Source organism: Sedimentibacter acidaminivorans, from assembly GCF_017873955.1.
GTDB classification, from domain to species: Bacteria; Bacillota; Clostridia; order Tissierellales; family Sedimentibacteraceae; genus Sedimentibacter; species Sedimentibacter acidaminivorans.
On sequence record NZ_JAGGKS010000005.1, the window covers coordinates 1 to 115,343 of the forward strand.

Here is a 115,343-nt window from a genome sequence, read left to right on the forward strand (position 1 = left end):
AGATTGACAGGCTGTCAAAACATATCACCTTGCAAGGTAATATCACCGTATACTGTTTATGCAACTGATTGGGATATTTTATTAGAAACAAGTGATAAAATTTCTGATAACATTAAGTATGTTGGAATTAAGTCTCATTCGTTTGAATTTGCTGATAAAGCGGAAGATAAAAACACGATTAAGTGTGAAGTAAATGAAGTTGTAGAAGGGATAAATGGATATACTATAATTTTTAATAATAAAAAAAGCGAAAATATAAATTTAAATTCTCACATATGGTTCAAAATAAAAAAAGAGGTTTGGAATAATAAAAAAAATAATATAAAAAAATTGTATGTTAAAATACCACAAAAATCTATATTGCTTTTGGAGTAATATAGATTTTTATAAATAGGTTTTGAAGTATTTGTTAAATAATTCATTTGAAATTGAATTTATTTCTTTATCAAATGCGATATATTGTTTTAAAAATTCAATACATTCTGGTGTTAAGCTTGAACCTCCACCACCTATACCACCGATTTTTCTGTCTAAAAGTTTAAATCCAAGAGCTTTTTCAGCAACCTTAATCATTTTATATGCCTTTGTATATGATAGGTTCATTTCTTTAGCCGCTCCATTTAAAGATTCGAATTCTTTTGTAAGAGTTAGAAGCGTTACTACTCCAGGTCCGAAAAAAATATCCTCCTTTGCTAAACGAATTCTTAATGTTAAATGCAGTTTTTCCATAATTTTCTCCTAAGCTTATTGTTGGAGGGATTTTTATTCATCCCGAACTATTTAAATAAAATAAGTAGTATATTTACATTTTACCAAAATTGATAATAATTGCAACACTATAAACTAAATATTCGAAATAATCATAACTTTAATTAATAAATGAAATATATTCATAAAAAGTTAAAAAAGGTGACAAGATACTTGGAAATATAAAAGAATGAATGTTATAATTAAAAAAAATATTTAGGAGAAGAAATGAATCCATTTGTGCCAACTACAACACCCAGATATGCAATAATAGATTACAGGGCAAGCGATGAAATAAAAAAATATTTAAATAAATTAAATATTAATCTTATTAAAACTGTTAAATGTTGCGATTTGCATGAACCTATTGATGGTCATCCTGATATGGTAATGCATCCAATTGATGAAAAAACTTTTATTGTCGCACCAAATGTATATGATTATTATAGAAGTGTTTTAAATAACATAGGAATAAAAGTTATTAAAGGTGGAAAAACTCTATGTAGAAACTATCCTGAGGATATAGCATATAATGTAGCAAGAATAGGGAGATATGCTGTGCACAACACACATCATACAGACCAGGTTTTAAAGTATTATTTGGAAGAAGCGAATATAGAGTTTATTCATGTAAATCAGGGTTATACAAAATGCTCATTAGCGGCAGTTGGTAAAAATAAGGCTGTAACCTCTGATTTGTTAATACATGAAAAAATTAAATCATATAATATAGACTGTATGTTTATAAATCCTGAAGTAGTTTATCTAAAAGGGTATAATTGTGGATTTATAGGTGGCTGTACGGGATTAATAAATGAAAAAATTTTTTTATCAACTGGCCAAATTTTTGATAAAATTATTATTGATGCATTTAAACAATTTATACAGTCCTCAGGATATTTGTATGAAGAAGCTTCAAGTCAACAAATAATAGATTTGGGATCAATAATACCAATAATATAACCTCCCTGCGAGAGGAGTGACTAAATGGAGCTTTTATCATTAGAGATTAGTGGAAATGAAAATGTTGAAATAACTAAAAATATTGAAATTATAACAAGTGTAGATAACAGTGATATTAAAATAGAATTTTCTTCTACTGATGAAGGAAATATAAGAATAAAATATTTTACAAAGGAAACAATAAATAGAAAAGATAGTTTAGAAAAAGTAGTTAGTAAAATTACTAAACTGTTACAAGCGTACACTAAGCATGAAAGTTGTGTTTATCTTGAAGAAAATTATTTTTACTTCGATGAAGATGAATTCAATGAAATAAAAGAAATAATCGAGGAAGAGGTAGAAAATGATATTAAAGTACAGCTTGTAATAAAAAACAAACTTAAAGAAGTTCTAGAAAATTCAAAATCAATTAATTTAAATGGATTTATTAAATTTAGATTAAAGTTTATTAGTCTGTATGCTTCTCAAATTGTGGAGAAATGTATCGATAATTATTTAATGAAAAAGGAATATCTTGATTTTATAAGTGTCATAAGATATATATCTGATGTAGATGAAAAAGAGCAGGATGTTGTTAATATTATGTACAATAATCACAAGCTACAAATATATGACAGCAACATGAAAAAGTTGAATTATATAGGTGCCATTGAAATTTCTCAAGAGCTAGACGGAAAAATTTTAGAATATAATGAGTTAATAATAAATATTTTATTAAATATTTCACCTAAAAAAATAATAATGCATACTAAAGTAGAAAAGGGGGATGAAGAGTCAGAAAATACAATTGAGATTATAAAGAGAATATTTGAGAATAAAGTTGAAATATGCAAAGGGTGTAAATTTTGCGAGCTAGTATAAATCAACACGCCCTCTGGGCGTACATATTTAAGGAAATACTAAGCTTTATATCGTAAAATAGATATATAAAATGAATATAGCATTTTGCGATGATTAATATATAAATACTATGGGGAGGAATACATATGTCATTTTTAGTACTTGCAACATTGATTACAATAACAGTTTCATCTACGTTGCATTTAATAAATATTAAAGAAACCTTGTAAATCATGATACTAATATAGATAAATTAAAAAATCACTATTTGTTAAATAGTGATTTTTTAATTTCTTTAATTTAATTAGCCTCTTGTGCCATGACTTCTGTCCATCTAGAGCTGTATAAATCTATGAACTCTTTTGGGTCTCTAAACATTTCCATATTATTAATATCTTCAGCTGGTATATTGAAAGCTTCATTGTTTAATAACTCTTCATCAACTTCTTTAATTGCATCTGTGTGTACTGTTGAGTACCATACTTCATCGATATTTCTAAGAGTTGATTCCTTTGAACATAAGAAATCTATAAATTTTTCTGATAATGTTTGGTTTTTGGTTGTTGCAGGTATAAACATAGCATCAATCCAAATATTGCTACCTTCTTTTGGTATTACAAAATCAAGATTTTCATTTTCTTCCATTGCAGAGACTGCTTCACCAGACCATACTAATGCCATATCGGCTTCCTCATTAATCATAATATCAGGGGCACCATCTGTTATATAAGCCATAACTAAAGGCTTTTGTTTTAAAAGTAATTCCTTTGCTTCATCAAGTTCTTGTTCATTAACAGTATTTAATGAATATCCTAAAAGTCTTAGTGCTGCTGCAAAAGAGTCCCTTTGTGAATCCATCATTATAATTCTTTGGTCATGATTTTTATCCCACAAAATTTCCCAACTTTTAGAAGAAACATCAACTGTGTTTTTGTTGTATAAAATACCTAAAGTACCCCAGAAATAAGGGACTGCATACTCATTGTTTGGGTCATATGGCTGGTTTTTGAATTCTTCTCCTATGAAATTATAGTTGGGAATATTTTCAAAATTCAACTTATTAACCATGCCTTCATTAATCATTCTCTCAATCATATATTCGCTAGAAATTATCAAGTCATAATTAGATGCACCTGCTTTTGCTTTTATATACATTTCTTCAGGTGTTGAATAAGTATCATATTTGATTGTAACATTATTTTCTATTTCGAACTGATTTAACAATGATTTGTCAATATAAATATCATAATTCAAAATATTTAAAACCTCTTTTTCTTCCTGTCCGCATGCTGTTACAAAAATAAGAATGGATGCTAGAACTACTAGCAGTGAATATAAATTTCTTTTTTTCATTTAAATACCTCGTTTTTAAAAATTTTTTTTATTTTATTTTGATTTTTCTATTGCATTTGATCTATTATTTACAATAATCATAAGCAATAATACTACAGTGAGCATTATTGTTGATAATGCATTTATAGTAGGACGGACACCTCTTCTTGCCATTGAATATATTACAATTGACAAATTTGTTACGCCTTCACCTTTTGTAAAGTAGCTTATGATGAAATCATCTATTGATAAAGTAAAAGCCATTAAAAACCCTGTTATTATTCCCGGCTTAATCTCTGGTATAATAACCTTTCTAAGCGCATACATTGGAGTTGCACCTAAATCCATAGCTGCCTCAGTCATATGTGTATCTAATTGCCTTAGTTTAGGAAGTATAGATAAAATAACGTATGGAGTATTGAATATTATATGAGAAATAAGCATAGTGTTAAAGCCTAACTTAATATTTAACGATATATATAGTATCATTAATGCAATACCAGTTACTATATCAGGATTTACAACGGGTAAATAATTTATATTTAAAATAATAGATTTTATTTTCCCTTTCATGCTATTTATGCCGATTGCTGCTGCTGTTCCTAATATAGTTGATATTATGGCAGATATCAATGCAATGGAAACTGTATAATAAAGAGCCATTTTTATATCCCTATCTTGGAACAATTCTAAATACCATTTAAATGAAAATCCAGTCCAGTTACCTCTAGATTTAGATTCATTAAATGAATATATGGCTAGAACGATAATTGGGGAATATAGAAAAATGAATATAATTGCCATATAAATTCTAGATAAATATTTTTTTACCAAAGCCTAGCACCACCTTCTTTATCCACATCAAATTTATTCATAATAGACATAGAAATTAAAATAATTATCATCATAATAATAGAAATTGCTGAACCAAAATTCCAATCTCCATTTAATATAAACAATTTTTCAATTAAATTTCCTATCATCATATTTTTGTTACCACCTAATAGCTGTGGTATGATGAATGTGCTAACAGCAGGCATAAACACCATTATTATACCAGATATAACTCCGGGCATACTAAGTGGTAAAATAATTTTTCTAAAGATAGTCTTTTTATCTGCACCTAAATCATCAGCAGCTTCTATAAGTCCAATATCCATTTTACTCAATGCTGTATAAATAGGAAGTATCATAAAGGGTATAAAGTTATAGACCATACCCATCACAGTAGCACCCCTAGTATATAGAAGATTAACTTTTTGAAAACCAATCATCTCCAAAAAATTATTAATTAAACCATTATTTCCTAAAATAGTCATCCATGCATATGTTCTAAGAAGCATGTTCATCCACATTGGTAAAATACATAAAAAAAGTAATGTATTTCTTTTTGATATATTAGAAGTTGAAATTATATATGCAGCTGGATAACCTAAAATTAAACAAATTAAGGTAGATATTGCTGCAAGTGTCATTGAATCAAACAAAATATTTATATACATTGGGTCAAAAAACAGCTTATAGTTTTCTAAAGTAAAGTTAATTGTAGTAATTCCATTTGATTCCTTAGAAGTAATGCTGTATAACAAAACTAGGAAAGACGGCAATATAATAAATATGGTCATCCAAACAATATAAGGGTAGGAAAAATATTTAGTTCTATCTTTCAATTTTACTCCCCCTTTTCCATGATATGTATGTCATCAGGTGTAAAAGATAAGCCAACTGTTGTGCCTATAGGAGCCTTTGTAGTTGAATGTACAAGAAATTCAAAGTTTGAAACAGCAACTATCATCTCATAGTGTACACCTTTAAATGTAACTGACTGTACAATTCCTTCAAGAGGACTTATGCTTTTTTCTGTTAAAACCAAATCTTCTGGACGAATAACAACTTCGATTTCTTCACCTCTACCAAATCCATAATCTACGCATTCGAATTTTTTACCTAGAAATTCAACTAAGTAATCATCATGCATAACCCCTTTTAATATATTACTTTCTCCAATGAAATCAGCAACAAAAGCATTTTCCGGCTCATTGTATATATCTATTGGAGTACCCATTTGTTGAATAATGCCATCATTCATTACAACTATTGTGTCAGACATAGTTAATGCTTCTTCTTGGTCATGTGTTACATAAACAAAGGTTATTCCTAACTTTTTTTGCATTGCTTTTAATTCGTTTTGCATGTCTTTTCTAAGTTTCAAATCAAGAGCACCGAGAGGTTCATCTAAAAGGAGTACCTTAGGTTCATTAACTAATGCCCTTGCAATTGCAATTCTTTGCTGTTGTCCACCACTAAGCTGATCAATTCTTCTCTTGCCATAATTTTTAAGGTTAAAAAGTTCAAGCATCTTTAATACTTTATTACTAATAATTTTTTCATCCATTTTTTTAATTCTTAATCCAAATGCAATATTATCAAAAACATTCATGTGAGGGAATAGAGCATATTTTTGAAAGACAGTATTAAGTTGCCTTTTAAATGGAGGAACATCATTCATTAGGTGACCATCGAAATATACTTCTCCTGATGTTGGTGTTTCAAAACCTCCTATTATTCTTAATGTTGTAGTTTTACCACATCCACTAGGACCTAGCAAGGTTACAAATTCATTTTCCTTAACAGATAAGGTTATGTCATCAAGAACTGTCTCACCATCGAATTTTTTAGTAATATTATTTAATTCTATAATTGCATTGCTCATATAAATTCTCCTTAAAAATTAAAAATTAGGTGGAGTACTCACCCATATTACTCGTGCGGCATTTTTGCTTGTGTTTTCTATATAATGGCTTTTATTTGTTTTGAAATAAAATGATTCACCTTTTTTGACTTTAAAAGCATGATTACCATAGTAAAGCATAATAGTTCCTGATAATATATAGCCAAATTCTTCTCCTTCATGTGGATTGTCCACTTTAGTTTTTGCATAGCTATCAAGTTCAACTAAAATTGGTTCCATTTTATTTTTCTGGGCATTTGGAATAATCCAATTAATTATGTAGTTATCATCAGTTTCTTTTACAAAAACGTCATCTTCTTTAAAAACTATTTTGCCATCTACTGCTCCGTTAAAAAAGGTACCTAAATCCGTACCTAAACATTCTAATATATCTGTTAATGTAGCAATAGAAGGGGAGGTTAAATCTCTTTCTATTTGTGAAATGTATCCTTTTGTCAATTCGCACCTATCTGCTAGTTCCTGCTGAGTTAAAGAATTGGCATTTCTAAGTCTTTTAATATTCTCTCCAATATCCATAAGAAACCCCTCGTATTTTGTTTATATTATTAAACTCTGTGTTTATAATTATTAAACTTCACATATGGCTTTATTATATATATAGCTAATAGTAATGTCAATACGGAAAATAAAAAAAATAAATAAAATATTTTATTTGTTTTTTAGGGTCATATTACTATATAATAAGTTTATAATTACTAAACATTCTTGAAATTTTTAAAAAAAATACATATATAAATTGATAGATGTATTTCAAAATTAATTTATTTAGATAAAATACCTAATATTATTTGTCATTGACAAATAAGTGACATGATTTGTGACAAAAATATTGTAAGAGTAAAAAAAACATGATATTATTTATTTGAGGTGATATTATGGAGTTTAATGAAAAACTTGATTATTTGATGAAAATTACAAAAACAACAAACAGCTCACTTGCTTTATATACCTCTTTAGATGCTTCCTATGTGAGCCGACTAAGACGAGGGGATAGAAAACCTGCAAAAAATGGAAATTACATAATGCCTATGGCAGTGTATTTTTCTAAACATTGTAATGAAAAATATCAAATTGAAATATTAAGCGAAACCATAAAAGTTAAAACTTCTGTAATATTAGATAACGAATCCGCAGCTGAAGTAATATATGAGTGGATGTTGAAAAATGATGATGAAAAAAAGCCAGTAGAAGACTTATTGTATAAGATTTCTAATTTTAGTTATAAAAGAAAACCAAATATCAAAAATAATGAAGATGTACATATGGTAAGTTGGAATAACATAGAACCAAAAGTATACTATGGAGTGGATGGAAAGAGAGAAGCTGTAATTCAATTTCTATCTATTGTAATTAATAATAAAATTCCACAAACATTATTGCTTTTTAGTGATGAAAATACAGAGTGGTTATTTGGTGATTTAACATTTACGGAAAAGTGGGCAAATTTAATGACGAAAGTCATTATGGGTGGAAATAAAATAAAAATAATACATACTGTAAGTAGGGATCTAGATGAAATGCTTTCTGCCATAAGTCAGTGGCTTCCTTTATATATGACAGGTGCAATAGAACCGTTTTTTTATCCAAAGAAAAGAGATGGCGTTTTTAAACGAACTCTTTTTATAGCGCCTGATACAGCAGCTGTAACGTCATCCTCTATAAGTAGCATGACAAAAAACGCAGCAAATTTCGTACTTAGAGAAAAAAATACAATAAAGGCTTTGCTTGGTGAGTTTAATGATTATTTGTCCCTTTGCAGGCCTCTGATGAAAATATTTACATTGGGAGATAAAGATAAATATTTAGAAGAGCTTCATGAATTTGAAAATGAAGAATCGAATTCGTTAATTAGTACAGATACACTTTCTGTTTTAACAATGCCCATGTGTGTAGCAGAGAAAATAAGCAAACGTTTAACTGTCGAAAATTATAATTACGATGGATTATTAACATATTCACAGCTTCGCAGACAAAATTTTGAAAAAAAATTACATATTAACAAATTTATTGATATAATAAAAATTTCAGATATATACTCAGTAAAATCAGGACAAGTCAAAACAGCTATTTCTAATATAGTTATAAAAGAGAATATATGCTATAATACAGAGGAATATATTTTGCATTTAGAAAATATATTATTTCTTATGAGAAATTACAATAATTACAATGTATACATACAGAATAATAATAGTTCGGTCAATGGATATACGCTATATGTAAAGGAAGATATAGGGGTTATTATAGAGAAAACTTCATTTCCACCTGTCATTTTTGCTATTAATGAAAGCAATATGACTGCAGCATTTTGGGACTATTTAGATAGTATTGTAGGTAGTATAAATAGAAAAAATACAATAAAAAAACTAGAAAAGATAATAGCGGATTTAAAAAATTTAAAATAAAGGTTTTATTGTGATATATAGATTACTAAAGTTTAAGTTAGGTGGTGTTCATAATTAAAAATAAAACTATATATATATGTACAAATTGTAGTTATGAAAGTGCTAAATGGATGGGTAAATGTCCAAACTGCGATGAATGGAATAGTTTAGAAGAAACTATTATTGATTCTAAAAAGGGTTCTAGTAATGGCAGGTCAACGGTAAAAAGAAAAACTATAAAGAAATTATCAGAAGTTACTTCCAGTAATAGCGATAGAATTGTAACTAATATAAATGAATTTAACAGGGTAATGGGTGGTGGTGTTGTAAAAGATTCAATTACAATTATCACAGCAAAACCAGGTGCTGGGAAATCAACACTTTTACTTCAAGTAGCAGATGATGTTTCTTCTCAAGGATATAAAGTAGTATATGCATCTGGAGAAGAAAGTGATAGCCAAATTAAAAATAGGGCAGATAGAATATTGCGTAAAATTAATGATAATATCTGGATTATATCAGATACAAATTTAAATAATGTTTTAGATTCTATAAATGATATCGACCCAACATTGATAATTATAGATAGCATACAATCATTTACGCTGGATGAATATTTGCCATCAAGAGCAGGATCTCCAACACAAACTATGGAATGTGCTAATGAATTGCTTAAGGTTGCCAAAAATAGTGAAAAGCCTAGGGCTGTTATACTTGTAGGGCAGATGAATAAAAATGAAGAAATTGCAGGTCTTAGAGCACTTGAACACCTTGTAGATACAGTACTAATTATAGAAGGGGAAAATGAAGAAGAACTTAGGGCCCTACAAAGTTCAAAAAATAGATTTGGAGGAACAGGAGAAATTGGTTTTTTTGGTATGGCAGAAACAGGCATGGTTTCTATAGATAATCCATCAGAATTTTTTATGACTAAAAGAGAAGATGGAGAGGCTGTATCAGGAAGTACGTTAACTGTAGTTAGAGAAGGATCTAGACCTATTATAGTCGAAGTAGAAAGCTTAGTTTCAAACTCTTTTACACCATATCCATCTAGAATTGGAGAGAATTTAGGTAAGGACCAGTTGAATACTTTAATTTCTATCCTTGAACAAAGGGGTGGATTTAATTTATTTAATAAAAATGTTGTTATAAAAATTACTGGTGGACTGAGGTTACGGGAACAAGCTATAAATTTAGCAGTAATAATGAGTATTGTATCTTCTGTTCATAATAGGGGGATATCAAACGATGTTGTATTTATTGCAGATGTAGGACTTACTGGAGAATTAAAAAAAGTTCCATCTCTTGAAGCTAGAATTAGGGAACTTGATAGAATGGGCTTTAAAAAGGTTTATGTAGCAAAGAATGCTTTCGCTAGACCAGTAAAATTTGATAAAATTAAAGTAATGGAGCTTAAAACTTTAAGAGAAGTTGTAAAAGATGTTTTTAATTGACGTTAATAATTCAAATGATCCGAAATAAATAAGCCTGTATAAATATATAACTTTAAATTTATAGAGGCTTATTTGCTTTTCCCCCACCGATGTCATAACTATGTATATTGCTGAAAAAAATGAAACAAACAGTGTATCTATATTGGAGCTTAAATCATAGTTCTGAATAACTGTGATTTTCTGGGATGATTAAACTTATAGACTCAATTAGCATTGCAACAACAGCTGTTAAAAATATGTAATTAGTTTGAACTCTATAAAAGTATAAAATTATAATTGTCGAGCAGTATAAAATTAATATATTTTTACTAATTGTTTTATATTTTTTTTGCTTGTTACTACTTAAAGGTTTGTTTCCACTTTCTGAAGGAGCATATTTAAATACTAAGAAAATAGAAGCAACAATGCCTATTGCTAAAAATAATTCCCCATCTGACCTAAACCAAGAATTGCTCATAGCAGATATAAAAAAAATAACAAGTGATTCAGTCATACATTCTATGTGAGATTTAGCATGATATCCTCCAGCATATGTCCTAAGTCCAGAGAAAAATATTATGAAAACAATAAATTCTGGGATTTTTCCGATTATATATGCTGTTTCAAAAAGTATTACTATATTTAGCATTAAGGATAATAATACTTCAATGCTGTATGTATATATTTCTTTTTCCTGATCAGTAGAATTTATGCTATTTCCAAGAATGTTAGACAATTTGCAAGATAGTTTATTTATCATCTTCGATCAAGCAATTTGGTATTTTAGGTTGGTTTACAAAAAACAAGCATGTTGTACCAACTGTAGCTTTAGCGGTTGTTACTAAAACCATAGTTAAGCAAGTTAATAATGATAATGATATTTTGCTATAATTAAATTTTTTCATTTTATTTTCCTCCTTTCTGTTTATGACAGTATTATACAAGACATTCAACTCGTATTCAATGACAATTTGGTATATTGGTCTATTATCGTGTTTTTATTGTCTATTTGCCAGGTGAAATATATAAAAAAAATCCCATATATCATTGTAATTTAAATGATTATATAAGATTGGCAGCAAGCTGAAAAAAGTTTTTGATAAAAACTTAGTTTTATGACAATGTATGAAACGTGAATATATATGCATAAAACCAATGCTCGAATTAGGTATTTAGAAATACTACTTTAATTACAAATAAATCATTGACTACTTCTGCCTCTAAGCTACCTTCGTATTTTTCTGCTATTTTCTTAATACTCTTAAGGCCAAGTCCGTGATTTTTGGTATCTTTCTTAGTTGTAATTATTTCGTTATTTTTTATAATCAAAGGTGAATTTATAGGATTTTGAGATTTTATTATCATATAATCCTCATTATTATATAGTAATATGTTTATAGTTTTGTTGTTATTGTTTTCATTAGCTTCAATAGCATTGTCCATTATGTTGCCTATAACTTGGCATATATCAGTTTTATCTATAACAATTTCGTTAGTTAAACAGTTTTCAATATGTACTTTAATGTTTTTAAATTTAGCTTGTTCTACTTTATAGTTTAAGTATGAAGTAACTATATTTTCTTCATCTATTTTAGGAACTATAAAGACATCGGTTTCTCCCATAAGATCATCAATATATTTTTGCAATTTATCATTTTGATTAGTTTTGTTATATGTATCAATAATTATTAAACTATTTCTTAAGTTATGTTTTATAATTCTCATTTCTTCTAATATATCATTAATTTGAGAGTAATATTTGTTTCCAATCTCATATTGAAACAATAGCTTGTCTTTTTCGGATTCTTTAATTGCATTTTTTAATATATTAAGAAACAAAATTATTTGAAGTACAGATAATGTTGAAATAGATATGGTAATTAAAAAGATGTAAAAGTTATTTTTTAGAGCTGAATTACCATACATCCAAACAACAATTGTTAGGGCTATTATATTTACAAATAATATCAATCCTATTAATATATAATAGCTTTTATTAACCAATTTAATAGGTTTATTATTATATTTATTTTTTATAAATGAATAAATGTAAAAAAACACTGTTTGAGATATGGTCATTATTGTCAACCTATAAAAACCATAATCATATCCCTTTGATATTTCAGTGTCCATCAAGAGCATAACTATTGCTGAAGCAGCAACTTCACAGAGAGCTAAAATAAATAATATTCCAAAAATCAAAATAGCCTTTGTAGTTGCTTTGCCTTTGAAAATAAATATGGTAGATAAATAAATAGATAAGTAAAGCATGAGGTAAATTATAATATTATCTTTAATTGATGATAATAAATTTACCAATGAAACTAATATAGTCATTGTAATTATTGTATTAGCAAGTGCATGTTTATGATTAATTTTTCTTTCATAAAACAAATCAAAGATTTTATATATTATGTACATTTGAAAAAAATTAACAAATATTTCTATTGCCTTCCAAATTATTATCACTGTTTTATCTCCTGTAGATTATTATAATGTGTTGTGAAATTCTTTTTTTACAATAGCCAATCGACCCTCGCTTATTTTTACAGTACTATCATCACAAAAAGTGATTATATTTTTAGTAATTTTTCTAACATTGTTAAGGTTTATTAAAACACTTTGATTTGCTTTTACAATATTTTTGTAATCAGCTAAGTGTTTTTCTAAATTTGATATGGTTTCATTAACTATAATTGTTTTTTTATATATACATTTAATATGTATTTTTCTATCGCGATGTCTTTCTAAACAAATAATGTTGTCAATGAAAATTCGTTGAAAGTTTCTCGATACATCTTTAATATCAAGAAATTTTCTATCTTTTTTTTTCTTTAAACTATCGCAACACAACAATATATTTTGCTCAAGTTTTGAATAATCTATAGGTTTCAATAGATAATCTTCGACTTTAACCATATATGATTCATATGCATAACCACTATGAGCAGTTACATATATAATCTTTGTATCTGTTGAAAACGATCTAATAATTAACCCTGTTTCTATTCCATTTTGTTCTGGCATTTCCATATCTAGAAATATTATATCAAAATTTTGCCTTTCGTGATGAGCTACTAGTTCCTTGCTTGATGTAAAGGTGTACAATATTAAGTTTAGGTTATGTTTTTCTTTAATAAGATTTATCATGTTGTAAATTATTTCAACATGTTCCTTGCTGTCGTCACAGACGGCTATCCTGTAATTGTCCATACATTACCTCCGTATGCATTTGACACCATTATACAATATGCTACAATTTTTTTCAATATATTAAAAAAGTTAACAAAAGCTGAAAACAATATCAATGGATAATATTGTTTTCAGCTTTTTAACATTTCAAGATGAATTTTGAATTTATTAAGTATTATGTAGATTATCTTTTTTCAAAGAAGGTTTTTGCTACTTGTGGGAATAAAGCATAAGATAAAACATCTTCAACAGAGTGTGCTAATTCTCCGATTTCTGCTGCCATTTTATCATACTCATTGGATAACAAATCTGCAGGTCTAGTTGTTATCACGTCTTCATTTCCGATAATTTTCTTTTTAATATCTTCTGAAATTGAAACTGCAGGTCTACCATACTGGCCCTTTACATAATTTTTTATTTCAGTTGGAATTATTTTATATCTTCCTCCTGAAATAATATTGAAAACTGCTTGTGCGCCAACCATTTGACTCATCGGAGTTACAAGAGGAGGGAAACCAAGGTCTTCTCTTACTTTAGGTATTTCTGCAAGAACATCTTCGAATTTATCACTAGCATTTAGTGATTTCATTTGTGAAATTAGATTTGAGAGCATTCCACCAGGTACTTGATATAATAATGTTTTAGGCTCTGTCATTAAAACTTTTGGGCTCAATATTCCATTATCTATGTATTTGCTAATTATTGGTTTAAAATAATCTGCTGTATTATTTAAACTAGCAATATTAAGTTCTGGATCTCTTTCAGTACCTTGAAGAGTAAAAGCTAATGATTCAGTACAAGGTTGAGAAGTACCAGAAGATAATGGCGAAATTGCAGTATCTACGATATCAATTCCAGCATCTATTGCTCTTTGCATAGTCATTTGTGCCACTCCACTTGTACAGTGGTTATGAAGTTCTATAGGTAAATTTGTTATTTCTTTTATTGCTTTAATTAGTTCATAGGCATTTTGAGGCAATAATATACCAGACATATCCTTTATGCATATAGAATCTGCTCCGGCGTTTTCAAAGTCTTTTATTAGTTTTAAATAGTAATCTAATGTATGTACAGGACTTATTGTATAAGAAATGGCACATTGGCAGTGGGCACCCTCTTTTTTTATAACCTCAATTGATTTTTTTGAGTTTCTAAAATCATTTAGTGCATCAAATACTCTAACAATATCAATACCGTTGTATATAGCTTTTTTTAAAAAAGTTTCAACTATATCATCGGCATAATGCCTGTAACCTAATAAGTTTTGGCCTCTCGTAAGCATTTGTAGTTTAGTGTTTTTTACATTTGCTCTAATTTTACGGAGTCTTTCCCATGGATCTTCATTCAAAAATCTTAGACATGAATCGAATGTTGCTCCTCCCCAAACCTCCATAGAATAAAAACCAGCCTTATCCATTTCTGGAAGAATAGGTAGAATTTCATCTGTAGTCAACCTTGTAGCTATAAGAGACTGATGACCATCTCTTAGGGATGTTTCTGTAATCTTTAATTTAGACATAGTAATCTCCTTAAATTTAAATAAAATAAACAAAAATATAACAATGTTTTTCTTGATTTGATTATTATAATTATGTTATAATAACATGAAAATATGCATTTGTACATAATTAAAATGATATATTTTTAAAAAACACGTAGCATTTAAAGTTAATTTGCTAATTGTAATTAATAAAACAAGGTGGTAAAGTAATGGATCAAACAGATGTTAAAATTGTTAGTATTTTGCAAAAAGATGGTAGAATTTCAATGAAGGAGCTAGGTAAACTAGTTTCATTGAGCCCACCAGCAGTTGCAGAAAGGGTTAAGAGGCTAGAAGATACAGGCATAATTGAAAGGTACAAAGCTATTGTAAATAATGTAAAAGTCGGGAAACCAATATGCGTATATATAAATGCCACTATAAAGCCTGAAAAACAAGAAAATTTTTGGGACTTTGCAAGAAAATCAGAAGATATTGTTGAATGTCATCATGTTACGGGACCATATAGCATGATTATGAAAGCTTATCTTAGAGAAATGTCTCATTTAGAAGAGCTTGTTGGCAAAGTTCAATCTTATGGAAACACAGAAACTTATATAATAATGTCAAGTCCGATTGAAGATAAGCCTATTTAATTTTTTTTATTGCTTTTATTATTTTTATTGCAAAAATACATTGCACAACCCCGAAATAACCGAAAATAGAGCGATATAAAAGAAATTTTCGGTTTTCTTTTTTTTAAAAAACTTAAATTTTTTTCTTATTACTATATTTTTTTAAAATTATTGAAGAATTCTACTACCAAATTCTTCGTTTTTGTATTTTCTTATTTTACTCAGAATTAATTTTATTATTAATAATAGTGAAATTAAAAATTGTGATAGAATATTTTTTAATTTGTGGTATAATGTTTAAGTTACATAAAAATAATATAATATGGAAAAGATTAAAAAATGAATTTGTTTTTGTATTATTTTTATATTGCTTAAAGATTATAAGAGGTGCAAAATGATTAGGATACAGCAAGTAAAATTACCTATTGAACATAGTGAAGATGACTTAAGAGATAAAGCTGCTGAGTTACTAAAAGTTACAAAAGAGCAGATAAAGTCATTATCAATATTTAGAAAGTCAATTGATGCTAGAAAAAAAGATGATATAATGTTTATATATGCGTTGGATGTTGAACTATATAATGATATAAAAATTTCAAAGAGAAATAATAATATTTCAGTGGTGGAGCCATTTATATATGAGATAGAGGTAAGTGGAGAAAAACTTATTAATAAAAGACCCGTCATAGTTGGAAGTGGACCGGCAGGTCTATTTTGTGCATTGCTTTTAGCTGAAAAAGGATATAATCCTATAGTAATTGAGAGAGGTAAAAAGGTTAAGGACAGAATTAAAGATATTGAAAAGTTTTGGAAAGATGGAACTCTAAATGAAAGTTCAAATATACAATTTGGTGAAGGTGGAGCCGGAACGTTTTCGGATGGAAAATTAAATACACTTATAAAGGATAGGTCTAAAAGAGGAAAGCGAGTATTGGAAGAATTTGTAGAAGCTGGTGCCCCCTCTGAAATACTTTATGTGAATAAGCCACATATTGGAACGGATTTGTTGAGAGATGTAATTGTTAATATTAGAAAAAAAGTGATAGATTTAGGTGGAACATTTAGGTTTGAAGAGTGTGTTACAGATATATGTGCGAAGGATGATAATTTGTATCGTATAATTACTGAGAATGATATAATTGATACAGATATATTAGTTTTAGCTATAGGTCATAGTGCTAGAGACACTTTTGAAATGCTAAATAAAAAAGTAAAAATTGAACCTAAGCCATTTGCAATAGGAGTAAGGATTGAACATCCTCAAAGCATGATAGACGAGGGACAGTATGGAGAACTGGCAGGACATCCAAATCTCGGTCCTGCAGATTATAAATTTGTTCATAAATGTAAAAATGGAAGGTCTGTTTATTCATTTTGCATGTGCCCTGGAGGGATGGTAACAGGTTCGTCATCAGAAAAGGGTGGAGTTGTTACTAATGGAATGAGCTTTTACGATAGAGATTTAGAAAATGCAAACAGCGCAGTTGTTGTAACTGTTAATCCACAGGATTTTGGCGGAGATGATGCTCTTGCCGGGATTGAATTTCAAAGGAAACTTGAACAAAAGGCTTTTGAAATTGGTGGTTGTAATTATCGTGCACCCGTACAGCTTTATAAAGATTTCGTAGATAAAAAAGCTTCAAATAGCTTTGGTAATATTTATCCTACATATAGACCTGGTTCAACATTTGCAAATTTATGGGATTGTTTGCCTGATTTTGTATGTGAAAGTTTAGTGGAAGGAATATCTGCATTTGGAACATGGCTTAAAGGTTTTGATAGGCCAGATTCGGTTTTGACTGGAGTAGAGACTAGAACTTCATCTCCTGTTAGAATTGTTAGAGAGGAAGATATGCAGAGCAATATTAAAGGAATATATCCATGCGGAGAGGGTTCGGGATATGCAGGTGGCATTATGTCAGCAGCAATAGATGGACTAAAGGTTGCTGAATTTATTATTAAAACATATAAACCTATGGAAAAAATAAATAGTAAAAAGTAAAATAAAAAGGAATGAGCTTATGAGAATCGCTGTTGTTGGTGGAGGAGCTTCAGGTTTAGTTGCTGCTATAGTTGCAAGTAGGGCTGGGGCAGATGTAATTATTCTTGAAAAAATGAATCGTGTTGGAAAAAAAATATTAGCTACTGGCAATGGAAGGTGCAACTATACTAATATGAACATGTCTTCTGCTTGTTTTCATGGTAAGAATATAAAACAAGCAGAAGAAGTGATGCAATTCTTTGATTTGAATAAGACATTGTCCTTTTTTGAGGATGTTGGAATATATTCATATGTAGATTCAAGTGGAAAAGTTTATCCTAATTCTCTTCAGGCATCAAGTATTCTTGATGTACTAAGGTATGAAGTATTAAGATTAAATATTGATGAAAAAACTGACTTTGAAGTTAAAGAATTAAGAAAGATTAAAGAAAAATTTAGTATTATTGGAATAGATGAAACGTTATATGCTGATAAGGTAATATTGGCAACAGGTGGAAAATCAAGTCCCCAACTTGGTTCAGATGGAAGTGGATACAATTTGGCATCATCATTTGGTCATGAAATTATAGACCCATTTCCTGCTTTAGTTCAGCTTAAATTAGAGGGTCAATTTTTTAAGCGAATTTCAGGTATTAGATTTGATGGAGTTGTAAAAGGCTTTACTGATAAAAACATAATTAGAGAAGAAGTAGGAGAACTGCTTTTTACTGAGTATGGAATTTCCGGCCCACCAGTGCTACAAATTAGCAGAATGATAATAGAAAAAATAAAAAAGGGCGAAAAAGTATACATATCGGTAGATATGTTTCCTGCTATGAGTAAAAATGAGCTATATGATGTTTTGAATGATAGATTTTCAAAAATAGGATATAAATCGCTTGAGGATAGTTTGGTTGGATTTATAAATAAAAAACTTATTCCGGTTGTTTTAAATGAAGCTGGGTTTAATAATAAGGAAGAAAAATGTAAAAAATTAAATAAAAAAGAAGTTTATAAAATCATCGATATTTTAAAAGAATGGAAATTTACAGTTAAAGGTCATAATACTTGGCAGCAGTCACAAGTAACTGCAGGAGGAATTGATTTATCTGGATTAAAATCAAAAACTCTTGAGTCAAAAAAGGTTAGTGGTCTCTATTTTGCTGGAGAAATACTTGATGTTGACGGTGATTGTGGAGGATTTAATTTGCAGTGGGCATGGAGTTCGGGCTACACAGCAGGATATTTCAGTTCTATGAAATAAAGGGATATACTTAGAAAGGATGATTGTTAATGAAAAATTTTTTAGAAAAAGTTTTTGGCTCGTATAGCGCAAAAGAGGTAAAAAGGATAGAACCAACTGTTGATAAAATAATAGCTTTAGATAAAACTATGCAAAGTTTATCTGACAGTGAACTTAAACAAAAAACAAATGAATTTAAGCAAAGACTTGCTAGCGGAGAAACTAAGGAAGATATATTGCCTGAGGCTTATGCCGTAGTTAGGGAAGCTGCATGGAGGGTTTTAGGACAAAAACATTATAGGGTACAATTGATTGGTGGTGTTGTTCTACATCAAGGACGTATAGCAGAAATGAGAACTGGTGAAGGAAAAACTTTAGTTTCTACATTACCAGTATATTTAAATGCATTAGAAGGTAAAGGCGTTCATGTTATAACTGTAAATGATTATCTTGCAAAGCGTGACTGTGAGTGGATGGGAAAGATCCATAATTTTCTTGGGCTCTCTGTAGGTTGTATTATTCATGGTATCTCAACAGTTGAAAGAAGAGCAAGCTATAATTGTGATATAACATATGGAACAAACAACGAGTTTGGATTTGATTACCTTAGGGATAATATGGTAATAAGAAAAGAAGAAATGGTGCAGAGGGATTTGAACTTCTGTATAATAGATGAGGTTGATAGCATATTAATAGATGAAGCTAGAACACCTCTTATAATTTCAGGAGAAGGAGAAAAAACAACAGAATTATATTCTAAAGCTGATAGTTTTGTTAAAACATTAACGGGAAAGGTTCAAGACCCAGATGAAAAAAAATCAAAAATGGATTTCATTATGGGAGATGTTGATGACGATGATACTGTAGATTTCATTGTTGATGAAAAGGGTAAAAATGTAACACTTACTGCCAGAGGTATAACAAAAGCAGAAAGTTACTTTAATGTAGAAAACTTAGCAGACCAATCAAGTATGGAAATTACTCATCATATAAATCAAGCATTAAAAGCCCATAATACGATGAAAAATGATATTGATTATATTGTTAAAGATGGCGAGATTTTAATTGTTGATGAATTTACTGGACGTTTGATGTATGGTAGAAGATATTCTAATGGGTTGCACCAAGCAATTGAAGCAAAAGAAAAACTAGAAGTTAGAAAAGAATCAAAGACACTTGCAACAATAACATTCCAAAATTATTTTAGGATGTACAAAAAGCTATCGGGTATGACTGGTACTGCTAAGACAGAAGAAGAGGAATTTAGAGAAATTTATGGTGTCGATGTAATTGAAATACCAACTAATAAAGAAGTTATAAGAAAAGATTTTCAGGATGTTGTTTATAAGTCAGAAGTTGAAAAGTACAGGGCAGTAATAAATGAAATTGTTGAAAAGCACAAAACGGGTCAGCCTATGCTTGTAGGTACAATTTCTATTGAAAAATCTGAATTAATAAGTAAAATATTAAAAAAACAAGGAATAAAGCATGAAATTTTAAATGCAAAGCAACATGAGAAGGAAGCAGAAATAGTTGCACAGGCTGGACGATTTGGTTCTGTTACTATTGCTACTAATATGGCTGGTAGAGGTACAGATATTGTTCTAGGTGGTAATCCAGAATTTCTTGCAAAGCATAAAATGAAATCAAAAGGATTTTCAGATGAACTTATAGCTATTGCAGATGGTTTTAATGAAACAGATGATGAGGAAGTTATCGAGGCTAGAAAAACATATAAAGAATATCTTGAATCTTCAAGAGCAGAGTTAAAGGATGAGCATCAAAAAGTCTTAGATGCGGGTGGAATTCACATCATAGGAACTGAGCGCCATGAATCAAGACGTATAGATAATCAGTTAAGAGGTCGTGCTGGTAGGCAGGGTGACCCAGGTTCTACAAGATTTTTTATATCGTTAGAGGACGATTTGATGAGACTTTTTGCTGGTGATAAGGTAAAAGCAATCATTAATACTCTTAAAATGCCTGAAGATGAACCTCTAGAAGCTGGCATGCTCACTAGAACAATAGAAACTGCCCAAGGAAGAGTAGAAGGAAGAAACTTTAATATAAGAAAACATGTACTTCAATATGATAATGTTATGAACAAGCAAAGAGAAGTTATTTATTCTGAGAGAAGAAGGGTGCTTCTTGGAGAAAATTTGAAGGAATATATTAAAAAAATGATTCTCGATTCAATCAACAAGGGTATAGAAATGTACACTTCAGAATTAAAGGATGCTGAGGATTGGGATATTGGAGGATATACTAAGTATATCGCTGAAACCTTCGGAATTTTGATTGGTTTTGATACTGAACATATAGATGATATTACAAGGGATAAATTAAGACAAAAAACAATTAATGCTATTGATAGACATTATGAAAGACAAGAAAATGAATTTGGATCTGAAGCATTTAGAGAGATTGAAAGAATTGTTCTTCTTAGAAATGTTGATACTAAGTGGATAGACCATATAGATGATATGGACCAACTAAGACAAGGTATTGGGTTAAGAGCACTTGGTAATGAGGACCCGGTCAGAGCATATCAGGTTGAAGGATTTGATATGTTTGAAGATATGACTGCCGCTATTTCGGAAGATACTGTTAGGATGATAATGAGAGTTAGACCACAAGAAAATATGCAGCGTAAAGAAGTAGCTAAAATAACTGGTATGAGTGGAGGGGATTTAGGTGGTGGAAAACCTCAACCTGTAGTTCATAAAGAAAAGAAAATTGGAAGAAATGATCCATGCCCATGTGGTAGTGGTAAAAAATATAAAAAATGTTGTGGAGAAAATAAACAATAAAATATTTGTGGATTTAGTGGCTATGACATTATTATACTAGGGAGTTGATAAATTGGTAGATTTGTATGAAATTACGGAAAAACTTAAAAAATTCAATGAAATATTAAATGAAGTAGGTGGTTCCCTTTGACTTGAATAAGTTAAAGGAAGAAAACTTGCTTTTAGAGTCTGAAATCCAAGAGCCTGGATTTTGGAATAATCAAGAGAATGCACAAAAAGTATCACAAAAGCTAAAAAATAATACAGATAGAATAAAAGGATTTTTAGATTTAAAATCTCAAGTAGAAGATATAGAAATATTAATTGGAATGATTGTTGAAGAAGATGATGATAGCCAATTGCCGGATTTACTTAAAGATATAAATGATGTTGAAGAAATATTAGAGGCCACAAGAATCGCAGCATTATTAAGTCAAGAGTATGATAAAAATAATGCAATTTTATCAATACATGCAGGAGCAGGTGGAACGGAAGCACAAGATTGGGCGGAAATGATATATCGCATGTATACTAGGTGGGTAGAAAGACATGGTTATAAAATGTCGGTGCTAGACATTCTTCCTGATACAGAAGCAGGATTAAAAAGTGTGACAGTATTGGTAGAAGGAGAAAATGCATATGGGTATTTAAAATCAGAAAAAGGTGTTCATAGATTAGTTAGAATATCTCCATTTGATTCTTCTAATAGAAGACACACTTCCTTTGCGTCTGTTGATATTGTACCTGAAATGGATGATGATGAAGATGTAGAAATAAATGAAGTAGATTTAAGGATTGATACTTATCGTGCAACTGGTGCTGGTGGACAGCATGTAAATACTACAGATTCTGCAATTAGGATAACTCATATTCCAACTGGAATAGTTGTTTCATGCCAAAGCGAAAGATCACAGCACAAAAATAAAGCAACAGCATTAAAACTTCTTAAATCTAAGCTTTTGGAAATAAAAGCAATAGAAAATAAAGAAAAAATTGAAGATATACAAGGTAAATATAATCAGATAGCTTGGGGCAGTCAAATTAGGTCATATGTATTCCATCCATACAATCTTGTGAAAGATCACCGAACGAACGCAGAAACAGGTAATTCGCAATCAGTCATGGATGGTAATATTGATATATTTATAAATGAATATCTAAAAATGAAATCAAGGAACGAAAACACTACAAATTAAAATGAAGTATACATTTAATATAGTAAGATGAGAATTTTTGCCATACTAAATTATATAACAAATCTAAAGAAAAAAAGGGGAGACGGTAATGGTAGATATTAACAAAATATTATGTGAAGAATTTAAAATAAAGCCATTTCAAGTGGAAAATACAGTAAAATTAATAGATGAAGGAAGTACAATACCATTTATTGCAAGATATCGTAAAGAGCAAACAGGTTCATTAGACGATATTGTTTTGAGGGATTTATATGATAGACTCATATATTTAAGAAACCTTGAATCTAGGAAAGAAGAAGTAATACGATTAATAGAAGAACAAGGTAAATTAACAGAAGAGTTAAAACAAAAAATACTAAATGCAGATGTTTTGCAGCGTGTGGAGGATTTATATAGACCATTTAAGCAGAAGAAATCTACAAGAGCATCAAAAGCAAAAGAAAAGGGTCTAGAGCCACTTGCAGAAATAATTATAGCACAAAATATAGTTGAAGGCGACTTAGAAGATATTGCAAAACCTTTTGTGGATGAAGAAAAAGGTGTAGCAAATACTAAGGACGCATATCAAGGTGCATGTGACATTATTGCAGAGAAGGTTTCAGATAATGCTGAGTATAGACAGCATATAAGGGAAATATATTTTGCAGATGGAATAATTATATCCGAAGCTGTTGATGAAAATGAAGAATCAGTTTATGAAATGTATTATAAATATGAAGAAGCTGTTAAAAATGTTGCCAATCACAGGGTCTTAGCAATTAACAGAGGAGAAAAAGAGAAAAAATTAAAGGTAAAAATAAGTACACCTGACGAAAGTATAGTAAGTTACTTAAAATCAAAGGAAATAATAAATGAAGAAGCAATAACATTGACTTATCTTATTTCTGCAATTGAAGATAGCTATAAAAGATTAATTTCGTCATCTGTAGAAAAAGAAGTTAGAAATATGCTCACAGAAAGAGCAGAAGAAGAAGCTATTAAAGTATTTGGTAAAAATACTAAAAATCTATTGATGGTTCCTCCTGTAAAGGATGTACGTGTTCTTGCCATTGACCCAAGTTTTAGAACTGGCTGCAAATTAGCAGTTATAGATGAAACTGGCAAGTTTTTAGACCATGGAGTTATCTATCCTAATGAGCCTAGAAATGAAATAGAAAAATCTCAAAAATTCTTGATGGATTGGATAAAAAAATATGATATAGATGTTATTACTATAGGAAATGGAACAGCATCTAGGGAAACAGAACAAGTAGTTTCAGATATGCTTACTAAAATAGATAAGAACGTATCTTATATTATTGTAAGCGAAGCAGGTGCATCTGTATATTCTGCTTCAAAACTAGCACAAGAAGAATATCCAGATTTAGATGTAACAGTTAGAGGAGCAATATCAATAGGTAGAAGATTACAAGACCCCCTTGCAGAACTTGTAAAAATAGATCCTAAAAGTATAGGTGTTGGTCAATATCAGCATGATGTTAATCAAGCAAAATTAGGACTTGCGTTAGATGGGGTAGTAGAGGACTCTGTTAATAATGTTGGAGTAGACTTAAATACAGCTTCAACAGCACTATTGCAATATGTATCAGGTATATCAAAAACAATTTCTAAAAATGTAGTTAAGTATAGAGAAGAAAATGGAAAATTCAAGGATAGAAAAGAATTAATAAAAGTTAAACAATTAGGAGATAAAGCCTTTGAGCAGTGTGCAGGATTTTTAAGGATTACAGATGGAAATAATCCGCTAGATAAAACAGCAGTACATCCTGAAGTCTATGAAATAGCTGAAAAATTGTTTCGAAAATTAGGGTATACACTAGAAGATGTAAAACAAGATAGATTAAAAGACATAACTGAAAGAATAATGAAAATAGAAGTAAAAGAAGATAAGAAAAATGTTAAAATAGGTAGTAAAAATACAAGGCTTAAGGGACTCGAAGCTTTATCACAATTAAATGTAAAAGAAGAGAAGAAATCATTTAAAGAAAAGTATAATGACAGAATAAAAGTTTTAGCAGAAGAATTAAATTTAGGGATACCAACGCTTACAGATATAATTGAAGAGTTGAAAAAACCTGGAAGAGATCCAAGAGATGAAATGCAAAAGCCTATATTAAGAAGTGATGTCATGAAGATGGAAGATATGGAAGTTGGTATGAAATTAAGTGGTACTGTTAGAAATGTTGTTGATTTCGGTGCATTTGTTGATATAGGAGTAAAACAAGACGGACTTGTTCACTTATCAGAAATGAGCGATAAATATATAAAAAGTCCTATGGAAGTAGTTCAGGTAGGAGACATAATAAATGTAACCATAATTAGTATAGATACCCAAAAACAAAGAATTGGTTTAAGTATGAAAAACAAAAAGTAAGGAGTCTTAAACCACATTGTATTATAAAAATAGGAGAATAAAATGATAACAACAGTAATATTTGACTTTGATGGAACTTTAGCTGATACAAATCAACTTGTTATTAATTCGTTTAAACATACATATAATGAATTTTGTATGGAATGTGATGAAGAACATGTATTGAGCACATTTGGTGAACCACTAATGGAAACAATGAATAGAGATTTTAGTGGTCATAATATAGAAGAGGTTTTAAAATGCTATAGAGATTATCAACTAAAAAGATTTAATGATGAAGTTTATCTATATGATAATGTATTGGAAACTCTAAAATCTTTACAAGAAAAAAATATTAAAATGGCGATTGTAACGTCAAGGATGAAGCAATCAACATTAGATGCTATAAAATATCTCAATATAGATTCATATTTCGATGTTGTAGTTACTGCAGATGATACAGTAAACCACAAACCACATAAAGAACCATTGTTAAAAGCTATAAATGAATTGAATAGTAGTGCTAGTGAAACTTATTATGTGGGTGATTCTAAGTTTGATATGGAGTGTGCAATAAATGCTAAGGCAATACCAGTATTAGTGGGATGGCAAAAAAACTCAGATGAATTAGCAAAAAAATATGAAGTTAAATATGTATTGAAAAATATGTTGGATTTAATTAAAATTATTTAACAAGCTGCTATAGAAAAGGTGACTAGGATAATCATGAAAACTATCTATTATAATAAATTTGATGAGTTAGATGAATTCAATAATTTAAATGTAATTAATGCGTTTGAGAAAATAGAGGAAATTATATCACTAAATCTTGAAAATAGGGGAATGGACAAAATTAAACTGGAAGGACAACTTAAATCATGTGTAATTTCATTAAATACAAGTGATACGGTTGTAATTGTAACGGGGTTTGCAATAAAATCAGCTAAAATTGGTGAAACAGATGGTCCACCAGGTGCTTTAGCATTGGCTTATGCTCTTGAAAATCTTAATAAAAAAGTAATAATTGTAACCGATAAATATTCTGAGGTTTTTTTAAGAGATGGGGTTAAAATTCTAAATTTAAATTCAGAAATTTATATATTTGAAGAAAATAAAGAAAATGAACAAGCTTCTGAGATTATAAAAAAATATAGACCAAATCATATAATTGGTATAGAACGTCCTGGTAGAAGTGTTGATAATAAATGTTATTCTATGAATGGAGACGATATAACGCTTTTTTGTTCGAATACAGATTTATTATTTATAAAAGCTAGGGATAATAATATTCCTACTTCTGCTATTGGAGATGGTGGAAATGAAGTAGGAATGGGTAAGGTTAGAGAACTTGTATCAAAGTATGTAAATAAAGGGAATTTAATATGTGCTGAAGTTGAGACGGATAATTTATTAATAGCAGGGGTTTCTAATTGGGGTGCTTATGGAATTTGTGCAGCCCTTAGCATTATAAATAATGACATGGTTATGTATGATGAAGAAACGTATGAGGAAATATCCAACGAAATGTTGAAAAAAGGCGCTGTTGATGGATGTAGCAAAAAAAACGAAGCTACTGTAGATGGCTTATCATATGAACAAAATTTAAAAGTATTTTTAAAATTGAGATTACTTTCGCAAATGAATTTCAAGTCTCTAGTTGTGTAACATAAGAAATCGCAAATATTGTAATAGTACGTATATAATCTATACCAAAATGATTAAAGAAATAAATTAAGTATTATTTTAATTAATAAAGTAATTTTTATATTAGGCAAAAGTTTGTTTATAAAATAACATATAAAAACATAAAATATTAATATAATTTATACAATCACATTGTTTATTAAATAAAAACCGATTAAAAATCTATAAAAAAATATAAATATTAATAAAAATTAATATTATATTTAAAATATAGTGATATAGTATATATGAAATAATAAATGCGAGGAGTGTTAACTTATGGAATTTAAAAATTTATTAGTCGATAAAAATGAAGGAATTTGTACTGTGAAAATCAATAATCCTAATTCCTTGAATGCTTTAAATGCAGATGTGCTTTCAGATCTTGAAATGGTTTTTGAAGATCTTGAAAATGAGGACGAAATTAGCGTGGTAATTTTAACTGGTGAAGGAAAAGCTTTTGTTGCTGGAGCGGATATTGCTTATATGAAGGATTTAAATGTTCTAGAAGGCAAAAGATTTGGTGAATATGGATCTAAAATATTTAGAAAAATTGAAACACTCAATAAAGTGGTGATTGCAGCAGTAAATGGATTTGCTCTTGGTGGAGGTTGTGAACTTTGTATGTCCTGTGATATTAGAATTGCTTCATCAAAAGCTAAATTTGGGCAGCCAGAGGTTGGACTTGGTATAACACCTGGATTTTCAGGCACTCAGAGACTACCGAGGTTAGTTGGTGTTGGAAAGGCTAAAGAATTAATATATACAGGCAATATAATTAAGGCTGATGAAGCATATAACATTGGTCTTGTCAATAAAGTTGTAGAGCCAGAAGAGCTTATGAATGAAGCTTATGCTATGGCGAAAAAAATCAGTTCAAATGCAAGAATAGCTGTTAAATATTGCAAAGAATCAATTAACAAGGGTATAGAAACTGACATAGAAACAGGTATATCATATGAATCAAATTTATTTGGCTTGTGCTTTGCTTCTGAAGATCAAAAAGAAGGAATGGCAGCCTTTATAGAAAAAAGAAGTTCAAATTTCAAGGGAAAATAGAAGAAAATTGTAGAAAAATAAAAAAATATAAATTATGCTTGATATTTTATATACAAGTGTTATATAATATAGTGGGTTAAGAAATGATTTTTCGGGTTTAAAATTGTTTATTATTTAACAAACGGCAAAAATAGAAAAGATTTCTATAGTGACGGAATGAATATGTCAAAAAATAATAGGAGTGATAATGATGAATTTTCAATTAAGTAAAGAACATGAAATGGCAAGACAGTTGTTCAGAACATTTGCTATTGAAGAAGTAAAACCATTAGCTCAGGAAGTTGATGAAGAGGAAAGATTCCCTACTGAAACAGTAGAGAAGTTTAAGCAGTTTGGGTTTTTAGGAATTCCTTTTTCAAAGGAATTTAAGGGACAAGGTTGTGATATATTAACATATATCATGGCTGTTGAAGAAATGTCTAAAGTTTGTGGTACTACAGGTGTTATTTTATCCGCACATACATCATTGTGTGGTTCTCCTATAAACGAATTTGGTACTCAAGAACAAAAAGAAAAATATCTAACAAGAGTTGCATCAGGAGAAGCAATAGGAGCGTTTGGATTGACAGAGGCAGGAGCAGGAACGGATGCAGCTGGACAACAAACAAAAGCAGTATTAGATGGTGACAATTATATAATTAATGGAAATAAAATTTTCATTACAAATGCTGATTATGCAGATGTATTTATTGTAATGGCAATGACAGATAAATCTAAAGGAACAAGAGGTATATCAGCATTTATAGTTGATAGAAAGTTCCCAGGTTTTACTGTAGGTAAAAAAGAGTTAAAAATGGGTATTAGAGGTTCTGCAACTAGCGAACTAATATTCCAAGATTGTGTAGTTCCAAAAGAAAATCTTCTTGGCAAAGAAGGACAAGGTTTTAAAATCGCTATGAAAACTCTTGACGGTGGTAGAATTGGTATCGCTGCTCAAGCTTTAGGTATAGCTCAAGGTGCGATAGATGAAACTGTTAAATATACAAAAGAAAGAAAACAATTTGGTAGATCAATATCTAAATTCCAAAATACTCAATTCCAATTAGCTGATATGCAAGCAAAAGTTGATGCAGCTAGATTGTTAGTTTATAGAGCAGCATGCAATAAGGACAATAAACTTCCATATAGTGTAGAAGCAGCTATGGCTAAATTGTTTGCAGCTGAAACTGCAATGGAAGTTACTACTAAGGCAGTTCAGTTACATGGTGGATATGGATATACTAGAGATTATCCTGTTGAACGAATGATGAGAGACGCAAAAATAACTGAAATCTACGAAGGAACTTCAGAAGTTCAAAGAATGGTAATCAGTGCAAATATGTTGAAATAGGAGGGAATAACGTTGAATATAGTAGTATGTATAAAACAAGTACCTGATACAACAGAGGTTAAGCTTGATCCAAAAACAGGTACATTAATTAGAGATGGTGTTCCAAGCATTATAAATCCAGACGATAAAGCAGGATTAGAGGCAGCTTTAAGGTTAAAAGATGAAAAGGGTGCGCATGTAACTGTAGTATCAATGGGACCACCTCAAGCAGATTTAGCACTTCGTGAAGCTTTATCTATGGGAGCAGACGAAGCAATACTAGTAACAGATAGAGCGTTTGGTGGAGCTGATACATGGGCAACTTCTTCAACACTAGCAGCTGCATTAAATAAACTTGATTATGATTTAATAGTAACAGGAAGACAAGCAATAGATGGCGATACAGCACAGGTTGGACCTCAGATAGCTGAGCATTTAAAATTACCAAATATCAGCTATGCTGAAGAAATTAAAGTTGATGGTGATACAATTGTTGTAAAAAGACAATATGAAGATAGATATGACTTATTAAAAGCTAAATTACCTATATTAATAACAGCTCTTGCTGAATTAAATAAACCTAGATATATGAAACCGGGATTAATCTTTGATGCATATAGAGAAAAAGAAGTTAAAATTTGGACATTAAAAGATTTAGACGTAGATATGAGCAATATTGGTTTGAAAGGTTCTCCTACTAAAGTTAAAAAGTCATTTACAAAAGGCGCTAAACAAGCAGGAAAAGTTTATAACGTAGATCCTCAAGAATCAGCCGAAATCATAGTAAATAAAATGAAAGAAAAATTCATATTATAGTTAGAGGGAGGAAGCAGTAATGAATTTATCAGAATACAAAGGTATTTTTGTTTTCGCAGAACAAAGAGACCGTAAAGTACAAAAAGTAGCCCTTGAACTAATTGGTAAGGGAAAAGAGCTTGCAAAGGATTTACAAACTACAGTAACAGCAGTGTTACTTGGAAAAGATATGCTTGATGAAGCAAAAAAATTAAATTATGCAGGTGCAGACAAAGTAATATATATTGATGATGATGCACTTGATGTATATATGACAGAGCCATATGTTCATGCATTACACACTGTAGTTATGGATAAAAAACCTGAAATAGTACTTTTTGGAGCTTCTGCAATAGGAAGAGATTTAGCTCCTAGGGTTTCAGCTAGAGTTCATACTGGATTAACTGCAGACTGCACTAGTTTGGATATAGCACAAGATGATGATGACAAAGAAAAATTAAATCTTATGATGACTAGACCAGCATTTGGTGGAAATATAATGGCTACTATAGCATGCCCTAACTTTAGACCTCAAATGGCAACAGTTAGACCAGGTGTTATGAAAGAAGCTGAATATACAGAAAATAATAAAGTAAATATTGAAGAATATAAAGTAAATATGCCAGCAGGCTGCAAAAATGTTGAAATATTAGATACAATAAAAATAATTCAAGAAAAAATGAATATAGAAGATGCTAATGTTCTTGTTTCAGGCGGAAGAGGAATGAGAGGACCTGAAAATTATCCAATACTAGAAGAATTGGCAGATTTACTTGGTGGAACAATTTCTGCATCAAGAGCAGCAGTTGATGCTGGTTGGGTTCCTAAAGATAGACAAGTTGGACAAACAGGAAAAACTGTTAGACCAAATTTATATATTGCATGTGGTATTTCGGGCGCTATTCAGCATTTAGCTGGAATGGAAGAATCTGATTATATTATAGCAATCAATAAAGATGAATATGCACCTATTTTTGAAGTTGCTGATGTTGGAATAGTGGGAGATATATTTAAAGTAGTTCCTGCACTAATCGAAGAACTTAAAAAAGAAGGAAGAGTAGTAAATAAATAATATATATAAAAAATCCGGACTATAAAATCCGGATTTTTTTATGTTTATTCAATTTTATTTTCTGCTAATTTATTTCATACTTCCGTTCATTCCAGAACTACCGCTCATTTGTCTTTGAGCCATTTCAACTAATCTCTTAGTCATGTATCCGCCTACGTAACCATTTTGTCTTGCTGTTAAGTTACCTTTATCCACTTGTTCATAATTTGATAAACCAAGTTCATTTGCTATTTCTGCTTTCATTTGGTTCAATGCTTGTTTTGCCTCAGGAACTACTATATTGTTGCTGCCGCTGTTATTTGAGTTTGCCATTAATATTCACTCCTTTCTTTCTCTAAGATGTTATTATTATTGTCTTTTGAAAATTATTTAATCATGTAAGTTATAGATTTATTGGCAATTAATTCTGATTTCATTTTAATGTACATAGCCAATAATTTAGAAAGTTTTATATATAGTTGGTAAACTATATGTTACTTTGCTAATATATTATATACACAGATTAAATTTTCAACTAGAAAATCTTTACTGACTTTCTATAAGCTTATTATGTGTTTAGATTATGAAATAATACATGGCAAATTTATCAACAATAGGATATGGATAACAAATATTAAAAAATATTTGACGCAATAATGAAAAATTGATGTACTTATTGCGTTTATTGTGGTAAAATTAAAAATGATGTAACTAATTTTTAATAACTACATAAATTAGTACTGAACTATAATAAGGAGGTTAAAATAAAGAAACTTGCTAAGACAATAATATTATAGCGCCAGAACTTATATTCATATAAGTTGACGAGGACAGAGTTATCGAAAATTCGGCGGATGCTCTGCGGTGTAGCTTCATCGATAAGGTTTTTACAAAAATAGTGGGAGACTACTATAATAAAATAAAACTTACAAGCTTTCATATCTTTTTAATGAAATAACATTTCTGTCTAGTTTAAGTTTCCCAATAATATGAATAAAATTAGTTATTAATTTTTAATGCTTGAAAAAAAATATATTTTCAAGTTAGTTTGTTTTGAAAAAAATAAAAATTTAGAATGGAGAGCTTAAATTATGTGTGGAATAGTAGGTTATATAGGATTTGATGATGTAAAGGAAATTATCCTTGGAGGTCTTGAAAAATTAGAATATAGAGGATATGATTCAGCAGGAATAGCGATAGTTAATAATAACCAAGTTTATGTTTGTAAAGAAAAAGGTCGTATTGCAAAACTTAGAGATTGTTTAGACAAAAATGTAACAGGAACAATAGGTATAGGTCACACAAGGTGGGCGACACATGGTGAACCAAATAAAATTAATTCACATCCTCATCAAAGTAGTTCAATGAGGTTTACTCTTGTTCATAATGGCATAATAGAAAATGAAAATGAATTAAGGAAAAAATATCTTAATGGAACTAATTTCACAAGCGATACAGATACAGAAGTTATAGTACAATTAATAGAGAAGTTTGTAAATGATGGTGAATCGGTAGAGTTGGCAATAAGGCATACTATGAGTGAACTTGAAGGCTCATATGCACTTGCTATACTTGATAGAGAAGATATGGGAACACTATATGCTGCTAAAAATAAAACTCCTCTATTAGCTGGAAGGGGTTCGGGATTTAATATGATAGGAAGCGATGCTATGGCTATGATAAACCATACAAACAGCTTTTATGAAATTGAAGATAAAGAGTTTTTAAAAATAACTAAAGATAGTATAGAAATATATAGCATATACGGAAATCAAGTTATGAGGGAGCCATATATAGCTGATATAGATGCTTCAGATACAGAAAAAGGAACTTATTCTCATTATATGATGAAAGAAATTGAAGAACAACCATTTGTTATTAGAAAAATAATGTCAGAGTATTCTGATGAAAAAGGACAAATGTGTATGGATTCTTCCATTATAGATAATGTAAGAAATTGTGATAAATTATATATAATAGCATGTGGAACTAGTTATCATGCAGGTCTAATTGGAAAGCAATTTTTTGAAAAAATATCAGATAAACCAACAGAAGTTGTAATAGCAAGCGAGTTTATATATAATATGCCACTATTAACTAAAAATCCTCTATTTATGTTTATCTCACAAAGTGGAGAAACTGCAGATTGCAGAGCAGTATTAGTAAAAGTTAAAGAAATGGGTTACAGAACATTGACTTTAACAAATGTAAAAGGTTCAACTCTTTCGAGGGAATCCGATAATACATTGTTATTGTATGCAGGACCAGAAATTGCTGTAGCTTCAACGAAGGCATATACTGCACAAATAGCAGTTCTTTCAATACTTTCGTCACTTGTTAATAATAAAATTAATATAAATATATTTAAAGAGTTAAGTAAAATTGCATATACTATGGAAACTCTTTGCGATGATAAAGAAAATTATAAAGAATTAGCAGAAAAGTATCTGGTGAATAGTAGAAATTGCTTTTACATTGGAAGAAGTATGGATTACTTTGTTTGCCTAGAGGCATCACTTAAATTAAAAGAAATTTCATATATCCAAACAGAAGGTTTCGCTGCTGGAGAATTAAAACATGGAACAATAGCGTTAATAGAACAAAATACACCAGTTATAGCAGTGATTACACAAGAGTGCATTAATCTAAATACAAGAAGTAACATAAAGGAAGTAAAAGCAAGAGGTGCTGCTACAATGGTAATTTCTATGAGAAGCCTAAGTCAGGAAACTGATGAAATTGTAATTGATGATATAAATGAATTGTTAGCACCATTAGCAACAATAATACCAACACAATATTTAGCATACTATGCTGCCCTGTTAAAAAACTGTGATATAGATAAACCAAGAAATTTGGCAAAATCGGTAACAGTAGAGTAAAAATAAACAAATGCGCTGGTAATTAAAACTAGCGCATTTGTTAATGTGTATCTCTATACAAGAGAAAATATTATATTCAGGTAGAACATGCAGCTTCAATTGGCATAGAGTTTTTCAACCAACCGTTTACCATTCCGCCCATAAGAGAGCAAGCATCATATCCTAATAATTTAAGTATACCTACAACTTGACCTGCAGTTTGACCCGTATAGCAAACAACAATTATTTTCTTATCCTTAGGCAAAATATCTTCCTCTATAAACTCAAATACTTCGTTCCACTCACAATGAATCGAACCTTCTATAAAATTTTTAGCAAAATCATCTTTTTTTCTAATGTCCAGTATAAATAAATCTTCCTTTGCACCTATACTTTTGTATAAATTTTGACAATCAATTAGATTATTGCATCCGTTTTTTAAATCATCGAAATACTTTTTAGCCGAATCTAAAGTAGTAATCATAATAAAACCTCCTCATTTGTTATTATTTTATTTTATTATTATAGCACATATTATAAAATAAAATAATATATATTGTTAATTTTATTTCAATTGTTCTCAATCATATTAAATGTTTTAAAATGTAAAAAATTTTATTAAAGAATAATAACAAGTATCTATGAAACAATATTTGTGAATGATAATTAATAAAAGAAAGAAATAAATAGGAAGGAAGTTTTTATGGGAATTTCATTTGAAATGCTTCGAAATGAATTAGTAGGAAAAGACTACAAGTTTGAAACACCTTATGGAACTAGAGTTTTGACTTATGCAGATTTTACAGCTTCAGGAAGAGTATTAAATTTTATAGAAAAATATTTACTTGAAATTTATAAATGTTATGCTAATACACATACTCAAGATGACATGACTGGGGATGTAATGACTAATTTATTACATAAATCTGAAATTATTATTAAAAAACATTTAAATGCTGAAGAAAACTGTTATTTGATTCCATCAGGAACTGGAGCAACTGGAGCAATTGAAAGATTTGCTAAAATTATTGGAATATACATTTCTCCCGCAACTAAAATGAAAATAGATGATATAATAAAAAGTTACATAAAATGTGATAAATGTATTGATGATATTATAAATGAATCAAATGAATCATTGCAATATTTACCTGTAGTATTTATAGGGCCATATGAACATCATTCAAATATACTTATATGGAAAGAAGGAATTGCAGAGTTAGTTGAGATAGGATTAAGTAAAGATGGTTCTATAGATTTAGATGAATTAAAAAGAAAAATTTCAGATGAAAAATATAAAAATAGATTAAAGGTAGGTTCTTTTTCTGCAGCTTCAAATGTAACCGGAATAATTACACCTGTGTTTGAAATCGCAGAGATTTTACATGAGAATAATGCATTAGCATGCTTTGACTTTGCTGCATGTGCTCCTTATTTAGAAATCGACATGAATTATGGTGTTAATTCATACTTTGATGCAGTTTACTTAGCACCACATAAATTTTTAGGAGGCCCAGGGACATCTGGATTACTTGTAATTAATAAAAAATTATATGATAAAACAATTCCGCCGACAGTTCCTGGGGGAGGAACTGTTAATTATGTAAGTTCTATTGCACATGATTATATAAAAAATGTCGAAGAAAGAGAAATGGCGGGAACACCTGGAATAATACAAATTATAAAAGCAGCTTTAGCTATTGAACTTAAAGATTTAGTTGGAACAGATAATATAATGTCAAAGGAAAAGTATTATACTAAAAAAGTAATTAACAGATTAAAAGAAAATTCAAATATAGAAATTCTTGGCCCATTAGATGAAAATATTAGATTGCCCATAATTTCTATTAAAATTAAACATAATAATAAATATATTCATCCCAAATATGTTGCTAAACTAATAAATGATTTATTTGGAATTCAGACTAGAGCAGGTTGTTCATGTGCTGCACCTTATGGACATAGGCTACTTGATATTAGTGATGAAACATCAAAAATTTTCAGGCAATTTGTAGATGACGGTATTTCATCTGTAAAACCGGGGTGGCTTAGATTTAGCATTCATTACATTATGAGTGAAGAAGAAGTAGAATTTATATGTCGTGCTATTGAGTTTATAGCTGAATTTGGATATCTATTTCTTTATGATTATGTTTTGGATATTAAAACGGGGAAATGGCGACATAAAGATTATGACAAAAAATCAAGTATTATAGAAAACTTTGGTATAAAAGAAAGTGTAAGATATATATATGACGCAAATAATAAAGGTTTTGATAACCAAGAAATATCTTTAGTTGAAGAATATAATAAATATATAGAAGAAGCAAAAAAATATGTTGAACAACTAAAAGGAAAATCAAACATTAAGCTTAAATATTTGGAGGAAGAAAAATATAATGGTCAAGGTTGGTTTTACTTTGTAAATTTAGAAAATAATAAATAAAAAATAACAAGCATCTAATTAACATGAAAATTAGATGCTATCTTTATTTAATTGTATATGCATAACTAATATGCATTATTTGACGGCCGTTAATCCAATTAACTCAATATCTTTAGATATGTGGTCAGTTTTTATAGGTTGTTCATTCATGAGGTCTGTGGATAAATATTTTTTATTATCATCAGCAAATACAGTAACAATAACTGCATCTTTGTTATTAAGAATATCTTGAGCCTTTATTGCACCTACAAAGTTCGCACCAGAAGAAATACCAACTCCTAAACCTAAAACACTGGAGAGCTTTCTTGCCATGTTGATTGCATCGCCATCGTCAACCATAATAATTTCGTTAAGTTGATTTAGCTTAACAATTTCAGGGATAAATTCATCTCCAATTCCAGCAATTCTATGAGGGCCAAATATTTTACCACCAGAAGCCATTATTGGCGAATTAGCTGGATCAAGTGGAAATGCCTTGCATTTCGGATAAACTTCTTGAACGGCCTTTTTTATTCCCATGAGTGTACCGCCAGTACCAATACCTGCAACTATACCATCTGGAGTTTTTCCTAATTTATTCAATTGATTTAAAATTTCTTTGCCTGTTGTTTTGTAATGAGCATCTACATTTGCAGGGTTGGAAAATTGATGAGGTAAAAATGCGCCATTTTTTAATCCTATTTCATCTGCTAGCTTAATAGAACCTACGAAACCACCTTCTTTTTTTGAAACACAATGAATTGTTGCTCCAAAACTTTCAATTAAATTTATACGTTCTTTACACATCCAATCTGGTATAAAAATTGTAACAGGATTACCTAAGTATGAACCAATAGCAGAAAATGATATTCCAGTATTGCCGCTTGTCGCTTCAGAGATATGATCACCTTCTTTAATCAAACCTGTTACATATGATTGTTTCATTATATGGTAAGCAATTCTGTCTTTGATACTTCCTGTAAAATTGTAATATTCTGCTTTTGCATAGACTTTTCTGTATTCACCTTTGTATCTTATAGATATTTCAAGCATTGGAGTATCACCTATCATTGCAGACAAACCTTCAAATTTTTTTAATATTTTATTACTCGTAGTCATAATAACCCACCTCCTGAATATTAATCTATATTTTAATATTTGATATTTTCATTTTTAAAAGAGCTTAAAGTAATATTATTAGAAAGATAAATATTTTTATACTTTATAGTATATAATGCTTATCTTTCTGATTTAGTTCAAAAATAAATACCGTTAAAATAAAAACCCAACGAGTTTATAATATAGGGAATTTAAAATCAATATATAATCATAGTACTTGATATATAGTATATAGAAGCAACTTTAAACAATTATCTTAATGAATAATATTCAAAAAATATAATATAAAAAACCCATGAAAAGGATCGTATAGCCATGAAAAGTACTTTTATTTTTATGATTTCAAGAAAAAATGCATCTAGACGTTGAAATTGCTTATGTTCATTCTGAAAAATGAAATTACAATTATTTATGCATTTGTGTTGTATTATTATAAGTTGTAGATACTTTTGATATAATAAAAATAGAGTTTGGAGCATGGGCAACAATCTTTGGTTTAGTTTAGTATAAAGAACGCGCCTAAAATTAAGCACACAATGCCTAAAATTAGGCATAAGTTATTTTTTTTATTATAAGATAGTTATATTGTATCAGTTTTAGTACATTATAACTATTTTTAAAATTATATAAATAAATTTTATAAAGAGTATTATCTAAGGTTAAAATATTAATAGTGGTAGTAAATACGTGCTTAATGTTTGGCACGTAATAATTTCTGATAGTTGTGATATATCTGTAAATGCTGAAAAATAAATATTAATATGCAATTTTGATATGTTGGCACAAAAATTGCAATGTATTTGTTGAGTTTTAATAATTAATTGGAGTAATAATTAGATGAATATAATTATATTTTCTGCAAGTATGTTAATAGAACTTATAAAATAAACTTAGGAGGTAACAAAAATGAGAAGAGGAAATCTATACGGAACACACAGAGTAATAGAACCAAAAGGAATTTTGCCACAACCAGCTACTAAAATTGACAATAATATGGAAATATATGACAATGAAATACTTATAGATGTTCAGACATTAAATATTGATTCAGCAAGCTTCACTCAAATTCATGATCAAGCAGCAGGTAACGTAGAAAAAATTAAGGAAATAATGATGGGAATTGTTCTGGAAAGAGGAAAACATCAAAATCCAGTTACAGGTTCTGGAGGAATGCTTATAGGGACTGTTGAAAAAATAGGGCATGCTCTTGAAGGGAAAATAGATTTAAAGGTAGGGGACAAAATTGCAACATTGGTATCATTATCTTTGACTCCTTTAAGGATAGATGAGATAGGGGCTGTAAGAGAAGATATTGATCAAGTTGATATAAAAGGAAAAGCAATATTATTTGAAAGTGGAATTTATGCAAAATTGCCTACAGATATACCAGGAAACCTTGCTTTGTCGGTGTTAGATGTAGCAGGGGCACCAGCTCAGACGGCTAAACTTGTTAAAGAAGGAGATACTGTTTTAATAATTGGTGGTGCGGGTAAATCGGGAATACTTTGTTTATATGAAGCAAAGAAAATTGCAGGACCTAAAGGTAAGGTCATATGTTTTGATTATAGCAAAGAGACTCTAGAATTAGTTAAAGGACTTGGGGTAGCAGATATTTTTATGCAAGGTGATGCTACTAATGCAGTAGATGTATATAATCAAGTTATGGAAGCTACAGATGGAAAACTTTGTGACTTAGTTATAAGTAATGTAAGTAGACCAAATTGTGAATTGGGAGCTATACTTTCAACCAAGGATTCAGGAACGGTTTATTTTTTCAGTATGGCTACGAGTTTTACACAAGCTGCCTTAGGAGCAGAGGGTGTTGGCAAGGATATAACCATGTTGATAGGAAATGGATATACTAGAGGTCATGCTGAGGTTGCGCTACAAATTATAAGAGAAAGTAAAACATTAAGAGATTTCTATACAAAAATGTACGCATAATAATATGTTTTAATTCAGAAGCGCAAAGTATGCAAAGTATAGAAAAAATTAATACATTATATAAATATTAAGCATTTGTTTTTACTATATTTATGTATTATAATTTAAATACATAGAATGTTAAGGAGGATGTTTATATATGAAGCAAGTGAAACCTGTATGTGTTGGTTTAGTTGGTAGTGGATATGCTGCTTATTTACATGGAAATGGATATGAAAAGGTAAGTGGTGTTCCTGTTAGACTTAAGACAGTTGTTGATATTGACTTAGCTAAGGCTGAACAAGTGAAAGCTAGATATGGATTTGAACAAGCAATTACAAGTTTTGAGGAATTATTGAATGATCCTGAAATAGATGTAGTAGATATAGTAACACCACCATCTTTACATCCAATTATGATAGAAAAGACTTTAGCTGCTGGTAAGCACGTTATATGTGAAAAGCCTTTAACTGGATATTTCGGTCAGGATGGTGATGTTTCGCCAATTGGTAAGAATGTTCCTAAATCAAAAATGTATGAAGAAGTATTAAAATCAATGGATGAGCTAAAAAAAATAGTTGATGCAAGTGATAAAAAATTCTTATATGCTGAAAATTATGTGTATTCAACCCCTATCAGAAAAGCAGCAGAAATAATTTCTGCGAGAAAAAGTAAAATTCTATTTTTAAAAGGTGAAGAGAGCTTAAAAGGTTCAAGTTCTCCTGTTGCTGGAGAGTGGAAGGGAACAGGTGGAGGAACACTCGTAAGAGCTGGGTGCCATCCTCTTTCAGGAGTGTTATGGTTAAAACAACAAGAAGCAATTGCTAGAGGTGAAGAAATAACTATAAAAAGTGTTATGGCAGATACAGGTGTAGCTACAAGTTGTTTAACTGAATATGAACACAGACATATCAGTGCACAACCAAATGATGTGGAGGATTTTGCAACAGTGACCATTACTTTTTCTGATGGAACCAAAGCATTAGTAATATCTACAGATACTGTTTTGGGTGGAACTAAAAATTATGTTGAAATATATTGCAATGATAATGCCTTAATGTGTAACATAACACCAACTGATATATTAAACACTTATTTTTTAGATGAAGAAGGTATGGATGATGTTGTAATTTCTGAAATGCTACCTGCTAAATTAGGTTGGAACAAAGCATTTGTGTCAGATGAGGTAATTAGAGGATATATGGGTGAATTGCAGGATTTTGTTGAAACAATTGCTTATGATAAAAAACCATCCTCAGATTTTGACTTGGCATATAAAACTATAAAGGTAATTTATGCAGCATATTTGTCAGCTGAAGAAGGAAGAAGGGTAACATTTTAATTACAATTTTAGTGTAGCTTGCTAATTTAATAAATTGTAAAAAAAAATAGTAATTAATAAATTATTAATGTATAATTTACTAATTACTATTTTTATTTTTTAAAATGAGGTGTATAAATTGAATTTGCAGCAATTGTATTATTTTAAAACTATAGCCGAATATGAGCAATACACGAAGGCATCAAAAGCGCTGATTGTTTCACAGCCCACTTTAAGTCATTCTATATCAGACCTTGAAAATGAGTTAGGAGTTCCATTGTTTTATAAAAAAGGACGAAATATTAAACTTACCAAATATGGCAGTACATTCTTAGTTTTTGTAACTGAGGCCTTAGAAAAAATAGAGTTAGGTAAATATGCCATTAAAGAAATGATTAATCCTGATGAGGGAATTGTTTCTTTGTCTTTTGTTAGTTCTTTGAGTACTCATTTTATACCTTATGTGGTTAAGCAGTTTTATGAAGATGAACAAAATTTACAAATTAAATTTGAATATGACCAGAATACTTCACAAAAAATTATAACTGGATTAAATGATGGGAAGTTTGATATAGGGTTTGGTTCTAAGATGGAAGCTCCAGAGTTGGAATTTTATAATATATGTGAGGAAGAAATGGCTTTAGTTGTTTCGAATAAACATCAATGGGCAAATAGGGAATCAGTTGAACTAAGTGAAATTGTTGACCAGAAATTAATTACATATGAACATCAATGTGGTACTAGAATCTATGTTGATAATATCCTTTCAGTACTGAATAAAAAACCAAAAATCGTATCAGAGGTTTCAAATGACACAATGGTAGCTGGTATAGTTTCTGCAAATATGGGTATAGCAATTATGCCTAAAATGTTTGGGTTGAATACTTATGATGTAAAAGCTATTCGTATTGAAAATTGTGATTCAAAACGTAATCTATACATGATATGGCATAAAAATAGATTTATGTCCCCTGTTGCAAAAAAATTCAGAGATTATATTGTGGAAAATATAAAATTTAATTCGATATTTTAGCATTGCTTGAGATTTTCCTTAGAAACTATCCATTAAATTCTTAAGTATTTCTTCATTTTTTACTTCTAATTTTATTGTTAAATGTAAAGTTTATTATAGTATTTCTTTAATTATAATAATTTTTTTAGGTATAGTAATATTATTTTAATAATTTTGTAAACGTTTTTCGCAAAGTGACGATATATGTTTGTAAGAAAAAAATAATGTTAAGAAAGGTGAAAAAATGGGATTTATCAAACTAGATAAAATTGTTAAAAAAGATATGAAAGTAAGCAAGAGTAAAAGAACAACTACAATTAGAAGCAAACTTGTAAGTGCAATATTTTTAGCATGCTTGGTACTATTGACTATAAGCGGAGTTGTAATTTCTACTAATGTTCGTACGGAATACGAAAGTACAAAACAAGAATTGTTATTAGAAAAAGCACTAAGAGTAAGTGGCGAAGCTAATGAATTTTTTGATCGTTATACAGTTGTTGCAGAAATGGTGTCAAACAACAAAACAGTACAAAATTATTTAATGAGTACTCAAAATGGAACAAGTGTAACAACTAATGAAAACTTTCTAAATGTGATTAATATATTAAAGGATGCTCAAAAGGGTTATGATGGAGTTGTTAGTTCTGTTTATGTAGCTGAAGAAAGTCCATCAAGCTATGTAACATCGTCAAAAACTGTTGTTAAAGAAAATGTAGATTTAACTCAAAAGGCGTATTATAGAACTTTGAAAGATGGATTAATGCATGTATCAGAAATCTATAAAGATTCGAATACTGGTTCCATGGCAGTTACGATATCAGTTCCTATAAAAGTGAATGGACAGGTTATCGGGGAAGTATGTGCTGATATTTTAATTGATAAACTTGAACAAATGACAGGTGACAATAAATTTGGCGAAAGTGGATATTTTACTCTTTTAACTGGTGATAATAATATAGCTTATAGTAAAGATGCAGATAAATTATTAAAAAATATTACAGAAGTAGGATTTGATGAGAAATTGGTATCTGCTATTAAAGAAAACAATACTGATTTAATTGAATATGAAGAAAATGGAGAAAAACACGTTGGTAGTTTAGGTGTTATAGGCGATACAGGTTGGAAGTTAGTATCATCAATGAGTGAAGATGAGTTTTCCCAAGCTACAGAAGATTTATCCAATAAAATTATTTTTATATTTTTAATTGTAGGAATGTTATTATTAGTATTGATTTTTATATTAATAACAAAAATGACAAAACATATAGTTCAAATACAAAGAGTATCAGACAAGCTAGCTAATGGTGACCTTGATGTTGAAATTAATGTATCGTCAAATGATGAGGTAGGAAAATTAGCAGATTCAATAAGCAGCTTAACAGACAGATTAAAGAAATATATAGATTATATAGATGAAAGTTCAGAAGTGTTGAATCAATTTGCAGATGGAGATTTAACTTTAAATTTGAAGTATGAATATACTGGAGAATTTGAAAAACTTAAGAATGCATTAGTAAACGTTAGTGAGATGCAAAAGCAGGTGATAGGAGAAATAAAAGATTCATCAGAAGCTATTAATAGTGGAGCGGAACAAATAGCAAGCGGAGCATCAGCAACATCGCAAGGAGCTACAGAACAAGCAAGTTCAATTGAAGAATTATCAGCAGGAATAAATGTATTGGCTGATGCGATAAAAAATACTGCAAATGAAGCTAAAGGTGCTGGCAATAAATCATTAGAAGCTTCTAACAAAGTTGAAAATGGAAATGAGAAGATGCAAGAGCTTTTAATAGCTATTAATGAAATAAGTAAAACTTCTGGACAAATTGGGAAAATAATCAAAGTAATAGATGATATAGCATTTCAAACAAATATTTTAGCTTTAAATGCTGCAGTAGAAGCTGCACGTGCAGGTTCTGCAGGAAAGGGATTTGCAGTTGTAGCTGATGAAGTAAGAAACTTGGCAGGAAAGTCAGCAGAAGCAGCTAAGGAAACAACAGATTTAATAGAAAACTCTCTTTCGGCAATTAGCACAGGAACAACATTAGCTGGAGAAACAGGGAAGCATTTAGAGGAAGTAGTAGTAGCAACAGAGGATGCAAGCCGTTTAATAGAAAATATAGTTGAAATGGCTAATGATGGAGCTGTAGCTATAGAACAAATAAAAATAGGTGTAGAACAGGTATCATCAGTAGTTCAAGAAAATGCAGCATCAGCTGAGCAATCAGCAGCGAATAGCGAGGAACTAGCTGCTCAAGTAGAAAGATTAAACGAACTAATAAGAAAGTTTAAATTAAGCTAAGTTTATATAATAGAAAACCACCGACGTTGTCGGTGGTTAATTTAATTTAATATTTTATAAATTTAGATCCAGGCACATTGCAAATTGGGCATTTATCAGGAACAGCTTTTTCTATATTTCCACAAATAGGACATAAATAATAGAATACTTCTTCTGTATTATTTATGTTTTCTAATGCATCTTTATATAATTTTGCATGGACTTCTTCTGCTTTCATGGCATAAGTGAATGAATTTATTGCAGCCTTATTTCCTTCAGCCTCTGCTGCTTTAAGAAATTCTGGATACATACTTTCAAATTCATATGTTTCACCAGCAACCGCATCTTTTAGATTGTCTGTAGTAGTTTTGATTTTACCAGCAACTTCTAAATGCTTTTGGGCATGAATTGCCTCTGCATCTGATGCCGCAATAAATAACTTAGCAGCATTAGTATTTCCTTCTGCTTTAGCCTTTTTAGCATAAGCTAAATATTTTCTGTTTGCTTGAGATTCTCCTGCAAATCCATCCATTAAATTTTTAAGTGTTTTTTGTTCTTCCATTTTATTACCTCCAATTTTATTATTAATATTAGTCGGAATGCGTACAACGCTTGACTACAAAAAGTTTAGCAATAGTAATTTAGAAATGTAGTGTGAGCATTTAACGCGTACCGGTATTTACTTGTTTAATGTTTCGAATTGAACACATTTAGGACATAGTCCTTTAAAGTATACATTTTTATCCTTTACATGGAAATCTTTTAATTCATAAGTACTGAATTTATCTATATCTATATCAAAATCAAATATATCTTTGCAAGACACGCATTTGAAATGACCATGATTATCAGTTCGTATGTCATATCTAGTTTCATTATCTTCTATAGTTATTACTCTTACTAAACCTACATCTGTTAATGAATTTAGTGTATTATAAACAGTTGTCTTTGATAATGTAGGCACCTCGTTGTGTAAGCTGTTATAAATTTGGTCAACAGTTGGATGACATTGATTTAAGGTAAGATATTCTAGCACCTTTAATCTTTGATGAGAAAGACGTATATTTTTTGTTTTTAATTTTTCTAATAAATTATCAAATTCAATTTTCATATTTTCATCACCTATCATAGACAATTTTATATATCTATCTATTACAATGTTAAGTCAATTACTATATTGTAATTATTACAATATTATAATAATATTAAAATACAATTTTGTCAAGTACTTTATTTAAAAATTAGTGTACAAATTATTAAATATTTGCTATAATTTCTAATAATGTAAGCTATCAAGTTTACCTTATTTCAAAAAAATAATAGAAGTAAAATGAAATAATTTAATAAAAGCAATAATAAGAAAGTTTGAGGAGGTTTTATGAATATAAAAAACATTGGTGAGCAAAAACATATAGCGTTAATAGCTCATGATAACAGAAAAAATGATTTGTTAAAATGGGTAAAAAAACATACTAGTTTATTGTCAAGGCATTTTCTTTGTGGTACAGGTACAACAGCTAAAATGATTGCAACTGAAACACTTTTACCAGTTAGAGCTTATGAAAGTGGTCCGCTAGGTGGAGATCAACAAATAAGTGCTGCAATAGTAGATGGTAAAGTTGATTTTATGGTTTTTTTCTGGGATCCATTGACCTCTCAACCGCACGATCCAGATGTTAAAGCTCTTTTGCGAATAGCAGTTCTATATGACATACCTGTTGCAATGAATGTATCTACAGCGGATTTTTTGTTAAAATCTAGTATGATGGAAAAAGAGTACATAAGATAATTATAAATAAAAAACCCCGCTTAAATAAGCGGAGTAATGTTATTTTTAATCATTCCCATTACTATTTTTTCTCCAGTAATAGGTAGTGTCCTAATGTTGACTTTTGTTGCATTATATACTGCATTTGCAATAGCTGGAGCAGGTGTATTAATTACTATTTCACCTATAGATTTCGCTCCAAATGGTCCAGTAGGTTCATAACTTGATTCAAATTCAACTCTTATGTTACCTGCATCAATTCTTGTAGGTATTTTGTATTGAAGGAATGAATCATTTATCATACGACCGCTTTTATCATAAATAATATCTTCATATAAAGTCATACCAATTCCTTGTACTATACCACCTTCAGTTTGAACTCTAGCAAGATTTGGATTAATTGGTGTTCCACAGTCTACAACTGCAACATAATCAATTATATCAACTTTTCCTGTAAGCATGTCAACCTCAATTTCTACTATACCTGCCATAAAAGGTGGAGGTGATGTAGGAGAATAGTGGGATTCGCTTGCTGTTAAATAATTATTCATTCCAATTAAACCTTTGTTTGCAATATCTTTTAAGCTTATCTTTTTATTTTCATTTTTCAATGAAAATACTTCTTGACCGTCAAAATTCATATTTTCTTCAGAACAATCTAAAAGTCTAGCTCCTTCAGCAATTATTTTCTTTTTAAGGGATTCACATGTTTTAATAACTGCCATACCAGTGATATAGGTTGTACTTGAAGCATATGAGCCAGTGTCATATGGAGATAAATCAGTATCTACGCCATGAACTATAATGTTATCCATCTCACAATCTAAACAGTCAGCTGCAATTTGTGAAAGTATAGTATCACAACCTGTGCCCATATCTGTAGCTCCAATCATTAAGGTGTAGAAACCATCATCGTTTAACCTAATTTCTACTGCTCCTACATCTATATCTGAAATCCCAGAGCCTTGCATTGCAACTGCAACTCCAACAGATCTAACTTTGTTGTTTCCCATATCCCTTGCTGGATATTTTTCATCCCAACCAATCATTGCCTTAGCTCTTTCTAAACATTTATCTAGTGTACAGCTTTTTAATTCTTCATTATAATAGGTAGGCATGATATTTCCAACTTGAGTTTGGGTAAGCATGTTTTTCATTCTAAGTTCAGTAGGGTCCATTTCAAGTTTTGCTGCTAATTCATTTATAGCAGATTCCAGTGCGAAAAATCCTTGTGTGGCACCATATCCACGAAAAGCACCAGCTCCCATAGTATTTGAGTAAATTACTTCATAATCAAATTTAAATGCTTTTGCACTGTTGTATATTGTCATAGCTTTGTGGCCTGCTAATCCAACAGTAGTAGGTCCATGGTCACCATATGCTCCTGCATTCCAAATTGTGTTCATGTGTATAGCTTTTATTATTCCATTTTCATCTGAACCTAAACGAATATTTAATTCGCTTTCATGTCTAGGGCTTCCGTTAGTTAAACTTTCTTTACGTGAATATATCATTTTAGCAGGCTTTCCAGTTTTCCAAGTAACTATAGCAGGAAACATTTCACTTATTGCAGATTGTTTTGAACCAAATCCACCACCTATACGAGGTTTTATTACTCGGACTTTCGATTTAGGAATTTCAAGGGCGTTTGCTAAAATACGTCTTATGTGAAATGGAACCTGTGTAGATGTTATAACATTTAGTCTTCCATATGCGTCCATGCTTGTGTATGTTCTAAATGTCTCCATAGCTGTCTGATGATTAGCTTTAGTATGATATGTTTGCTCTATTATATGAGAGCATTTTTTTAATTCTTTTTCCACGTTTCCAAACTCAAAGCATTCGGATGCACAGATATTTCTTTTGTTTTCCGAGCCGATATCAATTAATGCTTTAAAATTTTCTTCAGGATGAACAATTATTTTATTGTCTTTGCCATCTTTGAAATCTAGTAGAGGCTCAAGAACTTTATACTTAACCTTCAATAAGCTTAATGATTTATCTACTGATTTTTCATCCCATCCAGCAACTATTGCAACGGGATCACCAACACATCTAATCAATTTATCCAGTATAAGCCTATCGTAAGGACTTGGTTCAGGATATGATTGACCAGCAGTCGTAAATCTTGATTTTGGAACATCTGCATGTGTTAATATACATTCAATTCCAGGTACAATGGTTGCTTTTTCTGTATATATATCTTCGATAATTGCATGTGCATGTGGACTTCTCAATACTTTAACAATTAAGCAATTCTCTGGAATAATATCATCTGTGTAAATAGGTTTACCAGTAACTATTGACATGGCATCTTTTTTTCTAATGTTTTTATTTACTGCTTTCATTCTAGTTCTCCTTGCTTAAATATTTTTTGATAGCTCTTAGTTGTCCCATATATCCAGTGCAACGGCATAGATTTCCTTCTAGATATTTTTTTATTTCATTTTCTGTTGGATTTTTTAATTCGTTTTTCATTGATAAAACACTCATTATGAACCCAGGACTGCAAAATCCACATTGTTCCGCACCTTCGTCAGCTAAAAATGCTCCAAATTCAGCTGCTTCTTTTTCTAATCCTTCTATAGTAGTTACGTGCATACCATCTACACGTACTGCGAGGGTTGAGCATGAAAGTATTGGTCTGTTTTCTAACAAGACAGTGCATAATCCACAGTTTGATGTATCGCATCCACGCTTTACACTGTAAAACCCTTTAGCTCTTAAAAAATCAAGAAGTATTGTATCTGGTGCAATATCGTCACTAAATTCCTTGTTATTTATCCATAATTTAATTTGCATAGTTGCCTCCGCTTATTATTGCTTCTAAATTTCTTTTTATAAGAGCATGTGCTAGTATTTCACGGTATTCTTTACTTCCTCTATAGTTTGTACCAAAAGATGAATTATTAATAGCTTGAGATATAATTTGGTTAAATTCTTCATCTGTTGGATTAGAATTTGCATTAATTTTTGTTATTACTGGTTTTTGTGGCCTTGCACCTAAAACTACATTCCATGTATTGTCTATATTTGAAACTGAACATGTTAGTACTGGCAAATCGGAAGAGCTTGTTCTGTAACTATTATAACATGTTTTTCTTGAATCTTTTTTTATCACTATTCTAATTAGTATGTCATTATCAAGTGGCATCTGAGCATATTCTTCCATAGAAACAATACCACCTTTATAAAGTTCTACATAACTGTCAAGAGATAAAAAGGCTGTTAAGACATCAGAAAAACCAAATCTAGAATAAATACTTCCTCCAATTGTAGCCATATTTCGCAATTGAACTCCTACAATATGTTCGACTGACTTTGAAATTAAGTTAGGATAACAATCATTTAATCCTCTGTGAAGTTCAATATCTCTTAACGTGCACATACATCCTATTTTAAAGTTATCTTCATCTTCTTCTATGTTGTTTAGGCCTAATGATGAAAGATCAATTGCTGTTCCTATTTTTTTTCTTCCCATTTTAAGCCAAAGCATACCACCAATTATTACGTTCCTTCTGTTTTGATTCAATTCATAAGCTTGTTGCAGATTATCTGCTACTATATATTTATCTATTGTGAACATGAAATCAATCCTTTCATTTATCAACTTATATTTGTTTTTATGTAATTTTACCTTAATTCTACAAACTTTTCAATGTATTTTTGAAACAATTATCTTGCTAAAACTCATAGTATTAGTATAAAACTTTGAGAAAAAATAGAATGTTTTTTATATGCAATTGGTAAATTATGTAGTATGATGGTAAAGTGTAATTATATGTATGACAATAAAAAAATTGGAGGTTAAATTATAATGACTTGGATGCCCTTTTTATGCCTAGGTGTTGGACTCTTTATTGGATTTCGCAATTTATCCCAAATATTATTAATTAGAATTGATTTCGTCATAAATATTGCTTTGGTTATATTGATGATGACAATAGGATTGAATATCGGTATAAATAAGTATGTTATGTTGAATTTGCATTCAATAGGATTAAATTGTTTAATTATTGCTTTGTTTGCTATTTCTTTTAGCGTTTTATTTACAGTAATTTTAGAAAAAACGATACTTCCGTTAGAGATGTTAAAAGAGAAGATTCGTTCAGAAAATATTAGTATAAACAAAAAGGTTGATATTTCGGATGAGTATATAAAGAAATCTTCGCCATTGATTTGGATTATGCCTGCAAGCATTGTTGTTGGTGTAATAATAGGTTACTTTTTCATGCCAAGTAATTTGACTTTTATTCTTGACTATTTACTTATTGGTTCTCTAGTGATACTTTATACAGGAGTAGGGATTAGTTTAGGTTCTAATTTAGAAATTTTTGAATATATAAAAAAACTTGGTTTTCGGGTTGTATATATTTCTGTTGCAATCTTTGCAGGAAGCATTATTGGTGGATTAGTTTCGGGAATATTACTTCATTTACCATTACATGTTTCAATAATATCAGCAGGTGGTATGAGTTATTATAGTTTAACGGGTGCTTATATGACTCAGGTTTATGGTATTGAAACTGGAACATATGGGTTTATTGTTAATGTAATGAGAGAGTTTTTTACAGTTTTGCTTTTGCCTTTGCTAATTAAAATTAGTAAGGGAAGTCCAATTGCTGGAGGAGCGGCGGGAAATATGGATACAATGCTTGTTCCAATAACAAAGTTTGTAGGGGTTGAGATTGGCTTGGTGACATTAATTACTGGAGTGATCTTGACGTTTACTGTACCGCTTATACTTCCTCTTTTATATGGACTGTTAGCATAATTATTTTTTTATACAAGGCGATTATGCAAATTTTAGCTTAATCGCCTTTATGTTTTATAAATTAAGTTTTTTAGTTATTCATTCTATATATATCAACCATCTCATGCAGTGATTGTGCTTGAGCAGCAAGTTCTTCACTTGCAGCAGCTGTTTCTTCAGATGTAGCAGAATTGGATTGCACTACGTTTGAAATTTGAGCTATTCCTATGTTAATTTGACTCATTCCTTCACTTTGGCTTTTTGCTGCCTCTGAAATTTCATAAATAATATTAGTGACTTTATTTGTGTTTTCCACTACATTATGCAGTGCTTTTTCAGTTGTCTTAGCAATTTTACTTCCTTCTTCTACAGCTTTAATTGAATTTTCTATTAAAACAGCAGTGTTTTTTGCTGCACTTGCACTTTTGGTAGCAAGATTTCTTACTTCGTCTGCAACAACTGCGAAACCCTTGCCATGTGAACCTGCTCTAGCAGCCTCAACTGCAGCATTTAGTGCTAGTATATTTGTTTGAAATGCGATGTCATCAATAGTTTTTATTATTTTGCTAATTTCATCAGATATAATATTTATATTGTTCATTGCCTTCATCATTTCGTTCATATGATTGCTACTAACTTTAACCTCTGTGTTTGCATCCGTTGAAATAGAATTGGCGATGTTAGCACTATTAGCACTTTCCTTAATTTGATGTGTAATATATTCAATTGTTGCTGCAAGCTCTTCTGTAGAACTTGCTTGTTCGGTAGAACCTTGTGCTAATGATTGAGATGCCGCTGATACGTGTGATGAACCACTTTCGATGCCATCTGCCATAATTTTTATTTCTTTCATTACAAGTTTTAATTCTGAAAACAAACTTTCAACTATTTCTACAGTGGTATTATAGATTCCATTGTGCTTGCTCTTGTCTACAGTTACAGTAAGGTCGTGTTTAATTAATGCATTATGATATATACCTATATCATCGGACATTGTTTTAACTGAATTAATTGCACCTTCGATAGAACGTGCTAATAGACCGATTTCATCTGTGCTATTAATTTCATTAATATTGTTAATAACTTCACTGTTTATATTACCAACTTCAATAGCTTTTGCAGCATTTACTACTTTTTCAAGTGGAAGTTTTAGACCCTTTTTTAGAATAATCGAGCCTATTATCACATCTATTAAAGCAGCAAGTATAGCTATAAATATTGTTATTAATATATTTATAAATATTTTTTGTTCTACATCAGTATTATCTCTTCCTGAAAATATAATGCCCGTTACCTTGCTTCCGTCATTTGATAGAATCGGGTAATATGCAGTTATGTGATTTTTTCCAAATAGCTTAGCTCTTCCTGTATAATTTTGCTTTTGATTAATTACAACATCTGTAATATCAGGATCTAGGTTAGTACCTATAACCCTTTCGCCATTATTAGTAATTGTTGTGTTTATTCGTTTATCACCTTCGAAAATAGTAAACTCATCACCCGTTATTTTTTTAAGCTTATCAACTAAATCTGTATTATCAAGGTTATAAGATGTTGTAACAGTTCCAATGATGTTTTCTGATTTATTGTATATTGGGGCTGTTACATTAACTGCATATTTAGAATTAGTCTCACTGTCAATTATTGAATATACATTGCCATTTATGGCACTTTTTATGGCATCTTGATTAGAAAATTTATCACCAGCTTTTTTGGCACCCTGAGTACTTGATAATATGGAACCATTGAAATCGGTTATTGTAATATCATCAAGTTCTAATACAACTTTTAATTTATTAGATTCTTCTAAAATTTTATTTCTACGGTTATTCAAAATTCCATCTATAATAGTTTGATTAAGTGCAATAGTCTTAGAAGAAATTTCAAGTGTTTTACTAGTAATATTAAGTTCTTCTTTCATAATATTTGCTGAAGCTGCTGCCTGATGATTAGTAATGTTGTTAATCAATGCACTCATAGAAGCTAATGATGATACAGCTGTAATTACAATTGCACATATAACAAAAATAACTATTGCTCTCAAAATCCTGCTACTTAAACCTTTGGTCTTATGGTTTTTTTTTCTTATTAGTATATTTTTCATTGTTCGCTCCTTTGATTTAATTTGTTATAGCTAGAAAAATTATAATAAATACTATACTATATTATGTTATCGGCAGAATTTATATAATGTTTAGTTATACTAAATATATTTATATAATATTTAGTATAACTAATTGCTTTTTGTTAGTTAACAATAGTTATGGTGTAAAAAGTTATGTTGAAATAATTAATTAGTAATTAAATTTGTTTATAATCATTATCACAATAAACTTATTTGAATATAATAATAGTGGACAGTGTCCAAAATATTATAAAGAGTGATGAAATGAAAAATTATTTATATTATGATACAAATGTAAGAGAACGAAACAGAGATTATGAAAGAGACTGCAATAGAGATCTTGAAAGGGATCTTGAAAGAGATTTTGAAAGAGATTTTGATAGACATTTTGAAAGAGACATTAATAGAGATTGCGATAGTCATTGTAGATGTTTTCCGCCGTGTCCAACACATTGCTGTTATCCTTGTTGTATAATAGGTCCAACAGGCCCACGTGGACCAATTGGACCGCAAGGACCAATAGGTCCACAAGGACCAATAGGATTACAAGGTCCAACAGGCCCAATAGGTCCAACGGGAGCAACGGGAGCAATAGGTCCGATAGGTCCAACAGGTCCGATAGGTCCAACAGGCCCAGTAGGTCCAACGGGAGCAACAGGAGCAACAGGTCCGATAGGTCCAACAGGTCCGATAGGTCCAACAGGAGCAACAGGAGCAACAGGTCCGATAGGTCCAACAGGAGCAACAGGAGCAACAGGTCCGATAGGTCCAACAGGTCCGATAGGCCCAACAGGTCCAATAGGCCCAACAGGTCCGATAGGCCCAACAGGTCCAATAGGTCCAACAGGCCCAGTAGGTCCAACGGGAGAAACAGGAGAAACAGGTCCAATAGGTCCAACAGGTCCGATAGGTCCAACAGGTCCGATAGGTCCAACAGGTCCGATAGGTCCAACAGGTCCAACAGGTCCGATAGGTCCAACAGGTCCGATAGGCCCAACAGGTCCGATAGGTCCAACGGGTCCGATAGGCCCAACAGGTCCGATAGGTCCAACAGGTCCGATAGGTCCAACAGGACCGATAGGTCCAACAGGACCAGTAGGTCCAACTGGCCCGGGAGGAAATTCGTTCTATTTAGGTTCGGATCAATCTGTTGCTAATAACGATTTTCTAGGACTAGGTACCTCATCAAGTGCTTTTATTAGAAATAATGTAGTAATACCACTTAATTCAACAATTGCTGGCTTGGTTCTTAGTATTAGAGATCAAACATTAACAGCAGCTGACACTGTAACTGCTGAGGTATATGCAAGCACAGATTGTGGTGCTACTCCTGTAGCAACGGGAGTTACGGCAACAGTAACAGGTCCAAATCCTCCAAATTGTTGTGCTTTTTCAGCAGCAAACTTACCTGTAAGCCAATGTGACTTGTTATCTGTTAGAATAACACGTGCTGGAGCAGTAGGAGCTTTAGCTGGCGGAGCATCAGCAACTATTGTTATAAACACACCATAATGAAGAAACATTAAATAAGTAAAATTATTAATACCTCCTCTTTACTGCTAAAGAGGGGGTATTTTGTATATAATAATTAATGGTATGTTAATGTATATGTAATAATTTCGTGCTACAATATGTGATAAAATAAAGAAAAATTAAAATTGAGGTGTATTTATGAAGAAAAAAGTATTTAATTGGAAATCAATCATGATGTTGGTTATGATTGTCATGCTCATTAATATTGCTCCTAATGCTTATGCACAGAGCCCAATTAAGTTAATTATTGATGGAAAAGAAGTTAGTGATGGACCAGAAGCATTTATAAAAAATGACAGGACTTTAGTACCATTAAGGGTAATTGCTGAAGAGTTAGATGCAGAAGTAACTTGGGATAATATTAGTAGAACAGTACATATTTCTAAGGAAGATTTGCATGTTGTACTATCTATAGATAGCAATTTAATTGAATATACAATTGATAATGAAACAATTTATAATTTAAGCGATGTGGCACCATTAATAAAAGAAGATCGTACATTTGTACCTATTAGATTAGTGAGTAATGCTTTAGGTGTTGGGATTAATTGGGACAATATTAAAAGAACAGTTATAATTAATTCATCAGAAGTATCAGAAATAGAATCTTTTTTTGATGTTAAAATTTCATCTGTAAAATCCGGACAGGCTATAACAGGGACTACAAGTTTGAATACGCAGTTAAAAGATATACCAAAAGGTGCTGCAAAAATTAAATATTTTCTACTTAATTCAGATACAAAAAAAGGTTTTGTAATTGCAACGGGTAGTGATGTAACTTCAACTTATGAATGGAAACCTTCTATGGAGGATAACGGAAATAAAATTTTAGTTTCTGCGATTTATGATAGTAATGATAAATTTTTAGCTGGAGATGCAATTCCTGTAAAAATTGGTATAGTTCCTGAAATAAAACTTACAGGATTAACTGAAGGAGAATTAGTTACTGCTGGTAGCGTGCCACTTGGAGCCGACATAAACTTTTTAGCAGCATATGTAAAATATGAAATAATTAATCCAGATACAGATGCATATTACATTTCATCAGGTCTTGATCCACTAGGTGGATTTACTATGATTCCTGTTATGGAGGACAATGGTAACATGTCTTTAAGAGTAATAGCATATGATATGAGTGGAAAAGCATACTATGGAGATTATGTAAATGTTAAGGTTGATGTAAACAGGTATATAAACCTTGGTGGAATAACAGAGGGGCAGACAATCAACAGTTCTGTTACGTTGAGAACATCTAGAAACTTCAATGTTTCAGAAACTGAATATGTTTCAGTTGACAATATAGGCAATGAAACTGTATTGTATAAAGCTGGCTACGGTAACTATACTTGGTTTCCAGGTCCTGATATGGAGGGAAGCAAATTACTTTATGTAAAAGTAAAAGATACTTTAGGCAACTCTTATACAAGTAGCAAAGTAAAAGTTAATGTTGTAGGTTCTCCAAAAGTGTTGTTACAGAGTGTAGGACCCGGACAAGTTGTAACGGATACATTTAATCTAAATGTAAAAAGTAATGTAAAATTAGACAGTGTAAAATATATTTTAACTAATTTAAAAACGGGAGTTAGCAATACTTTGTCTGGACAAACATATACTCCTAGTGAGGGAGATGCAGGTTTGTGGAGTTTAAGAGCTGAAGCGGTATATGGTGGACAGACACTAAAGACGGAATCAGTTAAATTTACGATTTATAAAAACAAATTATACACTGCTCTTCCAGTTGTAGCAAAAGATCAGTTTCTAGGCTTTTCATCAAAGTTGGCTATAGATAATCTTGAAAAAACTGGAATGTCAGCTGCACTACAGACAGCACAGGCAATTTTAGAAACAGGGTGGGGACAAAGTGTTCCAGTTGATAAGTATACTGGTCAATTCTCAAATAACTTATTTGGAATAAAAGGTAAGGGAACGGCAGGCTCAGTTACTTCAAATACTTGGGAAGAATATAATGGAGTATCATTTAGAATTGATGATGATTTTAGAGCATATAACAATGTAAGCGAAAGTTGGGAGGACCACAATGCACTTCTTCTTACAAAAGAAAGATATGCACCATTCAGAGCAGTTATGTTTGACAGCACACAAGGTGCATGGGCGCTGAGAAGATGCGGATATGCAACTGATTCTCAATATTCAATAAAACTTATTGATATAATAAATAGATATAATTTAAAAGAACTTGATGAAGTAGGCGTATGATGGGAAATTACAGTTTATATATTTAACTGTCAATTTTTTCACCTGCTTCACCCATGAAACGTGTTCCGTTGTATTTTATCATTTAATATTTGATTTAAAATAAAATTTTTTACAAAAAACATACAGTTGGCTTTTTTTAGCAACTGTATGTTTTTTGTAAATATACTGATTAATCAGATATGAATGAAATTTGAATTATAATTGAAAGAAGTAAAATTTGGTGTATAATGTAAATTGTAGTACAACAATTAACATTTGTAATGTTGGTTAAATTAGATAAGAAGGTTGGTGGCAAAATTATGGCTGTAAGAGAAATCTTGTTGTTAGGAAATGAAAACTTATATAAACTCAGCGAAGAAACAAATAAACAAGATAAATGTAAGGCAAAGCAAGTAATTGATGATTTGCATGATACATTATTTGATTTTAGAAAAAAGAACGGGTTTGGAAGAGCAATAGCAGCCCCTCAAATTAATGAAGCTTATAGAATTATATATATGAACTATGATGACAAATCAATAGCTTTTATAAATCCGAGAATTGAATTTACGAACGATAAACAGTTTGAAATTTGGGATGATTGTATGAGCTTTCCTGGCTTAGAGGTTAAGGTGAATCGTTACAAAAAATGCAAAGTATTTTACAAGGATTTGGATTGGAAAGATTGCGAAATGGAATTTGAAGGAGATTTATCTGAATTGATTCAACATGAATATGATCATATTCATGGTATATTGGCGGTTCAGAGAGCTCTTGATAACAAATCATTTAGAATGAAAAATATTAAGGAATAAACATATATAATTAAGGAGCACTATAATGATTCTTTATATTTATTTATGCTTGACAAGTAAATTTATTTGCATTATGATATAAGTAGTTATGATAACTACTTATAAATTTTGATAATAAAGGATAAGATATGGATGATAACTTAGAGCTTTATGAATATAGTAAGAAAATGAGTGAAGCAAAGCTTATTAAATGGTGTTGTTTGCCAAAATCTCCGATATATTGTGACAACCTGTTACAAATTGTGAAAGATGAATTGTCTTTTATGCAAATTGGAGATGAAAAGCTTATAACTAAGAGCATGGTTAATAATTATGTAAAATGGGGCATGATGCCAAAGCCGTTAAAGAAAAAGTATGAAAGATTGCACATTGCACATGTGATTGTTATTACGATACTCAAACAGATATTACCTATTTCAGAAATAAAGTATGGCATACAATTACAGATAGTTTTGCATGGAAAAGAGAGGGCTTATGATGCTTTTGCAGAAGCCCTAGAGGAATCTATGAGAAAAGTATTTGTTCCGATTTTACAAAAACAAAATACTTATGTACTAGATGAAAGACGAGTTGATTATGACAAGCTAGCTATTTCTTCTATTACAACTTCGCTTTCGAACAAACTATTAACTGAAAAAATAGTAGAAACAAAAATTAAAAAATATAATAATCTAGCTAAAAGCCAAGAGGTAGATTATGAATAAACAATAATTTTAATCGAATGGTATTCACCATAATAGAATATTTTGAATTGAGTGATTGAGTAAAAGATTAGAGGCGATGAAATATATTATATGGAGGTAAAGTCTAATGATAATAAGTGAATATCGTAATATTGATAAAAGATTAAATATATTAATTAACTCAGTTGATAGAATGCTTAATTTAGAAGTTATCAATATTCATGATTTGGAATTTGTAAAACTAAGAAGAACAATTGTTGTTATATTAAAAAAAATATTTGATGATAGTAGTTTGGCTGAAAAGTATATATCTAAATTTAATCAAATAATGCATTATAATTATGAGCAAACAGAATTCAACTTTAACAAAGCAAAAGAATCATTAAAACAATTAGTATATGAAGCAATAGAAGAAGTTAGTAGAGTTTATTATAGGAACTTAAAGTTTATTTCCGAGTGCAGCTTGCCATATCTTACATATTTAAAAGCACTAAAATTATATAGGGTATTTAGCGAAAAATTAGCAGTAAAAAGAAAAATTACTACAGAATTATTCAATTGATAACTATACGTTTGAGTTTTAAAAAGAGTAAAGTATCTACTTATGCAGATGCTTTACTCTTTTTAATCTAGGGAATGTTATTTTGCTTGACAGATTAATAAAGAGTTTATAATCCATATAAAGTGCAAGAAAGAAAAATTACCTTTTTTTATAAAAATAAATTGAAAATTATTAATAATTAATGTAAAATAGAAGCGAGTATTATACTTAATCATAAAAACATATATTCATGCAATTCAATAAGGCAGTTATCTTCGTAAACACTTCAGCTAAAATTTGATATAAAATTAACAAAATTTCAAAACTGATTTTTAAATTAATACAAAATTTATAATATGCAAATAATGCAAGTTAAAACAAACTTATAGTAATATTTAAGAATTTATAATTGAAATGCAATTCCATATATTGTAAGCTTCATAATGAATAAAAGTGTGGACTAATATATCAGAAAATAGTAATATATAGTGGAGAAATAAATAGTTTTATATGAGGAGAAAACGAATGAATTACAAAATGTTCGGATTATATGTTTTGTTTTGGCTTATTTTATCCCAAAACTTTAATTTCGAGAGAATTGTAGTAGGGACTGTAGTCTGTGCGATAATTTTTGTATTCAATAAGGAACTTTTGAACAATCAAAGGAAGAATAGTAGTATATTCATTTCAATATCAAATGTAAAATATTACCTTTTGTATTTTGTAGTTTTAATTAAAGAAATATTCAAGTCTAACTTTCATGTTGCAAAAATTGTGTTGAGTCCAAAACTCAACATTTCACCTTCTATAGTAATCATAAATACTAAATTAAAAAGCGAACTAAATAAAACTATTTTAGCAAATTCTATTACCCTTACTCCCGGAACATTAACTTTAGATATGTATGATGACAAACTAATTGTGCATTGTTTGGATAAGGAAGCGGCAAATGGTTTAGAAAATAACAGCTTTGAAGGTATTCTTTTAAAGAAAGAGGAAATAAGTAATGACTAAGATTTTAGTTTTTGCAATAATATTTTTGTCTATTGTTATCATAGGGTCTATGTATAGAGCTATTAAGGGTCCAAGTGCCGCAGACAGGCTCATAGCAATTAACGTAATTGGTACTAAAACTATAGTGTTAATACTTATGATATCATTAGTATTTAGGGAAAATTACTTTGTAGATGTTGCTTTAGTTTATGCGTTAATTAGCTTTGTAGCTTCGGTTGTTATTGCAAATTACATTGAAAAAATAGGGGGGAACTAATGATAATCAACTTAGTAGGTGGAATTTTTATATTAGGAGGATTGTTTTTCTTTTTAGTTGGAACTGTTGGAATTCTTAGATTTCCAGAAGTTTTATCAAGAATTCATGCTGCAGCTAAATGTGATACTCTCGGTGCGTTGCTTTGTTTAGTAGGACTTATAATTTTTAATGGGTGTAATATGACATCTTTGAAAATGATATTAGTACTCATATTTATTTGGGTAACAAATCCTACAGCTGCTCATTTAATTGGTAAAGTTGAATATATTAGAAGTAACTTACATAATAAAAAGGACGGAGTTAAATAGATGAAAGTTTTTAGTATTATAATGCTTATATTTTTAATATTTTCTTCTATAGCTGTATCAACTATGAAGAGCAAACTTGGATCAATAATTGTTTTTGCAGTTTATAGTTTAATTATGGCAATACTGTGGGAGCAGTTAGAAGCACCTGATTTAGCTATTACAGAAGCAGCAGTAGGTGCAGGAATTACGACCGTTTTATTAATTTTAACTTTAAGCAGAATAAGGAGTATTAAGAAATGAGAAAAATAATTGCTGTTTTTATAACTTTAGGAATAACCATTATTTTACTTATTGGCTCTGAAAATTTACCGCAATTTGGTACAGAAAACACACCTGCTAATAATGATTTAACTAAATATTATATAGAAAATTCTATAAAAGACACTGGTGCTACAAATATAGTCACAGGGGTTATATTAGACTATAGGGCTTTTGATACGTTTATAGAATCAAGTGTTTTGTTTACCGCTGCAATAGTTGTTATGATATTGCTAAAAAAAGAAAAATCTTAGTGATTTGAGAGGTTTATATGAAGGACAAGATATTGAATACTGTTGGTAAAAATTTAATCCCCTTTATACAAATTTTTGGATTATATGTTATTTTTCATGGGCATTTAAGTCCGGGTGGAGGGTTTGCTGGAGGAACTATAATTGGAGTAAGCTTTATACTTTATAGAATTATATTTGGAAAAGAATTTGTTCAAAATAAGTTAAGGTTTTCTTTATTGATTAGGTTTTTAACAATTGGAGTTTTTATATATGGTGTAATGAAAGGATATATTTTTATATCTGGAGGTAGTGATTTGCATTGGGCTACGCCACCTTTAGGAATTCCTGGAAGTATTATAAGTGGAGGTTTTTTACTTCCTCTTAATATTATAGTTGGTACTGTAGTTTCTGTAACAATGTACTTTTTTTATTGTTTGTTTGAAGAAGGAGAAATTTAAAATGGAAAGGCTGCTAACTAATTATTATGAAACATCTTCTATTATTTTATTTGGAATAGGGTTTGCAACACTTTTATTGCATAGTAATTTAATAAAGAAAATTATAGGAATGAATATAATGGACACATCTGTAATTTTATTTTTAATCGCGAAAGGCTATATACACGGAAAAGCTTCACCTATAGTGGTTGGAGAATTTAAGGGAGTTTCAGAATATGTTAATCCGATTCCTACATCTCTTATGCTTACAGGTATAGTTGTAGCTGTTAGTACTACAGCTTTTGCGTTAGCACTTACTATAAAAATGTATGAGAAATATGGAACAATTGAATTAGATGAGATATTAGAAAAGGGGGATGAATAATATTGACAATAATTAAAAGCTTTCCTTTAATAGGTGTATTAATATTATTTTTAATAGCTTTTATTATGCCACTAATAAAAAAGAACAGTGTAGTTAAATTTTTAAGCATTGCTTCGTTTTCAACATGTCTAGTGTTGTTTGTAGTTTCTCTTAATTATGTAATACACAACGGAAGTTACTTTTATAAAATAGGACATTTTGTTGCTCCTTATGGCATTGAGTTTAGCATAGGAATTATTGAGTGTATTATGGCTGTTTTATTTGCATTTATATCTCTTATAATATCTTGGTACTCATGCTATAGTATTGAGCATGATGTAAATGAAAGTAAAGTTCCTTTATATTATCTTTTAATAAATATTCTTGTTGGATCTCTGTTAGGTATTATATTTTCTAATGATATGTTTAATGTATATGTATTTATTGAAATTAGTAATTTAGCATCATGCGGAATAGTAGTAGTTAAGGATAAAAAAGAAAATATAAGGGCAGGTATTAAGTATCTTATTTTAAGTTGCTTGGGCTCTGGATTAGTACTTATGGGAATTGCCTTTTTATATTCAATGACAGGTCATCTAAATATGACATTTATTCATGAAAATTTAATAAATAGTTATATGAATTATCCACAAGCAATAATTATAACATTAGGGTTATTTACTGTAGGAATAGGAGTTAAAAGTGCTTTGTTTCCACTTCATACGTGGCTACCTGATGCACATTCAAATGCTCCAACTTCATCCAGTGCAATGTTGTCATCCCTAGTTTTAAAGGCATATATAATATTTTTGATTAAGGTTTTATATAGAGTAATGGGTAACGAAATTATTTCTGAAACACCTATACTTTTTGTATTGTTAGCACTTGGAAGTTTAGGTATGATTATGGGTTCTGTATTAGCTATATTTCAGAAGAATTTAAAGAGAATTATTGCTTATTCAAGTGTAGCACAAATTGGATATATTTATTTTGCAATAGGTTTAGGAACTGAATTAGGATTTGTAATTGCCATTTACCATATTATAGGTCATGCAATAACAAAGTCAGCACTTTTCCTATGTTCAGGTTCTATTATAGAGAAAACTGGTATAAAAGAAATTGCAAATCTAAAAGGTGTTGGTAAAGAAATGCCTTATACTTTATCGCTTTTTTTAATATCCTCATTATCACTGGTTGGAATTCCATTATTACCTGGGTTTGTAAGCAAGTGGTACTTGGCAATTGAAAGTATAGGAGTAAATAAGTTATATCTTATTGTAATAATACTTGTAAGTAGTCTTTTGAATGCAGTATATTATTTACCTATTTCTATACATGGTTTTTTTAATGAAGAACAATCAAGTAGTAAATTATATAAAAGTAAAGAAAAATCTGTAAAGGAGTTAATGCCTATTACAATACTTGTTATAGCAATGTTATATGTTGGGGTTAATTCTGAAGGGATAATTAATTTGATTAAGACAACATTTGTATAGGAGGAAGACCATGAATAATATTATTTTGTTGCCTATAATTTTCCCTTTTTTAGCTGCTATTATAATAGCAGTATGTAATTTTACTGAAAAAAGAAGAAATATATTTGCAGGATCTATTATATTTTTAAATTTAATTTTTGTGAGTTACATTGTAGCAAATTTTAATGGAATTAGTATGCATGTCATTAAAATGAACGAATTCTTAGATATATACTTTAAAGTGGACAAATTAAGTGTATTTTTTTCACTTTTAGTATCTGTCTTGTGGTTATTTACAAGTATTTATGCTATGGAATACATGAAACACGAAGGGAAGGAAAAAAGATTTTTCGCATATTTTATTTTAACGCTCGGTGTAACATTAGGTATAGCTTTTGCGGGTAATCTTATTACACTTTATTTATTCTACGAATTATTAACATTGACAACATTTCCTTTAGTAATACATTCAGGAAGTAAAGAAGCGTTAAAAAGTGGGATGAAGTATTTAATATATTCATTTACAGGTGCAACGGTAGCACTTTTGGGGATGCTAATTTTGTTTAGTCTGACTAATAATCTTACATTTGTTCCAGGAGGAGTAATAAATGCTAATTTATTGGATAATAAAACATTATATTTCATTATTTATGTTTCTATGTTTATAGGCTTTGGAGTAAAGGCTGCATTAGTTCCATTTCATTCATGGTTGCCTGCTGCAATGGTAGCACCAACGCCTGTTAGTTCTTTACTTCATGCAGTTGCGGTGGTTAAATCAGGTATATTTGCGATAACTAGAGTTACTTTTTATATATTTGGAGCAAATGCAGTTAGATTTACGGGAGCTAATAAGTATTTAATCATTTTAGTAATAATTTCAATATTGATGGGTTCATTTCTTGCACTACATCAAGAAAACTTAAAAAAAAGACTAGCATATTCAACCATAAGTCAGCTAGGATATATTTTGCTTGGAATACTTCTTTTAAATAAAAATGCTTTTATTGGTGCGATGATGCATTTATTGAACCATGCGGTAATAAAAATAACTTTGTTCTTTTGTGTAGGAGCCATAATGTATACTACTGGAAAAACAAAAATATCTGAAATAAATGGAATAGGCAAGTCTATGAATATTACTATGTTTTGCTTTACCATATCATCTATATCTCTTATTGGGATACCACCAACTAATGGATTTATAAGTAAATGGCTATTAGCTGAAGGGTCCCTTGTTGAAGGAAAAATAGGTTTTCCAGTGATACTTTTACTGAGTGCATTACTTACGGCTATGTATCTTTTTCCTATTTCAATTGCAGCTTTTTTTACAAAAGATGAATCTAATGTTTTAGAAAAAAAGAAAGCTCCCATAAAAATGTTAATTCCAATAGTTTGTATAACTGTTATTACAGTATTTTTAGGGTTATTTCCTAACTTTGTATTGGATTTTTTAAGAGCTATGGCATCGGAAATTATGAATTAATTAAGGAAGGTGAATAATTTGAATCCACAAATAATTCTTGTTTTTATAATACTTATACCTCTTATAGGTTCTTTTATAAGTTTTATTATTGGGATAAAAGATGAAAAAGCTAGAAGTGTTTTTAATATTACAATGACTGGAGCTAATTTTTTTATCATAACTTCCTTATATTTCAATGTTATGAATGGTACAGTAGATATTTTCATACCTAATATAATGGGGACAGGACTGTTTTTAAAGTTAGATATGTTTAGATATATATTTGTATGGCTTACATCTTTAATTTGGTTTTTAATAACAATATATTCAACACAGTATCTTTTAAGTTATAAAAATAGAAATAGGTATTATTTATTTTTTATGACTACTTATTGGAGTACATTGGGTATATTTTTATCAAATAATTTAATAAATTTATTTACATTCTTTGAAATTATGTCATTATCATCATATCCTTTAATCATACATGATGAGGACAAATATTCTCATGATGCAGGTAAAACATATTTAATTATGGCGGTATCAGGTGGACTTGTTTTATTAATGGGATTATTTTTGTTATATGATTTTACACAAACTTTAGATATAGATAAAATTAAATATGTTATACAAGATATAGGGAATATAAAATATGCAATTGCTGGACTTATTATAGCTGGATTTGGTGTAAAAGCGGGTATGTATCCATTGCATTTATGGCTTCCTAAAGCACATCCGGCATCTCCAGCACCTGCAAGTGCTATATTGTCTGGAGTTCTTTTGAAAACGGGAATATTTGGAATTTTAGTAACGTCTGAAATAATGGGTTTTAGTGATATATATATATCAAACACATTGATTGTACTAGGGTTTATAACCATGTTTTTAGGTGGATTTTTAGCAATGTATCAAAGAAATATTAAGAGAATTCTTGCATACAGCAGTATGAGCCAAATGGGATATATTATAGTTGGAATAGGGCTTATGGGTATTCTTCATGAGCATAAGGCTATAGCTTTATATGGTACAATTTATCATATTATAAATCATATGATATTTAAGGTTTTATTGTTCATGAGTGCTGGTGTAATATATATGAAGTTGCATGAATTAAGTATAAATGGTATCGGTGGATTTGGACGAAAAAGAAAAACGTTAAAAATATGTTTTTTTATAGGCTCTTGTGCTATTATGGGTGTGCCAGGATTCAACGGATTTATAAGTAAGAATTTACTACATCATGCTTTAGCAGAAGCTGTTCATCTATATGGTGGTATATGGTTATATATTGGTGAATTAATATTTGTAATAAGTAGTGCATTCACTACGGCTTATCTTTTAAAATTATTTATTGCAGTGTTTGTTGAAAAAAGTGATCATGATATCGAAAATATAAAAATGAAAGTAACTGGTAGGGCTTTAATTCCTATGACCATTTTGGCTGCAATGATTATTTTTATAGGTTTAAATCCAAATTTTACAATGAATATAATTTATAAGGCAGCAGAATCATTTTATATATACGATAAGATAGATACACATTTTTATAATTTGGAAAATATAAAATCATCTCTTTTATCTATATCATTGGGTACATTAATATATGTATTTTTTATAAGAAGAGTATTAAAAAAGGGCTCGGGAGAAAATTGGTGGTATGAAAATACCGCTCTTAATTGGTTTAGCTTAGAAAATGATTTATTTATACCAATATTTACAGTTATATTTAAAATAAGTTCTGTTGTTTTAAAATTCTGCGATGTTGGACTTTTGAAGTTAATTACATTAATTAGTAATTGCATGAATTCATTATTAAAAATGCCATTATACTATAAAAGAAAATCAAAAGCTTTATTCAGTAGAAAAGTAAATATTATTAATGATATAAATGATTATACCTTTGAATATCCAACAGATATAACGTATGAAGCCAAAAAGGCAAGATATAAGATGAATAGTATAACTTATTCTATATATATTTTTGGAGTAGTTTTAGTTTTATGTTTAGTAGTATTGTTATATTCGTAAAAATATTTCATAAACGATTAATTATTGTTAAATAAGATAAGTATAATTTTTTTAACTTTAACATTAAATTATATACAAATTAATAATAGTGTTTATAAAAAATTCTTGTAAGTAATTGACAAGAATTTTTTTTAGCTATATAATGAGTGAGTACTCACTCATTATATAGCTTGGATTTCATTATATAACAGAAATTATATATTAAGAGAGGTATTATACTTTTAGTAGGCAGGTGTGATTATAATGAGTATCATAAACATTTTATAATCGAAGCAACATAGGAGGTAGCAAAGTTATCATGAAAAAGGTATTTTTTTTATTATTGTTTATTTTTACATTAAGCCTCTCGGCTTGTGGAGAAAAAACTGATTTGGAATTAAGTGGAACTATAGAAGCCACACAAATTGACATCAATTCAGAGGTAAGTGGCAAAATTATTGAAATTTTATTAGAAGAAGGCGATATAGTACATAAAGATGATGTTATAGCTTTAATTGAAGCAACATCAAATGAGATACAGGTAAGAAAAAGTATGGCATTATTAAAAGTAGCGGAAGCTACTTTAGATGAACTTAAAAGTGGAACCAGGGCACAATCACTAAAGAAAGCTGAGGCTGAAGTAAAAGGAGCAAAGGCTAAATTAGACGAGATTAAAAAAGGAGCAAGAGTTGAAGAAATTGCAAAGGCTGAATCATTGTATCAACAGGCTTTGGATGTCGTCAAATCATCTCAAACAAATTATGACTACAAAAGCAGCAATTTTGAAAGAACAAAGGAGCTTTTTGATACAGGAGTTGTATCACAACAACAGCTTGATGATACACAGAATGCACTTGATCAAGCAAAACAGCAGCTGACTAATGCAAATAACAATCTTGATGTTTCAAAATCGCAGTTAGATTTGGTAAAAAGTGGGTCAACACCTGAAGCTATTTCTGTTGCAGAGGCAAATTATGAATCAGTTCTTGCTCAGTATAATTTACTTAATGAAGGAGCTACAATTCAAGCAATACAAATAGGGGAGGCTAATGTTGAGCAGCTTCAAGCTTCGCTTGACAGTGCAAAACTTCAACTTGAAAAATGCACTATAAAATCACCAGTTGATGGTATACTGCTTAACAAAGCTATTGACGTTGGGCAGGTTGTAACAACAGGAACAAATATTATTTCTGTTCAAGAAAACAATGAGTATTGGATTAAAGTTTATGTACCACAAAAATACAATTCAAAAGTAAAGTTAAATCAAAATGTTATCATAAGAACCTCTGCATTGCCAAATAATGATATTGCGGGTACGATAGTTTATAAATCTCCAAAAGCGGAGTTCACTCCTAAAAATATAGAAACAACTAAAGCAAAGGAAAATGATACAGTTATAGCAGTAAAGGTAAGAATTGATAGCAATATTAGTGATTTAAGTGCAGGTATGATTGCAAATGTTATAATAACAGGAGTTGAATAATATGGAATATGCAATTGAAGTAAATAATTTGTCTAAGAAGTTTGGAGCATTTACTGCAGTGAATGATATAAGCTTTAACATTGAAAAAGGAAAGATATTTGGATTCTTAGGACCAAATGGGTCTGGAAAATCAACAACTATCCGTATGCTTTGTGGTGTTATTTCTCCTACTAGCGGAAGTGCAAAGGTTATGGGATATGATATAGTTAAAGATACTGAGCTTGTAAGGAAAAACATAGGATATATGTCACAAAAATTCAGTTTGTACGAGGATTTAACAGTTGAGCAAAACTTAAATTTCTATTCTCAAATATATTCAGTACCAAAAGAAATTGCCATAGAGAGAAAAAAAGAGCTTATTACAATGGCTAATCTTGAGGGTAAAGAAAAAAGCTATGCAGGAACTCTCTCGGGAGGTTGGAAACAAAGACTTGCTCTTGGATGTGCTCTTATTCATAAGCCTCAACTATTGATTCTCGATGAACCTACAGGTGGGGTTGACCCTGTATCACGCAGAACCTTTTGGGAGATTATCAACAGCCTATCAAGACAAGGTATTACTGTGTTGGTAACAACTCATTATATGGATGAAGCTGAAAGTTGTGATGTAATAGGTATGATTTTTAACGGTGAATTAATGGAGTTCGCACCTACGAATGATATTATAGCAAAGTATAATGCAAATAATCTTGAAGATGTATTTATCACAATTGTGGAAAATGTTACACATAAAAAGGTGAATTCATATAAAGAAATGAAGTTTTTGGAGTGATAGTATGAGAACAAAATTTAATTTCAGAAGATTTATGGCAATAATGAAGAAGGAGTTTTTACAGATATCTGTAGATAAAATAAGCCTTAGAATGCCTGTTTTAATGACGATTGGTATGATGTTGCTTTTTGGATATGCTGTAAATACAGATTTGGACAACATTTCAACAGTTGTATTTGATCAAAGTAAAACACAAGAGAGTCGTGAATTTATTGACCAATTTAGAAGTACTGGTTATTTTGTATTTGATTATAATGTAAACAGTTTGGATGAACTTAATATACTAATTGACGAGGGAAAAGCAAAGGCTGGTTTGATAATACCAGTTGATTATGCTGTAATGCTAAAGAAAAATAAAAGTCCACAACCACAACTTGTCATAGATGGTACAGACCCAACCGTTGCAAGAACTGCATTAAATAGTGGAGTTATAATTTCCAATACATATTCAATTAATAAAAGGCAAAAATTTATGGAAATCAAGGGGTTTTCCAATATGCAATCACCAGGTATTGATTTAAATACAAGAGTGAGATATAATCCTAATATGAGTAGTAATATGTTTTCGATACCGGGTCTTGTGGGACTTATTTTACAAAATATAACCATAATGCTCACCGCATTTGCAATGGTTCGTGAAAAAGAAAGAGGGACGATAGAACAACTTATAGTTACTCCTGTAAAACCAAACGAACTTATTTTGGGAAAACTTATCCCCTATATAGCATTGGGATATGCTAGTTTTCTTCTTGCTCTGGCATTGTGTCGATTTTGGTTTAAAGTGGAAATACAAGGCAACATATACCTTTTGTTAGGTCTTGGAATGATGTTTGTACTTTGCTCACTTTCTATAGGAATGCTGATTTCAATATTTTCAAAAAATCAACTTCAAGCAATGCAGTTTACAATTGTTATTATTTTGCCCAGTGTTCTTCTTTCAGGTTTTATGTTTCCTGTTGAAGCAATGCCTAACTCAATTAAATTCATAAGCATGATGTTGCCGCTATCATACTTTTTGAGAATTGATAGAAGTATTATTTTAAAGGGTGTTGGAATTGAATATATATGGCAAGACACAATTGCATTGGTTATATTTCTTATGGTAATATTTACGATAGCTGTAAAAAAATTTAAAAAGAATTTAGATTAGTTATAAATGGAGGATTAACAATGGATGAATTTATTGATATACCCAATAGTAAGTTATCAGAAAAGGAAAAGCTTATTTTGAAGGCAGCATGCGAAACTTTTTCTGAAAAGGGTTACAATGCAACATCTACCAAAGAAATTGCTAAGATGGCTGGTGTTTCAGAAGGTACTATATTTAGATATTTTAAAACTAAAAATCATATTTTAAAGGGCCTACTTGTTCAATTAATTGAGCTTGTCGTTGAGAATATAGCACTTCCTCCAATTGAAAAAATTCTTCAAAATGAAACTAACAAAGATGATAAAGAAATTTTCAAAGAAATTATTATAGATAGAATGAATCTTGTCAATAACAATTTTAAACTATTTAAAGTAATTGTTTCGGAAGCTCTATTTCAGGAAGATATAAGAGGTGTAGTTTATAATAAATTGATTTCTAGAGCTACATTTATTATTGATGATTACTATGAGAAGATGGTTAGAAATGGTACTGCAAGGCAACTGCCTTCTAAAATAGTGTTTTCAAGTATTGTAGGAAGTATATTTATGTTCATCTTAAAAAGAAATATGGATTCTTTGTATTCAAATGTTGAGCAAGATGATAATATTGATAAAGACATAGATTTTCTTATAGATATTATGTTCAATGGTATAGGATCCAAATGACATATGATATAAGACGATACTTTTAAAGTGTTTTTTAAGGTCGTAACAAGAAAGATATAAGAAATTTTAGAAATTAAAGTGAGGAGGAGTATGGTTTATTTATAAGAAATATCATACGAATGTGAAAATGAAATTTTATATTGTAGATGCTTTTACTGATGTGTTATTTGGTGGTAATCCGGCTGGGGTTGTAATAATTGATGAGGGATCAGATTTTCCAGATGACAAAATTATGCGTAAAACAGCAGCAGAACTTCGTTATTCAGAAACTGCATTCATAAAACAAATTGGGGAAAAAGATTTTAATATTAGATATTTTACGCCTGCCTCAGAAGTAGACCTTTGCGGACATGCAACTATTGGATCGTTTTGTGCTTTAGCTGACTTAGGGCTTGTAGAATGTGGATGCTCTTATATTAATAGTACTAAGGCTGGAAGATTGAATATTGAAGTATTAAAAAATTCTATTCTCATGGATATGGGATTGCCTGAAAATATTAATAAAATATCGGATTCAAAGGATTTAGATGAGCTTTACAGTATAATGGGATTATCATACGAAAAACAAGGAGAAATCCTTACTGGTGAAAAATTAGATTTTAACTTATTACCAGAAATGATTTCTACAGGACTTCCAGACATAATGATGCCCGTTAAAAACGAAGGAGAATTGGCTAAAATTAATCCAGAATTTGAAGCTTTATCAAAATTATCTGAAAAATATAAAGTTGTAGGTGTTCATGCTTTTACAGTAAACACCAAGGATGGAGCAGTTCATTGTAGAAATTTTGCACCACTTTATGATATTGATGAAGAGGCGGCAACTGGAACATCTAATGGTGCATTAACTTTTTATTTGTATAAAAATGGTCTTTTAAATGAAGGTACAGATAATATATTTATTCAAGGCGAAGCTATGAATCGTCCTTCAAGAATTATGAGCAAACTATCCTTTATAGATGGTAATGTAAAGATTCAGGTTGGAGGAATGGCTTCTATTCTTGCTTGTGGAGAAATTAGACTATAGGAATTTGTTTTATTGAAAATATATTATATGAAATATTACTATTAAAATTTGTATCATGAAAAAATTCAATAGGTTGGTATAACAGATGTTTAAAAATTTTATTAACTATGTAGAAGTAAGGACTAAAATTACAAGTATATTTGCATTTTTAATTTCAATTGCCTTACTATTTTATATGAAGGAATCAATTAATTGGAAATTGACACTTATCTTTTTTGCAGCTATGTTTATATTTGATTTAACTACAACTGCGATTAATAATTATGTTGATACCAAAACGAATAACGAAAGATTACAATTTAAAAGAAGTACTGCACTAATTATTATATATGTGATGTTTTTAATTAGTGCTACACTTGGATTGTATTTAGCATATCTTACAGATTTGGTTGTGCTTTTACTTGGTGCTTTATGTTTCTTATGTGGAGTATTTTATACTTTTGGCCCTTTACCCATATCAAGGCAGCCGTTAGGTGAATTGTTTTCTGGTTTGTTTTATGGTTTGTTAATACCGTTTATATTATTATACATAAATATGCCAAAAGGAACATTTATCACATTAAATGTTGATTATCAATCAATTAGCATTAATTTAAAAATTATGCCAACACTGAAACTTTTGCTATTCTCAATTGTTCCTTTTTGTACCACTGCAAATATTATGCTTGCAAATAATATTTGTGATTTAGAAAAAGATATTAAAGTTAAAAGATATACTTTACCCTATTATTTAGGACATAAATCACTTTATTTATATGCTGGATTGTATTATTTGTCATATGCTTCTGTAATAATAATGGTTGTTTTAAAATTCTTATCACCATTATATTTAATATCACTTTTGACATTATTCTTTGTTCAAAAAAACATTAATAAATTTTACAAAGTTCAAGATAAGGAAAAAACATTTATATTATCCATAAAGAACTATCTAATAATTATGGGTTCAAATACTATAATTATTTTTATTAGTAGTGTTCCGAAATTGTAGCTTAGAAAAAAAAAAGAAAAGATAATTAGTTTTTTAAGAACTAATTATCTGTTTTAATTTTAATATTTATGTTGTAATATTTTTAAAAATCTTATACTAACATTTATTTAGCATAATTTCAAGTATAGTACTGTCGGTACTCATCATACCTACGTTTGAGACCTGTGCTAAATTTATAATGGTTTTTTCCGGAGTGCTGTCTAGGATGCCGTTATCATCTGGAATGAATATGTTTTCTAAAGCCATTTTTGAAGAGTCAACAGCAGCATCTACAGAAATAGAGAGTTTGTATGAGCATCCAATTTTTGCTCCGTCACATAGCATGCCAGTAATGCCAGCAACCATGTTATTTATTGAACCCTTTATTTGTTCTTTATTTCCGCCAAGTAAATATGTGAGTCCAGCACTACATCCAACTCCAGCAGCTACACCACATCCGCATATAGGGGAAAGAGCTCCTAGACGTACTTTTACAAATATAGTAACAAGGTGGCTTAGTGTTACAGCACGTATAATTTTTTCATCTGAAATATTTTTTTCTTTTCCAATATATGATATTGGAATAATTGCAACCAATCCATGATTGCCAGATCCAGCACTGCTCATTACAGGAAGGAGATATCCTGACATACGTGCCTCTGATGCCGCTGCAGTGTATGCTTTTGCCATTGAAAAAACGTCAGTAGCTTTATTTTTTAAATACTTTCCTATACCTAGACCGATTTGTTCTGACAATCCTACATTTGCAATTCTAATGTTCATATTAATTCCATCTTGGATAAATGCGATATCTTCTATTGAAACATTATTAGCAAAATCAATTAAATCTTCGATGGAGCACTCTTTAATTTCATATTTAATTTCATTTGAAGTTGGTTTTGACTTTTCCTCATTGAAATTGTTTGAAACTGATGTTGTCTCGTTGAGTAAAATTTCATCATTTTTACTTTCATGTATTATATTTGTATGAGAATTTTTAATTATAACCGTTGATTTATCAGTATCACCTATTGCCTCAACTTTGATATATAGTCCTTGCATCCATTCGTTCAAATTTAATGTAATAATATTTGAATCCATAATTTCCAATGCTCTTTTTATACTTTTATCATCTACATCTTTTAAAACTTCAAGCATATATGCTGATTTACCTACTACAAGGGCAAGTGCAACAGCAAATATTATACCTCTCTCATTTGTTCCTGGAATTCCTACACTCATTCCATTTTTTAAAATATTTTTATCAACTTCAATATTTATTTTTTTTACTTCTGAACCTAATATTTCTTTAGCTCTAGCGACCGCATAACCAACAGCTCCTGGTTCCGTACAACCCAAAGCTTTGGTTACTTGATTTTTTAATATATCAATGAGTAATTTATCATCCATAATGCTATCTCCTTGTTTTACTTTTTATTAGATAATTTGCAAAATTCATACCAATATATAAAAAATATAGAGATGTAGTATCTATGGCGTTATTGCGAATTTAAGCGAATAGTAAATATTAAAAATTTATTAAATATGATAAATAGATATCAAATATTGTATAAAATATGCTATAATTAAATGATTATATACATTTATTATATTTGATAGTTATTTATCATTATTGATAAATAACTATGTACAAAATTCTTAACAAAATAATTATATATTAATAAATAATAAAATAAAACAGGTGGTTAAAATGAGTTTATTGCTAAGTATAAAAAAAGAGCTCCAACATATTGTAGAGGCTATAAATGCAGTTACAAATGTTGATATAATTGTAGTTGATGAACACCTTAAAAGAATTGTTTCTACAGTTAAAAAAGAGTATGAATTTGGTACAATTGCTCCAACAAATTCTGCTTTTCATAAAAGTATTATTACTGGGGAACAATTTTTTTTAGAAAATCCCAAAGTCGATCCTATATGTACTGAGTGTAAAAATTTTGAAAACTGTAAAGAGTTGATTGAATTTTGTATTCCAATAAAATATAAAGACGAAATTATTGGTGTTTTGGGAATGTGCGCTTATGATGAAATAGCAAAGGAAAATCTTCTTGCTAATAAAGATAGTTATATGAATTTTGAAAATCAGTTAAGTGATATTATTTCCACTATAATAAGCGAAAAAAATAATGCTAAAATGCTTGAGTACAGTTCTTCTAAACTAATGACACTTATAAATTCATTGAAAGACGGAATAGTAATTATAAACAATAATAAAGATATAATTACTACAAATAATTATGTTAATGAAAAATTAAACTTGAACCCTAACAAAATGCCAGTTATATGGGAATTGTTGTCAGATAAAATATATAATAAATTAGTAAATCAAAATTTCAATGGAGAAGTAGGACCTGTTAAGCTTAATGGAATTGAGTTTATGATTAATTCATGCCCAATAATGATAGGTGATATTCAAGATGGGATAGTACTATTGTTATCAGATTTTAATAAAATGAGAGAATCAGTTTTAGAATCTAATAGAAAAAAAGACTTGATAACATTTGATGATATAGTGGGAGAGAGTGAACTGTTGCTACAAGCTAGAAGAGAAGCAATACAGGTAGCTGAAAAAGATGCTTCGGTATTAATCATGGGTGAAACAGGAACTGGTAAAGAAGTTTTCGCAAGAGCAATTCATTATGCAAGTAGTAGAAGGAATGACGCTTTTATGGCAATAAATTGTGGAGCGATAACTGAAAGTTTAATTGAAAGTGAATTGTTTGGTTATGAAAAAGGTTCCTTTACAGGAGCAAACAATACTGGAAAACCTGGTAAGTTCGAAACATGTAAAGATGGAACTCTCTTTCTTGATGAAATAGGGGACTTGCCATTTATGATGCAAGTAAAACTTAATAGGGCTTTAGAGGAAAAGGAAATAACTAGAGTTGGAGGAAATATTTCTATAAAGGTTAATCCAAGGATTATTTCTGCAACACATAAGAATTTGTATTCAATGGTTGGGAAAAATTTATTTAGAGATGATCTATATTATAGGCTCAATGTTGTTCCTATATTTCTTCCACCTTTGAGAGAACGTGGATATGACATAATAGTTCTTTCGAGATATTTTTTAAATCGTTTTGCAGCTGTTTACAACAAGGAATTGAAAGGATTTACTTCTGATGCGGAAAGATTATTAATGGGATATAATTTCCCCGGAAATATTCGAGAATTAAGAAATCTTGTCGAATATGCTGTTATTTTTGAGGAAGGTAGTTTTGTGGGAGCGGAAAATTTAAGAAGAAAAATGGGGGCTTATGAAGAAATAGATAATATAAAATTAGAAGACTTAACAAAGGCCTATGAAAAATCTGTTATACAGAATAAAATGCAAAAAATTGGTGATAATTTTGAATCTAAAAAAGAGGTAGCAAAACAGCTTGGCATTAGTATAGCTACATTGTATAGAAAACTTGAGGAGTGATTGAGTTATTTATTTTTGTAATAAATAAGTGGCTGTGATATAATAACGTAATAAAATGATTGGAATTTGGAGAAAAACATGGAACTTATTAGCGTTGAAAATAAAAATAAAAATAAAAAAGATTTTTTAAATTTCTATAAAAAACAATATTTAGATAATCCTTTGAAAAGAGATTCATTATCAAGCCTACTAAAGGGGTTGTTATATGGGAAATCTTCATTGTGTGAATCAGTTGATTTAGAACCTTTAATAGTATTAGATAAAAATAAAATCATTATGATATGCCTTTTAGCTCATGCACATAGGATGCCAGATTACATTCAAATAGGTTTTTTTGAATCTGATGAATTAAATATGCAAGCATTTAATTTAATTATGGATAAGGCAGAGCAAATGGCTAAAAGTAAAAATGCTAGTAAAATATCAGGCTCTTTAAATATTCATGTCAATTATGGATTAGGTTTTTTAGCTAGTGATTTTGATAAAGAGCAAAGTTTTGGTATGGCTCATAATCCAGAATTTTATAATGAATATTTTATAAAAAATGGTTTTAACACAATAGATATGGTAAGCTATAAGAAAAATATTACTAATATGGACAACCTTTTAAGTAGCAAGGCACAAAAGAAATTAGAGGAAAGATATAAGGTAAGAGAAGTTGATTTTAGTAATTTAAAAAAGGAAGCTAGCATTTATACAAAAATTAATAATGAAGCATTTAGTGAACATTTGTTTTATTATACTAGAAAACAAGAAGAAGATTTAGAGCTGTTTAGAGATTTAAGATTCCTACTTAAATCAGAAAATTTATTGTTTGTAGAAAAAGATGGAGTGCCAGTTGGATTTATGCTTTGGTATCCTGATTTTAATCAATTGATTAAACCATCAGAAACTGTAGGAATAAAAACTGTAATTAAAAATAAATTATTTTCTAATAAAATTAAAACTTTTAAAATTGTAGAAATGGGAGTTATACCAAAAGAAAGAAGTAGAGGCGCAATTTTAGCTTTATTTGATTATTGCTTCAAATGTACAAAAGGTAAATTTGATTATCTTGAATCAGGTTGGATATTATCAGAAAATACAAAGTCAAAGAATTTCGGTATAAAATGGGCAGATGGAGAATCAAAACATTACAAAGCTTACATTAAGGATTTAAGCGTATGATAAAATTAAATTCAGTAAATGATTTAGTTATAGAATTGAATAAATCGCATGTAATAAATTTATACAATGAATTTAATCAAGAAGCAATTAACATATTAGAATTGTTAGAAAGAATAAATCCATGTGGTCAACAATATGAATTGTCAAATAATTGTATTATTGTTTCTTATGAATTTAAAATTAATTTGCTTAACTTTAAAAATATATTTCCACTAAATGTAAAAGTTCAGATTATTGGTTTTCCTATATCCATATGTCAAAAAGGATACTTTGGAGACCGAACATTAGTAATGAAATCTATAGAAAATAGAAAAGGATTGAAGATTGTACTTAATGATGATATGGAATTTAATAATGGTGGTAGGACTTTATCAACATTTGTTTTTGAAAATAAATTTTCTTCATTTGATGAGTATGTAAATGCACTTAGAAGTAATTATAGAAGAAGAATTAACAAGGCGTTATTCAATAGAAACAATATTGAAATAAGAAAATTTGATTCTAAAAGTTTTACCACTAATCACTACAAATTATATTTAAGTATAATGGAAAGAACTGAAAATCCTCTAGAAACACTACCAATTGAATTTTTTGTTGATTATGAATCAGAGCTTTATGAATTTCTCGATAAAACAACAAAGGAAATAATTGGGTTTATTCAGTTGAAAGTAATAAAGGATAAATTATATTTCTTATTTGGGGGATTTAGAAAGGAAGATGTTGGGAGATATGATATTTACTACAATATGATTCTTAAAATTATAGAAGTTGGTATTGAAAAAAGAATTCACTATATAGATTTTGGTCAAACTGCTGAGGAATGCAAATTGAAAGTTGGGTGTAAGGAAGTGCCTAAGTATTTGTATGTACATCACAGCAACCCAATTTTAAATTACACTATTCAAAAATTAATTCCATTGTTTTCATACAAACCATATAATATAGAACATCACGTGTTCAAACAAGATTAAAGCAAAGAGGGGAAATATATGATTGTTTTTTTAGAAAAGGTTAGAGTAAAAACTATTTTTTCTGTTTTTGAACCAGTAAAGGTAGAACCTTTAGAACTTTGCTATATAAAAACCGTGTTAAATAATATGAATGTAGAAAACTATTTAATAGATATACTGTTTGGACTAAAACAACCTAAAAGCATTGAACCAGATATAGTAGTTTTAACTGGGTATAATGTATCAGAAAAAGAAATTATTAAATCAGCACGTCAATATAAAATAAAATATCCAAGAGTTAGAATTATAGTAGGGGGAGTTCATATTCAAGGGAATCGTAATGATTTTCGAGTTCGTGATGTTGACTATGTATTTCATTCACAAAGTTTAAATACTTTTAAATTATTAATAGAAAAAATATTAAGGAATAATAAAGAAGTTCTAAGTACTGGAGTAGATTCTTATGTTGAAAATTCAAGTGGTGGATATTGGTATATAGGCGATGATGAAATAATATATCAAAATGAAGAAGTTGTTGCTGATAGAAATATATTTTACCAAATATCTAATAAAGTTCGTTATCTTGAAAAACGAAAAGTTGCTTTAATTAAAAGTGGTGTAGGATGTTTATATAATTGTTCTTATTGTTATTGTAAAGAAGTTAATTCTAATCACTATATAAATGCAAACTATAAAAGAATGGCTGAGGAAATGAAAAGTATTGATGCTAATTATTTTTGGATAGTTGATGATGTGCTTTTTTCTACTAGAAGTGATGCCTTAGAAATGATTGATATAATAAAAAAGGGAAATTTAAAAATTAAAATTATAGCATATTTAAGAGCAGACTTTATCTTGAAGGAAAGAGATTTGCTGAAAGATTTGAGAGAAGTTGGCCTAGTTGAGGTGATTGTAGGTTTTGAAGCAACAAATAATGATGAATTAAAAGCATATGAAAAAACAACAAATGCACTTGATTACCCTGAAATTATTCGTATTCTTAGGGAAAATAATATTGACTTAACGGCACTTTTTATGGTACAGCCTGATTATGGAATAAAAGAGTTTAAAAATTTGAGAAAATTTATTAAGAATAATTCAATTGATGTATTTAGTATATCAATTTTTACACCTATTAAAGGTACGAAAATCTATGAACAATCAAAGCCAAATTTGACAACACAAGATCCTAGAAAATTTGATTTCATGCATTTAGTACTTAAATCTAAAATTCCAAAATGGAAGTTTTACATTTTGTTTTACGGTACACATATTAGTTTGTTAAAATCAATGAGAATTTGGCGATATATTGCAAGGAGATAAAATGAAAAAATCAGACATATGGAATTTTTGGGCAGGAAAATATGATAAATTGTGGGTTCAAAAATATTCATTAACACCAACGAGAAATTATATTATAAAGGTTGTTTCAGAAATCTATGAAAAGTATAATAGTAATTACAATGAAAAAATTAAAATATTAGATTTAGGCAGTGGACCAGGTGAATTAATAGGGGAAATTTCTGATAAATTTAAAAATGTAGAAATAACAGGTGTTGATTTTTCGGAGAAAATGTTAGAAATATCCAAAAAAAGAAACCCTAAAGCTAAACATATAAAAATGGATGTAGCTGAATTGCAGAACTTAAAAGATAAATATAATATAATTATTTGTACTCATTCTTTTCCATATTACAAAGAACCAGAAAAGGTAATGAAAGAGCTGTTTAGATTATTAGAAGATGATGGAATAATATACATTGGCTTTGCAAGTGGAGATAATTTATATGATAAATTTGCATTGGGTTTTGTAAAGATTACAACAGGGTCTGCTAATTATCCTTCAGATCAAAATTTCAGAAGATTAAGTCAACCATATTTCAAAGTGGAAAAATTAAAAATAATAAAGGAAAAATATTTCATGCCTAGGATTGCCATATACTCATTAAAGAAGGTGCGCGTATGAAGGTTTTACTTATTAGACCAAAACCTCATAAAGAAACAATTGGTCTTCAACATGTAATGATATGCGAACCTTTAGAGTTAGAGTACCTAGTTTCAAATATACCTGAAAAAATAAAAACAGAGATAAGTATTAAAATTATCGATTTAATAGTAGAAAAAAAATCGTATGAAGAAATTATGATAAAAGAAAAACCTGATTTTGTGTTATTTACAGGTTATATAACTCATGTTGGGGTTATTAAGAAGCTAGCTAGTATTTCTAAAGAATTATATCCTAAAATTATTACGGGTGTAGGTGGTGTTCATTCAGAGGTTGTGTCAGAAGATTTTAAGTCCGAATATATAGATTTTATTTATGATAAAAATGGAATTGATGGTTTTAATTTAACATTAGATATGTTGCTTGAAAATGAAACTGTTGAAAAAATAAATATGGAGCTTGGTAAGTTAGGACCTAAAAAGACAATATTTAACTATAAATATCCAGACAGAAGTTCAGTTTCAAAATATAGAAGTAAATATTACTACATGTTTCACAGCCCTTGTGCCTTAATTAAAACTTCATTTGGGTGCCCATACAATTGTAGTTTTTGTTTTTGTAAGGAAATTACAAATGGAAAATATTTTAGAAGAGAAATAGAAGATGTGTTAGGAGAACTAGAAATAATTAAAGAAGATGAAGTATATATAGTAGATGATGATTTTTTACATGATACTAAATATTTACTTGAATTTATAAATGGACTTAAAAGAAAAAATATAAAGAAGAAATTTTTAGTTTATGGTAGAGCGGATTTTATAGCTGAAAATAAGGATATATTAGTTAAATTGAAAAATTATGGATTACAAGCTGTAATAGTTGGAATTGAGTCGGTTAGAGAACAAGACCTCAAAGAATATAATAAAAAAACTACTAAAAATATTAATGAAGAATGTATTAATATATTAAAAGAATTAGAAATAGAGCTTTACGCTACATTAATTATTCCGCTAGATTTTACTAGAAATGATTTTAGAGAACTTACATCATGGTTAAGGCGACTTAATGTTAGATTTGTTAATCTTCAGCCACTGACTCCGCTACCTGGAACTGAAATATTTGAATCATACCTAGATGATTTATTGGTAAAAAGAGAACAATATGAATTATGGGATATGGCTCATGTTGTTCTAAAGCCAGAATTTATGAGTATACGAAAATTTTATTTTGAACTGTTGATATCATATTATAGAATAATTATGAGACCAAAACATGTATTAGCCTTAATAAAGAAATATGGCATTAAATCTAATTTAAAAATGCTTGTTGGCAGTAGTTTTGTTAGCTTTCAGTATATTCAGAAGATTGTGAGGGGTTACTAGTGAAAAAAATATTACTTATTCAACCAAGCCCATATGACCAAAATCATAAACCTATAAAGAAAAAGAAATTATATTTTGTGGGACTTGCAATGCCACTTTTAGCAGCTATGATGCCTAAAGATTGGGAAACAGAAATAATACTAGAAATATTAGAAGATATTCCAATGGATACAGATGCGGATTTAATTGGAATTAGTACCATGGGTCATGGTGTAATAAGGTCAATTGATATTGCAAAAGCATTTCGTGATAAGGGAAAAACTGTTGTACTTGGTGGTTATATGGCAAGTATAATGGCAGAAGAAGCTACTAAATATTGCGATAGTGTTGTGGTTGGAGATGCAGAGTTAGTATGGAAAGAATTGCTCGATGATTTTGAAAAAGGTCAACTTAAAAAAATATATGAAAGAAATTTAGATAAAGGAGTATTTTCCACTCCTATTCCAAGGTTTGATTTAATTATAAATAAAAATATTGGGGACTTTTTACCTGTACAAGCAGGAAGGGGATGTCCAAATACATGTAGCTTTTGTTCTGTAGCATGTTTATATAAGGGCAAATATATAAAAAAACCTCTAGAAGAAGTTGTAAGAGATATTAAGCAGGTAAAAGATTTAGGATACAAAAAATTTCTGCTACTTGACGATAATATTTTTTCAGATAGAGAGTATTTAGGGAAACTATTGAAAGAAATTAAAAATTTAAATATGGAATGGATGAGCCAGTGTGATATTCGCATTGGTAAAGAAAATGAACTATTAAAAACTCTGGCAGACAGTGGTTGCACTACACTTAGTTTTGGACTTGAAAGTATTTCAAAAGAAAGTTTAGTTGCTATGAATAAGGGCTGGGCAAATCCATCGAAATATCCTGAATTAATTAAAAATATTCAATCATATGGCATTGATGTATCAACAGAAATGGTTGTAGGAGGAGAAGGTGATACTTTACAATCCATTAAAATGACTAAAAAATTTATTGAGGATAATAAAATTTCTGTTCCAAGGTTTTATATTTTAACTCCTATACCAGGAACTAAATTCTTTACTGATATGACAGATGCAGGGCGTTTGATAAAAGATAATATTTATTCCTTTGATGGTACAGAAGCAGTTCATAAGCCAGTGAATATGACACCTGATGAATTAACAAATGCTTATTGGGAGTTGTATGAAGAATTGTTTACTATAAAATCAATTGTTAAGAGAAATATTTTAAGACAAGAATTTTTAAAAAAACCAGGTAAATATTTATTTTATTCTATAGTAAATCTTTATTATAGATATCAAATTAAAAGAAAAATTACACCTAATATATTTTAGAAAGGCATTGTATATATGAAAATATTGTTAGTCAGACCACCAAGAATTAAACAAGCAATAACTTTAAGTGATTTCATGTTTTCAGAACCAATTGGACTTGAAATGGTTTATGGTGTTCTAAAAGAGGATTATGAAGTAGAGATATTTGATATGATGATAGAAAGTACGATATTATCAGATAAAATTAAAGAATATAAACCAAATGCTATAGGTATTACTAGCTTGTGTATAGATGTAAAAAAAGTAATTGAATTATGTACGGAAGTGAAAAAAACAGATAATAATATAATGACCATAGTTGGAGGTACACAAACTTATCTTAATGCAGAATCCTTTTTTAATGATGATGTGGATCATATTTTTGAATATACAAATAAAGAAAACCTTGAAATTTTTTATAGTTTTATTTGCAGTAGTAAAATACAATTAGTTGACGGAATTAGATCAAAAGAACTTGGATATAAATCTACAGGAAAAGCAGGACGAAACGAGTATATGCTGCCAGATAGGACATCTACAAAAAAATATCGTAGTGAATATTCGTACTTTGGATACAGACCAGCTGCGATTATGGAATTTGGAACGGGTTGTGAAAAAGTATGTGATTTTTGTTTAAGGTGGAGGATAGAAGGTGCAAAAGAAAAGTTAATTGATATAAACCTTACAAAAAAAGATTTAGCAAGTATCAAAGAACCTACAATAATGTTTATGGATAATGATTTTTTTACAAACAAAGAAAAAATAGAAACTCTTATAAATCTTATCAAAGAATTCAACTTAAAAAAGAATTATATAATGTATGCTTCAGTAGCAGGAATAATAAAATATAAGGAATATGTACAAGAATTAGCAGAATTAGGGTTAAAGGCATTATTAGTTGGCTATGAAACCTTTGATGATAATGAACTGATTAAATATAAAAAGAAGTCAACCACTACAGATAATTATTTGGCAGCAGAAATATTAAAAGAAGCTAAGATTGATGTGTGGGCCTCGTTTATGGCTCATCCTGATTGGAGTAAAAAAGATTTTAAATTATTTAGAACATATATTAAAGATTTAAAACCACAAATAACTTCTATCAGTCCATTAACACCATTTCCTAATTTGCCAATGTACAAGGAATATGAAAATAGACTTATATATAGTGCAGATGATTATGAAAAGTGGAGTTTTGGGCAAGTGATGATAAAACCATCTCAAATAAGTTTGAGAACATATTACTATGAACTTTTAAAAACCAATTTATATGTAAATTTATTTGTAAACAAAAATACTGAAATGATAAAAAAATTTGGTATAAAAAATATTATTAGGATTTTAATGGGGTCAATTAAAGCAGCAAGTAAGTATATTAGCTTAATGATTGAAAACTAGACGCTTTTAAGTATACAATCCTGCTAAGATTGAATTATTGAATTGATTCATTATTTTACAACCAAAATGTACGCTATATTAGAATATTATTATAATAATTGTAAATAATTTATATAATAAATATTCTATAGGAGTTGATTATATGAGCAATATGGATGATTGGGGTGCTTGGAAGGCAACGTTAGGAAAAGCTGTTAAACTTGGTGAAGTTGTAGGCATGTCAGATGATACTATAAATAAAACGGCTGAAAAAGTGGGGACATTTCTTACAAACAACGTAGACCCAAGAAATGATCAAGAAAGATTATTAAAGCAATTATGGGATGTTGGAGATGAAGTAGATAGAGAAACTTTAGCAAAACTAGTTAAAAGGATATCTGTTAAATAGAAGTTTAATTTGATTATACTTAGAATTGCCGACTTAAGCGCTTGTTACTTAAGTCGGCTTTCTTATTCACAAATATTTACCATTTTACATAGTATTTAAAATTTCTTCGGTTACAATTTTACTAGAATTTAATACCAAGGATATCCCAGGACCAGGATGTAGAGAACTTCCCACAAAAAATAAATTATTAGCTTTATTGGATTTGAATTTTGGTCTAAAATAATTTGTTTGAGTTAAGGTAGTGCTAAGACCAAAAGCTGTCCCACCGTAAGCATTAAATGTACTTTCCATATCTAGAGGAGTAAGGTAGTTTTTATATACGATGTTTTCTTCTATATCATCCAACCCCTTTATAGTTTTTAATTCTTTAAAGATATCATTCATTAGAGTATTAATTGTATTTTTATCCCAAACTATTTCTTTGAAAAAGAGATTGGGTACACGAACCATAACATTAATACAATCTCCATTATTTTTTACCATGCTTCTATCTATCCTACTAGGGCAATAAATATATAAAGTTGGATTTTTTGGTATAACACCTTTGAATGGTGATTCAATGCCTTCTTTAAAATTTTCACCTAAATATATATTGTGAACTGCTAATTGAGGATAACTTTTTTTTAATCCTAAATATATAATAAAAGTGGAACATGAGTATTTCATTTTAGCTAATTTTTTATCAGTATAATCATCTTTGTAATATTCATTTTTAATTAAGTTTTTCATAGAATAAGGAAAATCTGCGTTACATATGATAATATCTGCATTTTCTATTCCTCTAGATGACTTTACACCAATTGCTTTATCATTTAAAAATAGAATTTCCTCTACGGGTACTTCTGTAATTATGTTTCCGCCAAGTTCATATATTAGTTTTGATAGAGCATTAATAAAAGAGTACATACCTCCTTTAAGGTGCCATAAACCATACAGCTGAGAAACAACAGGAATTAATGTGTAAATGTTAGGACCATTATAAGGAGATATACCTACATACATTGACTGGAAGGCTAGAAATTGACGAAGTCTTTCATCTTTTACATATTTAGAAATAAAATCGTATGAAGTAGAAAGTGTATTGACTTCTAATGCTTTTATCAATGTTGTGAAATTGAAGAAATCTGTAATATCATCTTGAGATTTTTGTAAAAAATATTTATTTGCTATTAAATATTTTTCATAAACATCAGACAAGAATTTGAAGTATCCTAATGAATCTTCTTTTGAAATTTTCTCTAAGGTTTTTGTTAAAGAAGAAAACTTGTTATTAAAATCAATAGTTGTATCACCTGAAAAAAGTTTATAAGTAGGGTCAATTTCTATGAATTCTAAATAATCTGTATAGTTTTTTCCAATATAGGAGAACACTTCTTTATAAGAATCAGGCATCATCAAAATAGAAGCTGACAAATCAAAATTAAAGTTTTTAGTTTCTAATATATTAACTCTTCCTCCAATTTTTTTATTCTTTTCATAAATAACAACTTCATATTCATTTTTTAAAAGTCTTAAAGCGGTTGTCAAACCACCAATTCCAGCACCAATAATAATTGCTTTTTTACTCATAAATTTAAACTCCTATAACTCATCTTTGCTTTATATTTATTATTTACAAAATTGTTAATATTTATAATAGTTTTATTAAATAATTATTATAAAGTATAAACAATTACCAAAAAAATATTTGAAAACGTATTGACATTCATTAATCCGAGGAATATAATCAATTTAAAAGAACAGCAAGGATGATATCATATGAACAGTAATGAATATTTAAACAAATTAAAAAGTAGTTTAACAAAATATTTTGACATTGAGTTAGATAAAGAATTGGGTGGAAGACAATTTTCTTTGTATGGTAGGTATTACACCAGAAATTCTAAGTATTTTGCATTAAGAAAATTTGAAGTATATTCTTTTAAAATAAACGAGTATGTTCTTTATCATAATTGCAATAACTTAGATGTTGATTACATTAATGAATTAAAGGAATATATCAAAGACAATGTTGATAATATTGTGATAAGAGATAGTGAAACTATGTCAAGTGCAATAACTTTACTGATATCGTCTGAGGAAGATATTGACAATGATACTATAAAGTCAGTAAAAAAGTTTAAGTTTTATAAGTCGTATGATTGGGGTTTTAAAGGGTGGGTTAACGTTAAGTTAATTTTAGTTAATTTGAAAACTAACCAAGCCTACTCCAATTCATTAGGAAGGAGGGAGAAAAAAAGATTTATATTTCTTAAATAATTATATTTTTAAGGAGGAAATACAATGAATTCATTAATACTAGTTTTGTCGGTTATTATTATTTTTATTATTGCTTATGCAACTTACGGTTCATATTTGTGTAAGACTTGGGGATTAGACCCGAAAAAACAAACTCCAGCTCATACAATGGAAGATGGAGTTGACTATTGTCCAGCAAAAGCACCAGTTTTACTTGGACACCATTTTGCTTCTATAGCAGGTGCAGGACCTATTGTAGGACCTATACAAGCAGCAGTATTTGGTTGGCTTCCAGTTATGTTATGGATTGTAATTGGATCTATATTTGTAGGAGGAGTTCATGATATGGGTGCTTTGTTTGCATCTGTAAGACATGATGGGAAGTCCTTAGGAGAAGTTATTCATTCAACTATGGGAGATACAGGTCGTAAATTATTCTCTTGGTTTGCTTGGCTCACTCTTATTTTAGTAATTGCAGCATTTACAGCTATATGCGCTGGATTATTTGTATCAACTCCAGCTGCAGGTTCTACTTCAATCTTATTTATAATTTTAGCAATTGCATTTGGATTCTTTGTTTATAGAAAAGGGGCAGGACTTGGTGTAAGTACAGTTGTTGGTGTTGTTTTATTGTTTGCATGCATATGGCTTGGAATGAGATTTCAATTTACAGCTGGTTTTACTAAAAGCACTTGGGTAATTATATTAGTTGCTTATATTACAGTTGCATCCGTTGCACCAGTTTGGATACTTCTTCAACCTAGAGATTATTTAAATTCATTTTTACTATATGCTATGATTATTGGTGCGGTTTTAGGATTAGTTATTCTTCACCCAACAATAGAAGCTAAATCTTTTGTAGCATTTAATACAGGAAACATGAATTATTTATTCCCAATGTTGTTTGTAACTGTTGCATGTGGAGCTATATCTGGATTCCATGCTTTAGTTGGATCTGGAACAACCTCAAAACAAATAGACAATGAAAAAGATGTAAAATTAATAGGTTATGGATCAATGTTAATAGAAGGTGTACTTGCTACTATAGCAATTATAACTGCAACTTATATAGCAACACCAGAACTTGGAGAATTATTAAGTGACGGTGGACCTATGAATGTATTTGCAACAGGAATAGGTAATTTCATGCAATCTTTTGGAATACCATTTGAAACTGGTAAAGTATTTACATCTCTTGCTATTTCAGCTTTTGCTTTAACATCGCTAGATACAGCAACTAGGCTTGGTAGATTTATATTCCAAGAATTATTTGACAATAGACAATCAGCTGATGAAAAAGCAAATGTATTAACAAATAAATATGTTTCAACTGTAATTACAGCAGGTCTTGGTGGATTGCTTGCAGTTATGGGTTACGCAAAAGTTTGGCCAATATTTGGATCTGCAAATCAATTGTTAGCAGCTTTAGCTTTACTAACATTGGCAGCATATCTAAAAAAATCTGGAAAGAGCAACAAAGTTGCAGTTATTCCAACAATATTTATGTTTGTTGTTACTTTTGCTGCATTAGTTTTATTAATAATTCAAAAATCGGCAGATTTTGCAACAAATTGGATACTAGTAATAATAGCTGCTATTCTATTAGTTTTAGCTGTAGTTCTTGCTAGATTTGGATATAAAACTTTGACAGAAACTACTGAAGAAAAAATTAAAGGATAATTATTGACGTTATTTATAAAAGAGCTAACAAAAGCTGTTAGCTCTTTTTTTACAAGAAGGAGGAACTGTTTTGGATAATGAAAAAGTTAAAGAGTTTTTAAATAATTTTAAACTTTTCTTTCAAGGAGCTACTGATTTTAATAGAAAATCACAATCTTTACTAATGAAAGAGTCCCATAATGAGATGGATGATTTTATACTTCTTTGCTTTGGCGATATTTTGGGTATTCCAATACCTACAAGTTATTACTCTTTAGAACTTTTGCCATTAATAGCTGATGATTTAGATGGTTGGCAGAGAAGAATGGTCAGCAGATTATATATCTGGGGAGAAAAATGGGGCGATTTTGATTTAGACGCATAAGGAGGAAATTATGAATAAGATAGTATTTTTTGGCGGAAAAGGAGGAGTTGGTAAAACTACGTGTAGTGCTTCATATGCAGTTTTTTCTGCAAAAAGTGGATTAAAAACACTTCTTGTATCTACAGATCCAGCTCATTCAACTTCAGATATTTTTGAGAAGAAAATTAAAAATGAGATAACCAATATTCTTCCTAACTTAGATGCTATAGAAATAAGTGGTGAAAAAGAAAGTAAAATTTATATGGACAATGTAAAAATTAGCTTAAAGAATGTTGTAAGTCCAGTTATAGTAAAGGAAATAAATAAGCAGATAGATGCAGCTTCAATATCCCCTGGAACAGAAGAAGCAGCATTGTTCGATAAAATGATAGAAATTATAACCGAAAAGAACGATGAATATGATAGAATTATATTTGATACAGCTCCAACCGGTCATACAGTAAGACTTTTAACTTTACCAGAACTTTTAGGTGCTTGGCTTGATACGCTAATAAAGAAAAGAAGTAAGTCAGTTACATTAATGTCTATGGCTAATCATCACGGGCAAACTGATAAAAAAGATATAGATAATGATGAAGTAATTAAAATATTAAGAAAAAGATATGAAAAAATTAATAAAGCAAAAAAAATAATGATGGAAGATAAGCTTTTATCATTTATATTTGTTATAAATGCAGAAAAGCTACCTATAGATGAAACTGTTAAAGCTATTAATATTTTAGAAAAATATAATGTATTAGTTGATGGTATTGTTGTAAATAAAATACTTCCAGAAAATATGAAGGATGATTTTTGGAAAAGTAAAAAAGAACAAGAACAAAAATATTTAGATATTATTATGGAAACTTTTAAAGGTAAAAAAATATTTAAATTACCTCTTCTTCAAGAAGATATGAAATCAAACAATATTGAAAATATCGCAGATAAATTTTCAGAGTTTAATTGATTTATTAAACTAGAATAGTCATAATTAGAGGTGTGTGATGGCAAATAAAGTGGAATTTTATTATGATTCAGCTGATTTGATTACTAAAATACATGCAATTAAGTGGGTGCCAGATGGTGAAATAAAATGTATTTTACAAATCGCTCATGGAATGCTTGAACATATTGAAAGGTATGATGAATTTGCAAATGCAATGGCAGATTTAGGAATAGTTGTATCAGGAAATGATCATTTAGGTCATGGCTCTTCTTTAATAAATGAGGAGTGCCGAGGTTTTTTTAGTGAAGGTGATGGAAATAAAGTTGTAATAGATGATATGAATAAACTTAATACTATTTTGAAAGAAGAATATCCTAATGCTTCATATTTTATATTAGGTCACAGCATGGGGTCTTTTTTAGTAAGACAATATATTACTATTTATAATAGTGGCATAAATGGGGCGATAATAGTTGGAACAGGACATCAACCCTATGCTTTATTGAAGACCGGATTAATAATTACAAAATTAATAGCAACTTTTAAAGGTTGGAGATACAGAAGTAAATTTGTAAATAATCTAGCTATTGGTAATAACAATAAAAAATTTCAACCATCTAGAACAAATGTGGATTGGCTTAGTAGAGATAAGAAAATTGTTGATGAATACATAAAAGATAAAAAAATTAAATTTATTTTTACACTAAATTCATATTACAATATGTTTAAAGGAATGCTTACTTTATATGATGATAATAACTTGAAGAAAATGTTAAAAGATTTGCCTATTATATTATTATCTGGAGACCAAGACCCTGTAGGAAACTTTGGAAAGGATATTGTAATTCTATACGATAAATATAAAAAACTAGGAATAAAAGATGTTTCATATATACTCTATAAGGAAGATAGACACGAAATCCTAAATGAATTAGATAGAGAAAAAGTTTACAAAGATATTGGGGATTGGATTTTACACCACATGTAGAATATGGGTTAAAGATATAAAAGGTTAGAGACATAATGTATTAGATTAATGTAAATTAAAGTAGGAGTATTATAAATGATTAAAGAGTTTGAAGGTAAAAATCCCTTGTTAGATGAAAAAATTTATTTGGCTGAAGGTGCTAAGGTGATTGGTGCTGTAACTATGGATGAATACAGTAGCATTTGGCATAATACAGTTGTAAGGGGAGATGTTAATAGTATTAAAATTGGGAAATATACTAATATTCAAGATAATTCAGTAGTTCATGTTTCTGATGAGTACTCAACAATAATTGGAGATTATGTAACTGTCGGTCATGGAGCAATAGTACATGGGTGCACTATTGAAGATCATTGTTTAATAGGAATGGGCTCTATTGTAATGGATGGTACCATAATAGGAAGAGGAAGTATTGTAGCGGCAGGAGCTGTTGTATTAGGGAATCAAGAAATTCCACCTTACTCTATGGTTGCTGGTTTACCAGCCAAAGTTATCAAAAGTATTCCCGAAAAGTTTGATAGCATACATGCTCAGGCTGTAAAATATAAAACCTTGTGGACTGAAAGATATAACATAGATCCAAATGCTAGTGGTGAAAAATATAACGGCGATAAAATAGTATAGTTTGAGTGATATTTTTACTAAAGTTTATTTTAATATGTATTAATTATTAAAAAATGTTTAAATTAAATTAAGATATGGTATATATTAAAATAACAGTGAAAATTTTTATTAATCTAAGGAGGAAAAAAGGTGTATAAAGAAGAATTAGCAATAATTTCCCAAGCTATATTAAATGAAGTTGAAGGTCGTGAGTTTTATTTGATGGCTAGTGCACAAGCTACTTCAAATGGTACTCAGCAAGCTTTTCTAGAATTAGCTAATGAAGAAAGAAAACACGAGGAATATCTTAAAAAATTATGGAATGAACTAAGTGGTGGATCAGAACTTGATATTGAAAGTGTACTTGAGACAGGAATAGAAATTCCTTCTCCAAAAATCTATCAATGGGGAAAAGTTGACAAAGATAGTATATCTTCTACTATGTCTGTATTTAGTGTAGGCATGCAAATGGAACAGCATTCAGTGAAGTTTTATGAGGATGCTAAATCGAAATTATCATCTAGAGCAGGTAAAGAATTGTTTGATTTATTGATAAAATGGGAAAATGTTCATTTGACTCAATTTAATGAACAATATAAATTATTGAAAGAAGAATGGTGGTCTTATCAAGAATTTGCACCATTTTAATTATATTGCAATTTAGTTCACGACAATTAATTACATATTAGGTTAAATATTGTATTGCGTATTTTAAATATTTAAGTTATAATACAAATGATAAAATTACAATTAAATAATTATTGCATCAATATAATATGGATAATATGGATCCAAAGTCTCTACCGAACAACCGTAAATTGTTTGACTATTGAAGTTTTTTTGATTTTTATTATATTATATATGATGCGAATAGTTTACTATTCGCTTTTTTATATTGTCAATATTATTTAGTGTAAATGTAAATACATAGGACAATAGGACAGGTGAAACGTCCCCGTGTCCGGGAGGAGAGAAAATGAAAAAGTTATTTAAGATTGTTTTAACATTAGGATTGGTATTAACATTATTTACTGCTTGTGCACAAAAACCAGCAGCACAAGAGCCTGCAGCACAAGAACCATCTGAAACAAAGGAATTTCCAGCAATAGCAAAAGAAGATATTAAAGTAGGTGTTATTCATATTGGTAACCCTGCAGATGGATCTGGTTACACATATGCACATGATCAAGGAATTGTAGGAATGCAAGAAGCTATTGGTCTTGAAGATAGCCAAATTATTCGTAAAAATAATGTGAACGATAGTGATCCAACAGCTACAGAAACTGCAATACTTGAATGTATTGAAGAAGGATGTAATATTATATTCGGTACAAGCTGGGGATACATGGATACAATGGAAGCTTTAGCGGCAGAATATCCTGATGTAATATTCTCACATGGTTCAGGATATAAGAGCAACGATGCAAACTTTAATAATTATTTTGGAAGAATATATCAAGCTAGATATTTAACTGGTATTGCTGCTGGTTTAAAAACAGAATCTAACTTAATTGGATATGTAGCAGCTATGGGCCAAGATAATTCAGAAGTAACAGGAGGCCTTGATGCATTTGCATTAGGAGTATATTCTGTTAATCCTGATGCTAAGGTTTATGTAAAAGTTACAAATAGCTGGTTTTCTCCAGAAGAAGAAACAAATGCAGCAAAAGCATTGTTAGGTGAAGGTTGTGACGTAATTGCACAACATTGCGATACTCCAAATCCACAATTAGAAGCTGAAAAAGCAGGTGCATTTGGTATTGGATATAACTCAGACATGTCTAAAGATGCTCCAAAAGCAACATTGACATCAGCGGTATGGAACTGGGCAGCATATTATACTTGGGCAGTTGAAAATGCTGTAAATGGAACTTGGACAGGCGAGAACTATTATGGTGGTATGAAAGAAGGATTAATTGCTATTTCTCCTATTAATGAAAGTATAGTAGCAGATGGTACAATTGAAGCAATAGAAAGTGCAGAGAAATCTATGCTTGATGGTAGCTTTAATGTATTTGATGGTGTGATTGAAACTAACGATGGAAGTACTGTGGGAGAAGAAGGTAAAACTTTAGATGATGCAACAATTACTGGTGGAATTAACTGGTATTTCAAAACAGTAACAGTTAAATAATAAAGATATTTAAAATAGTAAAAAGATGGGTCGGTTAGCTTTGATTTACGCATGCGTACTAAAGGAGGCTGACCCATTATTATTGTTAGGAGGCAGAAAAGTCTTCTAAAATATGTAGATAGGAGGTATTATGTCAGATTCTAGTACAACAAGATATGCAATTGAGCTTAAAGATATTACAAAAACTTTTGGAAGTGTTGTTGCTAATGAAAACATCAACCTTTCAATAAAATATGGCGAAATTCTAGCTTTGCTTGGAGAAAACGGTTCAGGTAAAACAACTTTGATGAATATGTTGTCGGGAATTTATTATCCTGACGCTGGTTCAATATCTATTTCAGGTGAAGAGGTTGCAATTACATCACCTACTGATGCAATTAATTATGGAGTAGGAATGATTCATCAGCATTTTAAATTGGTAGAAGTTCATAATGCGATGGATAATATAGTGCTTGGCACAAAGGAAAAACATCTAAAACCAATCGTGTTAAAAGAAAAGATATTAAATATTAGTAATAAGTTTGGGCTAGAAATAGAGCCTGAGAAAAAAGTATATAATATGTCGGTGAGTGAAAAACAAACAGTTGAAATTATGAAGGTGTTATATCGAGGAGCAGAAATTTTAATTTTAGATGAGCCAACAGCAGTGCTTACACCCCAAGAAACAGAAAAATTATTCGCAATATTACGTAAAATGAAAGATCAAGGAAGTGCAATAATAATTATTACTCATAAGCTACATGAAGTTTTATCAATTAGTGATAGAGTGGCAATTCTTCGTAAGGGTAAGCTAATTGATACTGTTGAAACAAAAGAAACAAATGAAAAACAGTTAACGGAGCTAATGGTTGGAAGACCTGTTAGTTTAAAAATTGAACGCCCAGAGGTGGAAGAGAAAAAAACTATTCTCAAGGTAATAGACCTTTCTGTTATGAATGAGGATGGGACAATGGGTTTAAATAATATTAATTTTAAACTAAAAAAAGGTGAAATATTAGGAGTCGCAGGAATTGCAGGAAGTGGTCAGAAGGAATTATGCGAGTCAATAGCAGGACTTATGAAAGTAAAAACAGGTGCAGTTTTATGCAATAAAGAAAATATTATAGGTAAAACCCCTGATGAGATTATAAAATTAGGAATCAGTATGAGTTTTGTGCCAGAGGACAGGCTTGGTATGGGTCTAGTTGGAACTATGGGAATGGTAGAAAACATGATGTTAAAATCCTATAAAATTAATAAGGGATTTTTTATAGATAAAAAGCCAGCAAGAAAATTATCAGAAATATTGGTTAAGAAGCTAGGTATTGTAACACCAAATGTTGAGACACCAGTAAGAATGATGTCTGGTGGAAATGTTCAAAAAGTATTGTTAGGTAGAGAAATAGAGTCGAATCCTAATGTATTAATAACTGCATATCCAGTGAGAGGGCTTGATATTAATTCTTCTTATATGATTTATGATTTATTAAACGAACAAAAGAAAAAAGGTGTTGCAATTTTATTTATTGGTGAAGATTTAGACGTTTTATTAGAGTTGTCCGATAGAATTATGGTGTTGTGTCATGGAGAGTTGAAAGGAATAGTAGACGCTAAAGAAACAACTAAAGAAGAGCTTGGACTCATGATGACAGGGAAAAGTTTACAGGGGGTTGATATAGATGAATAATATAAATAATAAATCAAAACAACCTTTGATGCGTACTGTTAAAAGGGCTGAGCGTTCTAAAATGGATATACTTAAACTAAGAATAATTGCATTTGTACTTGCTTTATTTGCAGGTGGCTTATTTATTCTTTTAATAGGGTATAACCCAGCACAATTATATGGAACAATTATTTCTGGAGCATTTCGCAGTGAGATGGCAATTCAAGCAACAATAAAATTTATGATACCACTCCTTATTTCTGCACTTGGAATAACATTAGCATTTAAAATGAAGTTTTGGAACATAGGCGCTGAAGGTCAAATTATAATGGGTGCTATATTTGCTTCATATTTTGCCTTGTTTCACAGTAATTGGCCACATTTTTTATTACTTTTAGTAATGTTTGTAGCTGGATTTATTGGAGGAGGATTGTGGGGTTTGATACCTGCATATTTTAAATCTAGATTTAATACTAATGAAACATTATTTACACTAATGCTAAATTATATAGCATTGCATGTTATATCATTTTTGCGTGATGGTCCATGGAAAGATCCTGGTTCATCGGGATTCCCTAAAATTGCGAGATTTAATGCAAATGCACATATAGATAAAATATTTGGAGTTCAATTTGGTTGGATTATAGCTTTGATTTTAGTTGTTGTTTTATTTATTTATATAAGAAATACAAAACAAGGTTATGAAATAAATGTTGTTGGTGTTAGTCAAGCTACTGCAAAATATAGCGGTATGAATGTAAAGAAAATTATTCTTCGTACTATGATTTTAAGTGGTGGTATCTGTGGTATAACTGGAATGATTCAAGCTACAGGATCAGATATGACTTTGGCAGCATCTGTCGCAGGTGGAGTTGGTTTTACTGCAATAATTGTTGCATGGCTTGCTAATTTAAATCCATTTGGAATTTTGATGGTTTCATTTTTATTTAGTGTTTTGGAAAAGGGTAGCAGCGTAATGCAGTCAACTTATGGATTGTCAACTTATTCAGCAAGTGTACTTCAAGGAATAATACTGTTTTTTATATTAGGATGTGAATTTTATATTCGTTACAAGTTTGTATTTAGAAGTAAGGGTGGTGTTAAATAATGAATATATTTTTAAATTTTTTAATAGCATCAGTTCTTGCTGGAACACCTCTTTTATTTGGTACAATTGGAGAAATAATGAATGAAAAAGCTGGTCATTTAAATTTAGGGGTTGAAGGGATGATGGCTATGGGTGCTTGCGCAGGTTTTATGGCAGGATTCATGAGCAATAACCTATTAATAGCATTATTAGCTGCGTTTGCTGCTGGAATGATAGGCGCATTAATTTATGCTATTTTAACAATAACATTTATGGCAGACCAAAATGTTACAGGACTTACTTTAACTATTTTTGGAGTAGGTATTTCAAATTTTTTTGGTGAATATATGCTTGTTCATTCGGAAACTAATTCATTAAAGCTACCAGAGCAAATTACAGCTCAGCTAAGTAATATTAATATACCGTTTTTAACTGATATACCAGTTATTGGTCCATTGCTTTTTAATTACAATGCTTTCGTGTATTTGGGAATCCTGACAGCAATATTATGTGGAATTTATTTAAATCATACTAAACTAGGATTAAATGTTAGAGCAATTGGAGAAAATCCAGGTGCTGCAGATGCAGCTGGAATTAAAGTTACAAAACTTAAATATTTTAATGTGATGTTAGGTGGAGGAATTTGTGGCATTGGTGGAGCTTATTGCTCAATGATAATAAATGGTGGTGTTTGGATGAGTAATAGTGTAAATGGTATGGGATGGATTGCTGTTGCGCTTGTTATTTTTGCCTCGTGGAGTCCAACGAAAGCTATATTTGGTTCTTTTGTTTTTGGAGGCTTTAATATTTTGAAATATTATTTTCCGAAAAGTATAATAACTATTCCAAATGCGTTCTATGATATGCTTCCGTTTATTATAACTGCACTAGTATTAGTAATTACTTCAATTCGCAAGTCAAAAGAAAATTCACAACCAGCAAGCTGTGGGGTAAATTACTTTAGAGAAGAAAGATAATAATGAGAATTTGGCAGGTCTATTGGAAAGTCATAATTATATGATTTTCTAGTAGGCCAGTTTATATTTTAAGCTAAAGTTAAGTAATTTTAGTTGATTTTTCAATTTAAAAATGCAATAATAAATATAAGGAATTAATGAAAAAAGGATGAATTATGGTAATGAAATATAAAGCAAGCAAAAGGAAGTGGACGTAATGATAAAAAAAACAATCTCGTTTCTAATTATTTGTATAATGGCTTTTTCAATAGTTATTCCTAATGATATATATGCTTTGGAAAGAGATTATACAGAAACTTTAGATATTAATACTATACAGTCTTTTATTGATGAAGGCCAAAGCCTATTAAGAGTATTAAACTTAATAAAAAATATTGAAAAAGAATTAATATATAAAACAATTGATATTGATTTTAATCCAAAAACTGTCAAAATTCTTGCTATAGGAAATTCTTTTTCAGAAGATGCAGCATATTGGCTTTATGATATAGCTAAATCAGCTGGAGTGGATGTAATTGTAGGTAATGTATATTTTAGTGGATGCTCATTAAAAACACATTGGAATAATGCTTCTAACAACAATGCAACATATACATATTATAAATGGACATCTTCTACAATGGAAAAATTGGAAAAGCAAACTATGAAGTCTTGTATACTTGATGAAAGATGGGATTTTATAACTTTTCAACAAGCATCTCCAGATTCAGGTATATATAGTACATTTCAACCATATTTAAATAATTTAATTGGTTATACAAAAGGCATATCAAGAAATAAAAATGTTAAATTAGCACTTAATATGACTTGGGCATATGCAGAGAACAGCACAAATGAAAATTTTGAAACATATAATAGCGACCAAAAAATCATGTATAATTCAATAATTAATTCATATAAACAAGCTTCTTTTGACTCTAATATAGACATTATTATACCCTGTGCTACTGCCATTCAAAATGCTAGGACAAACTCTTTGCTTAGAGCTGTTGGAAATGAGTTAACTCTTGATGGATATCATCTAGAAGAAGATATTGGAAGATATATAGCTGGATTAACATACTTCGAAACTTTAATAGTTAAAAATTGGGACAAAGAAAAAAAAGATATTAATGATGTAACTTTTATGCCTAACATAAATGATAACAATAAAGAGTTGGTGTCGTTAGTAAAAAATGTAGTAAATAATGCAGTACTTAAACCATATACTGTTACAAGAATTGATAAATAAGTTATAAACAATTTTTTTAAAACTATAAGAAATTTTCTTATAGTTTTTTTATGTGATAACATCACTGAAAAAGCCGTAAATAATATTTATAATAGCGATATATTAATTTTAGAGAGGAATTAAGTTATGTCTATATTTGGATTATTTGAAAAAAACGATAAAAAAGTTAAAGATTTAAGTAATAAAACATTACGTGTACAAAAATTAAGATGTCCACAAAATCATAAGTGTCCAGCGGTTAGGGTTTGCCCAGTTGATGCTTTATCACAAAGTAAATTTGAAGCTCCAAAAATTGATTTGAAAAAATGTATCAAATGTGGGAAGTGTGTAAGGTATTGTCCAACTAGAGCGCTTGGATTTGAATAAAAAATAGAAACCTATTTATATATAAATAGAAAACCATAATATAAAATAAAAATATTACAATTGATAATTGTATTGATATATTAACACCAGAAGTTATCACTTCTAAGATAAATAATCTAAAATTATTTGATTGTATATTTTTTTGCAGAAAGATTAAAAAATCGGAGGGGTTTATGAACAATTTTATAAAAAATATTAAAAACAATAAATATCTATTTGTAATCAATTTACTATATTTTGCACTTGGAATTGTGAATATAAATTTTGCGCTTTTAGGATTTATTTGTATGATGCTTCCTATGTATTTGCTAATAAAAACAAATAAGAAAACCTACTGTCAAGGTTATTGCCCTAGGGCTAATCTTTATACAAAGGTTGGTAAATCAACTAATAAATATTCTGGTAAAACACCAAAGTATTTCATTAATGGAAATATGAAATGGATAATGCTATCATATTTTGGTATTAGCTTGTTTTTTATTATGATGTCAACTATTAGAGTTTCATCAGGATTAATGATGCCAATGAAAAGTTTAAGATTTTTAATTTTATTTACAGTTCCATTTGAAATGATACAACTTATAGAATTAAATAATATATTACCTTGGATTACACATTTATCTTATCGTTTTTACTCTATGATGATGACTACAACTGTCATTGGTTTAGTTTTGGCCCTTATATACAAACCTAAAACATGGTGTGTAATTTGTCCAATAGCTACAATTTCGGATGTATATTTAAAGGCTAATAAAAAATTGTAATGTTTAGTTGGAAACGGTTAGTTTTTTATTAAAATGATTGATTATTTAATATGATTAGATATATAATGGATACGAAAGTTATAATATTCCTGTTTATTAACATTATTAGGATTTTAATTATTTTGATTAAATGAATGAGGTAAGTTCCATACAAACTATGATATAATTAGTAAATATTAAAAAGTAGAGAAATCAATCTATTTACGCAGAATAATTTAATAAATTACCATATCTATATAATTATTAAAGATAGAGAGGAAAATATATTGTTAGAGCAAAAACAGCAACGAACAACTAGTTATTATACTAAGTTGATAGCAGTTTCTATCGGGCATTTTTTCAATGATTTCTACATGAATTTGATCCCACCTATTTTATTTTTATTCGTTCAAGCACTTGGTTTAAGTTTAGCTCAACAGGCATTTATTGCTTTTGTAATTACAAGTGGTGGTTCGTTTGCACAGCCAGTTATCGGATATTTAGTAGATAAACGAGGGAAACCATATTTAATTATTTATTCTTTGATGTGGATATCTTTTTGGATGTCCATTTCTGGAATAATCTCAAATTATTATTTATTAGTTATAGCATTAGGATTAGGCTCTTTGGCATCTGCTCTGTTTCATCCGCTGGGGTCTGCAATGGCTGTAAGGCTGGGAAAAAAGTCAATGGGTAAAAGTTTATCGATTTTTATGACTATTGGGGGTTTTGCTGCTTCAGTATCACCTATGGTAGCTATTCCAATAGTAAAAAGTTATGGTTTAAGTTCGCTAGTCTTGTTTATGATTCCTGGTATTCTGATTGCATTTTTTCTTTACTATGCACAAGTACAAAAGGTTGAATTGAATCAATCTATTGAGAAGAAAGAGAAAAAAAGCGAGAAATTTGATTTTCATTGTGCAAAGTGGATTTCTATATTAGTTTTTATATCATCAAATAAAGTTCTTGTTAGGAGTTTTTTGATTACATTTGGAGCACAAATAATGCTACTAAAACAAGTTAGCGTTGAAGTTGCAGGAGTAGTATTGTCAGCATATTTACTGGCTAATTCACTAGGTACTATTATAGGGGGATTTTTAGATGATTTAATTGGAAGCAAGAGAGTATTGTTAATCTTTAATTTGTTTGTTTTAATTTGTATGTCTTTAATTGTATTTATGCCTAGAATATTTATGGTGATTGGCTTTGTGCTTATGGGGTTTGCTTTAAGTGGTTCAAGTACAGCTAATATAGTAATGACACAAGGCTTAATGCCTAAAAATATTAATGTTGCGACAGGATTAATTATGGGATTTTCAGGTGGATTAGGTGGACTTATAATGTTAGCATTTGGTAAAATAGCAGATATACATGGACTGCTTACAAGTGCATCATATTTGTTGATACCTCTTGTTCTAGTAGTTTTTACCACTTTAATATTGCCAAATGAAAAGTCTATTGAAGATATGTAGTTAGAAAGTAAAGAGCTGTGAATAAAATTTTACACAAATTATATAAACATCATATTTTTTTATATATAGTTTATGGTTATTATTATTTTAGAAAATTTACTTTTTAGTTTGATCCCTCATATGTCAAATAATTTCTAGTGATATGCCCATCTTTACTATTAGCAGTTTAATTATAAATTGTTAATAGTAGAGGTGGGCATATTTTTTATGGAAAGAAAAATTACTATTAATTAGCATATATATAACATTTTTGTAAAACATAGACTTTAATAATAATAATGTGTTATAATTAATTTATTAATAAAAATTTAAGGAGCTAATATGGAATACGAAAAACTAGCTACAGAACTTATAAAAGAAAGAAAATCTACGAGGACATTTGATACAAATGATATAGATAAAGATACTTTAAAAAGACTCAATGATTATATTGCAGAAGTTAATAATGAGACAACAAAAATTAAAGCAAGGTTTATAATAATCAGCAATAAAGATAGTAATATAACTGGAAAAACATCAGAAAAACTCGGAACATATGGTGTAATATCAGGTGCTAATTTATTTATTGTTGGAATTTTAGATAAAGATGATAAAAGAGCACTTGAGTTTGGTTATTGGTTTGAAAAAATAATTTTATTTGCTACCGATATAGGTTTAAAAACCTGTTGGCTCGGCGGGACATTTAATAAGAGTAATTTTGAACAAAAGTCAAATTTGCTTGAGAATGAGTTTATACCAATCATTTCCCCAGTAGGGATAAAAAAGGAAAAATCAAGAGTCCTTGAGGTTACGATGCGAGCACTTGTAGGAGCTAATAAAAGAAAAGCTTGGAGTGAATTGTTTTTCAATGAAGATATGTCTTTACCATTGACAGAAACTAGTGCTGGTAAATATAATATACCGTTAGAAATGGTTAGATTAGGACCTTCTGCTTCAAACAAGCAGCCATGGAGAGTTATAAAAGAAAAGGGATTATACCATTTTTTCCTATGTAGAACAAAAGGCTATGGTGTTGTGGATTTTGATATGCAGAAGAATGATTTAGGTATAGCAAAATGTCACTTTGAATTAGCTACAAAAGAATTAGGGTTAGATGGCAATTGGGATATAATAGAAGGTATAACTGTACCAAATGATTGGGAATATGTTTACACTTGGATATCTAAAGAATAGATATTGATAACAATAAAGTGAATCTGATAAAATATTATCATAAATGTACAAGCGTAATAAGGATTAATAGGAGAATAAAACAATGATAAAAATAGATAAAACGTTATATAATTTAAGACCTACGGATGAAAATAGGCTTGAAAAGGAAATGGTTACATATGATTTGTTGGATAAACTTAATATTTCATATATTAGAATAGACCATGATGAGACTGCAACTATAGAAGATTGTATTGAGGTTGAAGACCTTTTGGGAATACAAATATGTAAAAATTTATTTCTGTGTAACGCATCAAAGACAGATTTCTATTTACTTTTAATGCCAGGTGATAAAAAATTTGTAACAAAGAATTTATCAAAGCAAATTGGAAGTTCAAGGCTATCTTTTGCTGGCGGTGAGTATATGGAGAAGTTTTTGAATATTACACCTGGATCTGTTAGTATACTTGGGCTTATGAACGATAAGGAGTGCAAAGTTAAATTGCTAATTGATAAGGAAATAGTTGAATCAGAGTATTTTGGTTGTCATCCATGTATAAATACTTCTAGTCTAAAAATAAAAATATCTGATATATTAAATAAATTTTTACCTTATACAGGACATGATCCATTAATAGTAGAGCTCTAAAATAAAAGACATATTTTTTATTTATAAATAAATTTATCAAGGAGAGTATAAATGCTTACAAAAGCAAATCAAAAAAATGGTGATATCCTTTCTATTTTAGGATTTGGTTGCATGAGATTACCTACGAAGGGAAATTCAATAGATGAGACAAGAACTATAGAAATGATTCACGATGCTATAGAAAAAGGTGTAAATTATTTCGATACGGCATATTTTTATCATGGTGGAAAAAGTGAATCAATGCTTGGTAAAGCACTATCAGGTGGCTATAGAGAAAAGGTTAAAGTTGCAACTAAGCTTCCTCCTTTTTTGGTTAAAAATTTAGATGGCGCTAAAAAGATTATGTCAACTCAACTTTCAAAATTACAAACAGAATATATTGATTACTATCTCTTACATATGCTAACTGATAAACCTATGTTTGATAGATTAGTTTCGTTAGGAATTATGGAATGGCTAGAGGAACTAAAAAGAGATGGCACCATTAAAAATATAGGATTTTCATTTCATGGAGGAAAAACTGATTTTGAATTAATTGTAAAAGCATATCCATGGGATTTTTGCCAAATACAATACAATTACTTGGATGAAAATAATCAAGCTACGAAATCAGGTTTACTTTTGGCATCATCTTTGGGAATTCCCGTCATTATAATGGAACCATTGCGTGGAGGTAAATTAGTTAATAATTTACCTCAAGAAGTAATTCAAACATTTAAAAATTATGATTCGGAAAGAACTCCAGCTGAATGGGCATTAAGGTGGATATGGAATCACTCTGAAGTAAATGTTGTATTGTCAGGTATGAGCACTGAAGAACAAATGAAGGAAAATATAAAAATTGCAAGTGATGCAAGAGAAAACTCTCTAACAGAAGGAGAAAATAAAATTTTCGATAAAGTCAAATCAGTAATGTTGGAAAAAACAAAAATACCATGTACTGGTTGCGGTTATTGCATGCCATGTCCATATGGAGTTAATATTCCAGGTTGCTTTTCTAGCTATAATGATAAATATTTGTTAGAAGATAAACTCATGAGGTGGAAGTATATGCAAACATTAGGAGCTATGTCAGAGAAACCAGCTTTTGCATCTCAATGTGTCGAGTGTGGTAAATGTGAGAGCCATTGCCCTCAAAATATTCAAATACGAAAAGAACTTAAAATAGTTAGTAAAGAGATGGAAGGTATTTTGTTTAAGCCTGTTGTAAAAGTAGCAAGAAAATTTTTAAAAATTAAAAAATAAGATTTTAAGGAGGCAATTATGAAATTTTTATGGACTACAATTATTGTAAAGGATATGGAGGAATCAATTAAGTTTTATGAAGAAGTAGTAGGATTAAAGGTTGTTGATAAGATTAGTGCAGGACCTGATATGAATATTACATTCTTGGGTGAGGGTGAAACTAAAATTGAATTAATATGTAGTGAGAAACTTAAAAATATGGACCCAGGAAATGCTGTTACATTAGGCTTTGAAGTAGATTCCTTAGATGATATGATTGATTTTATAAATAAAAGAGGTATTTCAATAAAAACAGGACCAGTACAACCTAATCCAAGTTTGAAGTATTTTATAATACACGATCCAAATGGTATAAAAATTCAATTCGCGCAACATTTGAATGGAAAATAATAAATTTAGCATGTCAAATTTTAAGGATACCATATATTAGCGTATTAAAATTATAGTTTTTAAGTTAGTATATATTCAACAAAGAAATTCATAGAAAGATGAGATATAATTAAGATGAGTAAACAAGTTAATTTGCTATATTTTAGTGCAACTGACAGAACTGCTCAAGTTGTTAAGGCTGTTGCAGATGGAATGAACAGAGAAATTAAAGAATACAATATTACATTACCTAAAAATCGAGAATATGATATTAACTTTAAAAAAGATGAAGTAGTTATTATTGGAGTTCCTGTTTATGGCGGTAGGATTCCGAAATTTTTAGAAGGATTTTTAGATAGAGTAAAAGGTAATAATACAGCTGCTATTTTAGTTGCTGTTTATGGTAATTGAAATTATGATGATTCTTTGGTTGAGCTTAGGGATATTGTTGAGAAAAATGGATTTATTGTTTTTGCAGCTAGTGCATTTATAGGAGAGCATTCTTATACTGATAAAGTTGCAACAAATAGACCAGACACTAAGGATTTGCAAAAAGCCAAAGAATTTGGTGTTAAAGCAGAAGAAAAAATATCTTTTTCACAAGACTTATTGAATGCAAATAAACTTTTCATAAAAGGGAATTTCCCATATAAAGAGAGAAAATTAGGAGTAAAATGTGCACCTGAAACAAATATAAATTGTACCAATTGTGGAATATGTGCTGATAACTGCCCTATGGAAGCCATAAGTTTTAATAATTATAGAGATATAGATGCTGAAAAATGTATCAATTGTTGTAGCTGTATACAAAAATGTCCTAGTTCAGCTAAATCATTTGTTCATGAACATATCATTAAAGGGTGACTTGGTGATAAAATAACAAATCTAACAAACAATACCACAGCACTGTAAGGAGAATAAGAAAATGCAAAATATTTTATATGTTGGATTAGGCGGTTTCATTGGAGCTTCATTGAGATATATTATTTCATTACATTCATCAAGAATTTTAGGTACACAACTACCATATGGAACTTTAATAGTTAATGTTTTAGGAGGATTTTTAATTGGTGTTATAATGGAATTAAGTATAAAAAATAATATGATGTCTCAAAGCTTAAAATTGTTTCTAACAACAGGCATAATGGGTGGACTAACTACATTTTCCACATTTAGTTATGAAACAGTTGCTCTTTTTAGTGGTGGAAGTTATATTTTAGGAATGGTTAATGCAGGATTAAATTTATTTTTAAGTATATCAGGAGTTATATTAGGAAAATTGATTACACAATTTATTTAAAATCATAGTTTAAAAAATTTTATCCATTTATCTAAAATAGTTTTAAAGGATATAATTCTAATAATAAGAAACAATAATTTTGAACAAATTAATTATATACATTAGTTTGTTAATCTTATATTAGATTATAAAATTTAGAATAAATGGAGAAAAATTATGGAAAAAAAACAAAAAGGTTTATCTGCGTGGCAGCTTACAATGATGGCGCTAGGAACCGTAATTGGAGGTTCGTTCTTTCTTGGCTCTTCAGTAGCCATTAATGCAGCTGGACCATCTATACTAATTTCATACATAATTGGAGGAGCTTTAGTATATTTTATTCTTTTTGCACTATCTGAGATGACTGTAGCAAGTACAGAAACAGGTTCTTTTAAAAGTTTTGCATCGAAGTCATTTGGACCAGGAGTTGGTTTTGTTGTTGGATGGGTTTATTGGACTGGGATGATATTTGCGATGTCTAGTGAAGCTACTGCAGTATCAATTTTTGTACGTGCGTGGTATCCTAATGTATCTATAGCTTTTCTTGGTACTTTAATTATTGTTGGAGTAACACTGCTTAACCTGCTAGGTGCTGATAAGTTAAGTAAATTGGAAAGCGGGCTAGCAGCTGTTAAAATCTTTGCTATTATATCATTCATAATTATAGCAATATTATTAATTATAGGTGTAATTACTGGTAATAAACCAATTGGTTTTGGTGAATTAGCTAGAGAACCACTAATGGCTGGAGGTATCAAGAGTATTGCAGGAAGTATGCTTATTGTTATGTTTTCATATGCTGGTTTCGAAATAATTGGTTTAGCCTCTTCGGAGGCAGAAAATCCACAAAAAACAATACCTAAGGCAATAGCTTATACTGTAATTTGTTTAGTAGGATTTTATATTCTTTCCATAGCAGTGCTTTTGCCATTAATCCCTACATCTAGTTTAAGCGAAGATGTGAGTCCTATGGTTGCTGCCCTTAATAGGTGGGGAATGGGATGGGCAGGTACTTTTATTAGTGTAGTTTTGATAACAGCTATTTTATCTACCATGCTAGCAGCTATGTTTGGATTAGGAAGAATGATGCGTTCTTTAGCAAATGAAGGTGATGCACCAAAGTGGCTTAAAGATAAGACTGATGTACCTTATAGAGGTATATTGTTTTCTGGTTTTTCTATGATTTTAGGATTGTCATTAGGTTATGTTTTTCCAAGAGTTTACTTGTTTTTGATTAGTTCAGGAGGGTTTGCAATATTATTTACTTATTGCGTAATTATGGCTACACATATACGATTTAGAAAAATAAATGGTTGTCCACCTGAGGGGAAGTGTCAAGTTAAAGGATATCCATATTCATCATGGATTGTTTTAATTAGTATGATAGGAATTATATTTAGTATGCCATTTGTGTCTGGTCAATCATCAGGGCTTGTAGTAGGTGTAATTATGACAATTGTATACTCAACAATTTATATGGTAATGAAAACATATAGAGGCTTAAAAAGAAAAAATGATTATGGAAATGATAGAACCTTCAGCAATAAAAGATATCAATCAATAATACCGGCAGAGTATTCAAATGAATTAATTGAAGAGATAAGTAATAATGATAAAGATAAGAAAAACCAATAATATTATTGATAATTATTGACATATGTCATAAATACTGTATAATAAAATCATGCGCGACATATGTCAATGTAATTTTAGATTGTGATTAAATCACAGATAACTCCAGTACTAATAGATATAATGAATAAAATTTCATAGATTTGTGACATTTATGTCAGTCTAAAAACATGGAGGATATATAATGGTAACTGCTTTATACATTATTGCTACTATAGCACTTTTTGCTTCTTTTCTAAAGAGCAAAGATAAAACTATGCTTTCTTTGAAAAAAGCATGGAAGTCATTTGAAAATATATTGCCACAGTTTCTTTCAATACTTGTAATCATAGGAGTTATGCTTGCAATATTAACACCTGAACAAATTTCACATTTAGTAGGGAGTGGTTCTGGGTGGCTAGGAGTAATAATTGCAGCCATAATTGGTTCTATTACATTAATACCTGGCTTTGTAGCATTTCCTTTATCCGCTGCACTATTGCAAAATGGAGCGGGATACATGCAAATTGCTGCTTTTATTTCAACGCTTATGATGGTTGGGATAGTAACCCTACCAGTTGAAATGAAATATTTTGGTAGAAAAGCTACTATAACAAGAAATGTATCAGCATTTGTTTTTTCTTTAGTAGTAGCATTTGTTATGGGGGTGGTAATGTAATGGAAAAATTAATAAAAATATTGAAACGTTATAAAATTTTTATTTTGCTTTTTGCAATAAATTTGATTATATTATTCCTTTATCCTAGTATAGGAAAAAAGTCAATGGAATTATCATTGAAAAACACATTTGAAATGTTGTCTGTTATACCACCAATATTTATTTTACTAGGATTATTAGACGTTTGGGTTAAAAGAGAAACAATGGTAAAATATATGGGTGAAGGTTCTGGATTCATAGGAATAATACTAGCTTTTTTTATTGGTTCTGCTGCAGCTGGACCACTGTACGCAGCTTTTCCAGTAGCAGGTGTGCTGTTGAAAAAAGGTAGTAAATTATCTAATGTATTTATTATGCTAGGAGCTTGGTCAACAACTAAAATTCCTTTGTTATTGTTTGAAGCATCTTCAATGGGGGTGAAATTTACATTGTTGAGATTAGTGTTAGATTTATTTGGAATTGGAATAATTGCATATTTTACGGAAAGACTATTGGCTAAAGATGAAAGAAAAGAAATATATACAAAAGCTTTAAATCAATAGAATTATGAAAATCCTACTAATTTATAACTAGTAGGATTTTTTTTATTAAGAAAGTTTTTTTCAGTCCTACTAGCGGAAGTTGAGTAGCAAATTTTTGGATTATTTTAAAAATAGTTATTGACATATGTCATAAAAGGAGTATAATGAAAATGAAAGCGACATATGTCAATAATATATAAGGAGGTAGCTATTATGCCTAATAGAGATGGAACTGGTCCTAATAGTATGGGATCAATGACTGGAAGAGGTCTTGGAATTTGTGCTGGTATTAATGGTGTTAACTTTGGCTTTGGAAGAGGCCGAGCATTTGGATGCGGACGTGGTTTTGGAAGAAACTTCATAAGCAATAACAATATTGCCAAGTCACAAAAAGAACTTTTAGAGGAGCAAAAATTAATTTTTGAAAAAAATCTAAAAGTTGTTAAAGAACAATTGGAAAAATTATAGTTATTTAATTAGCAGGAGGACGCTCTTGCTATTACCAATAAAATGTAGATGAGGTGAATTAATTATGCCTAGACCTAGGAAATGGAGAAAAGTGTGTAGCTTACCTGAGAGCAATCGGTTTGGACCGCTTAATTCACATGTTAATCAAGAAAATTTTGTAATAATGACTGTAGATGAATATGAAACGATTCGTCTAATTGATTTAGAGGGCTTTACTCAAGAAGAATGTTCAAATCAAATGAATATAGCACGTACAACTGTACAGGGTATTTATATTGATGCAAGAAGGAAACTTGCAGAGTCACTTGTTAATGGAAAAGTTTTAAGAATTGAAGGCGGGGATTATAAACTTTGTGATGGTAATGAGTTATCGTGTGGAAAAGGGTGTTGTAGAAATAGATGCGGTATAGAATTTGATATTGAAGTAAAAAAATAGTTTATATTTAGGAGGGTTTATTATGTCTTACAGTCCATCATTAGGAAGTTCAATAACTAATACTAAAATGCGAACTCCAGAACATACTTCTAGGTTTTCAGGTATGTGTGCAGTGTGCACTGCAAATTGTATAGGTAGTTGTGAAATAGGGTTATCAGCTATAAGAGGTTCGGAAGCTATATATCCATACCAAACAGATAAAAGTCAATTTGCTTCTGAAAAAGACTATCCATTAGACTTTTCTCAATTTAATATTAATGGAAGAGTATTTGGAGCTTTAGGTTGTCTTGAAGATTCAGATGTTGCGACATTTCCTAAAGTAAACATAGAAACTTCTTTTGGAATAAATAATAAAATAAACTTGAAGGCACCAATAATTTTACCAGCTATGGCAAAATTAAATTGGAAAGATTATTATGCTGGTGCAGCACTTGCAGGTGTTTTAGTTGTAATTGGGGAAGATGTTGTAGCAAAGGATAAAAACTTAGTTTTAAAAAATGGCAAAGTAGTTTCATCACCACTTATAGAGGAGATGGTTTCATCATTTAGAGAATATTATAGAGGATATGGAGATATAATTCTTCAAGCGAATTATGATGATGAAAATTTGGGAGTATTAGATTATGCTATTGAAAAATTAGGAGTAAGGTCGGTTGAACTTAAATTCGGGCAGGCATCTAAAGGTATTCAAGGAATGGGAAGAGTTAAATCTATTGATGATGCTCTTCATTTTCAAAAGATTGGGTATTTAATTTATCCAGACCCTTCAGATCCGGTTATAGCAGAAAACTATAAAAAAGGTATTGGTCAAGTTTTTGAAAAAATAGGAAAGTTACCTATGTGGAATGAGGATATATTGATTAAGAGGGTAAATGAACTTCGTGAATTAGGAGCAGAACATATTTGCTTTAAAACAGGACCATTCGACCCAAGAGACCTCATTGAAATTTTGAAAATAGCCTCAAAAGCAGGTGTGGATTTAGTAACATTTGATGGAGCAGGTGGAGGTTCAGGTAATAGTCCTACTAAAATGATGAATGAATGGGGCATGCCCACAGTTTATTTAGAAAGTATATTGTATGATATATTAAGAAAATTAAAAGAAAAAAATTATGCTATTCCGCAAATAGCAATAGCTGGTGGTTTTGCTATGGAAGATCAAGTATATAAGGGATTGTCATTAGGCGCTCCATATATTAATTTAGTTGGTATAGGCAGAGCTGCTATGGCAGCAGCTTTAGTAGGAAAGCAAGTTGGAGATTTAATAAATAATGGTATTGTACCAAAAGAGTACCAAAGATTTGGAACAACTGTTGAGGATATTTTTGGAGATATAAGAGAATTGAAAGGACTATATACCGATGTAAAAAATATTTCTCCTGGTGCAATAGGTTTATATTCATTTATTAATAGGATTTCAGTGGGATTAAAACAACTTATGGCACTTAATCGCAAGTTTTCTTTAGAATACATTGATAGAAGTGACATAATTCCACTAACTAAATTAGCCGCTAAAGTTACAGGTCTTGATACATATAAAGATCTATTGAAAAAAGAGTTGGAAAATATTTAGAATAATAAAATTACAGGAGGATTTTACATGAAAATTGCAATTCCAGTTAACGATAAAACAATGGATACAGATGTTTGTATATCATTTGGTAGAACACCATATTTCCTTATTTATGATACGGAATCAAAGGAAAGTACTTTTTTAGATAATGCAGCTGCTTCTAGTCAAGGTGGAGCAGGTATACTTGCAGCACAAACTATAGTTGATAACAAGGCTGATGCATTACTTACACCTAGATGCGGACAAAATGCTGCAGATGTTATAAATGCAGGCAATGTAAAAATATATAAAACTATTAATGACTCGTTAAAGGATAATATAGATGCCTTTAATAAAGGTGAATTAAAGTTACTTTCAGAAATTCATGCTGGATTTCATAATCACGGAGGTAAATAGTATGAAGATAGCTGTGCTTAGTGGTAAGGGTGGCACAGGCAAAACACTTGTTTCGGTAAATTTGGCTTCTTCAGCTAAAAAATCAACTTATATTGATTGTGATGTTGAAGAGCCAAATGGACACTTATTTTTTAAGCCTAAACATATAAAAACAGAAGATATTAATATTAAAATTCCATTAGTAGATTACAATCTTTGCAATGGTTGTAGGAAATGTGTTGAATTTTGCAAGTTTAATGCGTTAGCATACATTAAAAATAAAGTTATGGTATTTGATGATGTTTGTCATTCTTGTGGTGGATGTATGCTGTTTTGTCCTACAAATGCAATATCTGAAAAAGATAAAAAAATTGGAGAAGTTCAAAAAGGTATTTCTGATAATGTTACAGTAGTAACTGGAATGTTAAATACTGGTGAAGCATCAGGTGTTCCAATTATTAAAAAGTTATTGAGTTATAATATTGAGGATAATGAAAATACTGTAGGAGATAAACTAACTTTTATTGATTGTCCACCTGGTAGTGCTTGTGTAGTTATGGAAAGTATTAAAGATGCAGATTACTGCGTATTAGTTGCAGAACCAACAGTTTTTGGTGTTCATAATTTAGAGATGGTTTATGAACTTGTTAGATTGTTTAATAAACCATATGGCGTAGTATTGAATAAGTGTATGGATGGAGAAAATCCTGCTGAGAGGTTTTGTTTGGATAGAAATATAAAGGTTTTAGGAAAAATTCCATTTGAAAGTGAACTTGGAACATTAAATTCTAATGCTCTTATTTCTATTAGAGAAAATAAGAGGTATAAAGATATGTTTTCTAAAATACTTCAAAAAGTAACTGAGGAGGTGCGAAATGAAACAATTGTTAATCCTTAGTGGCAAAGGTGGAACTGGTAAAACAACTGTAGCAAGTGCTTTTATAAAGCTTTCTAACGCTAGGGCTTATGCAGATTGTGATGTTGATGCTCCCAATCTTCATCTTGTTATGAAACAACAATTTCAGCCTAGAACGAAAGATTACTATGGTATGCCAAAGGCTAAAATAAATACAGATATTTGTATAAGTTGTGATATGTGTAGAAAAAACTGTAGGTTTGATGCAATTAAAGTTAATAAAAGGAATAATGAATATCATGTTGATAATTTTGCATGCGAGGGTTGTGGTGTGTGTGAAGAAATTTGCCCGGCTGAAGCAATATCCCTTGAAACTGTTGTATCTGGAGAATTAATGTTATATAATGATGATATTGTATTTTCAACTGCAAAATTAAAAATGGGAAGTGGAACATCAGGAATGCTTGTTACTGAGGTTAAAAGTCAACTTAAAGATGTAGTTAAAAATACAGAATTAACTATAATTGATGGTTCACCGGGAATAGGATGTCCAGTTATAGCTTCTATTAGTGGTGTTGATTTAGTTTTAATAGTTTCAGAGCCATCTATTTCAGGCATAAGCGATATGGAAAGAATAATAGAAACTTCTAATAAATTTCAAACTAAAACAGCAGTTTGTATTAATAAATACAATACAAATATCGAAAATTCGGAAAAGATTATACGGTATTGCCAAAAAAATCAAATTCCTTTTGTAGGTAAAATACCTTATGATTCCAATGCTATAAAAGCAATAAACAATGGAAAAAGTATTATTGATATCGATTGTGATGCAGGTGATGCTACAAAAGATGTTTTTAATAAAATTATGAAAATTTTAAATTAACTTAATGAGGAGACAAAAATGAGCGAAAATTGTAATCAAAATTGTGGTTCATGCAGTGAAGACTGTGATGAAAGAAAAGAAGTGGATTTTAGAGAAAAGCCAAATGAGCATAGTAGTATTAAAAAGGTTATTGGGATTGTAAGTGGAAAAGGCGGAGTAGGTAAATCACTAGTAACATCAATGTTAGCTATTGCTATGAATAGAAAAGGATACAATACTGCAATCCTTGATGCTGATATAACAGGACCATCTATACCAAAAGCTTTTGGTATAAGCAGAAAAGCATCAGGTAGTGAAAGAGGAGTTATTCCAGTTAAAAGTAAAACAGGAATAGACATTATGTCAATTAATTTGCTTTTAGAAAATGATACTGATCCAGTTGTATGGAGAGGTCCTATTATTGCAAATACAGTTAAACAGTTCTGGACAGATGTAGTATGGGATAATATAGACTATATGTTTATTGATATGCCTCCTGGAACTGGGGACGTACCTCTTACCGTTTTTCAATCTATTCCTATTGATGGTATAGTTATAGTAACTTCACCACAAGAACTTGTTTCAATGATAGTTTCTAAAGCTGTGAGAATGGCAGAAATGATGAATGTTCCAATATTAGGTATAGTTGAAAACATGTCATATTTTAAATGTCCTGATTGTGATAAGGAATATAAAATTTTTGGTGAAAGTCATATTGAAGAAATTGCAGATAAGCATGGAATTAAAGTAATTTCTAAATTCCCTATAGACCCTAAAATTGCGTTGTCAGTTGATAAAGGAATGATAGAACTTTATACCAACGATTGGTTAGATAATATGTCGGATTCTCTTGAGAAATTAAATGATTCTGAAAATATAGAAAATGTTGGAGGAGATAAAATGAAAATAGCTGTAGCAAGTGAAAATAAAATGGTAACTGAACATTTTGGCCATTGTGAAGGATTTATGATTTTTGATACTGAGAATAGTAAAATAGTAAAAAGTGAACTTATACCAAATCCTGGACATAAACCTGGTTTTTTACCTAACTTTTTACATGATAAAGGAGTAAATGTAATAATATCAGGAGGAATGGGTGGCGGTGCCATAGAAATATTCAATGAAAAAAACATAGAAGTTATAACTGGTGCAAAAGGAAATGCTGAAGATGTTGTAATTAGCTATTTAAAAGGTGAATTAAAATCAACAGGTTCTGTTTGCCACGAACATCAACATAGCGACGAGTGCGGAGACCATTAATAGTATTTAATTATAAGATAGATAAAAATAGTTTGTAATAAAAAACATCTGATTTCTAAAGAATGAATGATGTTTTTTGTTTTAGCAAAGGAATTATTATAAATTTTTAGTATATATAAAAACTTATAATGGTTGTATATTATTAAATGATTTGGTATTATGTATTATAGATATATTTCATGATATTTGAGGTGAAGAAATGGAGTTAAACAAGAATCTATTTAATGGCAAGGGGTATATTGACGGTATTACAATAATTGATATAAAAGGTGAAATTCTCTTTACTGCTAAATTTAATAATAAGTTAAATTCAGAAAATAATGAAAACTATGAAGTAGTAGGTAAAAATTTCTTAGATGTTTATGAGAACTTAAATAATGAAAATAGTTCTACTTATAAATCTATGCAACTTGGTGTGCCATTGTATATTGAAAATCAAATACTCAAGTCTAAAGGAAAAAAAGAAATTAAAATTACCTCTTTGTCTGTACCAATTAAATCAGGAAATAAAATTGTAGGTGCAATTGATTTATCAGTTAGTGAGAATGATGATAAAAACAGTGAAGATAATATAGAAATAGATAGCGAAATTTTTGAAAAAAATAATATGAATAAATTAAACTCCGTTGGTAATCAAGCTAAATATGTTGCAGAAAGCATAATAACAAATAATGCTAGAATGCTTGAATTAAAAAATCATATAAATGTTGTTGCTGATTGTGACTTGCCAACTATGATATATGGTGAAACTGGTACTGGAAAAGAACTTTTCGCACAATCAATACATAATGCAAGTAAAAGAAAAGAAAAACCTTTTATATCTCAAAATTGTGCAGCAATACCAGATACATTACTTGAAAGTATTTTGTTCGGAACATCAAAGGGTGCATTTACAGGAGCTGTTGATAATAAGGGATTGTTAGAGCTTGCTGATGGAGGAACCTTATTTTTAGATGAAATAAACTCCATGCCTTTGCATTTGCAATCAAAATTATTAAGAGTATTGCAAGATGGTACATTTAGAAGTATAGGTGCTAAAGAATCGAAAAGTGTTGATATTAAAGTTATTGCAGCTTTAAATGAAGAACCTTTAAAAGCAATAGAAAGAGGTTATTTAAGGAG

Annotated in this window: 109 protein-coding genes, 1 pseudogene and 1 riboswitch (1 of these 111 running past the window's edge); of the genes and pseudogenes, 88 read left to right on the top strand and 22 right to left on the bottom strand. The window is 29.8% G+C overall.

All coding sequences use genetic code 11. The features are described 5' to 3' along the window. Window positions 1–375, top strand: a pseudogene (locus tag J2Z76_RS08865) (sulfate/molybdate ABC transporter ATP-binding protein); the annotation flags it as partial. 9 nt (window positions 376–384) lie between these two features. Here J2Z76_RS08865 and J2Z76_RS08870 read toward each other — a convergent pair. After that, entirely contained in the window at window positions 385–729 is a 345-nt protein-coding gene (locus J2Z76_RS08870) for a winged helix-turn-helix domain-containing protein (protein WP_209511693.1), read from the bottom strand. Between the two features lie 246 nt (window positions 730–975). Between J2Z76_RS08870 and J2Z76_RS08875 the strand changes: the two genes are divergently transcribed. Together J2Z76_RS08875 and ytxC are read left to right on the top strand one after the other, a co-directional pair. Next, a complete protein-coding gene (locus J2Z76_RS08875; protein ID WP_209511694.1) occupies window positions 976–1,710 on the top strand; it encodes a DUF6873 family GME fold protein in 735 nt (244 codons plus the stop codon). 24 nt (window positions 1,711–1,734) lie between these two features. After that, window positions 1,735–2,571: a sporulation protein YtxC gene (ytxC, locus tag J2Z76_RS08880; RefSeq protein WP_209511695.1), complete on the top strand. Its 837-nt coding sequence runs from the start codon at window positions 1,735–1,737 to the stop codon at window positions 2,569–2,571. A gap of 279 nt (window positions 2,572–2,850) precedes the next feature. Here the strand turns inward: ytxC and J2Z76_RS08885 are convergent, their stop codons facing one another. The 5 genes from J2Z76_RS08885 to J2Z76_RS08905 are packed head-to-tail and all read right to left on the bottom strand — an operon-like array spanning window position 2,851 to window position 7,150. Continuing rightward, a complete protein-coding gene (locus J2Z76_RS08885) occupies window positions 2,851–3,903 on the bottom strand; it encodes an ABC transporter substrate-binding protein (protein ID WP_209511696.1) in 1,053 nt (350 codons plus the stop codon). A gap of 33 nt (window positions 3,904–3,936) precedes the next feature. Continuing rightward, on the bottom strand, window positions 3,937–4,716 hold the full coding sequence (locus J2Z76_RS08890; RefSeq protein ID WP_245210392.1) for an ABC transporter permease: 780 nt from the start codon (window positions 4,714–4,716) through the stop codon (window positions 3,937–3,939). After that, window positions 4,710–5,507 carry an ABC transporter permease gene (locus J2Z76_RS08895; RefSeq protein ID WP_209511951.1) on the bottom strand — a complete coding sequence of 266 codons (798 nt, stop codon included), beginning with the start codon at window positions 5,505–5,507 and terminating at the stop codon, window positions 4,710–4,712. Before J2Z76_RS08895 ends, J2Z76_RS08890 begins: the two co-directional genes overlap by 7 nt. Window positions 5,508–5,554: 47 nt before the next feature. Beyond that, window positions 5,555–6,595 carry a spermidine/putrescine ABC transporter ATP-binding protein gene (potA, locus tag J2Z76_RS08900; RefSeq protein ID WP_209511697.1) on the bottom strand — a complete coding sequence of 347 codons (1,041 nt, stop codon included), beginning with the start codon at window positions 6,593–6,595 and terminating at the stop codon, window positions 5,555–5,557. A gap of 18 nt (window positions 6,596–6,613) precedes the next feature. Continuing rightward, window positions 6,614–7,150 carry a helix-turn-helix domain-containing protein gene (locus tag J2Z76_RS08905; RefSeq protein WP_209511698.1) on the bottom strand — a complete coding sequence of 179 codons (537 nt, stop codon included), beginning with the start codon at window positions 7,148–7,150 and terminating at the stop codon, window positions 6,614–6,616. Between the two features lie 359 nt (window positions 7,151–7,509). Here J2Z76_RS08905 and J2Z76_RS08910 point away from each other — a divergent pair, with 359 nt between their 5' ends. Both J2Z76_RS08910 and radA read left to right on the top strand, forming a co-directional pair. After that, window positions 7,510–9,039: a transcriptional regulator gene (locus tag J2Z76_RS08910; RefSeq protein WP_209511699.1), complete on the top strand. Its 1,530-nt coding sequence runs from the start codon at window positions 7,510–7,512 to the stop codon at window positions 9,037–9,039. A 53-nt stretch (window positions 9,040–9,092) separates the two neighbouring features. Next, window positions 9,093–10,472: a DNA repair protein RadA gene (gene radA / locus J2Z76_RS08915; RefSeq protein ID WP_209511952.1), complete on the top strand. Its 1,380-nt coding sequence runs from the start codon at window positions 9,093–9,095 to the stop codon at window positions 10,470–10,472. A 154-nt stretch (window positions 10,473–10,626) separates the two neighbouring features. Here radA and J2Z76_RS08920 read toward each other — a convergent pair whose 3' ends face one another. The 5 genes from J2Z76_RS08920 to J2Z76_RS08940 all read right to left on the bottom strand — a co-directional run bounded on the left by J2Z76_RS08920 (window position 10,627) and on the right by J2Z76_RS08940 (window position 15,162). Beyond that, window positions 10,627–11,187, bottom strand: coding sequence for an accessory gene regulator ArgB-like protein (locus J2Z76_RS08920; RefSeq protein ID WP_209511700.1), 561 nt, complete (start codon window positions 11,185–11,187; stop codon window positions 10,627–10,629). A 13-nt stretch (window positions 11,188–11,200) separates the two neighbouring features. Next, window positions 11,201–11,356 carry a cyclic lactone autoinducer peptide gene (locus tag J2Z76_RS08925; RefSeq protein WP_209511701.1) on the bottom strand — a complete coding sequence of 52 codons (156 nt, stop codon included), beginning with the start codon at window positions 11,354–11,356 and terminating at the stop codon, window positions 11,201–11,203. A 259-nt stretch (window positions 11,357–11,615) separates the two neighbouring features. Continuing rightward, on the bottom strand, window positions 11,616–12,920 hold the full coding sequence (locus J2Z76_RS16985) for a GHKL domain-containing protein (protein WP_209511702.1): 1,305 nt from the start codon (window positions 12,918–12,920) through the stop codon (window positions 11,616–11,618). Window positions 12,921–12,941: 21 nt separating this feature from the next. Then, on the bottom strand, window positions 12,942–13,664 hold the full coding sequence (locus tag J2Z76_RS08935) for a LytR/AlgR family response regulator transcription factor (protein WP_209511703.1): 723 nt from the start codon (window positions 13,662–13,664) through the stop codon (window positions 12,942–12,944). Window positions 13,665–13,827: 163 nt separating this feature from the next. Next, complete coding sequence (locus tag J2Z76_RS08940) at window positions 13,828–15,162, bottom strand: oxaloacetate decarboxylase subunit alpha (RefSeq protein WP_209511704.1); 1,335 nt, start codon at window positions 15,160–15,162, stop codon at window positions 13,828–13,830. 191 nt (window positions 15,163–15,353) lie between these two features. Between J2Z76_RS08940 and J2Z76_RS08945 the strand changes: the two genes are divergently transcribed. From J2Z76_RS08945 to J2Z76_RS09000, 12 genes are all read left to right on the top strand, one after another. Continuing rightward, window positions 15,354–15,779, top strand: coding sequence for an Lrp/AsnC family transcriptional regulator (locus J2Z76_RS08945; protein WP_209511705.1), 426 nt, complete (start codon window positions 15,354–15,356; stop codon window positions 15,777–15,779). 373 nt (window positions 15,780–16,152) lie between these two features. Next, the gene (locus J2Z76_RS08950) at window positions 16,153–17,760 is read left to right on the top strand and encodes an NAD(P)/FAD-dependent oxidoreductase (protein WP_209511706.1); all 1,608 of its coding nucleotides are present in this window, start codon (window positions 16,153–16,155) and stop codon (window positions 17,758–17,760) included. Window positions 17,761–17,779: 19 nt separating this feature from the next. Beyond that, a complete protein-coding gene (locus J2Z76_RS08955) occupies window positions 17,780–19,003 on the top strand; it encodes a BaiN/RdsA family NAD(P)/FAD-dependent oxidoreductase (protein ID WP_209511707.1) in 1,224 nt (407 codons plus the stop codon). 29 nt (window positions 19,004–19,032) lie between these two features. After that, complete coding sequence (gene secA / locus J2Z76_RS08960) at window positions 19,033–21,792, top strand: preprotein translocase subunit SecA (protein WP_209511708.1); 2,760 nt, start codon at window positions 19,033–19,035, stop codon at window positions 21,790–21,792. A gap of 52 nt (window positions 21,793–21,844) precedes the next feature. After that, window positions 21,845–22,967, top strand: a protein-coding gene (prfB, locus tag J2Z76_RS08965; protein ID WP_245210394.1) for a peptide chain release factor 2 whose coding sequence is annotated in 2 segments (ribosomal slippage) — window positions 21,845–21,919 and window positions 21,921–22,967 — 1,122 coding nt in all. Because the reading frame shifts where the segments join, the coding sequence is not laid out codon by codon here. 88 nt (window positions 22,968–23,055) lie between these two features. Then, a complete protein-coding gene (locus J2Z76_RS08970) occupies window positions 23,056–25,341 on the top strand; it encodes a Tex family protein (protein WP_209511709.1) in 2,286 nt (761 codons plus the stop codon). Between the two features lie 42 nt (window positions 25,342–25,383). Further along, entirely contained in the window at window positions 25,384–26,013 is a 630-nt protein-coding gene (locus J2Z76_RS08975) for an HAD-IA family hydrolase (protein WP_209511710.1), read from the top strand. A gap of 33 nt (window positions 26,014–26,046) precedes the next feature. Further along, the gene (locus J2Z76_RS08980) at window positions 26,047–26,985 is read left to right on the top strand and encodes a DUF4392 domain-containing protein (protein WP_209511711.1); all 939 of its coding nucleotides are present in this window, start codon (window positions 26,047–26,049) and stop codon (window positions 26,983–26,985) included. Between the two features lie 297 nt (window positions 26,986–27,282). Continuing rightward, window positions 27,283–28,062 (top strand): short-chain-enoyl-CoA hydratase, encoded by a 780-nt coding sequence (locus J2Z76_RS08985; protein WP_209511712.1) that lies wholly within the window; start codon window positions 27,283–27,285, stop codon window positions 28,060–28,062. A 190-nt stretch (window positions 28,063–28,252) separates the two neighbouring features. Beyond that, window positions 28,253–29,392 carry an acyl-CoA dehydrogenase gene (locus J2Z76_RS08990; protein WP_209511713.1) on the top strand — a complete coding sequence of 380 codons (1,140 nt, stop codon included), beginning with the start codon at window positions 28,253–28,255 and terminating at the stop codon, window positions 29,390–29,392. A gap of 12 nt (window positions 29,393–29,404) precedes the next feature. Next, window positions 29,405–30,187 carry an electron transfer flavoprotein subunit beta/FixA family protein gene (locus J2Z76_RS08995; protein WP_209511714.1) on the top strand — a complete coding sequence of 261 codons (783 nt, stop codon included), beginning with the start codon at window positions 29,405–29,407 and terminating at the stop codon, window positions 30,185–30,187. Window positions 30,188–30,206: 19 nt separating this feature from the next. After that, window positions 30,207–31,238, top strand: a complete 1,032-nt coding sequence (locus tag J2Z76_RS09000) for an electron transfer flavoprotein subunit alpha/FixB family protein (protein ID WP_209511715.1) — start codon at window positions 30,207–30,209, stop codon at window positions 31,236–31,238. A 69-nt stretch (window positions 31,239–31,307) separates the two neighbouring features. On the opposite strand, the gene J2Z76_RS09005 is transcribed toward J2Z76_RS09000, so the two are convergent. Beyond that, window positions 31,308–31,550, bottom strand: a complete 243-nt coding sequence (locus tag J2Z76_RS09005; RefSeq protein WP_209511716.1) for an alpha/beta-type small acid-soluble spore protein — start codon at window positions 31,548–31,550, stop codon at window positions 31,308–31,310. 758 nt (window positions 31,551–32,308) lie between these two features. Here J2Z76_RS09005 and glmS point away from each other — a divergent pair. Further along, window positions 32,309–34,099 carry a glutamine--fructose-6-phosphate transaminase (isomerizing) gene (gene glmS, locus J2Z76_RS09010; protein ID WP_209511717.1) on the top strand — a complete coding sequence of 597 codons (1,791 nt, stop codon included), beginning with the start codon at window positions 32,309–32,311 and terminating at the stop codon, window positions 34,097–34,099. A 76-nt stretch (window positions 34,100–34,175) separates the two neighbouring features. Here glmS and J2Z76_RS09015 read toward each other — a convergent pair whose 3' ends face one another. Continuing rightward, window positions 34,176–34,562: a rhodanese-like domain-containing protein gene (locus J2Z76_RS09015; RefSeq protein ID WP_209511718.1), complete on the bottom strand. Its 387-nt coding sequence runs from the start codon at window positions 34,560–34,562 to the stop codon at window positions 34,176–34,178. 219 nt (window positions 34,563–34,781) lie between these two features. Here J2Z76_RS09015 and J2Z76_RS09020 point away from each other — a divergent pair, with 219 nt between their 5' ends. Continuing rightward, complete coding sequence (locus J2Z76_RS09020; RefSeq protein ID WP_209511719.1) at window positions 34,782–36,524, top strand: aminotransferase class V-fold PLP-dependent enzyme; 1,743 nt, start codon at window positions 34,782–34,784, stop codon at window positions 36,522–36,524. Window positions 36,525–36,599: 75 nt separating this feature from the next. On the opposite strand, the gene J2Z76_RS09025 is transcribed toward J2Z76_RS09020, so the two are convergent. Further along, entirely contained in the window at window positions 36,600–37,622 is a 1,023-nt protein-coding gene (locus J2Z76_RS09025) for a PLP-dependent cysteine synthase family protein (RefSeq protein ID WP_209511720.1), read from the bottom strand. A 906-nt stretch (window positions 37,623–38,528) separates the two neighbouring features. Here J2Z76_RS09025 and kdd point away from each other — a divergent pair. From kdd to J2Z76_RS09045, 4 genes are all read left to right on the top strand, one after another. Further along, a complete protein-coding gene (kdd, locus tag J2Z76_RS09030) occupies window positions 38,529–39,566 on the top strand; it encodes an L-erythro-3,5-diaminohexanoate dehydrogenase (protein ID WP_209511721.1) in 1,038 nt (345 codons plus the stop codon). A gap of 139 nt (window positions 39,567–39,705) precedes the next feature. Then, entirely contained in the window at window positions 39,706–40,887 is a 1,182-nt protein-coding gene (locus tag J2Z76_RS09035) for a Gfo/Idh/MocA family protein (protein WP_209511722.1), read from the top strand. 118 nt (window positions 40,888–41,005) lie between these two features. Further along, window positions 41,006–41,899: a LysR substrate-binding domain-containing protein gene (locus J2Z76_RS09040; protein WP_209511723.1), complete on the top strand. Its 894-nt coding sequence runs from the start codon at window positions 41,006–41,008 to the stop codon at window positions 41,897–41,899. A gap of 223 nt (window positions 41,900–42,122) precedes the next feature. Continuing rightward, window positions 42,123–44,180: a methyl-accepting chemotaxis protein gene (locus J2Z76_RS09045; RefSeq protein WP_209511724.1), complete on the top strand. Its 2,058-nt coding sequence runs from the start codon at window positions 42,123–42,125 to the stop codon at window positions 44,178–44,180. Between the two features lie 46 nt (window positions 44,181–44,226). Here the strand turns inward: J2Z76_RS09045 and J2Z76_RS09050 are convergent, their stop codons facing one another. Both J2Z76_RS09050 and J2Z76_RS09055 read right to left on the bottom strand, forming a co-directional pair. Further along, entirely contained in the window at window positions 44,227–44,721 is a 495-nt protein-coding gene (locus J2Z76_RS09050) for a rubrerythrin family protein (RefSeq protein ID WP_209511725.1), read from the bottom strand. Window positions 44,722–44,838: 117 nt separating this feature from the next. Further along, window positions 44,839–45,270 (bottom strand): Fur family transcriptional regulator, encoded by a 432-nt coding sequence (locus J2Z76_RS09055; protein WP_209511726.1) that lies wholly within the window; start codon window positions 45,268–45,270, stop codon window positions 44,839–44,841. Window positions 45,271–45,537: 267 nt separating this feature from the next. Between J2Z76_RS09055 and J2Z76_RS09060 the strand changes: the two genes are divergently transcribed. Continuing rightward, window positions 45,538–45,948: a methylglyoxal synthase gene (locus tag J2Z76_RS09060; RefSeq protein WP_209511727.1), complete on the top strand. Its 411-nt coding sequence runs from the start codon at window positions 45,538–45,540 to the stop codon at window positions 45,946–45,948. A gap of 20 nt (window positions 45,949–45,968) precedes the next feature. Here the strand turns inward: J2Z76_RS09060 and J2Z76_RS09065 are convergent, their stop codons facing one another. The 3 genes from J2Z76_RS09065 to J2Z76_RS09075 are packed head-to-tail and all read right to left on the bottom strand — an operon-like array spanning window position 45,969 to window position 49,513. Beyond that, a complete protein-coding gene (locus J2Z76_RS09065) occupies window positions 45,969–48,275 on the bottom strand; it encodes a xanthine dehydrogenase family protein molybdopterin-binding subunit (protein WP_209511728.1) in 2,307 nt (768 codons plus the stop codon). 1 nt (window position 48,276) lies between these two features. Beyond that, the gene (locus J2Z76_RS09070) at window positions 48,277–48,729 is read right to left on the bottom strand and encodes a (2Fe-2S)-binding protein (RefSeq protein ID WP_209511729.1); all 453 of its coding nucleotides are present in this window, start codon (window positions 48,727–48,729) and stop codon (window positions 48,277–48,279) included. Then, window positions 48,719–49,513: an FAD binding domain-containing protein gene (locus tag J2Z76_RS09075; protein WP_209511730.1), complete on the bottom strand. Its 795-nt coding sequence runs from the start codon at window positions 49,511–49,513 to the stop codon at window positions 48,719–48,721. The genes J2Z76_RS09070 and J2Z76_RS09075 overlap by 11 nt, the downstream gene beginning before the upstream one ends. A gap of 231 nt (window positions 49,514–49,744) precedes the next feature. On the opposite strand from J2Z76_RS09075, the gene J2Z76_RS09080 reads away from it, so the two are divergent. Beyond that, entirely contained in the window at window positions 49,745–50,701 is a 957-nt protein-coding gene (locus J2Z76_RS09080) for a LysO family transporter (RefSeq protein ID WP_209511731.1), read from the top strand. A 70-nt stretch (window positions 50,702–50,771) separates the two neighbouring features. On the opposite strand, the gene J2Z76_RS09085 is transcribed toward J2Z76_RS09080, so the two are convergent. After that, on the bottom strand, window positions 50,772–52,784 hold the full coding sequence (locus J2Z76_RS09085; protein ID WP_209511732.1) for a methyl-accepting chemotaxis protein: 2,013 nt from the start codon (window positions 52,782–52,784) through the stop codon (window positions 50,772–50,774). Window positions 52,785–53,069: 285 nt separating this feature from the next. On the opposite strand from J2Z76_RS09085, the gene J2Z76_RS17075 reads away from it, so the two are divergent. The 21 genes from J2Z76_RS17075 to J2Z76_RS09190 all read left to right on the top strand — a co-directional run bounded on the left by J2Z76_RS17075 (window position 53,070) and on the right by J2Z76_RS09190 (window position 72,475). Then, a complete protein-coding gene (locus J2Z76_RS17075) occupies window positions 53,070–54,317 on the top strand; it encodes a collagen-like domain-containing protein (RefSeq protein WP_425347560.1) in 1,248 nt (415 codons plus the stop codon). A 159-nt stretch (window positions 54,318–54,476) separates the two neighbouring features. Then, window positions 54,477–56,555, top strand: coding sequence for a stalk domain-containing protein (locus J2Z76_RS09095; protein WP_209511733.1), 2,079 nt, complete (start codon window positions 54,477–54,479; stop codon window positions 56,553–56,555). A gap of 299 nt (window positions 56,556–56,854) precedes the next feature. After that, window positions 56,855–57,349: a peptide deformylase gene (locus J2Z76_RS09100; RefSeq protein ID WP_209511954.1), complete on the top strand. Its 495-nt coding sequence runs from the start codon at window positions 56,855–56,857 to the stop codon at window positions 57,347–57,349. 128 nt (window positions 57,350–57,477) lie between these two features. Continuing rightward, window positions 57,478–58,053, top strand: coding sequence for a DUF1836 domain-containing protein (locus J2Z76_RS09105; protein ID WP_209511734.1), 576 nt, complete (start codon window positions 57,478–57,480; stop codon window positions 58,051–58,053). A gap of 106 nt (window positions 58,054–58,159) precedes the next feature. Further along, window positions 58,160–58,594: a hypothetical protein gene (locus tag J2Z76_RS09110; RefSeq protein ID WP_209511735.1), complete on the top strand. Its 435-nt coding sequence runs from the start codon at window positions 58,160–58,162 to the stop codon at window positions 58,592–58,594. A 504-nt stretch (window positions 58,595–59,098) separates the two neighbouring features. After that, window positions 59,099–59,587, top strand: coding sequence for a Na+/H+ antiporter subunit E (locus tag J2Z76_RS09115; RefSeq protein WP_209511736.1), 489 nt, complete (start codon window positions 59,099–59,101; stop codon window positions 59,585–59,587). Next, window positions 59,580–59,843, top strand: coding sequence for an MrpF/PhaF family protein (locus J2Z76_RS09120; RefSeq protein WP_209511737.1), 264 nt, complete (start codon window positions 59,580–59,582; stop codon window positions 59,841–59,843). The genes J2Z76_RS09115 and J2Z76_RS09120 overlap by 8 nt, the downstream gene beginning before the upstream one ends. Further along, window positions 59,843–60,151, top strand: a complete 309-nt coding sequence (mnhG, locus tag J2Z76_RS09125) for a monovalent cation/H(+) antiporter subunit G (RefSeq protein ID WP_245210395.1) — start codon at window positions 59,843–59,845, stop codon at window positions 60,149–60,151. Before J2Z76_RS09120 ends, mnhG begins: the two co-directional genes overlap by 1 nt. Beyond that, window positions 60,152–60,391 carry a hydrogenase subunit MbhD domain-containing protein gene (locus J2Z76_RS09130; RefSeq protein WP_209511738.1) on the top strand — a complete coding sequence of 80 codons (240 nt, stop codon included), beginning with the start codon at window positions 60,152–60,154 and terminating at the stop codon, window positions 60,389–60,391. Beyond that, complete coding sequence (gene mbhE / locus J2Z76_RS09135; RefSeq protein ID WP_209511739.1) at window positions 60,388–60,663, top strand: hydrogen gas-evolving membrane-bound hydrogenase subunit E; 276 nt, start codon at window positions 60,388–60,390, stop codon at window positions 60,661–60,663. The genes J2Z76_RS09130 and mbhE overlap by 4 nt, the downstream gene beginning before the upstream one ends. Before the next feature lie 17 nt (window positions 60,664–60,680). After that, window positions 60,681–61,100 (top strand): MnhB domain-containing protein, encoded by a 420-nt coding sequence (locus J2Z76_RS09140; protein WP_209511740.1) that lies wholly within the window; start codon window positions 60,681–60,683, stop codon window positions 61,098–61,100. A gap of 1 nt (window position 61,101) precedes the next feature. Next, window positions 61,102–61,464 (top strand): sodium:proton antiporter, encoded by a 363-nt coding sequence (locus tag J2Z76_RS09145; RefSeq protein WP_209511741.1) that lies wholly within the window; start codon window positions 61,102–61,104, stop codon window positions 61,462–61,464. 2 nt (window positions 61,465–61,466) lie between these two features. Next, window positions 61,467–62,939, top strand: a complete 1,473-nt coding sequence (locus tag J2Z76_RS09150; RefSeq protein WP_209511742.1) for a complex I subunit 5 family protein — start codon at window positions 61,467–61,469, stop codon at window positions 62,937–62,939. A 10-nt stretch (window positions 62,940–62,949) separates the two neighbouring features. Beyond that, entirely contained in the window at window positions 62,950–64,401 is a 1,452-nt protein-coding gene (locus J2Z76_RS09155) for a complex I subunit 5 family protein (protein ID WP_209511743.1), read from the top strand. An 18-nt stretch (window positions 64,402–64,419) separates the two neighbouring features. After that, on the top strand, window positions 64,420–66,408 hold the full coding sequence (locus tag J2Z76_RS09160; RefSeq protein ID WP_209511744.1) for a complex I subunit 5 family protein: 1,989 nt from the start codon (window positions 64,420–64,422) through the stop codon (window positions 66,406–66,408). 298 nt (window positions 66,409–66,706) lie between these two features. Continuing rightward, a complete protein-coding gene (locus J2Z76_RS09165; RefSeq protein WP_209511745.1) occupies window positions 66,707–67,870 on the top strand; it encodes an HlyD family secretion protein in 1,164 nt (387 codons plus the stop codon). A gap of 1 nt (window position 67,871) precedes the next feature. Then, window positions 67,872–68,642, top strand: a complete 771-nt coding sequence (locus J2Z76_RS09170) for an ABC transporter ATP-binding protein (protein WP_209511746.1) — start codon at window positions 67,872–67,874, stop codon at window positions 68,640–68,642. A gap of 4 nt (window positions 68,643–68,646) precedes the next feature. Further along, a complete protein-coding gene (locus tag J2Z76_RS09175) occupies window positions 68,647–69,792 on the top strand; it encodes an ABC transporter permease (RefSeq protein ID WP_209511747.1) in 1,146 nt (381 codons plus the stop codon). Between the two features lie 20 nt (window positions 69,793–69,812). Then, window positions 69,813–70,457, top strand: a complete 645-nt coding sequence (locus J2Z76_RS09180; RefSeq protein WP_209511748.1) for a TetR/AcrR family transcriptional regulator — start codon at window positions 69,813–69,815, stop codon at window positions 70,455–70,457. A 127-nt stretch (window positions 70,458–70,584) separates the two neighbouring features. Next, complete coding sequence (locus J2Z76_RS09185) at window positions 70,585–71,484, top strand: PhzF family phenazine biosynthesis protein (protein WP_245210406.1); 900 nt, start codon at window positions 70,585–70,587, stop codon at window positions 71,482–71,484. A gap of 85 nt (window positions 71,485–71,569) precedes the next feature. Continuing rightward, on the top strand, window positions 71,570–72,475 hold the full coding sequence (locus J2Z76_RS09190; protein ID WP_209511750.1) for a UbiA family prenyltransferase: 906 nt from the start codon (window positions 71,570–71,572) through the stop codon (window positions 72,473–72,475). 96 nt (window positions 72,476–72,571) lie between these two features. Here J2Z76_RS09190 and J2Z76_RS09195 read toward each other — a convergent pair whose 3' ends face one another. Beyond that, complete coding sequence (locus J2Z76_RS09195; RefSeq protein ID WP_209511751.1) at window positions 72,572–73,864, bottom strand: L-cysteine desulfidase family protein; 1,293 nt, start codon at window positions 73,862–73,864, stop codon at window positions 72,572–72,574. Window positions 73,865–74,165: 301 nt separating this feature from the next. Here J2Z76_RS09195 and J2Z76_RS09200 point away from each other — a divergent pair, with 301 nt between their 5' ends. From J2Z76_RS09200 to J2Z76_RS09240, 9 genes are all read left to right on the top strand, one after another. Next, entirely contained in the window at window positions 74,166–75,899 is a 1,734-nt protein-coding gene (locus J2Z76_RS09200; protein ID WP_209511752.1) for a sigma-54 interaction domain-containing protein, read from the top strand. Between the two features lie 78 nt (window positions 75,900–75,977). Beyond that, entirely contained in the window at window positions 75,978–77,066 is a 1,089-nt protein-coding gene (locus J2Z76_RS09205; RefSeq protein ID WP_209511753.1) for a hypothetical protein, read from the top strand. Beyond that, window positions 77,063–78,037 (top strand): hypothetical protein, encoded by a 975-nt coding sequence (locus tag J2Z76_RS09210; protein WP_209511754.1) that lies wholly within the window; start codon window positions 77,063–77,065, stop codon window positions 78,035–78,037. Before J2Z76_RS09205 ends, J2Z76_RS09210 begins: the two co-directional genes overlap by 4 nt. A gap of 18 nt (window positions 78,038–78,055) precedes the next feature. Further along, window positions 78,056–79,339 (top strand): B12-binding domain-containing radical SAM protein, encoded by a 1,284-nt coding sequence (locus J2Z76_RS09215; RefSeq protein ID WP_209511755.1) that lies wholly within the window; start codon window positions 78,056–78,058, stop codon window positions 79,337–79,339. Window position 79,340: 1 nt separating this feature from the next. Beyond that, window positions 79,341–79,982: a class I SAM-dependent DNA methyltransferase gene (locus J2Z76_RS09220; protein ID WP_209511756.1), complete on the top strand. Its 642-nt coding sequence runs from the start codon at window positions 79,341–79,343 to the stop codon at window positions 79,980–79,982. Then, window positions 79,979–81,343, top strand: a complete 1,365-nt coding sequence (locus J2Z76_RS09225; RefSeq protein ID WP_209511757.1) for a B12-binding domain-containing radical SAM protein — start codon at window positions 79,979–79,981, stop codon at window positions 81,341–81,343. Before J2Z76_RS09220 ends, J2Z76_RS09225 begins: the two co-directional genes overlap by 4 nt. Next, window positions 81,343–82,665, top strand: coding sequence for a B12-binding domain-containing radical SAM protein (locus J2Z76_RS09230; RefSeq protein WP_209511758.1), 1,323 nt, complete (start codon window positions 81,343–81,345; stop codon window positions 82,663–82,665). The genes J2Z76_RS09225 and J2Z76_RS09230 overlap by 1 nt, the downstream gene beginning before the upstream one ends. A gap of 15 nt (window positions 82,666–82,680) precedes the next feature. Continuing rightward, window positions 82,681–84,042 (top strand): B12-binding domain-containing radical SAM protein, encoded by a 1,362-nt coding sequence (locus J2Z76_RS09235; RefSeq protein WP_209511759.1) that lies wholly within the window; start codon window positions 82,681–82,683, stop codon window positions 84,040–84,042. A 142-nt stretch (window positions 84,043–84,184) separates the two neighbouring features. After that, window positions 84,185–84,430 (top strand): DUF3243 domain-containing protein, encoded by a 246-nt coding sequence (locus tag J2Z76_RS09240; protein WP_209511760.1) that lies wholly within the window; start codon window positions 84,185–84,187, stop codon window positions 84,428–84,430. Between the two features lie 84 nt (window positions 84,431–84,514). Here the strand turns inward: J2Z76_RS09240 and J2Z76_RS09245 are convergent, their stop codons facing one another. Further along, complete coding sequence (locus J2Z76_RS09245; RefSeq protein WP_209511761.1) at window positions 84,515–85,999, bottom strand: phytoene desaturase family protein; 1,485 nt, start codon at window positions 85,997–85,999, stop codon at window positions 84,515–84,517. A gap of 189 nt (window positions 86,000–86,188) precedes the next feature. Here J2Z76_RS09245 and J2Z76_RS09250 point away from each other — a divergent pair, with 189 nt between their 5' ends. The 33 genes from J2Z76_RS09250 to J2Z76_RS09410 form a co-directional block, all read left to right on the top strand. Beyond that, window positions 86,189–86,689, top strand: coding sequence for a DUF8052 family protein (locus J2Z76_RS09250; RefSeq protein ID WP_209511762.1), 501 nt, complete (start codon window positions 86,189–86,191; stop codon window positions 86,687–86,689). Between the two features lie 24 nt (window positions 86,690–86,713). Next, window positions 86,714–88,348 carry a carbon starvation CstA family protein gene (locus J2Z76_RS09255; protein ID WP_209511763.1) on the top strand — a complete coding sequence of 545 codons (1,635 nt, stop codon included), beginning with the start codon at window positions 86,714–86,716 and terminating at the stop codon, window positions 88,346–88,348. Between the two features lie 70 nt (window positions 88,349–88,418). Then, window positions 88,419–88,712, top strand: a complete 294-nt coding sequence (locus J2Z76_RS09260; protein ID WP_209511764.1) for a DUF7990 family protein — start codon at window positions 88,419–88,421, stop codon at window positions 88,710–88,712. 10 nt (window positions 88,713–88,722) lie between these two features. Then, window positions 88,723–89,658 (top strand): ArsA family ATPase, encoded by a 936-nt coding sequence (locus tag J2Z76_RS09265; protein ID WP_209511765.1) that lies wholly within the window; start codon window positions 88,723–88,725, stop codon window positions 89,656–89,658. A 37-nt stretch (window positions 89,659–89,695) separates the two neighbouring features. After that, entirely contained in the window at window positions 89,696–90,625 is a 930-nt protein-coding gene (locus tag J2Z76_RS09270) for an alpha/beta fold hydrolase (protein WP_209511766.1), read from the top strand. Window positions 90,626–90,700: 75 nt separating this feature from the next. Further along, on the top strand, window positions 90,701–91,249 hold the full coding sequence (locus tag J2Z76_RS09275) for a gamma carbonic anhydrase family protein (RefSeq protein ID WP_209511767.1): 549 nt from the start codon (window positions 90,701–90,703) through the stop codon (window positions 91,247–91,249). A 129-nt stretch (window positions 91,250–91,378) separates the two neighbouring features. Beyond that, window positions 91,379–91,876 (top strand): ferritin family protein, encoded by a 498-nt coding sequence (locus J2Z76_RS09280; protein WP_209511768.1) that lies wholly within the window; start codon window positions 91,379–91,381, stop codon window positions 91,874–91,876. A 99-nt stretch (window positions 91,877–91,975) separates the two neighbouring features. After that, a riboswitch (purine riboswitch) is annotated at window positions 91,976–92,077 on the top strand. A gap of 127 nt (window positions 92,078–92,204) precedes the next feature. Beyond that, the gene (locus J2Z76_RS09285) at window positions 92,205–93,362 is read left to right on the top strand and encodes a BMP family ABC transporter substrate-binding protein (protein ID WP_209511769.1); all 1,158 of its coding nucleotides are present in this window, start codon (window positions 92,205–92,207) and stop codon (window positions 93,360–93,362) included. 130 nt (window positions 93,363–93,492) lie between these two features. Continuing rightward, a complete protein-coding gene (locus J2Z76_RS09290; protein WP_209511770.1) occupies window positions 93,493–95,028 on the top strand; it encodes an ABC transporter ATP-binding protein in 1,536 nt (511 codons plus the stop codon). Beyond that, complete coding sequence (locus tag J2Z76_RS09295; protein ID WP_209511771.1) at window positions 95,021–96,115, top strand: ABC transporter permease; 1,095 nt, start codon at window positions 95,021–95,023, stop codon at window positions 96,113–96,115. The genes J2Z76_RS09290 and J2Z76_RS09295 overlap by 8 nt, the downstream gene beginning before the upstream one ends. Then, window positions 96,115–97,071, top strand: coding sequence for an ABC transporter permease (locus J2Z76_RS09300; protein WP_209511772.1), 957 nt, complete (start codon window positions 96,115–96,117; stop codon window positions 97,069–97,071). The genes J2Z76_RS09295 and J2Z76_RS09300 overlap by 1 nt, the downstream gene beginning before the upstream one ends. A 196-nt stretch (window positions 97,072–97,267) precedes the next feature. Next, complete coding sequence (locus J2Z76_RS09305) at window positions 97,268–98,302, top strand: DUF4886 domain-containing protein (RefSeq protein WP_209511773.1); 1,035 nt, start codon at window positions 97,268–97,270, stop codon at window positions 98,300–98,302. A 126-nt stretch (window positions 98,303–98,428) separates the two neighbouring features. Continuing rightward, window positions 98,429–98,668 (top strand): DUF362 domain-containing protein, encoded by a 240-nt coding sequence (locus J2Z76_RS09310; protein ID WP_209511774.1) that lies wholly within the window; start codon window positions 98,429–98,431, stop codon window positions 98,666–98,668. A gap of 173 nt (window positions 98,669–98,841) precedes the next feature. Then, window positions 98,842–99,432 carry a hypothetical protein gene (locus J2Z76_RS09315; RefSeq protein ID WP_209511775.1) on the top strand — a complete coding sequence of 197 codons (591 nt, stop codon included), beginning with the start codon at window positions 98,842–98,844 and terminating at the stop codon, window positions 99,430–99,432. 266 nt (window positions 99,433–99,698) lie between these two features. Further along, window positions 99,699–100,883 carry an MFS transporter gene (locus J2Z76_RS09320; protein ID WP_209511776.1) on the top strand — a complete coding sequence of 395 codons (1,185 nt, stop codon included), beginning with the start codon at window positions 99,699–99,701 and terminating at the stop codon, window positions 100,881–100,883. Between the two features lie 321 nt (window positions 100,884–101,204). After that, a complete protein-coding gene (locus tag J2Z76_RS09325) occupies window positions 101,205–102,056 on the top strand; it encodes a nitroreductase family protein (protein ID WP_209511777.1) in 852 nt (283 codons plus the stop codon). Between the two features lie 82 nt (window positions 102,057–102,138). Continuing rightward, window positions 102,139–102,684 (top strand): prolyl-tRNA synthetase associated domain-containing protein, encoded by a 546-nt coding sequence (locus J2Z76_RS09330; protein WP_209511778.1) that lies wholly within the window; start codon window positions 102,139–102,141, stop codon window positions 102,682–102,684. 51 nt (window positions 102,685–102,735) lie between these two features. Then, a complete protein-coding gene (locus tag J2Z76_RS09335) occupies window positions 102,736–103,929 on the top strand; it encodes an aldo/keto reductase (RefSeq protein ID WP_209511779.1) in 1,194 nt (397 codons plus the stop codon). 18 nt (window positions 103,930–103,947) lie between these two features. Continuing rightward, entirely contained in the window at window positions 103,948–104,319 is a 372-nt protein-coding gene (locus tag J2Z76_RS09340; protein WP_209511780.1) for a VOC family protein, read from the top strand. Window positions 104,320–104,433: 114 nt separating this feature from the next. Beyond that, window positions 104,434–104,709: a flavodoxin domain-containing protein gene (locus J2Z76_RS09345; protein ID WP_209511781.1), complete on the top strand. Its 276-nt coding sequence runs from the start codon at window positions 104,434–104,436 to the stop codon at window positions 104,707–104,709. Between the two features lie 15 nt (window positions 104,710–104,724). After that, on the top strand, window positions 104,725–105,162 hold the full coding sequence (locus tag J2Z76_RS09350; protein WP_209511782.1) for a 4Fe-4S binding protein: 438 nt from the start codon (window positions 104,725–104,727) through the stop codon (window positions 105,160–105,162). Between the two features lie 61 nt (window positions 105,163–105,223). Beyond that, on the top strand, window positions 105,224–105,598 hold the full coding sequence (crcB, locus tag J2Z76_RS09355; protein WP_209511783.1) for a fluoride efflux transporter CrcB: 375 nt from the start codon (window positions 105,224–105,226) through the stop codon (window positions 105,596–105,598). Between the two features lie 156 nt (window positions 105,599–105,754). Next, window positions 105,755–107,212: an amino acid permease gene (locus tag J2Z76_RS09360; protein WP_209511784.1), complete on the top strand. Its 1,458-nt coding sequence runs from the start codon at window positions 105,755–105,757 to the stop codon at window positions 107,210–107,212. A gap of 181 nt (window positions 107,213–107,393) precedes the next feature. After that, a complete protein-coding gene (locus J2Z76_RS09365) occupies window positions 107,394–107,867 on the top strand; it encodes a permease (RefSeq protein WP_209511785.1) in 474 nt (157 codons plus the stop codon). Further along, window positions 107,867–108,409: a permease gene (locus tag J2Z76_RS09370; RefSeq protein WP_209511786.1), complete on the top strand. Its 543-nt coding sequence runs from the start codon at window positions 107,867–107,869 to the stop codon at window positions 108,407–108,409. The genes J2Z76_RS09365 and J2Z76_RS09370 overlap by 1 nt, the downstream gene beginning before the upstream one ends. 192 nt (window positions 108,410–108,601) lie before the next feature. Continuing rightward, window positions 108,602–108,856: a DUF5320 domain-containing protein gene (locus J2Z76_RS09375; RefSeq protein WP_209511787.1), complete on the top strand. Its 255-nt coding sequence runs from the start codon at window positions 108,602–108,604 to the stop codon at window positions 108,854–108,856. Between the two features lie 64 nt (window positions 108,857–108,920). Beyond that, window positions 108,921–109,292: a DUF134 domain-containing protein gene (locus tag J2Z76_RS09380; RefSeq protein WP_209511788.1), complete on the top strand. Its 372-nt coding sequence runs from the start codon at window positions 108,921–108,923 to the stop codon at window positions 109,290–109,292. 22 nt (window positions 109,293–109,314) lie between these two features. After that, entirely contained in the window at window positions 109,315–110,865 is a 1,551-nt protein-coding gene (locus J2Z76_RS09385) for a glutamate synthase-related protein (RefSeq protein WP_209511789.1), read from the top strand. 27 nt (window positions 110,866–110,892) lie between these two features. Next, window positions 110,893–111,261, top strand: a complete 369-nt coding sequence (locus J2Z76_RS09390) for a NifB/NifX family molybdenum-iron cluster-binding protein (protein WP_209511790.1) — start codon at window positions 110,893–110,895, stop codon at window positions 111,259–111,261. A gap of 1 nt (window position 111,262) precedes the next feature. Beyond that, on the top strand, window positions 111,263–112,138 hold the full coding sequence (locus J2Z76_RS09395) for an ATP-binding protein (RefSeq protein WP_209511791.1): 876 nt from the start codon (window positions 111,263–111,265) through the stop codon (window positions 112,136–112,138). Further along, the gene (locus J2Z76_RS09400; protein WP_209511792.1) at window positions 112,116–112,982 is read left to right on the top strand and encodes an ATP-binding protein; all 867 of its coding nucleotides are present in this window, start codon (window positions 112,116–112,118) and stop codon (window positions 112,980–112,982) included. Before J2Z76_RS09395 ends, J2Z76_RS09400 begins: the two co-directional genes overlap by 23 nt. Before the next feature lie 18 nt (window positions 112,983–113,000). Next, a complete protein-coding gene (locus J2Z76_RS09405) occupies window positions 113,001–114,221 on the top strand; it encodes an iron-sulfur cluster carrier protein MrpORP (RefSeq protein ID WP_209511793.1) in 1,221 nt (406 codons plus the stop codon). A 199-nt stretch (window positions 114,222–114,420) separates the two neighbouring features. Beyond that, window positions 114,421–115,343: the 5' portion of a sigma-54 interaction domain-containing protein gene (locus J2Z76_RS09410; RefSeq protein ID WP_209511794.1), read on the top strand. The gene runs 472 nt beyond the window's last position; the window shows 923 of its 1,395 coding nt (coding positions 1–923); the start codon lies at window positions 114,421–114,423; its stop codon lies off the right edge, out of view.

What these genes read in the sequence shown, in the direction of transcription:
- J2Z76_RS08870 (WP_209511693.1), bottom strand. Translation starts at nt 729, where the DNA reads ATGGAAAAACTGCATTTAACATTAAGAATTCGTTTAGCAAAGGAGGAT.
- J2Z76_RS08875 (WP_209511694.1), top strand. Translation starts at nt 976, where the DNA reads ATGAATCCATTTGTGCCAACTACAACACCCAGATATGCAATAATAGAT.
- ytxC (WP_209511695.1), top strand. Translation starts at nt 1,735, where the DNA reads ATGGAGCTTTTATCATTAGAGATTAGTGGAAATGAAAATGTTGAAATA.
- J2Z76_RS08885 (WP_209511696.1), bottom strand. Translation starts at nt 3,903, where the DNA reads ATGAAAAAAAGAAATTTATATTCACTGCTAGTAGTTCTAGCATCCATT.
- J2Z76_RS08895 (WP_209511951.1), bottom strand. Translation starts at nt 5,507, where the DNA reads ATGACCATATTTATTATATTGCCGTCTTTCCTAGTTTTGTTATACAGC.
- potA (WP_209511697.1), bottom strand. Translation starts at nt 6,595, where the DNA reads ATGAGCAATGCAATTATAGAATTAAATAATATTACTAAAAAATTCGAT.
- J2Z76_RS08905 (WP_209511698.1), bottom strand. Translation starts at nt 7,150, where the DNA reads ATGGATATTGGAGAGAATATTAAAAGACTTAGAAATGCCAATTCTTTA.
- J2Z76_RS08910 (WP_209511699.1), top strand. Translation starts at nt 7,510, where the DNA reads ATGGAGTTTAATGAAAAACTTGATTATTTGATGAAAATTACAAAAACA.
- J2Z76_RS08925 (WP_209511701.1), bottom strand. Translation starts at nt 11,356, where the DNA reads ATGAAAAAATTTAATTATAGCAAAATATCATTATCATTATTAACTTGC.
- J2Z76_RS08935 (WP_209511703.1), bottom strand. Translation starts at nt 13,664, where the DNA reads ATGGACAATTACAGGATAGCCGTCTGTGACGACAGCAAGGAACATGTT.
- J2Z76_RS08940 (WP_209511704.1), bottom strand. Translation starts at nt 15,162, where the DNA reads ATGTCTAAATTAAAGATTACAGAAACATCCCTAAGAGATGGTCATCAG.
- J2Z76_RS08945 (WP_209511705.1), top strand. Translation starts at nt 15,354, where the DNA reads ATGGATCAAACAGATGTTAAAATTGTTAGTATTTTGCAAAAAGATGGT.
- J2Z76_RS08950 (WP_209511706.1), top strand. Translation starts at nt 16,153, where the DNA reads ATGATTAGGATACAGCAAGTAAAATTACCTATTGAACATAGTGAAGAT.
- J2Z76_RS08955 (WP_209511707.1), top strand. Translation starts at nt 17,780, where the DNA reads ATGAGAATCGCTGTTGTTGGTGGAGGAGCTTCAGGTTTAGTTGCTGCT.
- secA (WP_209511708.1), top strand. Translation starts at nt 19,033, where the DNA reads ATGAAAAATTTTTTAGAAAAAGTTTTTGGCTCGTATAGCGCAAAAGAG.
- J2Z76_RS08970 (WP_209511709.1), top strand. Translation starts at nt 23,056, where the DNA reads ATGGTAGATATTAACAAAATATTATGTGAAGAATTTAAAATAAAGCCA.
- J2Z76_RS08975 (WP_209511710.1), top strand. Translation starts at nt 25,384, where the DNA reads ATGATAACAACAGTAATATTTGACTTTGATGGAACTTTAGCTGATACA.
- J2Z76_RS08980 (WP_209511711.1), top strand. Translation starts at nt 26,047, where the DNA reads ATGAAAACTATCTATTATAATAAATTTGATGAGTTAGATGAATTCAAT.
- J2Z76_RS08985 (WP_209511712.1), top strand. Translation starts at nt 27,283, where the DNA reads ATGGAATTTAAAAATTTATTAGTCGATAAAAATGAAGGAATTTGTACT.
- J2Z76_RS08990 (WP_209511713.1), top strand. Translation starts at nt 28,253, where the DNA reads ATGAATTTTCAATTAAGTAAAGAACATGAAATGGCAAGACAGTTGTTC.
- J2Z76_RS09000 (WP_209511715.1), top strand. Translation starts at nt 30,207, where the DNA reads ATGAATTTATCAGAATACAAAGGTATTTTTGTTTTCGCAGAACAAAGA.
- J2Z76_RS09005 (WP_209511716.1), bottom strand. Translation starts at nt 31,550, where the DNA reads ATGGCAAACTCAAATAACAGCGGCAGCAACAATATAGTAGTTCCTGAG.
- glmS (WP_209511717.1), top strand. Translation starts at nt 32,309, where the DNA reads ATGTGTGGAATAGTAGGTTATATAGGATTTGATGATGTAAAGGAAATT.
- J2Z76_RS09015 (WP_209511718.1), bottom strand. Translation starts at nt 34,562, where the DNA reads ATGATTACTACTTTAGATTCGGCTAAAAAGTATTTCGATGATTTAAAA.
- J2Z76_RS09020 (WP_209511719.1), top strand. Translation starts at nt 34,782, where the DNA reads ATGGGAATTTCATTTGAAATGCTTCGAAATGAATTAGTAGGAAAAGAC.
- J2Z76_RS09025 (WP_209511720.1), bottom strand. Translation starts at nt 37,622, where the DNA reads ATGACTACGAGTAATAAAATATTAAAAAAATTTGAAGGTTTGTCTGCA.
- kdd (WP_209511721.1), top strand. Translation starts at nt 38,529, where the DNA reads ATGAGAAGAGGAAATCTATACGGAACACACAGAGTAATAGAACCAAAA.
- J2Z76_RS09035 (WP_209511722.1), top strand. Translation starts at nt 39,706, where the DNA reads ATGAAGCAAGTGAAACCTGTATGTGTTGGTTTAGTTGGTAGTGGATAT.
- J2Z76_RS09045 (WP_209511724.1), top strand. Translation starts at nt 42,123, where the DNA reads ATGGGATTTATCAAACTAGATAAAATTGTTAAAAAAGATATGAAAGTA.
- J2Z76_RS09050 (WP_209511725.1), bottom strand. Translation starts at nt 44,721, where the DNA reads ATGGAAGAACAAAAAACACTTAAAAATTTAATGGATGGATTTGCAGGA.
- J2Z76_RS09055 (WP_209511726.1), bottom strand. Translation starts at nt 45,270, where the DNA reads ATGAAAATTGAATTTGATAATTTATTAGAAAAATTAAAAACAAAAAAT.
- J2Z76_RS09060 (WP_209511727.1), top strand. Translation starts at nt 45,538, where the DNA reads ATGAATATAAAAAACATTGGTGAGCAAAAACATATAGCGTTAATAGCT.
- J2Z76_RS09065 (WP_209511728.1), bottom strand. Translation starts at nt 48,275, where the DNA reads ATGAAAGCAGTAAATAAAAACATTAGAAAAAAAGATGCCATGTCAATA.
- J2Z76_RS09070 (WP_209511729.1), bottom strand. Translation starts at nt 48,729, where the DNA reads ATGCAAATTAAATTATGGATAAATAACAAGGAATTTAGTGACGATATT.
- J2Z76_RS09075 (WP_209511730.1), bottom strand. Translation starts at nt 49,513, where the DNA reads ATGTTCACAATAGATAAATATATAGTAGCAGATAATCTGCAACAAGCT.
- J2Z76_RS09080 (WP_209511731.1), top strand. Translation starts at nt 49,745, where the DNA reads ATGACTTGGATGCCCTTTTTATGCCTAGGTGTTGGACTCTTTATTGGA.
- J2Z76_RS09085 (WP_209511732.1), bottom strand. Translation starts at nt 52,784, where the DNA reads ATGAAAAATATACTAATAAGAAAAAAAAACCATAAGACCAAAGGTTTA.
- J2Z76_RS17075 (WP_425347560.1), top strand. Translation starts at nt 53,070, where the DNA reads ATGAAAAATTATTTATATTATGATACAAATGTAAGAGAACGAAACAGA.
- J2Z76_RS09095 (WP_209511733.1), top strand. Translation starts at nt 54,477, where the DNA reads ATGAAGAAAAAAGTATTTAATTGGAAATCAATCATGATGTTGGTTATG.
- J2Z76_RS09100 (WP_209511954.1), top strand. Translation starts at nt 56,855, where the DNA reads ATGGCTGTAAGAGAAATCTTGTTGTTAGGAAATGAAAACTTATATAAA.
- J2Z76_RS09105 (WP_209511734.1), top strand. Translation starts at nt 57,478, where the DNA reads ATGGATGATAACTTAGAGCTTTATGAATATAGTAAGAAAATGAGTGAA.
- J2Z76_RS09110 (WP_209511735.1), top strand. Translation starts at nt 58,160, where the DNA reads ATGATAATAAGTGAATATCGTAATATTGATAAAAGATTAAATATATTA.
- J2Z76_RS09115 (WP_209511736.1), top strand. Translation starts at nt 59,099, where the DNA reads ATGAATTACAAAATGTTCGGATTATATGTTTTGTTTTGGCTTATTTTA.
- J2Z76_RS09120 (WP_209511737.1), top strand. Translation starts at nt 59,580, where the DNA reads ATGACTAAGATTTTAGTTTTTGCAATAATATTTTTGTCTATTGTTATC.
- mnhG (WP_245210395.1), top strand. Translation starts at nt 59,843, where the DNA reads ATGATAATCAACTTAGTAGGTGGAATTTTTATATTAGGAGGATTGTTT.
- J2Z76_RS09130 (WP_209511738.1), top strand. Translation starts at nt 60,152, where the DNA reads ATGAAAGTTTTTAGTATTATAATGCTTATATTTTTAATATTTTCTTCT.
- mbhE (WP_209511739.1), top strand. Translation starts at nt 60,388, where the DNA reads ATGAGAAAAATAATTGCTGTTTTTATAACTTTAGGAATAACCATTATT.
- J2Z76_RS09140 (WP_209511740.1), top strand. Translation starts at nt 60,681, where the DNA reads ATGAAGGACAAGATATTGAATACTGTTGGTAAAAATTTAATCCCCTTT.
- J2Z76_RS09145 (WP_209511741.1), top strand. Translation starts at nt 61,102, where the DNA reads ATGGAAAGGCTGCTAACTAATTATTATGAAACATCTTCTATTATTTTA.
- J2Z76_RS09155 (WP_209511743.1), top strand. Translation starts at nt 62,950, where the DNA reads ATGAATAATATTATTTTGTTGCCTATAATTTTCCCTTTTTTAGCTGCT.
- J2Z76_RS09165 (WP_209511745.1), top strand. Translation starts at nt 66,707, where the DNA reads ATGAAAAAGGTATTTTTTTTATTATTGTTTATTTTTACATTAAGCCTC.
- J2Z76_RS09170 (WP_209511746.1), top strand. Translation starts at nt 67,872, where the DNA reads ATGGAATATGCAATTGAAGTAAATAATTTGTCTAAGAAGTTTGGAGCA.
- J2Z76_RS09175 (WP_209511747.1), top strand. Translation starts at nt 68,647, where the DNA reads ATGAGAACAAAATTTAATTTCAGAAGATTTATGGCAATAATGAAGAAG.
- J2Z76_RS09180 (WP_209511748.1), top strand. Translation starts at nt 69,813, where the DNA reads ATGGATGAATTTATTGATATACCCAATAGTAAGTTATCAGAAAAGGAA.
- J2Z76_RS09185 (WP_245210406.1), top strand. Translation starts at nt 70,585, where the DNA reads ATGAAATTTTATATTGTAGATGCTTTTACTGATGTGTTATTTGGTGGT.
- J2Z76_RS09190 (WP_209511750.1), top strand. Translation starts at nt 71,570, where the DNA reads ATGTTTAAAAATTTTATTAACTATGTAGAAGTAAGGACTAAAATTACA.
- J2Z76_RS09195 (WP_209511751.1), bottom strand. Translation starts at nt 73,864, where the DNA reads ATGGATGATAAATTACTCATTGATATATTAAAAAATCAAGTAACCAAA.
- J2Z76_RS09200 (WP_209511752.1), top strand. Translation starts at nt 74,166, where the DNA reads ATGAGTTTATTGCTAAGTATAAAAAAAGAGCTCCAACATATTGTAGAG.
- J2Z76_RS09205 (WP_209511753.1), top strand. Translation starts at nt 75,978, where the DNA reads ATGGAACTTATTAGCGTTGAAAATAAAAATAAAAATAAAAAAGATTTT.
- J2Z76_RS09210 (WP_209511754.1), top strand. Translation starts at nt 77,063, where the DNA reads ATGATAAAATTAAATTCAGTAAATGATTTAGTTATAGAATTGAATAAA.
- J2Z76_RS09215 (WP_209511755.1), top strand. Translation starts at nt 78,056, where the DNA reads ATGATTGTTTTTTTAGAAAAGGTTAGAGTAAAAACTATTTTTTCTGTT.
- J2Z76_RS09220 (WP_209511756.1), top strand. Translation starts at nt 79,341, where the DNA reads ATGAAAAAATCAGACATATGGAATTTTTGGGCAGGAAAATATGATAAA.
- J2Z76_RS09225 (WP_209511757.1), top strand. Translation starts at nt 79,979, where the DNA reads ATGAAGGTTTTACTTATTAGACCAAAACCTCATAAAGAAACAATTGGT.
- J2Z76_RS09235 (WP_209511759.1), top strand. Translation starts at nt 82,681, where the DNA reads ATGAAAATATTGTTAGTCAGACCACCAAGAATTAAACAAGCAATAACT.
- J2Z76_RS09240 (WP_209511760.1), top strand. Translation starts at nt 84,185, where the DNA reads ATGAGCAATATGGATGATTGGGGTGCTTGGAAGGCAACGTTAGGAAAA.
- J2Z76_RS09245 (WP_209511761.1), bottom strand. Translation starts at nt 85,999, where the DNA reads ATGAGTAAAAAAGCAATTATTATTGGTGCTGGAATTGGTGGTTTGACA.
- J2Z76_RS09250 (WP_209511762.1), top strand. Translation starts at nt 86,189, where the DNA reads ATGAACAGTAATGAATATTTAAACAAATTAAAAAGTAGTTTAACAAAA.
- J2Z76_RS09255 (WP_209511763.1), top strand. Translation starts at nt 86,714, where the DNA reads ATGAATTCATTAATACTAGTTTTGTCGGTTATTATTATTTTTATTATT.
- J2Z76_RS09265 (WP_209511765.1), top strand. Translation starts at nt 88,723, where the DNA reads ATGAATAAGATAGTATTTTTTGGCGGAAAAGGAGGAGTTGGTAAAACT.
- J2Z76_RS09270 (WP_209511766.1), top strand. Translation starts at nt 89,696, where the DNA reads ATGGCAAATAAAGTGGAATTTTATTATGATTCAGCTGATTTGATTACT.
- J2Z76_RS09275 (WP_209511767.1), top strand. Translation starts at nt 90,701, where the DNA reads ATGATTAAAGAGTTTGAAGGTAAAAATCCCTTGTTAGATGAAAAAATT.
- J2Z76_RS09285 (WP_209511769.1), top strand. Translation starts at nt 92,205, where the DNA reads ATGAAAAAGTTATTTAAGATTGTTTTAACATTAGGATTGGTATTAACA.
- J2Z76_RS09290 (WP_209511770.1), top strand. Translation starts at nt 93,493, where the DNA reads ATGTCAGATTCTAGTACAACAAGATATGCAATTGAGCTTAAAGATATT.
- J2Z76_RS09295 (WP_209511771.1), top strand. Translation starts at nt 95,021, where the DNA reads ATGAATAATATAAATAATAAATCAAAACAACCTTTGATGCGTACTGTT.
- J2Z76_RS09300 (WP_209511772.1), top strand. Translation starts at nt 96,115, where the DNA reads ATGAATATATTTTTAAATTTTTTAATAGCATCAGTTCTTGCTGGAACA.
- J2Z76_RS09305 (WP_209511773.1), top strand. Translation starts at nt 97,268, where the DNA reads ATGATAAAAAAAACAATCTCGTTTCTAATTATTTGTATAATGGCTTTT.
- J2Z76_RS09310 (WP_209511774.1), top strand. Translation starts at nt 98,429, where the DNA reads ATGTCTATATTTGGATTATTTGAAAAAAACGATAAAAAAGTTAAAGAT.
- J2Z76_RS09315 (WP_209511775.1), top strand. Translation starts at nt 98,842, where the DNA reads ATGAACAATTTTATAAAAAATATTAAAAACAATAAATATCTATTTGTA.
- J2Z76_RS09325 (WP_209511777.1), top strand. Translation starts at nt 101,205, where the DNA reads ATGGAATACGAAAAACTAGCTACAGAACTTATAAAAGAAAGAAAATCT.
- J2Z76_RS09330 (WP_209511778.1), top strand. Translation starts at nt 102,139, where the DNA reads ATGATAAAAATAGATAAAACGTTATATAATTTAAGACCTACGGATGAA.
- J2Z76_RS09335 (WP_209511779.1), top strand. Translation starts at nt 102,736, where the DNA reads ATGCTTACAAAAGCAAATCAAAAAAATGGTGATATCCTTTCTATTTTA.
- J2Z76_RS09340 (WP_209511780.1), top strand. Translation starts at nt 103,948, where the DNA reads ATGAAATTTTTATGGACTACAATTATTGTAAAGGATATGGAGGAATCA.
- J2Z76_RS09345 (WP_209511781.1), top strand. Translation starts at nt 104,434, where the DNA reads ATGAGTAAACAAGTTAATTTGCTATATTTTAGTGCAACTGACAGAACT.
- crcB (WP_209511783.1), top strand. Translation starts at nt 105,224, where the DNA reads ATGCAAAATATTTTATATGTTGGATTAGGCGGTTTCATTGGAGCTTCA.
- J2Z76_RS09360 (WP_209511784.1), top strand. Translation starts at nt 105,755, where the DNA reads ATGGAAAAAAAACAAAAAGGTTTATCTGCGTGGCAGCTTACAATGATG.
- J2Z76_RS09365 (WP_209511785.1), top strand. Translation starts at nt 107,394, where the DNA reads ATGGTAACTGCTTTATACATTATTGCTACTATAGCACTTTTTGCTTCT.
- J2Z76_RS09370 (WP_209511786.1), top strand. Translation starts at nt 107,867, where the DNA reads ATGGAAAAATTAATAAAAATATTGAAACGTTATAAAATTTTTATTTTG.
- J2Z76_RS09375 (WP_209511787.1), top strand. Translation starts at nt 108,602, where the DNA reads ATGCCTAATAGAGATGGAACTGGTCCTAATAGTATGGGATCAATGACT.
- J2Z76_RS09380 (WP_209511788.1), top strand. Translation starts at nt 108,921, where the DNA reads ATGCCTAGACCTAGGAAATGGAGAAAAGTGTGTAGCTTACCTGAGAGC.
- J2Z76_RS09385 (WP_209511789.1), top strand. Translation starts at nt 109,315, where the DNA reads ATGTCTTACAGTCCATCATTAGGAAGTTCAATAACTAATACTAAAATG.
- J2Z76_RS09390 (WP_209511790.1), top strand. Translation starts at nt 110,893, where the DNA reads ATGAAAATTGCAATTCCAGTTAACGATAAAACAATGGATACAGATGTT.
- J2Z76_RS09395 (WP_209511791.1), top strand. Translation starts at nt 111,263, where the DNA reads ATGAAGATAGCTGTGCTTAGTGGTAAGGGTGGCACAGGCAAAACACTT.
- J2Z76_RS09400 (WP_209511792.1), top strand. Translation starts at nt 112,116, where the DNA reads ATGAAACAATTGTTAATCCTTAGTGGCAAAGGTGGAACTGGTAAAACA.
- J2Z76_RS09405 (WP_209511793.1), top strand. Translation starts at nt 113,001, where the DNA reads ATGAGCGAAAATTGTAATCAAAATTGTGGTTCATGCAGTGAAGACTGT.